General features: G+C 70.8%; 76 protein-coding genes and 4 pseudogenes. 45 read left to right on the plus strand and 35 right to left on the minus strand.

What is annotated here, in order from left to right:
* Positions 1–455: 455 nt before the first annotated feature.
* Both ABZ078_RS26030 and ABZ078_RS26035 read left to right on the plus strand, forming a co-directional pair.
* Positions 456–1,484, plus strand: a pseudogene (locus tag ABZ078_RS26030) (replication initiator); the annotation flags it as partial.
* A 119-nt stretch (positions 1,485–1,603) separates the two neighbouring features.
* Positions 1,604–1,948: a replication initiator gene (locus ABZ078_RS26035; protein ID WP_356578957.1), complete on the plus strand. Its 345-nt coding sequence runs from the start codon at positions 1,604–1,606 to the stop codon at positions 1,946–1,948.
* A 219-nt stretch (positions 1,949–2,167) separates the two neighbouring features.
* Here the strand turns inward: ABZ078_RS26035 and ABZ078_RS26040 are convergent, their stop codons facing one another.
* The gene (locus tag ABZ078_RS26040; RefSeq protein ID WP_356578959.1) at positions 2,168–3,655 is read right to left on the minus strand and encodes a recombinase family protein; all 1,488 of its coding nucleotides are present in this window, start codon (positions 3,653–3,655) and stop codon (positions 2,168–2,170) included.
* Positions 3,656–3,708: 53 nt separating this feature from the next.
* On the opposite strand from ABZ078_RS26040, the pseudogene ABZ078_RS26045 reads away from it, so the two are divergent.
* The 6 genes and pseudogenes from ABZ078_RS26045 to ABZ078_RS26070 form a co-directional block, all read left to right on the plus strand.
* A pseudogene (locus ABZ078_RS26045) lies at positions 3,709–3,807 on the plus strand (peptide-methionine (S)-S-oxide reductase); the annotation flags it as partial.
* On the plus strand, positions 3,800–4,138 hold the full coding sequence (locus ABZ078_RS26050; protein ID WP_356578961.1) for a hypothetical protein: 339 nt from the start codon (positions 3,800–3,802) through the stop codon (positions 4,136–4,138). The pseudogene ABZ078_RS26045 and the gene ABZ078_RS26050, both read left to right, overlap by 8 nt.
* Before the next feature lie 95 nt (positions 4,139–4,233).
* Positions 4,234–4,641, plus strand: a complete 408-nt coding sequence (locus ABZ078_RS26055; RefSeq protein WP_356578963.1) for a YciI family protein — start codon at positions 4,234–4,236, stop codon at positions 4,639–4,641.
* Positions 4,642–4,649: 8 nt separating this feature from the next.
* Positions 4,650–5,795, plus strand: coding sequence for a DUF6596 domain-containing protein (locus ABZ078_RS26060; RefSeq protein ID WP_356579082.1), 1,146 nt, complete (start codon positions 4,650–4,652; stop codon positions 5,793–5,795).
* A gap of 99 nt (positions 5,796–5,894) precedes the next feature.
* A complete protein-coding gene (locus tag ABZ078_RS26065) occupies positions 5,895–6,362 on the plus strand; it encodes an SRPBCC family protein (RefSeq protein WP_356578965.1) in 468 nt (155 codons plus the stop codon).
* Positions 6,363–6,609: 247 nt separating this feature from the next.
* Complete coding sequence (locus tag ABZ078_RS26070) at positions 6,610–7,518, plus strand: DUF5829 family protein (RefSeq protein WP_356579084.1); 909 nt, start codon at positions 6,610–6,612, stop codon at positions 7,516–7,518.
* 61 nt (positions 7,519–7,579) lie between these two features.
* On the opposite strand, the gene ABZ078_RS26075 is transcribed toward ABZ078_RS26070, so the two are convergent.
* Positions 7,580–8,539 (minus strand): helix-turn-helix transcriptional regulator, encoded by a 960-nt coding sequence (locus ABZ078_RS26075; RefSeq protein ID WP_356578967.1) that lies wholly within the window; start codon positions 8,537–8,539, stop codon positions 7,580–7,582.
* Positions 8,540–8,724: 185 nt separating this feature from the next.
* Between ABZ078_RS26075 and ABZ078_RS26080 the strand changes: the two genes are divergently transcribed.
* Positions 8,725–9,765, plus strand: coding sequence for an NAD(P)-dependent alcohol dehydrogenase (locus ABZ078_RS26080; protein ID WP_356578969.1), 1,041 nt, complete (start codon positions 8,725–8,727; stop codon positions 9,763–9,765).
* A gap of 60 nt (positions 9,766–9,825) precedes the next feature.
* Here the strand turns inward: ABZ078_RS26080 and ABZ078_RS26085 are convergent, their stop codons facing one another.
* The 3 genes from ABZ078_RS26085 to ABZ078_RS26095 form a co-directional block, all read right to left on the minus strand.
* On the minus strand, positions 9,826–10,863 hold the full coding sequence (locus ABZ078_RS26085; RefSeq protein ID WP_356579086.1) for an iron ABC transporter permease: 1,038 nt from the start codon (positions 10,861–10,863) through the stop codon (positions 9,826–9,828).
* A 122-nt stretch (positions 10,864–10,985) separates the two neighbouring features.
* Positions 10,986–11,972, minus strand: a complete 987-nt coding sequence (locus ABZ078_RS26090) for an iron ABC transporter permease (protein WP_356578971.1) — start codon at positions 11,970–11,972, stop codon at positions 10,986–10,988.
* A 44-nt stretch (positions 11,973–12,016) separates the two neighbouring features.
* Positions 12,017–13,087: an iron-siderophore ABC transporter substrate-binding protein gene (locus tag ABZ078_RS26095; RefSeq protein ID WP_356578973.1), complete on the minus strand. Its 1,071-nt coding sequence runs from the start codon at positions 13,085–13,087 to the stop codon at positions 12,017–12,019.
* Positions 13,088–13,327: 240 nt separating this feature from the next.
* Between ABZ078_RS26095 and ABZ078_RS26100 the strand changes: the two genes are divergently transcribed.
* Positions 13,328–13,711 carry a VOC family protein gene (locus ABZ078_RS26100; protein WP_356578975.1) on the plus strand — a complete coding sequence of 128 codons (384 nt, stop codon included), beginning with the start codon at positions 13,328–13,330 and terminating at the stop codon, positions 13,709–13,711.
* Between the two features lie 140 nt (positions 13,712–13,851).
* Here the strand turns inward: ABZ078_RS26100 and ABZ078_RS26105 are convergent, their stop codons facing one another.
* A complete protein-coding gene (locus ABZ078_RS26105; RefSeq protein ID WP_356578977.1) occupies positions 13,852–15,102 on the minus strand; it encodes an Ig-like domain-containing protein in 1,251 nt (416 codons plus the stop codon).
* 221 nt (positions 15,103–15,323) lie between these two features.
* Positions 15,324–15,638: a hypothetical protein gene (locus ABZ078_RS26110; RefSeq protein WP_356578979.1), complete on the minus strand. Its 315-nt coding sequence runs from the start codon at positions 15,636–15,638 to the stop codon at positions 15,324–15,326.
* A gap of 190 nt (positions 15,639–15,828) precedes the next feature.
* On the opposite strand from ABZ078_RS26110, the gene ABZ078_RS26115 reads away from it, so the two are divergent.
* Both ABZ078_RS26115 and ABZ078_RS26120 read left to right on the plus strand, forming a co-directional pair.
* Positions 15,829–16,116 (plus strand): LAETG motif-containing sortase-dependent surface protein, encoded by a 288-nt coding sequence (locus ABZ078_RS26115; protein WP_356579088.1) that lies wholly within the window; start codon positions 15,829–15,831, stop codon positions 16,114–16,116.
* Between the two features lie 42 nt (positions 16,117–16,158).
* Positions 16,159–16,923 (plus strand): hypothetical protein, encoded by a 765-nt coding sequence (locus tag ABZ078_RS26120; protein ID WP_356578981.1) that lies wholly within the window; start codon positions 16,159–16,161, stop codon positions 16,921–16,923.
* A gap of 114 nt (positions 16,924–17,037) precedes the next feature.
* On the opposite strand, the gene hutH is transcribed toward ABZ078_RS26120, so the two are convergent.
* The 3 genes from hutH to ABZ078_RS26135 all read right to left on the minus strand — a co-directional run bounded on the left by hutH (position 17,038) and on the right by ABZ078_RS26135 (position 20,837).
* Complete coding sequence (gene hutH, locus ABZ078_RS26125) at positions 17,038–18,576, minus strand: histidine ammonia-lyase (protein WP_356579090.1); 1,539 nt, start codon at positions 18,574–18,576, stop codon at positions 17,038–17,040.
* 84 nt (positions 18,577–18,660) lie between these two features.
* Positions 18,661–19,812: a sensor domain-containing diguanylate cyclase gene (locus ABZ078_RS26130; protein ID WP_356578983.1), complete on the minus strand. Its 1,152-nt coding sequence runs from the start codon at positions 19,810–19,812 to the stop codon at positions 18,661–18,663.
* Positions 19,813–20,003: 191 nt separating this feature from the next.
* Entirely contained in the window at positions 20,004–20,837 is an 834-nt protein-coding gene (locus ABZ078_RS26135; protein WP_356578985.1) for an enoyl-CoA hydratase-related protein, read from the minus strand.
* A gap of 218 nt (positions 20,838–21,055) precedes the next feature.
* On the opposite strand from ABZ078_RS26135, the gene ABZ078_RS26140 reads away from it, so the two are divergent.
* Entirely contained in the window at positions 21,056–21,688 is a 633-nt protein-coding gene (locus tag ABZ078_RS26140) for a hypothetical protein (protein WP_356578987.1), read from the plus strand.
* 53 nt (positions 21,689–21,741) lie between these two features.
* Here ABZ078_RS26140 and ABZ078_RS26145 read toward each other — a convergent pair whose 3' ends face one another.
* Together ABZ078_RS26145 and ABZ078_RS26150 are read right to left on the minus strand one after the other, a co-directional pair.
* Positions 21,742–22,872, minus strand: a complete 1,131-nt coding sequence (locus ABZ078_RS26145) for an adenylate/guanylate cyclase domain-containing protein (RefSeq protein WP_356578989.1) — start codon at positions 22,870–22,872, stop codon at positions 21,742–21,744.
* Positions 22,873–22,970: 98 nt separating this feature from the next.
* On the minus strand, positions 22,971–23,840 hold the full coding sequence (locus ABZ078_RS26150; protein WP_356578991.1) for a biotin--[acetyl-CoA-carboxylase] ligase: 870 nt from the start codon (positions 23,838–23,840) through the stop codon (positions 22,971–22,973).
* Positions 23,841–23,950: 110 nt separating this feature from the next.
* Between ABZ078_RS26150 and ABZ078_RS26155 the strand changes: the two genes are divergently transcribed.
* From ABZ078_RS26155 to ABZ078_RS26170, 4 genes are all read left to right on the plus strand, one after another.
* Complete coding sequence (locus tag ABZ078_RS26155) at positions 23,951–25,573, plus strand: acyl-CoA carboxylase subunit beta (protein ID WP_356578993.1); 1,623 nt, start codon at positions 23,951–23,953, stop codon at positions 25,571–25,573.
* 17 nt (positions 25,574–25,590) lie between these two features.
* A complete protein-coding gene (locus tag ABZ078_RS26160; protein ID WP_356578995.1) occupies positions 25,591–25,800 on the plus strand; it encodes an acyl-CoA carboxylase epsilon subunit in 210 nt (69 codons plus the stop codon).
* A gap of 212 nt (positions 25,801–26,012) precedes the next feature.
* Positions 26,013–26,141: a hypothetical protein gene (locus tag ABZ078_RS26165; protein ID WP_274242718.1), complete on the plus strand. Its 129-nt coding sequence runs from the start codon at positions 26,013–26,015 to the stop codon at positions 26,139–26,141.
* 33 nt (positions 26,142–26,174) lie between these two features.
* Positions 26,175–26,795: a Maf family protein gene (locus tag ABZ078_RS26170; protein WP_356578997.1), complete on the plus strand. Its 621-nt coding sequence runs from the start codon at positions 26,175–26,177 to the stop codon at positions 26,793–26,795.
* Here ABZ078_RS26170 and ABZ078_RS26175 read toward each other — a convergent pair.
* Positions 26,764–27,264 (minus strand): hypothetical protein, encoded by a 501-nt coding sequence (locus ABZ078_RS26175; protein WP_356578999.1) that lies wholly within the window; start codon positions 27,262–27,264, stop codon positions 26,764–26,766. The two genes, ABZ078_RS26170 and ABZ078_RS26175, sit on opposite strands and share 32 nt — an antisense overlap.
* A 360-nt stretch (positions 27,265–27,624) precedes the next feature.
* On the opposite strand from ABZ078_RS26175, the gene ABZ078_RS26180 reads away from it, so the two are divergent.
* Together ABZ078_RS26180 and ABZ078_RS26185 are read left to right on the plus strand one after the other, a co-directional pair.
* Positions 27,625–29,400 (plus strand): acetyl/propionyl/methylcrotonyl-CoA carboxylase subunit alpha, encoded by a 1,776-nt coding sequence (locus tag ABZ078_RS26180; RefSeq protein ID WP_356579001.1) that lies wholly within the window; start codon positions 27,625–27,627, stop codon positions 29,398–29,400.
* A 200-nt stretch (positions 29,401–29,600) separates the two neighbouring features.
* Positions 29,601–30,233, plus strand: coding sequence for a helix-turn-helix domain-containing protein (locus ABZ078_RS26185; RefSeq protein ID WP_356579092.1), 633 nt, complete (start codon positions 29,601–29,603; stop codon positions 30,231–30,233).
* On the opposite strand, the gene ABZ078_RS26190 is transcribed toward ABZ078_RS26185, so the two are convergent.
* Together ABZ078_RS26190 and ABZ078_RS26195 are read right to left on the minus strand one after the other, a co-directional pair.
* Complete coding sequence (locus ABZ078_RS26190; RefSeq protein WP_356579003.1) at positions 30,230–31,186, minus strand: DeoR/GlpR family DNA-binding transcription regulator; 957 nt, start codon at positions 31,184–31,186, stop codon at positions 30,230–30,232. The genes ABZ078_RS26185 and ABZ078_RS26190 overlap by 4 nt on opposite strands.
* A 166-nt stretch (positions 31,187–31,352) precedes the next feature.
* A complete protein-coding gene (locus ABZ078_RS26195; protein WP_356579005.1) occupies positions 31,353–32,801 on the minus strand; it encodes an NAD(P)H-quinone dehydrogenase in 1,449 nt (482 codons plus the stop codon).
* 96 nt (positions 32,802–32,897) lie between these two features.
* Between ABZ078_RS26195 and ABZ078_RS26200 the strand changes: the two genes are divergently transcribed.
* The 4 genes from ABZ078_RS26200 to ABZ078_RS26215 all read left to right on the plus strand — a co-directional run bounded on the left by ABZ078_RS26200 (position 32,898) and on the right by ABZ078_RS26215 (position 37,912).
* Positions 32,898–33,335: a gamma-glutamylcyclotransferase gene (locus ABZ078_RS26200; protein ID WP_356579007.1), complete on the plus strand. Its 438-nt coding sequence runs from the start codon at positions 32,898–32,900 to the stop codon at positions 33,333–33,335.
* A gap of 126 nt (positions 33,336–33,461) precedes the next feature.
* Positions 33,462–34,286 (plus strand): purine-nucleoside phosphorylase, encoded by an 825-nt coding sequence (locus ABZ078_RS26205; protein ID WP_356579009.1) that lies wholly within the window; start codon positions 33,462–33,464, stop codon positions 34,284–34,286.
* A gap of 248 nt (positions 34,287–34,534) precedes the next feature.
* Positions 34,535–36,166 carry a phospho-sugar mutase gene (locus tag ABZ078_RS26210; RefSeq protein ID WP_356579094.1) on the plus strand — a complete coding sequence of 544 codons (1,632 nt, stop codon included), beginning with the start codon at positions 34,535–34,537 and terminating at the stop codon, positions 36,164–36,166.
* Positions 36,167–36,709: 543 nt separating this feature from the next.
* A complete protein-coding gene (locus ABZ078_RS26215) occupies positions 36,710–37,912 on the plus strand; it encodes a hypothetical protein (RefSeq protein ID WP_356579011.1) in 1,203 nt (400 codons plus the stop codon).
* Positions 37,913–37,918: 6 nt separating this feature from the next.
* Here the strand turns inward: ABZ078_RS26215 and ABZ078_RS26220 are convergent, their stop codons facing one another.
* On the minus strand, positions 37,919–38,614 hold the full coding sequence (locus ABZ078_RS26220) for a PH domain-containing protein (protein ID WP_356579013.1): 696 nt from the start codon (positions 38,612–38,614) through the stop codon (positions 37,919–37,921).
* Positions 38,615–38,826: 212 nt separating this feature from the next.
* Between ABZ078_RS26220 and deoC the strand changes: the two genes are divergently transcribed.
* The 4 genes from deoC (at position 38,827) to ABZ078_RS26240 (ending at position 42,987) form a co-directional block, all read left to right on the plus strand.
* Positions 38,827–39,819 carry a deoxyribose-phosphate aldolase gene (deoC, locus tag ABZ078_RS26225; protein WP_356579015.1) on the plus strand — a complete coding sequence of 331 codons (993 nt, stop codon included), beginning with the start codon at positions 38,827–38,829 and terminating at the stop codon, positions 39,817–39,819.
* Between the two features lie 5 nt (positions 39,820–39,824).
* Complete coding sequence (locus tag ABZ078_RS26230; RefSeq protein WP_356579017.1) at positions 39,825–41,261, plus strand: aldehyde dehydrogenase family protein; 1,437 nt, start codon at positions 39,825–39,827, stop codon at positions 41,259–41,261.
* A complete protein-coding gene (locus tag ABZ078_RS26235; protein ID WP_356579019.1) occupies positions 41,254–42,162 on the plus strand; it encodes an aldehyde dehydrogenase family protein in 909 nt (302 codons plus the stop codon). Before ABZ078_RS26230 ends, ABZ078_RS26235 begins: the two co-directional genes overlap by 8 nt.
* Before the next feature lie 222 nt (positions 42,163–42,384).
* On the plus strand, positions 42,385–42,987 hold the full coding sequence (locus tag ABZ078_RS26240) for a uridine kinase (protein ID WP_356579096.1): 603 nt from the start codon (positions 42,385–42,387) through the stop codon (positions 42,985–42,987).
* A 288-nt stretch (positions 42,988–43,275) separates the two neighbouring features.
* On the opposite strand, the gene ABZ078_RS26245 is transcribed toward ABZ078_RS26240, so the two are convergent.
* The gene (locus tag ABZ078_RS26245; protein ID WP_356579021.1) at positions 43,276–44,046 is read right to left on the minus strand and encodes a SigE family RNA polymerase sigma factor; all 771 of its coding nucleotides are present in this window, start codon (positions 44,044–44,046) and stop codon (positions 43,276–43,278) included.
* A gap of 265 nt (positions 44,047–44,311) precedes the next feature.
* Here ABZ078_RS26245 and afsQ1 point away from each other — a divergent pair, with 265 nt between their 5' ends.
* The 5 genes from afsQ1 to ABZ078_RS26270 all read left to right on the plus strand — a co-directional run bounded on the left by afsQ1 (position 44,312) and on the right by ABZ078_RS26270 (position 48,465).
* The gene (gene afsQ1 / locus ABZ078_RS26250) at positions 44,312–44,989 is read left to right on the plus strand and encodes a two-component system response regulator AfsQ1 (RefSeq protein ID WP_041819431.1); all 678 of its coding nucleotides are present in this window, start codon (positions 44,312–44,314) and stop codon (positions 44,987–44,989) included.
* The gene (locus ABZ078_RS26255) at positions 44,986–46,566 is read left to right on the plus strand and encodes a HAMP domain-containing sensor histidine kinase (protein WP_356579023.1); all 1,581 of its coding nucleotides are present in this window, start codon (positions 44,986–44,988) and stop codon (positions 46,564–46,566) included. The genes afsQ1 and ABZ078_RS26255 overlap by 4 nt, the downstream gene beginning before the upstream one ends.
* Positions 46,566–47,177, plus strand: coding sequence for a hypothetical protein (locus ABZ078_RS26260; RefSeq protein ID WP_356579025.1), 612 nt, complete (start codon positions 46,566–46,568; stop codon positions 47,175–47,177). Before ABZ078_RS26255 ends, ABZ078_RS26260 begins: the two co-directional genes overlap by 1 nt.
* A gap of 416 nt (positions 47,178–47,593) precedes the next feature.
* A complete protein-coding gene (locus ABZ078_RS26265) occupies positions 47,594–48,151 on the plus strand; it encodes a VanZ family protein (protein WP_356579027.1) in 558 nt (185 codons plus the stop codon).
* Positions 48,152–48,258: 107 nt separating this feature from the next.
* Positions 48,259–48,465, plus strand: a complete 207-nt coding sequence (locus tag ABZ078_RS26270) for a PspC domain-containing protein (RefSeq protein WP_356579029.1) — start codon at positions 48,259–48,261, stop codon at positions 48,463–48,465.
* An 84-nt stretch (positions 48,466–48,549) separates the two neighbouring features.
* On the opposite strand, the gene ABZ078_RS26275 is transcribed toward ABZ078_RS26270, so the two are convergent.
* A complete protein-coding gene (locus tag ABZ078_RS26275) occupies positions 48,550–49,824 on the minus strand; it encodes an MFS transporter (RefSeq protein ID WP_356579031.1) in 1,275 nt (424 codons plus the stop codon).
* Positions 49,825–49,887: 63 nt separating this feature from the next.
* On the opposite strand from ABZ078_RS26275, the gene ABZ078_RS26280 reads away from it, so the two are divergent.
* On the plus strand, positions 49,888–50,850 hold the full coding sequence (locus tag ABZ078_RS26280; RefSeq protein WP_356579033.1) for a LysR family transcriptional regulator: 963 nt from the start codon (positions 49,888–49,890) through the stop codon (positions 50,848–50,850).
* Positions 50,851–50,933: 83 nt separating this feature from the next.
* On the opposite strand, the gene ABZ078_RS26285 is transcribed toward ABZ078_RS26280, so the two are convergent.
* The gene (locus ABZ078_RS26285; protein WP_356579035.1) at positions 50,934–51,695 is read right to left on the minus strand and encodes an alpha/beta hydrolase; all 762 of its coding nucleotides are present in this window, start codon (positions 51,693–51,695) and stop codon (positions 50,934–50,936) included.
* 147 nt (positions 51,696–51,842) lie between these two features.
* On the opposite strand from ABZ078_RS26285, the gene ABZ078_RS26290 reads away from it, so the two are divergent.
* The 3 genes from ABZ078_RS26290 to ABZ078_RS26300 all read left to right on the plus strand — a co-directional run bounded on the left by ABZ078_RS26290 (position 51,843) and on the right by ABZ078_RS26300 (position 54,734).
* Positions 51,843–53,006 (plus strand): adenosine deaminase, encoded by a 1,164-nt coding sequence (locus ABZ078_RS26290; protein WP_356579037.1) that lies wholly within the window; start codon positions 51,843–51,845, stop codon positions 53,004–53,006.
* 137 nt (positions 53,007–53,143) lie between these two features.
* A complete protein-coding gene (locus tag ABZ078_RS26295) occupies positions 53,144–53,497 on the plus strand; it encodes an ATP-binding protein (RefSeq protein WP_356579039.1) in 354 nt (117 codons plus the stop codon).
* A 220-nt stretch (positions 53,498–53,717) separates the two neighbouring features.
* Positions 53,718–54,734: a sigma-70 family RNA polymerase sigma factor gene (locus tag ABZ078_RS26300; RefSeq protein ID WP_356579041.1), complete on the plus strand. Its 1,017-nt coding sequence runs from the start codon at positions 53,718–53,720 to the stop codon at positions 54,732–54,734.
* Here the strand turns inward: ABZ078_RS26300 and ABZ078_RS26305 are convergent.
* Complete coding sequence (locus ABZ078_RS26305; RefSeq protein WP_356579043.1) at positions 54,618–54,962, minus strand: STAS domain-containing protein; 345 nt, start codon at positions 54,960–54,962, stop codon at positions 54,618–54,620. The two genes, ABZ078_RS26300 and ABZ078_RS26305, sit on opposite strands and share 117 nt — an antisense overlap.
* Positions 54,963–55,176: 214 nt before the next feature.
* Here ABZ078_RS26305 and ABZ078_RS26310 point away from each other — a divergent pair, with 214 nt between their 5' ends.
* Positions 55,177–56,097 carry an AEC family transporter gene (locus ABZ078_RS26310; RefSeq protein WP_356579045.1) on the plus strand — a complete coding sequence of 307 codons (921 nt, stop codon included), beginning with the start codon at positions 55,177–55,179 and terminating at the stop codon, positions 56,095–56,097.
* Positions 56,098–56,100: 3 nt separating this feature from the next.
* On the opposite strand, the gene ABZ078_RS26315 is transcribed toward ABZ078_RS26310, so the two are convergent.
* From ABZ078_RS26315 to ABZ078_RS26355, 9 genes are all read right to left on the minus strand, one after another.
* Positions 56,101–56,685 (minus strand): Uma2 family endonuclease, encoded by a 585-nt coding sequence (locus ABZ078_RS26315; protein WP_356579047.1) that lies wholly within the window; start codon positions 56,683–56,685, stop codon positions 56,101–56,103.
* 96 nt (positions 56,686–56,781) lie between these two features.
* Positions 56,782–58,065, minus strand: coding sequence for a thymidine phosphorylase (locus ABZ078_RS26320; protein WP_356579049.1), 1,284 nt, complete (start codon positions 58,063–58,065; stop codon positions 56,782–56,784).
* 68 nt (positions 58,066–58,133) lie between these two features.
* A complete protein-coding gene (locus ABZ078_RS26325; protein ID WP_356579051.1) occupies positions 58,134–58,541 on the minus strand; it encodes a cytidine deaminase in 408 nt (135 codons plus the stop codon).
* Positions 58,538–59,815 (minus strand): ABC transporter permease, encoded by a 1,278-nt coding sequence (locus ABZ078_RS26330; RefSeq protein WP_356579053.1) that lies wholly within the window; start codon positions 59,813–59,815, stop codon positions 58,538–58,540. The genes ABZ078_RS26325 and ABZ078_RS26330 overlap by 4 nt, the downstream gene beginning before the upstream one ends.
* A complete protein-coding gene (locus ABZ078_RS26335; protein WP_356579055.1) occupies positions 59,812–60,936 on the minus strand; it encodes an ABC transporter permease in 1,125 nt (374 codons plus the stop codon). Before ABZ078_RS26335 ends, ABZ078_RS26330 begins: the two co-directional genes overlap by 4 nt.
* Entirely contained in the window at positions 60,936–62,522 is a 1,587-nt protein-coding gene (locus ABZ078_RS26340) for an ABC transporter ATP-binding protein (protein ID WP_356579057.1), read from the minus strand. Before ABZ078_RS26340 ends, ABZ078_RS26335 begins: the two co-directional genes overlap by 1 nt.
* A 226-nt stretch (positions 62,523–62,748) precedes the next feature.
* The gene (locus ABZ078_RS26345; protein ID WP_356579059.1) at positions 62,749–63,795 is read right to left on the minus strand and encodes a BMP family ABC transporter substrate-binding protein; all 1,047 of its coding nucleotides are present in this window, start codon (positions 63,793–63,795) and stop codon (positions 62,749–62,751) included.
* 271 nt (positions 63,796–64,066) lie between these two features.
* Positions 64,067–65,122, minus strand: a complete 1,056-nt coding sequence (locus tag ABZ078_RS26350; protein WP_356579061.1) for a BMP family ABC transporter substrate-binding protein — start codon at positions 65,120–65,122, stop codon at positions 64,067–64,069.
* A 1,192-nt stretch (positions 65,123–66,314) separates the two neighbouring features.
* Positions 66,315–67,535, minus strand: coding sequence for a M20 family metallopeptidase (locus ABZ078_RS26355; RefSeq protein WP_356579098.1), 1,221 nt, complete (start codon positions 67,533–67,535; stop codon positions 66,315–66,317).
* 205 nt (positions 67,536–67,740) lie between these two features.
* Here ABZ078_RS26355 and ABZ078_RS26360 point away from each other — a divergent pair, with 205 nt between their 5' ends.
* Complete coding sequence (locus ABZ078_RS26360; RefSeq protein ID WP_356579062.1) at positions 67,741–68,406, plus strand: class I SAM-dependent methyltransferase; 666 nt, start codon at positions 67,741–67,743, stop codon at positions 68,404–68,406.
* Positions 68,407–68,839: 433 nt separating this feature from the next.
* Here the strand turns inward: ABZ078_RS26360 and ABZ078_RS26365 are convergent, their stop codons facing one another.
* From ABZ078_RS26365 to ABZ078_RS26380, 4 genes are all read right to left on the minus strand, one after another.
* Entirely contained in the window at positions 68,840–69,910 is a 1,071-nt protein-coding gene (locus ABZ078_RS26365) for a hypothetical protein (RefSeq protein ID WP_356579099.1), read from the minus strand.
* 154 nt (positions 69,911–70,064) lie between these two features.
* A complete protein-coding gene (locus ABZ078_RS26370) occupies positions 70,065–71,003 on the minus strand; it encodes an N-acetylneuraminate synthase family protein (protein WP_356579064.1) in 939 nt (312 codons plus the stop codon).
* 14 nt (positions 71,004–71,017) lie between these two features.
* A complete protein-coding gene (locus ABZ078_RS26375) occupies positions 71,018–72,283 on the minus strand; it encodes an N-acylneuraminate cytidylyltransferase (protein ID WP_356579066.1) in 1,266 nt (421 codons plus the stop codon).
* Between the two features lie 41 nt (positions 72,284–72,324).
* On the minus strand, positions 72,325–73,671 hold the full coding sequence (locus ABZ078_RS26380; RefSeq protein ID WP_356579068.1) for a DUF6716 putative glycosyltransferase: 1,347 nt from the start codon (positions 73,669–73,671) through the stop codon (positions 72,325–72,327).
* Positions 73,672–73,869: 198 nt separating this feature from the next.
* Between ABZ078_RS26380 and ABZ078_RS26385 the strand changes: the two genes are divergently transcribed.
* The 5 genes from ABZ078_RS26385 (at position 73,870) to ABZ078_RS26405 (ending at position 79,562) form a co-directional block, all read left to right on the plus strand.
* Complete coding sequence (locus ABZ078_RS26385) at positions 73,870–74,856, plus strand: glycosyltransferase family 2 protein (protein WP_356579070.1); 987 nt, start codon at positions 73,870–73,872, stop codon at positions 74,854–74,856.
* The gene (locus ABZ078_RS26390) at positions 74,856–76,187 is read left to right on the plus strand and encodes an alpha-2,8-polysialyltransferase family protein (RefSeq protein WP_356579072.1); all 1,332 of its coding nucleotides are present in this window, start codon (positions 74,856–74,858) and stop codon (positions 76,185–76,187) included. Before ABZ078_RS26385 ends, ABZ078_RS26390 begins: the two co-directional genes overlap by 1 nt.
* Before the next feature lie 303 nt (positions 76,188–76,490).
* Complete coding sequence (locus tag ABZ078_RS26395) at positions 76,491–77,603, plus strand: acyltransferase (protein WP_356579101.1); 1,113 nt, start codon at positions 76,491–76,493, stop codon at positions 77,601–77,603.
* Positions 77,604–77,666: 63 nt separating this feature from the next.
* Positions 77,667–78,578 (plus strand): class I SAM-dependent methyltransferase, encoded by a 912-nt coding sequence (locus ABZ078_RS26400; protein WP_356579074.1) that lies wholly within the window; start codon positions 77,667–77,669, stop codon positions 78,576–78,578.
* A 171-nt stretch (positions 78,579–78,749) separates the two neighbouring features.
* Positions 78,750–79,562: a sulfotransferase gene (locus ABZ078_RS26405; protein ID WP_356579076.1), complete on the plus strand. Its 813-nt coding sequence runs from the start codon at positions 78,750–78,752 to the stop codon at positions 79,560–79,562.
* A gap of 24 nt (positions 79,563–79,586) precedes the next feature.
* On the opposite strand, the gene ABZ078_RS26410 is transcribed toward ABZ078_RS26405, so the two are convergent.
* Together ABZ078_RS26410 and ABZ078_RS26415 are read right to left on the minus strand one after the other, a co-directional pair.
* Entirely contained in the window at positions 79,587–80,162 is a 576-nt protein-coding gene (locus ABZ078_RS26410; protein WP_356579078.1) for a Uma2 family endonuclease, read from the minus strand.
* 92 nt (positions 80,163–80,254) lie between these two features.
* On the minus strand, positions 80,255–81,835 hold the full coding sequence (locus ABZ078_RS26415) for a methylmalonyl-CoA mutase family protein (protein ID WP_356579080.1): 1,581 nt from the start codon (positions 81,833–81,835) through the stop codon (positions 80,255–80,257).
* 276 nt (positions 81,836–82,111) lie between these two features.
* Between ABZ078_RS26415 and ABZ078_RS26420 the strand changes: the two are divergent.
* Positions 82,112–82,885 (plus strand): annotated as a pseudogene (locus ABZ078_RS26420) (L,D-transpeptidase family protein); the annotation flags it as partial.
* Positions 82,882–82,972: pseudogene (locus tag ABZ078_RS26425) on the plus strand (polyprenyl synthetase family protein); the annotation flags it as partial. The pseudogenes ABZ078_RS26420 and ABZ078_RS26425, both read left to right, overlap by 4 nt.

Genomic DNA, 82,972 nt, shown 5'->3' on the forward strand with positions numbered 1-82,972 from the left:
TGCGGCACGCCGCCCCGGCGGCGCGCGCCGAAGGCGCGCGCCCTGGAATAAGTAAAGCCAGATTCCGCCACACCCCGAACCGCTGCCCGTCCCGTCTCCCGCTGGGCACCTGGCAGGCAGCGCAACCGGCCGGACAGACAGGCTCGGTCCACCGCTACCGGGGCCGCGCGACTCCTGGCCTCCGTCCACGCCCAAATGCCTCTGACTCGACGGCAATTCGGTGACCCACTGACCCCGCTCCGAGGCGGCACGGAATTTCCAGAGTTCCCGGTGGCGCGGTGGCGTTCATCACGGAGAAATTCCCGCCCTCTGTCAGTGGTAACTCATACAATTCAAAGGCAAGTTGGCTGCGCCTGACCAGGGCGTATGCAGGATACGCGCCCTGTGAGCGCAAAGGAGAGAAGCCATGAATTCCCGTTACCTACTTCCTGATTTGAGTCTTTGGAGGCCGCGTCATGTCTGCCGAATCCAGCAACTGCGCCCCGCGCAAAACCCGCCCGTCCGCCGCGTCGTCCGCTCCGGCCGGGCGTTCCGACGTGCTGGCGCGCGAACTACGTCTGCAAGCTCTCTCAGAGGCGGACCGTGACCTTATACGGCTCGTCAACGATCCGCTCTTTTCGCGCTGGAAGGAGCAGATCAAAGCAATCGGGGGCTGCGCCAACCCGATATACCTGTCCGGCTCGACGGTCACCTGCGATGCCGTCACGGGTGAGGTGATCTCGTCCTACTCGACGGACGGGGAGCCTGGTGAGCGGCTGGCCGTGCGCTGCCGTAACCGGCGTGCCTCGGTGTGCGAGCCGTGCTCTCGCCTGCATGCCGGGGACACCTTCCAGCTCGTCCGTGCGGGCCTGTCCGGTGGCAAGGGTGTACCCGATGCGGTGCGGGATCGTTCCCGGCTGTTCGTCACCCTGACGGCCCCGTCGTTCGGACCGGTGCACCGTGTGCTGGACGGCGAGCGGTGCCGTCCTCGTCGGGATGATCCGCGCTGCGAGCACGGGCGTCGGCTGGGCTGCGGCCTGGTGCACGCCGACGATGACGCGCTGGTGGGTCTGCCGCTGTGCCCGGACTGCTACGACTACGTCGGCCATGTGCTGTGGCACGCGCATGCCGGGCGGCTGTGGGACCGGTTCACCACCGCCGTGCGGCGCCATCTCGCTACGGCCGGTGGGGTGCCGCGCTCCAAGCTCGGGGACCACCTGGTGGTGTCGTTCGCCAAGGTCGCCGAGTTCCAGCGACGGGCGGCCGTGCACTTCCATGCCGTCGTGCGTCTGGACGGCCCGGACGGCGCCGACTCGCCCGCTCCCGCCTGGGCGACGGAAGACGTGCTGTTGGATGCGGTCGAGCAGGCTGCCGCCTCCAGTTTCGTGCGCGTGCCGGACTCGGGCGCCTACGGGACGGAACGGCTCGGCTGGGGCAGGCAGTTCGACGCCCTACCGATCCGCTCTTTCCCCGATGGTGACGGGCCGTCAGATGCGGCGGTCGCCGGGTACGTGGCCAAGTACGTGAGCAAGGGCGCGGCCGAGACGGATGCCGGACTGGACTACCGGTCACCGGCCTGGAGGACATCCGCGCGGCCGTCGTCAGCAGCCACGTACGCGCCCTCATGGGGACCTGCTGGCGCCTGGGCGGCCTGGCCGAACTGGAACACCTCCGGCTGCGCTCCTGGGCTCACGCGCTTGGCTACCGGGGCCACATCCTCACCAAATCCCGCCGCTACTCCACCACATACGGCGTGCTGCGCGAGGAACGAGCCGACCACCGCCGGGGCGCCCCCAAACCCGTGGACGGCCCGGACACAGTCACGGAATCAGCCTGGCGCTACGTCGGCTCCGGCTACACCCCCGGAGAGGCCGACATCGCCGTCGGAATCGCCGAGGACTACGCCATGAACCGCCAACTGGCAAAGGAAGATGCCGAAGACCGTGCGCAATGGAAGTACTACTCATGACTCATCCGAGCGCACGCGAATGGGGTCGGATGCAAGCGGCAAAGTCTCCGGACTGGAGCGAGGAACACTGGCGCCGGATATCACGGATCCTAGGCGTTGATCTGATCGAGGAACACAGAAGCAATCAAGCCCAGAGAACCCGCCACGAGCTGAGAAAGGCAGCATAGAAAAGAGCTGAGGGGACGCAGAAAACCGCGTCCCCTCAGCCGCCTCTTACCTTCAGTCCTCGGTCCACCTGGGAATGAGTAGATCCGGATTGAACGGCCGCCTTCCGCCACCGCCAACAGGAAGGACGATCACTGCATGCAGTGCCTCTCTGATCAGTGCACGCTTTTGCGCCATGTCAAGCTCGTTCGAATACCACTTCTGACGCACGTCATCCGTCACCGCAGATGCACGCTGAACACGCAAGGCGTGCTGGGTCCGCTCCTTACGCAACTCTTTGATCCGGGCCTCCATCTTTTGGTTTTCAGGGAAGAACAACTCATCCGAGATCTCATCTTCCTGCCATGCGCCCAACATCTTCCGTTGCTTCTTCGTCAATCGGTCAAGCTCCTCTTCCCCTTCCCACTTTGCATCGATCTCCTTCTTCGCCGCCTTACGCTCCTCCAGCTTCGCCAATACGGCCTCGGTGATGTACTCATCAACCTTGGCGCCATTGCGGCCGCTACCGCCGCATCCGCCCATGGATCGGGATGGGCACTGGTATACGTATCCGCCCGAGAGATCTGGTCGCGCACTTGCCCTCAACGGCGCGTTGCAGATTTGCCCGTCCGCCTTAGGCTTCCCACACCGAAGAATTCCCGTCAGCAGATAAGACGGAGTTCGGTAGTCGGTGATCGTCCCGTCCGCCTTGATGTTGGGCCCAACTCGCGACGAGAAGAGCGCATCAATCGCCATCCATTCCTTCGGAGTGATGATGGCCTCCCACTGCCCGACGATCGGGATTCCGTCGGCGTCGCGCACCAATTCTCCGTTGTGCTTGCGCCAACCGCACAGGCGGGGATTCCACAATGCGAGTTTGAGAGCCCGGGACTGCCACTCATTCCCGTGGACCGTGCGCACCCCATCTTCCCGCCATTTCGCGAGAATGGAATGCAACGACTTCCCCGCGATGACGTCGCGAGCCGCCTGGGCAAGAAGCTCAGCTTCCTCAGGGCGCAGAGTCCGCTTGTCGTCGTTCCAACCGAACGGCCGCTTACCGCCGACCGGAATTCCCAACTCGGACCGCCGACGGTGCGACCTGCGCGTCCGGCGCTTGATCTTCCGTACCTCGGCCTTGGCGATCACCACACCGAAGAGTCCCATGGACTCAACGTCCTCGTTGTAGAGGTCCTTGATCCCCTTGGCGTCCGCGTAGACCCGGCCGTCCTCGTAGGTCAGTGCGTCCACGAACCGTTCGTAGTCACCGACTCGCCTCACAAGTCGGTCGTCGGCAACAACGATGGCTCCGCGCACCACCTGGCCGTCCGGCAGACGTCCGGCCCTCAGCACCTTCAACATGGCCTCGAAGTCCGGCCGGACAACTTCGGCCTTGGCGGCAGAGAGATCGTTGTCGGTGTAGTAGTGCACGATCTTGCACCCCACCCTGGCGGCCGTCTCGTCGTTCACCTTGTGCTGGTCCTCGACCCCGTGACTGTCCCTGGCCAGGTCCGCCGAGATGCGCGCGTACGCCACCACCGGAACCAGCTGGTCATCGCTGTTCAACTCGAACTCCCCCTACTCTCCCGCTCGGTCTAATACTGCACGAGAGGCATAGGTATCACCAGCAGTACCTGGACAAGAACCCGGCGGGGTACTGCGGGATCGGCGGGACCGGTGTGTCCTGCCCGATCGGCGTGGCCAAGGCCGATGGGTGAGAGTGCGGACCCCGACGCGGCCTTCGACGGGGGCTGGATCTTCGAGGAGAACCTGCGGCCGCTGTGCGAGTCGGTCGCGGAGTTCTCGGGCTACGGCTTCGACGACTCGGACTGGCAGGCCATCGAGACCGCCCTCCCGGAGACAGACGTGGAGCGGCCCGACGGCTGGTACGACTACCCGCTGTCGGGCCGCGTGCCGCTGACGCTGCTGGTCGCGGCCGACCCTGGGTCGTCAGTCGTCTTCGTCCGGCTCACCGGGGAACCCGACGACCGCACAGGGGCACAGATCGCAGCGGCGCTGCGTATTTTCTGCTGGTACAGGGTCTGCTGAAAAAAATTCTCCCGGCGATGTCGAGAATCCGGGACCGGCTCCGTCCCCGAGGTGAACGCGACCACAATGGGTCGCACAGCACCGAGGAGAAGACGATGGCCAAGTACCTGCTGCTCAAGCACTACCGCGGCGCCCCGGCCGCGGTGAACGACGTGCCGATGGACCAGTGGACGCCGGAGGAGATCTCGGCGCACATGCAGTACATGCGTGACTTCGCGGCCCGGCTCGAGGAGACCGGCGAGTTCGTCGACGGTCAGGCACTCGCCCCCGAGGGGACGTGGGTCCGGTACGACGGCGAGGGACGCCCGCCGGTCACCGACGGGCCGTTCGCCGAGACCAAGGACCTCATCGCCGGCTGGATGGTGATCGATGTCGGCAGCTACGAGCGCGCCGTCGAGCTGGCCGGGGAGCTGTCGGCCGCCCCTGGGGCGGGCGGGAAGCCGATCCACGAGTGGCTCGAGGTACGCCCGTTCTACGGCACGGCGCCCACCATCACGGAGTGACCTCACCGATGAACGAGGCCCTGCTCCGGAGCCTCACGCCGAGCGTGCTCGCCGTCCTCGTCCGCCGCGGAGCCGACTTCGCGGCGGCCGAGGACGCCGTGCAGGAGGCGCTGGTCGAGGCGGTCCGTCTCTGGCCGGCCGACCCGCCGCGGGATGCGAAGGGCTGGCTGGTCACCGTGGCCTGGCGCAAGTTCCTCGACCATGCCAGGTCGGACGCCGCCCGGCGCCGGCGTGAGGACCTCGTCGAAGAGGAACCGGCGCCCGGGCCCGCGCCCGCCGTGGACGACACGCTCCAGTTGTACTTCCTGTGCGCCCACCCGTCGCTCACGCCGTCGTCCGCGGTCGCGCTCACCCTGCGCGCCGTCGGCGGGCTCACCACCCGGCAGATCGCCCAGGCCTACCTGGTGCCCGAGGCGACCATGGCCCAGCGCATCAGCCGGGCCAAGCGCACCGTCTCCGGCGTGCGGTTCGACCAGCCCGGCGATGTCGCCACCGTGCTGCGCGTCCTCTACCTGGTCTTCAACGAGGGCTACTCCGGCGACGTCGACCTCGCCGCCGAGGCCATCCGGCTCACCCGGCAGCTCGCGGTCGCCATCGACCACCCCGAGGTGGCGGGGCTGCTCGCGCTCATGCTGCTCCACCACGCCAGACGCGCCAGCCGGACCGCACCCGACGGCGGCCTGGTGCCGCTCGCCGAGCAGGACCGCGGCCGGTGGGACACCGAGGCGATCGCCGAGGGCGTCGTGATCCTGCAGGCGGCCCTCGCCCGTGACCGGCTGGGCGAGTTCCAGGCGCAGGCCGCCATCGCGGCCCTGCACGCCGACGCGCCCACCGCCGAGGAGACCGACTGGGTGCAGATCGTCGAGTGGTACGACGAGCTCACGCGCCTGACCGACAGCCCTGTCGTCCGGCTCAACCGCGCGGTCGCCGTCGGCGAGGCCGACGGACCGCGCGCCGGACTGGCGGCCCTCGCCGCGCTGGACGACTCCCTGCCCCGCCACTCCGCGGTGGCGGCGTACCTCCACGAGCGGGACGGGGACCTGGCGAGGGCGGCACGGCTGTACGCCGAGGCGGCGCAGAAGGCGTCCAACCTCGCCGAGCGCGACCACCTGACCCGCCAGGCCGCCCGGCTCAACGCCCGCTGGACGCGTTGACGGGGCGCCCTCGCGAGCAGCACGGGGCGCCCTCGCGAGCAGCGGGGGTCGAGGGGCTGTCATCGAGCGGCTGTCGGACCCTGCTGCTTTCATGGGTGCATGACCAGCCGAAGCGTCGTCGTGGAGCGGCGTGTCGCCGCGGGGCAGGGTCCCGTGTGGGAGGCGCTGACCGATCTCGCGGGGATGGAGCGCGTGCTCAGCGGGGTCTCGAAGGTCGAGGTCGTCACGGAGGGGGCCTTCGGGGTCGGCACGCGGTGGCGGGAGACCAGGCGCATGTTCGGGAAGGAGGCCACCGAGGAGATGTGGGTGACCGCCTGCGAACCGCCCGAGCGCTATGTCGTGGAGGCCGAGTCGCACGGCACCCGCTACGTCTCGGAGTGGCTGCTGCGGGCGGACGGGCCGTCGGCGACGACCGTCCGTATGACCTTCACGGCCGTGGCCCCCAGCGGTGTCCCGGGCCTGCTCGCCAAACTCCTGGGCGGCGTGGGCGCGCGGGCGGTGAGCAAGGCCGTCGCCAAGGACCTCGACGACATCGCCGCGGCGGTCGAGGGCGGCGGCAGCCACTGACGCGCGCGGACGACGACTCGCGTGGACATCGACTCGCGTGGACATCGGCTCGCGCGAACATCGGCTCGCGTAGACCTCGACATGCGCGGACATCGACGCGGCGCCATCGGCTCACGCGCACAGCGACCCGCGCCGACAGCGACCCGCGCATGACGCTCAAGGAGCGACCTCGGCTCCTCGAAAACGTCAGCGAATCCGGGACGCCCCGCCTACGATCCGTCCCATGCTGATTCACCGAGCGTTACAGATGCTCATGACCCTCGTCGTCGCCCTGACCGTCGCGGTCGGGGCCGGTACGGGGACGGCGCTGGCCGAGGAGGGGACGGCGCGGTCCGATCGGCAACTGCTGTTCTACAACCACGCCTACGGAGTCCTCGACCGCGAGACCGCCGACGCCGTCGAGCACTCCGCCTATCTCAAGGAGTTCGCGAACTTCCAGGTCCGCACCACGACCGGTGCCGGCGGACAGACCTGGACCGGCCGGTACCTGATGGGCCGGGAGACCTACATCGAGCTGTTCGGAGTCGGTGACCTGCCCGGCCAGGACGGCACCCTCGGTGCCGCCGGGATGGGGATCTCGACCGAGCGTGCCGGTGACATGACGACCGTGGTGGAGCGGCTGCGGAAGCAGGGGATCGCGGACCCGTTCGAGTTCCGGCAGACCCGGGACTTCGGCGACGGCGTGCCCGTACCATGGTTCGACTCCGTCCTCACCACCGACCAGTACGACGTCTTCGGCGCCTGGGCGATGGAGTACCGCCCGGAGTACTTCGCCGACCCGCGCAGCAACACCGAGCCGCCCAGCGGGCCCACAGACGTGGGCCGGGAGCGCTACCTTTCCGACGCCTACCGTGACCACCTGATGCGGGACGTGACGTCCATCCGCCTCGCGGTCACCGAACGCGACCTCGCCAACACGGTGCCGCTGCTGCGGGCCGGCGGGTTCGGCGTCCGGTCCACGCCGGACGGTGGGGTCGTGGCGTGGGGAGGCGGTACGACCCTCCGGTTCGACGCGGTCCCGCGTGACCGGGTGGGCCTGCGTCAGGTGACGTTCGCGCTCAACGAGGCGGTGACGTACCGGCACGAGGAGCGGATCGGCCGGTCGACCCTCACCGTCGGCCCCGGCGCCCGTGCCGTGTGGGAGTTCGGCAGCTGACGGCTCCGCCGAGGGGGCAGCGGGCCGACGGCGCCTGGGACGACCGCGGCCCGCGGCCCGCTCACACCGACGACGCCGGCGTCCCCGTGCCCGCCGCCCCCGCCTTCGTCGCGTCCGTCCCCCAACTGGCCAGCAGCCGCAGCGCCTCCGCCGACGGCGACCCCGGCTCCGCGTGATACGTGATCAGCGTCTGCTCCGTGCCGTCGGGCATGCGGAACGACTCGAAGTTCAGGGTCAGCTCGCCCACCAAGGGGTGCTGGATGTGCTTGACGCCGTAGGTCTTCTCCTTGACGTCATGGGTGGCCCACAGCCGCCGGAACTCCTCGCTCTTGACCGAGAGTTCGCCGACCAGGGCGGACAGGCGCGGGTCGTCCGGGTGGCAGCCCGCGTCCATGCGCAGATAGGCGACCATGTCGGACGCCTTCTGGTCCCACTCCACGAACAGGTCGCGGTACTCGGGCTTGAGGAACACCAGCCGCGCCCAGTTCCGCTCCTGCACCGGCAGCTCCGACCAGTCGCCGAAGACCGCCGCCGCCATCCGGTTCCAGGCGAGGATGTCCGAGCGGCGGCCCGCGATGTACGCGGGCACACCGTCGATCGAGTCCAGTAGCTGCCGCAGCGCCGGCCGCACCTGTTCCGTCCGCGCGGCGGGCTTCTTCTTGTGCTGCTTCGGCTTCGCGAGGTGCGTGAGGTGCGCGTGCTCGGCGTCGCTCAGCCGCAGGGCCCGCGCGATCGCGTCGAGGACCTCCGCCGAGACGTTGCGCCCGTTGCCCTGCTCCAGGCGTGTGTAGTACGCCACGGACACCCCGGCCAGCTGGGCCAGCTCCTCGCGCCGCAGCCCCGGCACCCTGCGGTGCCGCCCGAAGTCCGGCAGCCCGACGTCCTCCGGCTTCAGCCGGGCACGCCGGGTGCGCAGGAACTCGCTGAGCTCGGCGCGCCGGTCCAGGCCGGCACCGCTGCCACCGCCACCGCCACCTGTGCCGGTTCCGGGTCCGAGCACGGATTCGGGCTTTTCGTCCATGCCTCAAGTATTCCCGGTCGTACGCCCATGAGCCTGACCCCGCCAGTGGTAGGACCGGCGAGCGTACGTACAACCGAGGTCTGGGTGGCTGGGCTTCCTCCCGGCAGGCTGGGGGCCGCGCCCGGACGGACAGTGAAGACCAGAAGGCAGCCGGGCGCGCGAACCCCCGCTAGGAGATCCCCGGCATGACCACCGTTGCCGCGTACGCCGCACCCGCCGCCAAGGCTCCGCTGGAGCGCACCACCATCGAGCGCCGCGAGGTCGGCGAGTTCGACGTCCTGATCGACATCAAGTTCGCCGGTATCTGCCACTCCGACATCCACCAGGCACGGGAGGGCTGGGGCGAGGCGATCTTCCCGATGGTCCCCGGCCACGAGATCGCGGGCATCGTCTCCGAGGTCGGCTCCGGCGTGACGAAGTACAAGGTCGGCGACCGCGTGGGCGTCGGCTGCATGGTCGACTCCTGCCGTGCGTGCGAGAACTGCGAGGCCGGTCTGGAGCAGTACTGCCTCAAGGGCAACGTCGGCACGTACAACGCCCTCGACAAGAACGGCGAGCCGACCTACGGCGGCTACTCGCAGAAGATCGTCGTCGACGAGAACTTCGTCGTCCGTATCCCCGACGGCCTGTCCCTCGACGTCGCCGCGCCGCTGCTGTGCGCCGGCATCACCACGTACTCCCCGCTCAGGCACTGGAACGCCGGCCCCGGCAAGAAGGTCGCGATCCTCGGCATGGGCGGCCTCGGCCACATGGGCGTGAAGATCGCGCACGCGCTCGGCGCCGAGGTGACGGTCCTCTCGCAGTCCCTGCGCAAGAAGGAGGACGGGCTGAAGCTGGGCGCGGACCACTACTACGCCACCAGCGACCCGAAGACCTTCGAGGAGCTGCGCGGCACCTTCGACCTGATCCTCTCCACGGTCTCGGCTCCGCTGAACCTGGACCGGTTCCTGTCCCTCCTCAAGACGGACGGCGCCTTCGTGAACGTCGGCGCGCCCGAGGAGCCCGTCTCCCTCAACCTCTTCTCGGTGATCGGCGGCCGCAAGACCCTCGCGGGCTCCGGCATCGGCGGCATCCGGGAGACCCAGGAGATGCTGGACTTCTGCGCCGGGCACGGCCTCGGCGCCGAGATCGAGCTGATCGACGCGGACCGGATCAACGAGGCGTACGAGCGGGTGCTCGACAGCGACGTCCGCTACCGCTTCGTGATCGACACGGCGACGATCTGACGCCGACGCCAGCGCCGATCCCCCGGCCGAGGGCCCCGGAGCCGCACTGCTCCGGGGCTCTCAGTGTGTCGCCGTACGACGCCCCAGCAGCCACAGCAGATACGGCCCGCCGACGAGCGCGGTGAGGGCGCCGACCGGGATCTCCAGCGGGGGCAGCAGGGTCCGGGCGGCGAGGTCGGCGGCGACGAGGACGATCGCGCCGGTCAAGGCGGCGTTCAGCAGCGGGAGTTGTGGCGTGCGCGTCAGTCGCCGGGCCAGCTGCGGCGCGGTGAGCGCCACGAACCCGATGGGCCCCGCGGCTCCGGTCGCCGCGGCGGCGAGGACGACGCCGAGGACGGTGAGCGCGAGCCGCGCCCGGTCCACCCGTACTCCCAGCCCGGCTGCCGTGTCCGGATCGAGCCCGAGTGGCCGCAGGGCCCGGCTCGCCCACACCAGACCCGGCAGGGAGAGGACCAGGACGACGGCCAGGGGCCCGGCCTGCGCCCAGCCCCGCCCGTTGAGGCTGCCGGTCAGCCACAGCTTGAGCTGCTCGGCCGCCTCCAGTTCGCTGTCGGTGAGATAGAGCTGTACGACGGCCGACAGCGCTACCCCGATGCCGACGCCGGTGAGCACGAAACGGCTCGGCTGCATGCCGTGCCGCCAGGCGAGCACATAGACGAGGGCGGCCGCGAGGAGTCCGCCGAGCACCGACACCACGGGCATGGCACCCGGCGAGCTCACGACCCCGGTCGCGAGCGCCAGCACGGTCGCCGCGGCGGCCCCGTGTCCGACTCCGATGACATCCGGGCTGGCCAGCGGATTGCGGGTGACGGTCTGCACCAGGGCGCCGGCCAGACCGAGCGCGGCGCCCACGAGGGCGCCGAGGGCGATACGGGGGACGCGCAGCTCGTTGACGACGAGGTCGTGCGGGCCGGATCCGGTGCGCAGGGTGCGCCAGACCTCAGCGGGCGCAAGGTACGTCTGGCCCGCACAGGCCGCGGTGAGCATGACGGCGGCGAGCAGGACGAGGAGGACGGCGGCGACCGCCGCGGAACGGCGGTGGAGGAGCAGGGAGACGCGGGGACGACGGGGGCGCAGGAGGACGACGCCGGCGGGCAGCCGGCACGAGCGGTGCCGTGGCGGGGTGTCCGGCGCCTGTGGGGTGCCGCCCTTGCGTATGCCGGGCGCCGCCCCGGCGGGACGACCGCTCGCGACCTGACGGCCCCTCACGACACGGCCCTTCACGACACGGCCCCTCTCCTGCGCACCAGCACCACCAGCACCGGCACCCCCACCAACGCGGTCATCACCCCGGCCGGCACCTCCGCGGGAGCCCGTACGACCCGCCCCACCACATCGGCCGCCGGCAACAGCGCGGCCCCCAGCAGCGCGGACAACGGCAGCACCGACCCGTACCCGCCCCGCACCAGCCGCCGGGCGAGATGCGGCACCGCCAGCCCCACGAACGCCACGGGCCCCGCCGCGGCCACCGCGGCAGCGGTCAGCAGCGTCGCGCCGAGCGCCGCGCACCCCCGTACGACAGGCACCCGATGCCCCAGCGCCCGGGCCGTCTCGTCGCCGAGCGCCAGCGCGTCCAGCCCTCGCGCGCACGCCAGGACCAGCACCGCCCCGCCGACGAGGAACGGCAGCATCCGTACGACCGTCCCGGCGTCCCGTCCGCTCAGCGCCCCCACCTGCCAGAACCGGAACTGGTCGAGCGTGGCCGAGCTGGAGGTCAGCACGACGGTGGTGGCGCCGGCTGTCATCGCCGACAGCGCGGTGCCCGCCAGCGCCAGCTTCACCGGCGACGCCCCGCCGCGCCCCCGCGCCGCGATGCCGTACACCAGGCACGCGGCGACGACGGCGCCGGCGAAGGCGTACCAGACGTGGCCGCCGAAGCCGTCCGAGAGCCCCAGGGCGAGGGCGAGGACGACCCCGGCCGCGGCGCCCTGGCTCAGCCCGAGGATGCCGGGATCGGCGAGCGGGTTGCGGGTCACGGCCTGGAGCGCGGCCCCGGCCATCCCGAGCGCGGCCCCGGCCGCCAGCCCCACCTCGGTGCGCGGCAGTCGCAGCGACCGTACGACGAGCGCGTCCGGCGAACCTCCGCCGTGCAGCAGGGCGTCGAGCACGGCGGACGGCGGTACGGCGCGGGTGCCGACGGCGAGGCTGAGCACGGCCACGGCGGCCACCACGAGGGCGGCCACCGGGAAGGCCAGACGGTGACTCATCGATCAACTCGTCGTCGCCGTACGCGATCCACCTCGTCCGCGGCTCACTTGCCGAGGTGCTCGGCGAGTTGCCGGATGACCAGACGCGCGGCGGTGGGACCGGCGTTGAGGTACCACGGGTCGTCGTCCACCCGCACGGCGTGCCCGGCCTCGACCGCCTTCATCGACTTCCACAGCGGCCCGGCCACCACGCTCGCGGCGTCCGTCTTCGCCGGGTCCCCCTGCACGGAGTAGAAGATCCAGTCACCGTCGGCGGTGTCGATGCTCTCGGGGCCGATGTCCTCGGAAATGGCGTGGAACCGCTGGGACTCGGGCCGCTTCAGTCCCATGTCCACGGCGAGGGAGCCGGTGAAGGAGGAGACCCCGAACATCCGGGTGCGGTCCGGTGTGAAGCGCACCATGGAGACGGCGGGCTGTCCCCCGATCTCCTCGCCCTTCCTGCCCGCCTCGGCGACGATGTCGTCGAGCAGTTCCCGTGCCTGCTGCCCCTTGCCCACGGCCTCACCGACGAGCAGCAGGTCGCGCTTCCAGTTGATGCCGTTGCCGGCGGTGATCACGGTGGGCGCGATCTTCGACAGCTTGGGGTAGAGGTCGCCGAGCGAGTCGTTGGCGAGGATCAGGTCGGGCTTGGCCGCAGCCAGCGACTCGAGGTTGGGCGCCTGCCGGGTGCCGGCGTCGGTCATCCCGGCGAGCCGCGCCTTGTCCTTGGGGAAGGCGTCGGCGAGGTAGTCGGGCACGAGCCCGGCGTTGTCGGCGCGGGTGGTGGCCGTGGGGACGATGCCGAGGGAGAGCAGGTCGTCGAGTTGCCCGGTGCTGAGGACGGCGATCTTGTCGGGCTCGGCCTTGAGGGTCGTACTGCCCTGGAAGTGCTTGACGGTTCGGGGGAAGGCGCCGTCCTGGTCGGTGTCGGCACCCATGCCGTCGGCGAGGGTGCTGGGCGCGGCGGCGGGCCCGTCGCCTCCGGCGGCGCCGATCACCTGGCTGCGCGAGCCCTCGTCCTTCTTGCCACCGCCGGCACCGCCGCCGGCTCCGCCGCCCGACCCGGACGAGCAGCCGACGAGCAGCCCTCCGACGACGGCCGTGGCCAGGGCGGCCTTCCATCCGACTGCACGCACGACTACTCCATTGCTACGCCGACGACGAGGAACGAACACTGCGAAGCGACACGATTCAGCATCGCTAAGGCAAGGCTTACCTTAACCCGGCCGCCGTTAAAGGGAACTCGGGGCTCCGCAGGGCGCAGTACCGCGGGAGTAGAGCAGGCCCCTCCCTGCGACCGATGTGCCGTGCGGCGGTCCTGCCTAGCGTGAGACCTGGAGCCAGTCCGATCCGTGCACACGAGGAGGCAGCCCCCGATGACCGTCGAGCTCAACCACACCATCGTCGCGGCGCACGACAAGAAGGCGTCGGCCCAGTTCCTCGCCGACGTCCTGGGCCTGGAAGTGAGCCCGCAGTACGGCCCCTTCATCCCGGTCGAGATCCCCAACGGCGTGACCCTGGACTACGCGGACACGACCGGCACCATCACGCCGCAGCACTACGCGTTCCTGGTGTCGGAGGACGACTTCGACACGATCTTCGCCCGGATCCGGGAGGCCGGCCTGACGTACTGGGCCGACCCGTACCACCGCCGTCCCGGCGAGATCAACCACAACGACGGTGGCCGCGGCGCCTACTTCGAGGATCCGAACGGCCACAACCTGGAGATCCTGACGAGGCCGTACGGCAGCGGCGGCTGACGCACCGACGCGCCAGGCGCTCGCCCCCTGGGCCTGCTTGGCATGACCGGCAATCCCCTTACAGCTAGCGACAGGTGAAGGCGGCCACCCCATTCGGGTGACCGCCTCCCAGTCGGCTCAGGTCAGTGCACAGGCGGGCGTCAGACGGCCGACCCGGCCTTCCACTGCGCCCAGTCCATGTTCCAGCCGTTGAGGCCGTTGTCCGGCGCGATCGTCTTGTCGCCGGTGTTCTGGACGACCACGACGTCACCGACGATCGAGTTGTTGTAGAACCAGTAGCCCGCGGTGCCCTTGTCGTTGGCGCCCTTGGTGTCGGACAGGCCCACGCAGCCGTGGCTGGTGTTCACGCTGCCGAAGATGGACTTGGCGCCCCAGTAGTTGCCGTGGATGAAGGTGCCGGAGGTGGACAGGCGGATGGCGTGCGGCACGTCCTTGATGTCGTACTCGCCCTTGCCGTCGTCGTCCGTGAAGCCCACGGTCGCGCCGTTCATGCGCGTCTCCTTGAACTTCTCGGACATCACCATGATGCCTTCGTAGGTCTTGTTCTCCGGGGAACCGGCGGAGATCGGGATGGTCTTGATCGTCTTGCCGTCCTGCGTGACCTTCATCTGCTTGGTCTTCGCGTCGACGTAGCTGATCTGGTTGCGGCCGATCTTGAAGGTGACCGTCTTCTCCTGGACGCCGTAGACGCCGTCGGAGCCCTCGACGCCGTCCAGGGCCATCTTCAGGGTGACGGTGGCGCCCTCCTGCCAGTACTCCTCGGGCCGGCAGTCCATGCGCGTGTCGTTGAACCAGTGGCAGGCGACCTCCTGGCCACTGGTGGTGGAGACGGTGACGCCCTTCTGGACGGCCGCCTTGTTGCTGATCGCCTTGTCGAAGTTGATCGACACAGGCATGCCGACGCCGACGGTGGAGCCGTCCTCCGGCGTGAAGTAGCCGAGGAAGCTGTTCTTCGGGGAGACGGTCGTGAAGGAGGCGTTCTCGTGGGCCTCCAGACCCTTGGCGTCCTTCGCGGTCACCGTGATCTTGTAGGTCGTGGAACGCTCCAGCTGGGCGCTGGGCTTCCAGCTGGTCTTGTCCGCGGATATCTCGCCCTCGACCGGGGCGCCGTCGGCGGTCTTCATCGCCACCTCGGTGAGCGTGCCCTTGCTCACGGTGACGGTGGCGGAGTTGTTGATGGAGGCGTTGTCGGTGCCGTCCTCGGGCTTGATCTTGATCTGGGCCGCCGAGGTCTTCTTGGCGGCCGCCTCGTCGACCTTGGACTGCGAGGTGTCGCCGCCGTCGCTCCCGGAGGCGTTGTCGTCGCCGCCGGAGCAGGCCGAGAGCACCAGGACACCGCCGAGCAGTGCGGACGCGACCGTGAGGCCCTTGCGCCGCTTACTGTTCGTCATCACACGCTTCTCCATTGTTCCCGAATCCCCAAAACCCCGAGAGTCCCCGTCAAGAATCTTCAACGCTACGACCGGTTCGTCCCGTTCCACATCTCCGATATGTGTGGGGCACACCACCTTTGCCGAGGCACGGTGGTGCGGATGTCGGTCAGTGCGCCCCTTGAGACGACGAAACCCCGGGCGGCGGTTGCCGCCCGGGGTCACGATTTCCCCAAGACGCCTCAGCCGACCCGCTTCGCCGTTTCGTCGTCGAAGTCCTCGTCGACATCATCCTCGTCGAGGCCCCATTCGGGCGAATCCGGATCGTGGTCGATGCGCTCGCTGGACCAGGAGGCCTGCGCGAGTTCGACCCCCGGCACCTCGCTGACCAGGTCGAACGGATCAATCAGATACGCGAGGGCCTCCGCGGTGTCTTCCGTCACAGCGCTCTCGGCGTGCGCCCGTTCGTCGGCCGGCATCGTGCCGTCGTCGGCGACGCGGCGCAACGCGGCCTCGGTCAGGGCGTCCTCGTCGCCCACTTCGAGGACGACTTCCACGCGAATTCGTACAAAGCGTGATGTTTCTGGAGTACTCATGCTCGGAGAGTACGGCTCATTCCCCCCGTGACTTTCCCGTGACCCGCCACTTTCACTAACATCGCTCCACACGGCCAATTCGCCAGTACCGCAAGGGGATCGATATTCCGTGTCCGCCGCTCACCGATCGTCGTCCACCGCACGCCGATCGCTGCTGACCGCCACCGCCGCGGGCGCCCTGCTGGGCGCCCTGTGGTTCGTGCCCTCCGCGAACGCGACGGGCGAGGAGCCGGCGAGAACGGAGCCCTCGGCTCCGCAGATGACGCAGCAGGCACGGGCCACCTCCGCGAGCGCGGACGGCACCGCCGACGACGGCACCCGGCTCGCCGACACCGGAAGCTTCGACACCACGCCGTACATCGTCGGCGGGACCGTCTTCCTCGCGCTGGGCGCGGGCTTCGTCGCCTACTCGGTGCGCCGGGAACATCTCGGTTTTTGAAATTACTTGACGCTCGCTTCACCTGCGCCTCATAGTCCGCCCATGAAGAGATCATCGGGCGTGCGCGCAGCCGCCACGGTTGCCGTGAGCGCGCTGTCGCTCGCCCTTGTCACGGGTTGCGGGGGTGACTCCGGGGGTTCTGACGCGAAGGCGCTCAGCTCCGCGGAGTTGAAGAAGTCGATCATCGCCCAGGGCGATGTCGACGGGTACAAGGTGGACGCGTCCGGCAAGCAGTTGCCGAAGTCCAAGGACGCCATCAAGAGCGGCGAGGAGCAGTGCGCGCCGCTGGCCTACGCCATGGGCGGCCTGGCGCCGGGCGACTCGGCCTCGAACACGGCCGTCATGGCCACGGAGGACAAGAAGAAGCCCACCGACAACGCCTCCAAGTCCTTGGAGGGCCTGACGGAGGGTGAGATCGAGGACTCGTTCACCGACGCGCTGAGCCTGAACATGACGGTCGTCGGACTCTCCTCGTACGACGGTGACGGCGCCGAGAAGACCTTCAAGTCCGTGTCGGACGCGGTGGAGAACTGCTCCGAGGGCTTCCCCCTCACGATGCAGGGCACGGACCAGAAGCTGACCGGGATCACCGCGGAGAAGGCGTCCGGCGCCGGTGACGAGTCGGTGGCGTTCACCGCGAAAAGCGACGCGGAGGACGGCGACGTGGCCACCACGCACGTCGAGGTGGTGCGCCACGGCGGCACCATCGCCACGTACTACACGATGAACCTCGGCCTGATGATGACGGACAAGCCGTACGACGTCCCGGCCGCCCTCATCGACGCGCAGGCCGCGAAGCTGAAGTAACCCGCCCTCGCACAGCACCGGGGCCCTGTCGGTCGTACGACAGGGCCCCGTTCCATGTCAGCGAAGCGGCCGGGCGTCAGTGCAGCGGCCAGGTGTCACTGAAGCGGCCCGGCGTCACTGAAGCGGCCCGGTGACCTTCTCCGCCGCCGCCACCAACTCCCCGCCGCGCACGAACGCGTCGGCCGCGGCGAGGTCGGGCGCCAGGAACCGGTCCGGGCCGGCGCCCTGGACTCCGGCGGCCCGCGCGGCGTCGATGACCGCCTGGGAGGCCGGTGCCGGGGCGAGTCCCTCCCGCAGCTCGATGGCGCGCGTGGCGGCGTACAGCTCGACGGCGAGGACCCGCGTGAGGTTGTCGACGGCCGTACGCAGCTTGCGGGCGGCGGACCAGCCCATGGAGACGTGGTCCTCCTGCATGGCGGAGGACGGAATCGAGTCGGCGGACGCGGGCACGGCCAGCCGCTTCAACTCGCTCACCAGGGCGGCCTGCGTGTACTGGGCGATCATCAGCCCCGAGTCGACACCCGCGTCGTCGGCCAGGAACGGCGGCAGACCGTGGCTGCGGTTCTTGTCCAGCAGCCGGTCGGTGCGCCGCTCGGCGATGGAGGCGAGGTCGGCGACGGCGATGGCGAGGAAGTCCAGCACATAGGCCACGGGCGCCCCGTGGAAGTTGCCGTTGGACTCGACGCGCCCGTCCGGCAGGACGACCGGGTTGTCGACCGCCGAGGCCAGCTCCCGCTCGGCGACCAGCCGCGCGTGCGCCATGGTGTCCCGCCCGGCGCCGGCGACCTGCGGGGCGCACCGCACCGAGTAGGCGTCCTGGACGCGGGGCGCGTCGTCCTGGTGATGACCGGTCAGCCCCGAACCCTTCAGCACCGCCAGCATGTTGGCGGCGGAGGCGCCCTGCCCGGGGTGCGGGCGGATGGCGTGCAGTTCGGGCGCGAGCACCTTGTCGGTGCCGAGCAGCGCCTCCAGCGACAGGGCGGCGGTGACGTCGGCGGACTTGTAGAGGGTGTCGAGGTCGGCGAGGGCCATGACCAGCATGCCGAGCATGCCGTCGGTGCCGTTGAGGAGGGCGAGGCCCTCCTTCTCCCGCAGCACGACGGGCGCGATGCCGTGCGCGGCGAGGAGCTCACCGGCGGGCCGCACGACCCCGTCCGGGCCCTCCGCGTCGCCCTCCCCCATGAGCGTGAGGGCGCAGTGGGAGAGCGGGGCCAGGTCGCCGGAGCAGCCGAGGGAGCCGTACTCGTGGACGACGGGCGTGATGCCGGCGTTGAGGACGTCGGCCATGGTCCGCGCGACCTCGGGCCGTACGCCCGTATGCCCCGAGCAGACGGTCTTGAGCCGCAGGAACATCAGGGCCCGTACGACCTCCCGCTCCACCCGGGGACCCATCCCGGCGGCGTGCGAGCGGACGATGTTGCGCTGCAACTGGGCCCGCAGCTCCTGGCTGATGTGCCGGGTCGCCAGGGCGCCGAAGCCGGTGGAGACGCCGTAGACGGGGTCGGGCTTGGCCGCCAGCGCGTCCACGATCTCGCGGGCCGCGGCGAGGGCCGCGAGCGCCTCCGACGACAGCTCGACGCGGGCTCCGCCGCGTGCCACGGCGAGGACGTCGGACGCGGTGACCCCGGACGTCCCCACCACCACAGTGTGCATATCCATATTCAGGAGCGTACGCAGTGAAGACGAAGATGTCACTACTGGGCGGCCGGTACGACCCTTACAGCACCGGTCGGCACATCACGGCCGACGGCCCCGGAACCGCCGCCGCTCCACGACCCCCTCCTCCCCCGCCGGCTCGGCGTCGGCGAGGCGTACGACCGGGTCGTCCGGCCCCTCCCGCCCGGCGACCACGGGCTTGTCGGCCCGTACCGCCTTGGCCTGGTACTGGGCCGCGTCGGCGAGCCGGAACAACCGGCGGGCGGAACGCACCACCCCGATGGGGTCCGCCGTGGACGCCACCCCGCACGCGACCCCCTCGCCCAGCTCCAACTCCGCCGCACGCCGGCACAGTTCGTCCGCCGCCTCCACGACGTCGTCGGCCGACGCCCCCACGACGAGCAGACAGAACTCGTCACCACCCAGACGCGCGGCGAGGGCGCCGGGCAGCATGGCGCCGCACAGCGACAGCACCGACCCGAACCGCTCCAGCAGACGGTCCCCGACGGCATGCCCCCGGGTGTCGTTGACGCGCTTGAGCCCGTTGAGATCACAGACGACGAGGCTGACGACGACGCCATCGGCGCGGTGCCGCTCGATCGCCTCCTCCAACCGCACATCGACGGCACGGCGATTGGCGAGCCCGGTGAGCGCGTCGGTGAACGCCAGCCGCCGGGCCTCCTCCAGCCGCTCGCTCTGCCCGATCCCGGCGGCCACGACGGAGGCCAGCACGGTGGCGAAGTCGGCGTCACCGCGGTCGAAGACGGGAGAACCGACGGAACGGGCCACATACAGCTCCCCCCAGGCCCGCCCGTTCAGCACGATGGGCGCGACGACACAGCACCCCCGCCCTCGGCGCCGGAGAGCGGCCACCCGCTGGTGGCAGTACCCGGGATGCCCGGCGGAGAGACCGTCGGCGGTCTCCACCCAGGCGTTGGGCTCACCGCCCGCGGCCCACCGCTCGTGGAGGAACTCGGCGATCTCCGGGAACTGGTGCACGGGATACGCCTCGTCGCTCGGGAACTCCTCCTCCCCCTGAGCCCGCTCGCCGACATTCACGAGCACCCGCAGCCGCCCGAGCTCCCGCTCCCACACCGACAGCGCGGCAAAGCTCCCGGCCAGCGCCCGGCACGCCCCCAGCGCCGCCGCCCGCCAGGACTCACGCGGGGTGTGCGCCGCCGCCATCCCCTGCGCCAACGCCACCACGGCCGCGAGCCGTCTGTCTTCACCCATCACTCCAGGCTAGGACGTACGGGGCGAACCGGGACATTGATACGGCGCTTGGAGTGACGGACGAGACCGCGCGGGCAGCACGGGACAACCGGCGGGCGACCGCCCACCAAGCCCCGTCCTCGACCTCCAGCCCGGCCGGCCCGCGGATCCAGCCCGCGCCCGACCCACGGCCCGCTTGGCCCTCACTCCCCCTACTCGCCCGGCCACTGCGGCCTCCGCTTCTCGTTGAACGCCGCCACCCCCTCCGCCCGGTCCCCCGAGAAGGCCACCGCCCGCCAAGCCGCGTCCTCGACCTCCAGCCCGGCCCGCAGATCCAGCCCGTGCCCGACCCGCAGCGCCCGCTTGGCCGCCCGCAACCCCACCGGCGAGTTCACGGCGATCCGGGCCCCCAGGGCCAGCGCCTCCTCCCGGTCCCGCCCCTCCTCCACCAGCTCGTCCACCAAGCCCAGCTCCCGCGCCTCGACGGCCTCGACCCGCCGCGCCGTGAAGATCAGCTCCGCCGCCCGCGCGGCCCCCACGCGCCGCGGCAGCAACTGCGTGCCCCCGCCCCCCGGGATGACCCCGACCGACACCTCGGGCAACCCCACCACGGCCGTACGGTCGGCCACGATCACGTCACAGGACAACGCCAGCTCGAAGCCGCCCCCCAGCGCGAAGCCGTGCACCGCCGCGATCGTCGGCACCGGCAGCTCCAGCACCCCGGTGTACGCCCCGCGCGCCACCGGCCGCTGCCGCACCAGTTCGGCGTCGCTGAAGGAGTTCCGCTCCTTCAGATCCGCCCCGACGCAGAACGCCCGCTCATGCGTCGAGGTCAGCACCACCACCCTTACGCCCGGGTCCGCGCCCAGCGCCGCGCACGCCGCCGCGATGGAACGGGCCATCTCGGTCGAGACGGCGTTCATGGCCTTGGGCCGGTCGAGGGCGAGCTCCGCGACATGCCCGGCACCCCCGTCACTTACATGCCCGTCACCCCCATCACCGTGTCGCCGCACCAGCACGAACTCCCCGTACCGCTCCTCACGCATGACACCCTCCGGTTAACGCGGGTTAACAACACTCGCCCCGATCATCGCAGCCGTACCCCTCCGGGAAAAGGCCCCTCTGCGGTCCCCGGGTCGAGGCCCGACACCCCGTTCGAGTGACATACCGCCCAACTCCCGCCGCGCCGCCGGCGCCAGCGCATAACGTGCGCGACACCGCGGCGCATCGGGGGCGCGAGCGCGTTGGGAGGGGCGTGATGGGCGTGACGACGCAGACAGCGACGGAATCCGGGACGGTCGGTGAGGACGGGCCGGCCACCGCCCGCCTCTTCGGTCCCCGCGGCCGCCACCGTCGCCCCCGCCCCCGCAAGGCCCTCCTGGCAGCGGGCGGCCTCGCCCTGGCGGCCGGCGCGCTGAGCCTCCTGCGCCTGACCCCCGACTCCGACGTCACCACGCTCGGCACGGCGGAGTCCGACCCCGCTCCGGTCTCCGGCACGGACACGGAAACGGACCGCTCGACGAACGCCGCCGCCACTGTCCCGACGCGGCACCCGAAGGCAAGCCCGACGGCGACCTCCGCCATGGGCGGCGCGGGCACCGCGCCTACGACCGCCACGGTCGTCGTACCGACCGGGAACACCACGGCCGAGCCGCGGCCGGGCGGCCCTGCCACGACGACGGGCGAGTCCCCGGCCCGCACCCCCGCGCCGGCCCCACCGGCGAAGCCCACCCACGCACCAGACCCGGCCAAGCCCGAGCCCCCGGCTCCGGCGCCGGACCAGACCCCCACGAATCCCCCGGCCCCCCAGCCGGACCAGCCGGACCAGCCGGACGACGGCGACGTGTGCCTCCCGGTCATCGGCCTGTGCGTCGACCCTCCGAGAAACGCCGACTGACCACACGCCGCACCGCGACGCCGCGAAAGGGGCGCGGGCCGCCCCGACGGCGCTCACTCGCCCGCGACGGACGCCCTCCGCGTCAAGAGCCACGGCTCGACGACCCCGAGCCCCCGCACCGGCCGCTGCCACATCGGCTGGAGCGCGAACCGGTACACCGGCGGCTCCTCGCCCTCCTTCTCGGCGGCGGCCGCCGCCTCCGCGGCCTCCGCCTCCGACGCGGGAGCCTCACCCGTTCGGATGAGCTCCTCCGCGAACGCGCTGTCGACGAGGACCGCGTCGCGCGGGGCTATGGAGGTGAGCCGGGAGGCGAGGTTCACGGTCGTACCGAAGACATCGCCCATACGAGTGGTCACCGTGCCGAAGGCGATGCCGACCCGCAGCTCCGGCATCGTCTCGTCGTTCGCCATCGTCTCGATGAGCCGCAGGGCGATCTCCGCGGCGACCCCCGCGTCGTCGGCCGCGTACAGGACCTCGTCGCCGAGGGTCTTGATCAGCCGTCCCCCGCGGGCGGCGACCAGGTCGGCCGCGGTGGTCTCGAAGGCCTCGACGAGTTCGCCGAGCTCCTCCTCCTCCATACGACGGGTGAGCCGCGTGAAGCCGACCAGGTCCGCGAAGCCCACGGCCAGGCGCCGGTCGACCATCTCCTCGTCGTCGGCGGCCTGGACGACGCGGCCGGTCGCGGCGGCGAGCTGGCGGCGCCAGACGTAGACGAGGAACTCCTCCAGCTCGGGCAGGAGCAGCTCGATCAGGGGATACGTCACCTCGGTCCGTGTCATTCCCGGCTCCGGCGGCTCGGTCAGCCCCTCCAGGAACGAGTCGATCTGCCACTCGGCGAGCCGGGCGGTGGTCTGCCCGGTGGATCTGGCCACCTGCACGGCCATGGCCTCGCTAAGCAGCCCCGCCTCGACGAGACCGGCCAGGCGCCTGAGCGCCAGGACGTCGGCCTCGGTCAGCGCCTTGGCCTGCCCGATGTCGGCGAACCCCATGGCCCGCCAGAACCGGGACGCCAGCTCCATGGAGACACCGGCGCTACGGGCCGCCTGAAACGGGGTGTAGCGCCGCTCGGCGCCGAGGATGAGCTGTTCGAGGCGCAGGGCGAGCGGATCCTCGCCGGGGTCGGCGGCGTGGGGGTCCACCCGGCCGTCCGCGCCCGTGCCGGAGCCCGTGTCGTCGACGGTCACGCCTGCTGCCTTTCCGATCTGCCGCGGTCAGTAATCGACCGGCCTTCACTTTACGGCAGGTGTGGGCCACCTCACTCCGCCAAGCCCGTCCAGCGGACTCACACCGACCGCACGTGCACGATGTCCCCGGCACCCACCGGTTCCTGCACCCCGTCCCCGGTCGCCAGCACCAGTCGCCCGTCCCCGTCGATCGCGACCGCCTCCCCGGTGATCGCCCGGTCCCCGGGCAGTTCGGCCCGCACCACCCTCCCCAAGGTCGCGCACCCCGCCGCGTACGCCTCCTGCAGCCCGCTCACCGCCGGATCCCCCGCCGCGGAGCGCCACCGCCCGTACCACTCCTCCAGGGATCGCAGCACCGCCCGCAGCAGCGGATCGCGGTCCGTGCTCACGGCCCCGGCGAGCGCGAGCGAACCCGCCTGCGGCACCGGCAGCTCGTCCGCACGCAGGGTGACGTTGATGCCGACGCCGATGACCACGCCGGCGTTCCCGGCCCGTTCCGCCAGGATCCCGCCGGCCTTGCGTTCCTCCCCGCCGACGGTCACCAGCAGGTCGTTGGGCCACTTGAGTGCCGTGTCGACGCCCGCCGCCCGTGACAGCCCCGTCGCCACGGCGACCCCGGCGAGCAGCGGCAGCCAGCCCCAGCGGGCCACCGGCACCTCGGCGGGGTTGAGCAGCACGGAGAAGAACAGCCCCGAGCGGGCCGGTGCCGTCCAGTCGCGGTCCAGGCGCCCCTTGCCGGCCGTCTGCTCCTCGGCGACCAGGACGGCGCCCTCCTCGGCCTTGCCCTCGGTCGCGAAGGCCACCAGGTCGGAGTTGGTGGAGCCGGTGCGCTGCACCACGTCCACGTCGCGGTACAGGCCCCTGTGTCCGCCGTCCCGCACGAGCCCGCGCCGCAGCGCGGCGGCGTTGAGCGGCGGACGGTCCAGGTCGGACCAGCGGCTGTCGTCTGATGCATCTCGCGGCGTCATGCAAGCCACCCTAGGTGTGGCAAACGCCGCACTGCCGATCGGTAGGCGCCCCACTACTCTACGGATGAGTAACCGTCCCCCCTTTTGAGCAGGCAGGGAGCCACATCCCGATGTCCGAGCCGGAAGAGCGTCACGAGATCCAAGAAACCCAAGGGATCGACATCCACACCACCGCGGGCAAGCTCGCGGATCTCCAGCGCCGTATCGAGGAAGCGACGCACGCCGGCTCCGCACGCGCCGTCGAAAAGCAGCACGCCAAAGGCAAGCTGACGGCGCGTGAGCGCATCGAGCTGCTCCTCGACGAGGGGTCCTTCGTCGAACTCGACGAGTTCGCCCGGCACCGCTCCACCAACTTCGGGCTGGACAAGAACCGCCCGTACGGCGACGGTGTCGTCACCGGCTACGGCACGGTCGACGGCCGCCCGGTGGCCGTCTTCTCCCAGGACTTCACCGTGTTCGGCGGTGCGCTGGGCGAGGTCTACGGCCAGAAGATCGTCAAGGTCATGGACTTCGCGCTGAAGACCGGCTGCCCGGTCATCGGCATCAACGACTCCGGCGGCGCCCGGATCCAGGAGGGCGTGGCCTCGCTCGGCGCGTACGGCGAGATCTTCCGCCGCAACACGCACGCGTCAGGGGTCATCCCGCAGATCTCGCTCGTCGTCGGGCCCTGCGCGGGCGGTGCGGTCTACTCCCCCGCCATCACCGACTTCACGATCATGGTCGACCAGACCTCGCACATGTTCATCACCGGGCCGGACGTCATCAAGACGGTCACCGGTGAGGACGTGGGCTTCGAGGAGCTGGGCGGCGCCCGCACCCACAACTCGGCCTCCGGGGTGGCGCACCACATGGCCGGGGACGAGAAGGACGCCATCGAGTACGTCAAGCAGCTGCTGTCGTACCTGCCGTCCAACAACCTCAGCGAGCCCCCGGCGTTCCCGGAGGAGGCGGACCTCTCGGTCACCGACGAGGACCGCGAGCTGGACACGATCGTGCCGGACAGCGCGAACCAGCCGTACGACATGCACGCGGTGATCGAACACGTCCTGGACGACGCCGAGTTCTTCGAGACGCAGCCGCTGTTCGCCCCGAACATCGTCACCGGCTTCGGTCGGGTCGAGGGCCGCCCGGTGGGCGTCGTCGCCAACCAGCCGATGCAGTTCGCCGGCTGCCTCGACATCCAGGCCAGCGAGAAGGCGGCCCGCTTCGTGCGGACCTGCGACGCCTTCAACGTCCCGGTCATCACCTTCGTCGACGTCCCCGGCTTCCTGCCCGGCGTCGACCAGGAGCACGACGGCATCATCCGCCGCGGCGCCAAGCTGATCTACGCCTACGCCGAGGCCACGGTCCCGCTCATCACGGTCATCACCCGCAAGGCATTCGGCGGCGCCTACGACGTCATGGGCTCCAAGCACCTGGGCGCCGACCTCAACCTCGCCTGGCCGACCGCCCAGATCGCCGTGATGGGCGCGCAGGGCGCGGTCAACATCCTGCACCGCCGCACCATCGCCGAGGCCGAGGCGGGCGGCGAGGATGTCGAGGCGGTGCGCGCGCGGCTGATCCAGGAGTACGAGGACACCCTCCTCAACCCCTATGTGGCGGCCGAGCGGGGCTACATCGACGCGGTGATCATGCCGTCCGACACCCGGCTGCACGTCGTACGGGGCCTGCGTCAGCTGCGCACCAAGCGGGAATCCCTGCCTCCGAAGAAGCACGGCAACATCCCCCTCTAGGCCCGCTGGGAGCCGCCATGAACATCAAGGTCCTACGGGGCAACCCGACACCGGAGGAGCTGGCCGCCGCACTGGCGGTGGTCCGCGCCCGCGCCGCGGCGGCGGCAGCCACGCCGTCCGGCGCACCCACCCCGCGCGACTCCTGGTCCGACCCGTCCCGCATCGCGGCCCACCGCCTGCCGCAGCCGGGGCCGACGACGTGGGCGCGTACGTACTGGCCGGGCTAGCGCCATCGCCGCGCTCCCCGCGCCATCGGGGTGCAGGTGACCACCGAAGCCATACGACGGGCACAGCCGATCCGGGCCCACCGGATCGGCTGTGAGCGGCAGGTTCCCGCGGCGTGGAGCGACCCGCCTAATGGAATCAGGGCGCCGTTTGTACGAAAGTTGAGTACGCGTACTCAGGCGTCGCCGCGGACCCGCGACCGACGATGGAAGGCATGCTGTGGTCCGACCCCGAGAACGAGCCGCCCAAGGAACTGCGGGACACGCAGGAGATGTTGCGGCGGCTCGGTGTTCTCATGGCGTTGGCCATGGTGCTCACGATGATCGTGCTCGGGCTGAGGTGAGCCCGGCCGGGCGCGCGCCGATACGCTGACCGCATGACTGATCAGCCCCGCCGCCGGCTCGTCCTCGCCTCCCAGTCCCCCGCCCGCCTCAAGCTGCTCCGCCAGGCCGGGCTGGACCCCGAGGTCATCGTGAGCGGTGTCGACGAGGACGCCGTCACCGCGCCGACCCCCGCCGAGCTGGCGCTCGCCCTGGCCGAGGCGAAGGCCTCCGTGGTGGCCGCGAAACCCGAGGTCAAGGGCGCGATCGTGATCGGCTGCGACTCGGTCCTCGACCTGGACGGCCAGGCCCTGGGCAAGCCGGCCGACGCCGAGGAGGCCACGGCGCGGTGGAAGTCGATGCGCGGCCGGGCGGGCACGCTGCAGACCGGTCACTGCGTCTACGACACCGTGACCGGCCGGTACACCTCCGCCACCGCCTCCACGATCGTCCGCTTCGGCGAGCCGACGGACGAGGAGATCGCGGCCTACGTCGCCTCCGGCGAACCGCTCTACGTCGCCGGGGCGTTCACCCTCGACGGCCGCTCGGCCCCGTTCATCGACGGCATCGACGGCGACCACGGCAATGTGATCGGCATCAGCCTGCCGCTGGTGCGCCGTCTGCTGGCACAACTGGGCATCGGCATCACGGAGTTGTGGGCGCCGGCGGAGGACTGACCGGGGCCCCGTCGGCCGGGGAGCCGTCGCCGCCCCGACCCCCGTCGGGAGCGGCGCCCGCGGGCTCCCCGGGCGCGGCCTGGGCGTCGTACGTCATGAGCAGCAGCACGATCAGGGCGAGCACGACGACCATGAACACGAACGCCGTCCAGCCCACCAGCCCCCAGACGAACGCACCCAGCAGCCCGTGCACCACGGCCGCGCTGATCAGCAGGATGCGGCCGAGGCCGGCCGGGGCGCGGTCGCGCACCGCCACGAGCAGGGCGACCAGGCCGCACAGCGCGAAGTAACCACCGAAGACCAGACCGCCGATCTTCGAGGACACCGACATCGCGTCCGGGTCCAGACCCGCCAGGGACATGTCCTGCCGGTCGACCACGACCCCGAGGAACCAGTTCAGCGCCGCGACGCCGAGCGCCTCGGCGAACAGCACGAGCGCCACCACCCACGCCACCGGCCTGCGCACCACCGGCCCCCACCCACTTCCGAGCGTTCTGTCACCCCAGGCATGTTCGAGACATCGCGAACGCTACTAACGGGTAAACCCGGGGACAAGGGTTCGGCCGAGGGCAAAGAATCATTGGGCCATTCGTAGGGATTCCACAAAGAAACAGAGTGGCCCGCAGCACGTGATGACAGAGACCTTGACCACAGCGGCGGGCTAGGGTTCTCCGGGAGAGACCTGCGTGCCGAGGCGCGACATGGGATTTCGCAGGTCGAGCGAGCCTGGAATCACGCTCCGTGTGGGCAAGCTCACCACTGGGGACGGGTCGATGTGGCGTGTCGGCAGTCCCTAAACTCGGCTTGTTTCAAGGAGGGAGCCTCAATCGTGCGCAAGGTGCTCATCGCCAACCGTGGCGAAATCGCTGTCCGCGTGGCCCGGGCCTGCCGGGACGCCGGGATCGCGAGCGTGGCCGTCTACGCCGACCCGGACCGGGACGCTCTGCATGTCCGCGCCGCGGATGAGGCGTTCGCCCTGGGCGGTGACACACCGGCGAGCAGCTATCTGGACATCGACAAGGTCCTCAAGGCCGCGCGCGAGTCCGGGGCGGACGCGATCCACCCCGGCTACGGTTTCCTGTCGGAGAACGCCGACTTCGCCCAGGCCGTCCTGGACGCCGGGCTGATCTGGATCGGCCCGCCCCCGCAGGCGATCCGCGACCTCGGTGACAAGGTCGCCGCCCGGCACATCGCCCAGCGCGCCGGCGCCCCGCTCGTGGCCGGCACGCCCGACCCGGTCTCCGGCGCGGACGAGGTCGTCGCCTTCGCCGAGGAGCACGGCCTGCCGATCGCCATCAAGGCCGCCTTCGGCGGTGGCGGACGCGGCCTGAAGGTCGCCCGCACCCTCGAAGAGGTCCCCGAGCTGTACGACTCCGCGGTGCGCGAGGCCGTCGCCGCCTTCGGCCGGGGCGAGTGCTTCGTCGAGCGCTACCTGGACAAGCCGCGGCACGTCGAGACCCAGTGCCTCGCCGACCAGCACGGCAACGTCGTCGTGGTCTCCACCCGCGACTGCTCCCTCCAGCGCCGCCACCAGAAGCTGGTCGAGGAGGCCCCCGCGCCCTTCCTCTCGGACGAGCAGGTCGCCGAGCTGTACTCCTCCTCCAAGGCCATCCTCAAGGAGGCCGGCTACGTCGGCGCCGGCACCGTCGAGTTCCTCGTCGGCCTCGACGGCACGATCTCCTTCCTGGAGGTCAACACCCGCCTCCAGGTGGAGCACCCGGTCACCGAGGAGGTCGCCGGCATCGACCTGGTGCGCGAGATGTTCCGCATCGCCGACGGCGAGGAGCTCGGCTACGACGACCCGCCGCTGCGCGGCCACTCCTTCGAGTTCCGCATCAACGGCGAGGACCCCGGCCGGAACTTCCTGCCCGCCCCCGGCACGGTGACCGCGTTCGCCCCGCCGTCCGGCCCGGGCGTCCGCCTGGACGCGGGCGTGGAGTCCGGCAGCGTCATCGGCCCGGCCTGGGACTCCCTGCTGGCCAAGCTGATCGTCACCGGCGCCACCCGTGAGCAGGCCCTGCAGCGCGCGGCCCGCGCCCTGGAGGAGTTCCAGGTCGAGGGCATGGCCACGGCCATCCCGTTCCACCGCGCGGTGGTCAAGGACCCGGCGTTCGCGCCCGAGCTCACCGGCTCCACGGAGCCGTTCACGGTCCACACCCGCTGGATCGAGACCGAGTTCGTCAACGACATCAAGCCCTTCGCCGCCCCCGCCGACGCCACCGAGGCGGACGAGGAGGCCGGCCGTGAGACGGTCGTCGTCGAGGTCGGCGGCAAGCGCCTGGAGGTCTCCCTCCCGGCCTCGCTCGGCATGACCCTGGCCCGCACCGGGCTCGCGGCGGGCGCCAAGCCCAAGCGCCGCGCGGCCAAGAAGTCCGGCCCCGCCGCCTCCGGCGACACCCTCGCCTCCCCGATGCAGGGCACCATCGTCAAGGTCGCCGTCGAGGAGGGCCAGGAAGTCAACGAAGGCGACCTGATCGTCGTACTCGAAGCGATGAAGATGGAACAGCCCCTGAACGCGCACAAGTCCGGCACCATCAAGGGCCTGTCCGCCGAGGTCGGCGCCTCCCTCACCTCGGGCGCCGCGATCTGCGAGATCAAGGACTGACCCGTACGAGGACTTTCCGTACGACATCCCGGGGCGCCCGGCGGACTGGAGCAAGGTCCGCCGGGCGCCCCGTTTCGCGGGTGGCATCCTGGAGGCACACCGGGGCGCGAGAGAGGCAGGTGGGAGCCATGGTGGGCGCGACCTCGCACGAGGGTGCGGGACACGGGGACACGGCGACGACGCCGGCTCAGCCGCGTGCCATGCGCGCCGACGCCCGCCGCAACTATGAACGCCTGCTCACCGAGGCCCGCGCCGCCTTCGCCGAGCGCGGCACGGACGCCTCTCTGGAGGACGTGGCCCGCCGAGCGGGCGTCGGCATCGGCACCCTCTACCGTCACTTCCCCAACCGCGACGCCCTGTTGAGCGCCGTCTTCGAGGAGGCGGTGAGCGACCTCCTGGCCCGCTCCCACGAACTCCTGCACGCCCCCGAGCCCTGCGCGGCCCTGGTGACATGGCTGCGCGAGATGGTCACCCACGCGGGCGAGTACCGCGGCCTGGCCAGATCCCTGATGTCCGTCTCCTACGACACCACCTCGGCCCTGGCCCGGTGCAGCGGCCCCATCCGCGAGGCGGGCGGCGCGCTGCTGGCGCGCGCCCAGGAGGCGGGGACGGTCCGCCCGGACGTGGCGATCGCCGACCTGCTCCAGCTCACCCACGCGATCGCGCTGGCGGCGGAGGAGACTCCGGGGGACCCGGAGTTGGCGGACAGGTTGCTGCACTTGACGCTGCGGGGACTGATCCCCACTCAGGGGCGCGGGGAACTGCGCGACCAACCACAACCCACCCGCACCCGCACGACGACCCACGCCCCTACGGCGAACAGGCGAACCTAACGCCGCCGCAGATCCGCGACCCGGGCCCGCTCCCGCTCCCGCTCCGCCCCCTGCTCCCCGAGCACCGTCGCGGCGGACCGCAGCCCCGGCCCACCCCCCGGCCCCTGGCCCCGCCGCGGACCCGGCAGCCCACGCCGCCGCGCCGGGACCTCGTCACCCCCCGGGTTTCCGGTCGCCCCGGCCACGGCGATCTGCACCCCCTGGTCGGCCAGGGCCTGCAACTCGGTGTGGGCGCGATCGTCATGGGCCGGCGGTTCGTCGGTGACGAGCCGGGTGATGACATCCGTGGGCACCGTCTGGAACATCGTGTCCGTGCCGAGCTTGGTGTGGTCGGCGAGGACGACGACCTCCGCGGCCGCCTGGACGAGCGCCCGGTCGACGGACGCCGAGAGCATGTTGGACGTGGAGAGACCGCGCTCGGCGGTGAGCCCGCTCCCGGAGAGGAAGGCCCGCGACACCCGCAGCCCCTGGAGGGACTGCTCGGCACCGCTGCCGACCAGGGCGTAGTTCGACCCGCGGAGCGTGCCGCCGGTCATCACGACCTCGACCCGGTTGGCGTGGGCCAGGGCCTGCGCCACCAGGAGGGAGTTGGTGACGACGGTCAGCCCGGGAACCCGCGCGAGCCGGCGTGCCAGCTCCTGGGTGGTGGTCCCCGCCCCGACGACGATCGCCTCGCCCTCTTCCACGAAGTTCGCGGCGAGGTCGGCGATGGCCGTCTTCTCGGCGGTCGCGAGATGTGACTTCTGCGGAAAGCCGGACTCCCGCGTGAACCCGCCCGGCAATACCGCACCGCCGTGCCGGCGGTCGAGGAGTCCTTCTGCCTCCAGTGCGCGCACGTCCCGCCGTACGGTCACTTCGGAGGTCTGGACGACGCGGGCGAGCTCACGGAGCGACACGGCCCCGTTCGCTCGCACCATTTCGAGGATCAATTGGCGACGTTCTGCAGCGAACACGAAACTGACAGTAACCCCAACGACCGTCTGGTTTCAGCAGTTTGCGCCGAATAACAGAAGTTGTTCGCACGCAAGGGCGAGAAGTGGTATAGAGCCTAGTCCCGCCGCCTATGCCGCACGCATGCTCGACAACTCCCCGTGACCAGCGGGGAGTTGATTCCGGACGCTAGATCTCGCCGCCGGACTTCCGCGTGTGCAACTGCCGTGCCACCTCCGCGATCGAGCCCGAAAGGGAGGGGTACACGGTGAAGGCGTTCGCGATCTGTTCGACCGTCAGATTGTTGTCGACCGCGATCGAGATCGGATGGATCAGTTCGGAGGCTCGTGGCGCCACGACCACACCCCCGACCACGATGCCCGTACCCGGACGGCAGAAGATCTTGACGAAGCCGTCCCGGATGCCCTGCATCTTCGCGCGCGGGTTGCGCAGCAGCGGCAGCTTGACCACCCGGGCGTCGATCTTGCCCCCGTCCACGTCCGCCTGCGTGTAGCCGACGGTGGCGATCTCGGGGTCGGTGAAGACGTTGGAGGAGACGGTCTTCAGGTTCAGCGGGGCCACCGCGTCGCCGAGGAAGTGGTACATGGCGATACGTCCCTGCATCGCCGCGACCGAGGCGAGGGCGAAGACGCCGGTGACGTCACCGGCGGCGTACACACCCGGCGCGGTCGTCCTGGACACCTTGTCGGTCCAGATGTGCCCGGACTCGCGCAGCTTGACGCCGGCCTCCTCCAGGCCCATGCCCTCGGAGTTCGGGATGGCGCCGACGGCCATGAGGCAGTGGGTGCCGGTGATGACGCGGCCGTCGGCGAGGGTGACCTCCACCCGGTCCCCGACCCGCTTGGCGGCGGCGGCCCGGGAGCGCGCCATGACGTTCATGCCCCGGCGCCGGAAGACGTCCTCCAGCACGGCGGCGGCGTCCGGGTCCTCGCCCGGCAGCACGCGGTCCCGCGAGGACACGAGGGTGACCCGCGACCCGAGCGCCTGGTAGGCACCGGCGAACTCGGCACCGGTGACGCCCGAGCCGACCACGATGAGTTCCTCGGGCAGTTCGGTGAGGTCGTAGACCTGGGTCCAGTTCAGGATGCGCTCGCCGTCGGGCTGCGCGTCGGGCAGCTCACGAGGGTGACCGCCGGTGGCGATGAGGACGGCGTCGGCGACGAGGGTCTCCTCGGTCCCGTCCGCGGCCCGCACCACGACCTTCCGCGACCCGTCGAGCGCCTGCATGCCCTGGAGGCGGCCGCGGCCGCGCAGGACCCGGGCACCCGCCCGGGTGACCGAGGCGGTGATGTCGTGCGACTGCGCGAGCGCGAGCCGCTTCACACGCCGGTTGACCTTGCCCAGGTCGACGCCCACGACCCGGGCGGGCGTGTCGAGGTACGGGGTGTCGTCGGCGACGATGATCCCCAGCTCCTCGTACGAGGAGTCGAAGGTGGTCATCACCTCGGCCGTGGCGATGAGGGTCTTGGACGGCACGCAGTCGGTGAGCACCGACGCCCCGCCCAGGCCGTCGGAGTCGACGACGGTCACCTCCGCGCCGAGCTGCGCGGCCACCAGGGCCGCTTCGTATCCGCCGGGTCCGCCACCGATGATCACGATCCGAGTCACGTACTCCATTGTCCCGCACGCCTCACGGTGGCACTGCCTGGGGGCCCGCCCGAGACACCACTGTTACTGGAGGGACTGACGTTTCCCCTGCCGTACCCTCTCCCCATGTCGCTCTACGCCGCCTACGCAGGCAATCTCGATGCGCGGCTGATGACCCGCCGCGCCCCGCACTCGCCGCTGCGCGCCACCGGCTGGCTGAACGGGTGGCGGCTGACCTTCGGCGGCGAGCAGCTGGGCTGGGACGGCGCGCTGGCGACGCTCGTCGAGGACCCGCTGGAGCAGGTCTTCGTCGCGCTGTACGACATCGCCCCGATGGACGAGGAGTCCCTGGACCGCTGGGAGGGCGTGGGCCTCGGCATCTACCGGCGCCTGCGGGTACGGGTGCACACGCTGGAGGGCGAGGAGCCGGCGTGGGTGTACGTGCTGAACGGCTACGAGGGCGGGCTGCCGTCGGCCCGCTACCTGGGCGAGATCGCGGACGCGGCCGAGTCGGCGGGGGCACCGCACGACTACGTGATGGAGCTACGGAAGCGGCCGTGCTGACCCGCTGGCCCCCATCACCCGCACCCCCTCCTGCCCCGTCTTCGTCGGAAACGACAAGACAACGATCGCCATCCCGTGAGCTCTGTCATCTACGCGCGTAGGACCAAACCGGCTACCCTCAGTCGCGTGAACGCATCTCTTCTTCCGGACGACATCCAGGGCGACCCTCACGCCGCCGCCGACGCCGCCGCCGCGCGCCTGCGCGAACTCACCGGCGCCGAGACCCACGACGTCGCCCTCGTGATGGGCTCCGGCTGGGCTCCGGCCGTGGACGCCCTCGGCGCACCCGAGGCCGAGTTCCAGGTCACCGAGCTGCCCGGGTTCCCCCCGCCGGCGGTGGAAGGGCACGGCGGCAAGATCCGCTCGTACAAGATCGGCGACAAGCGCGCCCTGGTCTTCCTGGGCCGCACCCACTACTACGAGGGCCGCGGCGTGGCAGCCGTGGCACACGGCGTCCGCACCGCCGTGGCGGCCGGCTGCAAGACGGTCGTCCTCACCAACGGCTGCGGCGGCCTGCGCGAGGGCATGCGTCCCGGCCAGCCGGTCCTGATCAGCGACCACATCAACCTCACGGCGACGTCCCCGATCATCGGCGCGAACTTCGTCGACCTCACCGACCTCTACTCCCCCCGTCTGCGCGCCCTGTGCAAGGAGGTCGACCCCACGCTGGAGGAGGGCGTCTACGCCCAGTTCCCCGGCCCGCACTACGAGACGCCGGCCGAGATCCGCATGGCCCGTGTGATCGGCGCGGACCTGGTGGGCATGTCGACGGTCCTGGAGGCGATCGCCGCGCGTGAGGCCGGGGCCGAGGTCCTGGGCATCTCGCTGGTGACGAACCTCGCGGCGGGCATGACGGGCGAGCCCCTCAACCACGAGGAGGTCCTGCAGGCCGGGCGGGACTCGGCGACGCGGATGGGGTCGCTGCTGGCGCAGGTGCTGGGGCGACTGTAGGACGGTTCTCGCCCCCGCCGCCCCTACCCGTCCCGCCCTGAAGGGGCTCCGCTCCTTCGACCCCGCTCCTCGAACGCCCAAGGGCTGGTCCAGCCCGTCCGGCGTTCGAGGACGAGGCCCGTTCAGGGCCGAAGCGGGGGTCTGGGGGGCGTGGCCCCCAGGGATGGGACGGGTAGGGGCGGCGGGGGCGAAGGAACCCTCCCGGCCCCCGGCCCGCTCCGAACCACACGAACGAGAGGTTGACCGACGTGCACGACGAACTCATCGCCCGGGCCCAGGCATGGCTCGCCGAGGACCCGGACCCGGAGACCCGCGACGAGCTCGCCGGGCTCATCGACGCCGCGGACGTCGACGAGCTCGCCGCGCGCTTCGGCGGCACCCTCCAGTTCGGCACCGCCGGCCTGCGCGGCGAACTCGGCGCCGGCCCCATGCGCATGAACCGCACGGTCGTCATCCGCGCCGCCGCCGGCCTCGCCGCGTACCTCAAGAAGCAGGGCCACGAAGGCGGCCTCGTCGTCATCGGCTACGACGCCCGGCACAAGTCGGAGGACTTCGCCCGCGACACCGCGGCCGTGATGACGGGCGCGGGCCTGCGCGCCGCGGTACTGCCCCGCCCCCTGCCCACCCCCGTCCTGGCCTACGCCATAAGGCACCTCGGCGCCGTGGCCGGCGTGGAGGTCACCGCCAGCCACAACCCGCCGCGCGACAACGGCTACAAGGTGTACCTCGGCGACGGCTCCCAGATCGTCCCGCCGGCGGACATCGACATCGCGGAGGAGATCGCCGCCGTCCCGTCCCTCACGGTCGTCCCCCGCCCCACCGAGGGCTGGGAGACCCTCGACGACAGCGTCCTCGACGCCTACCTCGCCCGCACGGACGCGGTCCTCGCCCCGGGCTCCCCCCGCACCGCCCGCACCGTCTACACGGCGATGCACGGCGTCGGCACGGACGTCCTGCTCGCCGCCTTCGCACGCGCCGGCTTCCCCGCCCCCGCCCTCGTCGCGGAGCAGGCCGAGCCCGACCCGGACTTCCCCACCGTCGCCTTCCCCAACCCGGAAGAACCCGGCGCGATGGACCTCGCCTTCGCCAAGGCCCGCGAGACCGACCCCGACCTCGTCATCGCCAACGACCCGGACGCCGACCGCTGCGCCGTGGCCGTCAAGGACGGAGAGGACTGGCGGATGCTGCGCGGCGACGAGGTCGGCGCCCTGCTCGCCGCGCACCTCGTCGACCGCGGGGCGCAGGGCACCTTCGCGGAGTCCATCGTCTCCTCCTCCCTCCTCGGCCGGATCGCCGAGAAGGCCGGACTGCGATACGAGGAGACCCTCACCGGCTTCAAGTGGATCGCCCGCGTCGACGGCCTGCGCTACGGCTACGAGGAGGCCCTCGGCTACTGCGTCGACCCCGAGGGCGTCCGCGACAAGGACGGCATCACCGCCGCCCTGCTGATCACCGAGCTCGCCTCCGTCCTCAAGGCTCGGGGCCGCACGCTGCTCGACCTCCTCGACGACCTCGCCGTCGCACACGGCCTGCACGCCACCGACCAGCTCTCGGTCCGCGTCCAGGACCTGTCGGTCATCGCGAACGCCATGCGCCGGTTGCGCGAGCAGCCGCCGACCGAGCTCGCCGGCCTGGCCATCACCCGCGCCGAGGACCTCACCCAGGGCACCGACACGCTCCCGCCCACGGACGGCCTGCGCTACACCCTTCAGGGCGCACGCGTCATCGTCCGCCCCAGCGGCACGGAGCCCAAGCTCAAGTGCTACCTGGAGGTCGTCGTCCCGGTCGCGACCCACGCCGACCTCCCGGCCGCCCGCGCCAGGGCGACCGACCTGCTCACGACGATCAAGCGGGACCTGTCGACGGCGGCCGGCATCTGAGCCGAACGGAACCTCCTGACCGCTCCCGGTCCGTTGGCGACCCCGGGTGAGCCCGATTCGTACGGGAACCCGGGGCCGCCCCCGCCCGGTACGCGACCCCGAGTCGCCCCGGATTCATACGCGACCCCAGGTCAGCCCGGTCCGTACGCTCTCCCAGGTCAGCCCCGTCCGTACGCGGCCCCGGGTCGACCCCGATGCAGAGTGCCCCTCAGGTCAACCCGTCCATACGCGATACCGGGCCAACCCCCGCCCGTACGGGACGGCAGGTTCCCCCGATTCCGTACGTGAAAGCCCGCCGATCCGGATCCACACCGGAAGCCGGTCGCTCCCCACCCATAGGCGCCGCGGGACCACCCCGCCCGTACTGAAAGCCTGTCACTCCCGACCCGCCCCGGCTCCGTCGCCCCGATGGGCCGCCCCCCACCCGGAGGCACCCCATCGGGTGATTTCCCCACGGCCATTGACCCGGGCTCCACGCCCCACCCCACCACCCGGGCAACGGTGGAGCGGAAACGCACCGCCGAGCAGCCTGGAGCCGCCGCCGTGTCCTCGACCGCGTTCCGGCCGACACCCCGAGCGACCACCGCACCCGGCACCGGCCGCCCCTCCGGCTCCCCACCGTGCCCACCCGCCGCCCGCGCTCTCCTGCGCGCCCTGCGCCACGCGGCCCCCGCCCTCCTCGCCTACCTCGCCGTCCGCGGCACGGGCCTGCTGCTGCTCACCGTCTGGGCGCACCGCCGGCGGCACGCTGTCTGGCCGATCCTGGCGACGCAGTGGGACAGCGACTGGTACCTGGGCATCGCCGACCACGGCTACGCGCACGAACTCGGCACCGCGTACAGCGCCAACAACCTCGCCTTCTTCCCGCTCTACCCGGTCCTGGTCAAGGCGGTCGCGGCCGTCACCCCGGGCACCCGCGCCGGCACCGGCCTGGCCCTCGCGGTCCTCGCCTCGTTCGTGGCCGCGTGGGGCGTCTTCGCCGTCGGTGACCGGCTGCACGGCCGCCGGGTCGGGGTCCTCCTCACCGCCCTGTGGGCCGCGCTTCCGGTCGGCCTGGTGCAGTGGATGGGCTACACGGAGTCCCTGTTCACCGCGCTCGCGGCCTGGTCGCTGTACGCCGTGCTCAGCGGCCGTCTCCTCACCGCGGCCTGGCTCGCGGCGCTCGCGGGTCTCACCCGCCCCACCGGCGTCGCGGTGGCGGCGGCGGTCACGGTGGCCGCGCTGCTCGCCCTGCGCCGCCGCTTCCGCCTGCGCACCCTCGCGGCCGCCGCGCTCGCGCCCCTCGGCTGGTGCGGATACCTCGGCTGGGTGGGCCTGCGCCTGGGCCGCTGGGACGGCTACTTCGCGGTTCAGCGCCTGTGGCGCAACGAGCTGGACGGCGGCCTGGAGACCCTGCGCCAGATGCGCCGGCTGCTGGTGTACGACCCGACGCCCGAGTTGTTCCTGCTTCTGGTGACGCTCACGCTGCTGGCGTCGGTGGTGCTGTTCGGGCTGTCGGTGTGGGACCGGCAGCCGGTGCCGCTGCTGGTCTTCACGGCCGTACTGCTGGCCATCGTCCTGGGCAGCGGCGGGGTGTACTTCCCGCGCGCCCGCTTTCTCCTGCCCGCCTTCCCGCTGCTGCTCCCCCTGGCCGTGCACCTGTCCCGGGCCTCCCGTCGCCACCGCACGCTGACGCTGGCGGCGGCGGTCGTCGGCTCGGCGTACTGCGGCGCGCACATGGCGCTGGTGTGGTGGGGCGCGCCGTGACCCCGGTCAGCCCACGGCCAGCAGAATCAGCAGCAGCACGGCCCCGGCGAGGGCCGGCCCCGCCACCTCGTAGGCCCACCGCACGGTGACCTCGCCCTGCGCGGACTCCGCGTTCTGCCGGTGCTCCAGCAGTTCCCGCAGGTCGTCCATGACCTTGTCGGTCTCGGCCCGCAGCGGCCCGTCGGCGTCCACGTCCCCCCGCGGGGCACCGATGCCGAGCCCCCCGAAGCCCGTTCCGCCCCGGCCACGGTGCTCGCCCCGCGCCGCAGCGTTCCGCTCCGCTGCCGCCCGGGCCGTCCGGCGGGCCGCCTTCTTGCGGGCCCGCAGCGAGACCGGCACCGCCCAGAGCTGGTACTTGGTGCCGGACTCGGCCACGACCTCGTTCGAGTAGCCGGAGCGCAGCGAGGCCACCCGCCCCCAGGGCAGCACGATCACGCGCAGCGGGTTGCGGATGCGCAGCCGGTCCTCGTTGGCGTAGACGGCGGGCCGCAAGGTGAACGCGGACACCAGCGGCACGATGAGGATCAGCGCCGCCAGCGCGAGCCACTGGGTGCGGCCCTCGCCGCGTACCAGGGCGTCGATGCCGAGCCAGAGCACGATGACCAGCAGTGCGACGCCGCCCACGATGCCCATGGGCGAGCGGTAGACGCGGTCCTTCGAGGCGGGTTCCGGGGTGGTGGGCGGGTGCTCGGGGGTCGTCATGGGGCCGATTGTGCCGCACGCCCGCGGCGCTCGGGCGGGCGCCCGTTCGACGCGAGGGCTGTGCTGCGTGCGCGAGTGCGGGTGGGGTGGCTACTCGCGCGGTTCCCCGCGGCCCTGACGTGTGCCGCCACTCGGTGCTTCCCGGATCCGATCCGATCCCTCTTTCCGGGGTGTACAGCCGCTACGCGCGTAGATATGCTCGTCTGGTGACCATGCCCACCAACGCATCCTCCCCCACTGCCGAAAGCGTGGGAGGTACCCCCAGCGCGCACACCCTCTCGGACGTCACCGCGTCCGACAGCACGCTGCGCCGCTTCCTCCACGGGCTGCCCGGCGTCGACGCGGTCGGCCTGGAGGCGCGCGCCGCGTCCCTCGGTACCCGTTCCATCAAGACGACCGCCAAGGCGTACGCCATCGACCTCGCCATCTCGATGGTCGACCTGACGACGCTGGAAGGCGCGGACACCCCGGGCAAGGTCCGGGCGCTCGGCGCCAAGGCGGTCCGCCCCGACCCGACCGACCGGACGACCCCGGCGACCGCCGCCGTCTGCGTCTACCCCGACATGGTGGCCACCGCCAAGGAGGCCGTGGCCGGGTCGACCGTGAAGGTCGCCTCGGTCGCCACCGCCTTCCCGGCGGGCCGCGCCCCGATCAGCGTGAAGCTGGCGGACGTGCGCGAGGCCGTGGCGGCGGGCGCCGACGAGATCGACATGGTCATCGACCGCGGGGCGTTCCTCGCGGGCGACTACATGAAGGTGTACGACGAGATCGTCGCCGTGAAGGAGGCCTGCGGGGCGAGCGCCCGCCTCAAGGTCATCTTCGAGACCGGCGAGCTGTCGACGTACGACAACATCCGGCGGGCGAGCTGGCTCGGCATGCTGGCCGGGGCGGACTTCATCAAGACGTCCACCGGCAAGGTCGCCGTCAACGCGACCCCCGCGAACACGCTCCTGATGCTGGAGGCGGTGCGCGACTTCCGCGCCCAGACCGGTATCCAGGTCGGTGTGAAGCCGGCCGGCGGGATCAGGACGACCAAGGACGCCATCAAATTCCTCGTACTGGTCAACGAGACCGCCGGCGAGGACTGGCTGGACAACCACTGGTTCCGCTTCGGCGCCTCCTCGCTCCTGAACGATCTGCTGATGCAGCGTCAGAAGCTGGCCACCGGCCGCTACTCCGGCCCCGACTACGTGACGGTGGACTGATCACCATGGCACCCGCATTCGCATACGCACCGGCGCCCGAGTCCCGCTCGATCGTCGACATCGCGCCCTCGTACGGCCTGTTCATCGACGGCGAGTTCGTGGAGGCGGCCGACGGCAAGGTCTTCAAGACCGTCTCGCCGTCGACCGAGGAGGTCCTCTCCGAGATCGCCCAGGCCGGCGAGGCGGACGTCGACCGTGCCGTGAAGTCGGCCCGCAGGGCCTTCGAGAAGTGGTCGGCGCTGCCCGGCTCCGAGCGCGCGAAGTACCTGTTCCGCATCGCCAGGATCATCCAGGAGCGCGCCCGCGAGCTCGCCGTCCTCGAAACCCTGGACAACGGCAAGCCGATCAAGGAGACGCGCGACGCCGACCTCCCCCTGGTCGCCGCGCACTTCTTCTACTACGCGGGCTGGGCCGACAAGCTCGGCCACGCCGGCTTCGGCCCCGACCCCCGGCCGCTCGGCGTGGCGGGCCAGGTCATCCCCTGGAACTTCCCGCTGCTGATGCTGGCGTGGAAGATCGCCCCGGCCCTCGCGACCGGCAACACGGTCGTCCTGAAGCCGGCGGAGACCACCCCCCTGTCGGCCCTGTTCTTCGCGGACATCTGCCGCCAGGCGGGCCTGCCCAAGGGCGTCGTCAACATCCTTCCCGGCTACGGCGACACGGGCGCCGCGCTCGTCGCGCACCCGGACGTGAACAAGGTCGCCTTCACCGGCTCCACGGCCGTCGGCAAGGCGATCGCGCGGACCGTCGCCGGCAGCCGCAAGAAGCTCACCCTCGAACTGGGCGGCAAGGGCGCCAACATCGTCTTCGACGACGCCCCCATCGACCAGGCCGTCGAAGGCATCGTCAACGGGATCTTCTTCAACCAGGGCCAGGTCTGCTGCGCGGGCAGCCGTCTGCTGGTGCAGGAGTCGATCCAGGACGAGCTGCTGGACTCCCTCAAGCGCAGGCTCTCCACGCTCCGCCTCGGCGATCCGCTGGACAAGAACACCGACATCGGCGCGATCAACTCCGAGGAGCAGCTCACCCGCATCACCACGCTCGTCGAGCAGGGCGAGGCGGAGGGCGCCGAACGCTGGTCCCCGGCCTGCGAACTGCCCGAGAGCGGCTACTGGTTCGCCCCGACGCTGTTCACGAACGTCACCCAGGCGCACACCATCGCCCGCGACGAGATCTTCGGCCCGGTGCTGTCCGCCCTCACCTTCCGCACGCCGGACGAGGCCGTCGCCAAGGCCAACAACAGCGCGTACGGCCTGTCCGCCGGCATCTGGTCGGAGAAGGGGTCCCGCGTCCTCGCCGTCGCCAACAAGCTGCGTGCGGGCGTGATCTGGTCCAACACGTTCAACAAGTTCGACCCGACCTCGCCGTTCGGCGGCTACAAGGAGTCGGGCTTCGGCCGCGAGGGCGGCCGCCACGGCCTGGAGGCGTACCTCGATGTCTGACAAGTCCGAGCAGCGGCGTCTGAGCGTCTTCAAGACCTACAAGCTGTACGTGGGCGGGAAGTTCCCGCGTTCCGAGAGCGGCCGGGTGTACGAGGTGAGCGACTCCAAGGGCAACTGGCTGGCGAACGTGCCGCTGTCGTCCCGCAAGGACGCCCGTGACGCGGTGGTCGCCGCCCGCAAGGCGTTCGGGGCGTGGTCCGGCGCCACGGCGTACAACCGCGGCCAGATCCTGTACCGCGTCGCCGAGATGCTGGAGGGCCGGCGCGAGCAGTTCGTGCGCGAAGTGGCCGACGCGGAGGGGCTGTCGAAGTCCAGGGCCGCCGCGGTCGTCGACGCCACGATCGACCGCTGGGTCTGGTACGCGGGCTGGACCGACAAGATCGCCCAGGTCGTCGGCGGCGGAAACCCGGTGGCGGGCCCGTTCTTCAACCTCTCCTCCCCCGAGCCGACGGGCGTCGTAGCCGTCCTGGCTCCTCAGGAGTCGTCGTTCCTGGGCCTGGTCTCGGTCATCGCCCCGGTGATCGCGACGGGCAACACGGCCGTGGTCGTGGCCTCGGAGCAGTCCCCGCTCCCGGCCCTCTCCCTCGGTGAGGTCCTGGCCACCTCCGACCTGCCCGGCGGTGTCGTCAACGTCCTCTCCGGCCGTACGGCGGAGATCGCCACGCCGCTGGCCGCGCACCAGGACGTCAACGCGATCGACCTCGCGGGCGCCGACGACGTGCTGGCGAAGGAGCTGGAGATCGCCGCCGCGGACAACCTGAAGCGCGTACTTCGTCCACAGCCTGTGGACGACGTCGACTGGACCGCCACCCCCGGTATCGACCGGATGACGGCCTTCCTGGAGACCAAGACGGTCTGGCACCCGACGGGGTCGCTGGGCGCGTCGGGCTCCTCGTACTGAGGCCGAGAGGCACCGAGACCGGAGAGCCGCGTTTCCCCGCCGTCCAGGGGAAGCGCGGCTCTCCGCCACCACCCGCCCGATACTCGGGGCAAGCGGTCCGGCACACACCGTAGTCACCGTGTGACGCGCGCATCAAAGCCGGCCCGCGGGGTCGTTCCCGGACCCGGCGATGCCTCACACTGGTGACCCGTGAGTTCCCAACCGCCCATACCGACGCGAGTCGTGCTGCTCTGCGGCCCTTCCGGCTCCGGCAAGTCCCTGCTCGCCGCCCGCTCCGGTCTTCCGGTCCTGCGGCTCGACGACTTCTACAAAGAGGGCGACGACCCGACCCTGCCGCAGGTCCCCGGGAGCTCCGACATCGACTGGGACCACCCCGGCTCCTGGGACGCCGACACGGCCGTGGCCGCGATCGTGGAGCTGTGCCGCACGGGCCGTACGAGCATTCCGCTGTACGACATCTCGCTCAGCGCCCGCACCGGCGAGGAGGCCGTCGAGATCGGGCGGACCCCGCTGTTCATCGCGGAGGGCGTCTTCGCCGCCGAACTGGTCACCCGCTGCCGGGAACTCGGCGTGCTCGCCGACGCGCTCTGCCTGAGCCGCGGCCCGGTGAAGACCTTCCGCCGCCGCTTCCTGCGCGACCTGAGGGAGGGCCGCAAGTCGGTGCCCTTCCTGCTGCGCCGCGGCTGGCGCCTGATGCGCCTGGAGCGCTCGATCATCGCCCGCCAGACCGCCCTCGGCGCCCACGCCTGCGACCGGGACGAGGCCCTCGGCCGCCTGACCGCGGCCGCGGCGGGCCGCCGCCCGGCGGCGACCCCGGCCACCTGAACGCAGCCGGCGCGTCCCGACGTCCCTGCTGCTCGCGGCGGCCGTCGGCGGTACGGAGCCGGCCGGCGAGGGCGGGGCCGCCGAGGCGGAGCTCATGCAGGCCCGCTGACCACACAGCGAAGCGGGACTGGACGGACCCCCCGGCCCTCCAGCCCCGCTGTCGTTGTGCTCCACCGTTTCCCCCGTGGTGGAGCACCCCCCGTTTCCCCCGTGGGTCCCCCCGCGGGCCCCCCGGCCCCCGTGGGTCCCCCCACTTGCCACCGCTCCCCCGAGCGGCCCCCCGGACCTTCAGGCGACAAGCTCCCCGAAGGCGTCCTCCTCGTCACGGCCGAAGCTGAGGACCTCGTCCTCGCGCAGCCGGCGGAGCGACCGCCAGATGCTGGACTTCACCGTGCCGACACTGATGTCGAGGATGTCCGCGATCTCCGGGTCCGTACGGCCCTCGTAGTAACGCAGGACCAGCATGGTCCGCTGGAGCTCGGGCAGCCGGGCGAGCGCCTGCCACAGGACCGCGCGCAGCTCGGTGCCGCGCATCGCGTCCGTGTCGCCGGGCGTCTCCGGCAGTTCCTCGGTCGGGTACTCGTTCAGCTTGCGGCGGCGCCACGCGCTGATGTGCAGGTTGGTCATGGTGCGGCGGAGGTATCCGCCGACCGCGGCCTTGTCGCTGATCCGGTCCCAGGCCCGGTAGGTCGAGAACAGCGCGCTCTGCAGCAGGTCCTCGGCCTCGTACCGGTCGCCGGTCAGGTGGTAGGCGGTGGCGTACAGGGAGGCGCGGCGCTCCTGGACGTAGGCGGTGAACTCCGCCTCCGACAGCGAGCGACGCCGCTCCCCCGAGTCCTCCCTGTACGCGGCTCCCCCGACCGTACCCGTAGCGGCTACCGCCGCGGGCTCCCCCGTGAAACCGTCAACCACCGTCATGTACGCGGCGTGCTGACGCCCGGTGCCGCGAGCGCACCCCCGCCCGCTCACAGCACCGGACTTCTCGGAACCCCGGCCCCCGTGCACGTCGTGCAGACGCGTGATCACTGCGCTGGTGCTGGTGCCGTGCAGCGTGTTCATCTCGCGCCCCCCGTCGTGGACTTCCGGTGTTCTGGTCGTTCGTCTTGCCGTCGTGCGACGTGCTGTCCTGCCTGTGCCGAAAAGCTTGCCCGGGCACCTTCATGGCCGTGTCCGCCGACTGTCACAGACCTGTCACAGCGGCCCTCCTCCGAGATCACCCTCAGGCCGGCGGGAGCGCACGCACAGGAAGAAGCGCTACGTGTGCGTAGCCGTACTGCTCGTACAGGTGTCGAAAGAGCGCCCACGCATGGGCCAGAATGAGCCCGTGCCTTCCCTGTTGCTGATCGAGGACGACGACGCCATCCGTACGGCCCTGGAGCTCTCACTGACGCGCCAGGGACACCGTGTGGCCACCGCTGCCACCGGCGAGGACGGTCTGAAGCTGCTGCGCGAGCAGCGGCCGGACCTGATCGTGCTGGATGTGATGCTGCCCGGCATCGACGGGTTCGAGGTGTGCCGGCGCATCCGGCGCACCGACCAGCTTCCGATCATCCTGCTGACCGCGCGCAGCGACGACATCGACGTGGTCGTCGGCCTGGAGTCCGGCGCCGACGACTACGTCGTCAAACCGGTCCAGGGGCGGGTCCTCGACGCCCGGATCCGGGCCGTGCTGCGGCGCGGGGAGCGGGAGTCGAACGACGCGGCGGCGTTCGGCAGCCTGGTCATCGACCGCGCCGCGATGACCGTCACGAAGAACGGCGAGGACCTCCAGCTGACCCCGACCGAACTGCGGCTGCTGCTCGAATTGAGCCGCCGACCGGGCCAGGCCCTGTCCCGCCAGCAACTGCTGCGCCTGGTCTGGGAACACGACTACCTCGGCGACTCCCGCCTCGTGGACGCCTGCGTCCAGCGACTGCGCGCCAAGGTCGAGGACGTACCCTCCTCCCCGACACTGATCCGTACCGTCCGCGGTGTCGGCTACCGCCTGGACGCGCCTCAGTGACCGACGCGCGAGGGGGGTTCCGCGGCTGGGTCGCGGCTCGTAAGGGAGTGTGGTCGAGGCTGCGTTTCACGAGTCTGCGGCTGCGACTGGTGGTCGTCTTCGGTCTGGTGGCGCTCACGGCGGCGGTGTCGGCGTCCGGGATCGCCTACTGGCTCAACCGCGAGGCGGTGCTCAAGCGCACCCAGGACGCGGTGCTGCGCGACTTCGAGCAGGAGATGCAGAACCGGGCGGGCCTGCTGCCCCAGGAGCCCACGCAGGACGAACTCCAGCAGACCGCCGGGCAGATGGCCAACAGCAGCCAGCGCTTCAGCGTGCTGCTCGTCGGCCAGGACGCCGACGGCAGGCCCGTGTTCGGCAGCTCCGGCGGCCTGGACGGGTTCACGCTCGCGGACGTGCCCCCGTCGCTGCGCACGGCGGTGAACGACAAGCAGGAGGTCAACTCCTCCAACAAGTCCGAGTACCACCTGTACTGGCAGCGGATCGTGGACGACGACACCCCGTACCTGGTCGCCGGCACGCGGCTGATCGGCGGCGGCCCGACCGGTTACATGCTCAAGCCCCTGGACCAGGAAGCCAAGGACCTCAACTCCCTGGCCTGGTCGCTCGGCATCGCCACGGGCCTCGCCCTGATCGGCTCCGCGCTGCTCGCGCAGGCCGCCGCCACGACCGTACTGAAGCCCGTGCACCGCCTCGGGGTCGCCGCCCGCCGGCTCGGCGAGGGCAAGCTGGACACCCGCCTCAGGGTGTCCGGCACGGACGAACTGGCCGACCTCTCCCGTACGTTCAACAACGCCGCCGAGGCGCTGGAGAAGCGGGTCGCCGACATGGCCGCCCGCGACGACGCGTCCCGCCGCTTCGTGGCCGACATGTCCCACGAACTGCGCACCCCGCTCACCGCGATCACCGCCGTCACCGAAGTCCTGGAGGAGGAGCTGGAGGCGGAGTCCGGCTCCATGGACCCCATGATCGAACCCGCCGTACGCCTCGTCGTCAGCGAGACCCGCCGCCTGAACGACCTCGTCGAGAACCTCATGGAGGTCACCCGCTTCGACGCGGGCACCGCGCGCCTCGTCCTCGACGACGTCGACATCGCCGACCAGATCACGGCCTGCATCGACGCCCGCGCCTGGCTGGACGCGGTGGACCTGGACGCCGAGCGCGGCATCATGGCCCGCCTGGACCCGCGCCGCCTGGACGTCATCCTGGCCAACCTCATCGGCAACGCGCTCAAGCACGGCGGCTCACCGGTCCGGGTCACGATCCGCGAGGCGGACGACTCGATCGTGATCGACGTACGGGACCACGGCCCCGGCATCCCCGAGGACGTCCTCCCCCACGTCTTCGACCGCTTCTACAAGGCCAGCGCCTCCCGCCCGCGCTCCGAGGGCAGCGGTCTCGGCCTGTCCATCGCCCTGGAGAACGCCCACATCCACGGCGGCGACATCACCGCCGCCAACTCCCCCGAGGGCGGAGCGGTGTTCACGCTGCGCCTGCCCCGGGACGCCTCCGAGCTGGCACGGACAGACGGAGACAAGGACGACAAGAACGCGGGCGCCACGAAGAAGGGGGACGCCTGATGTCGAAGCGGGTACGCCACCTGCTGGCACTCTCCACCCTGGCCGCCACCGTCCTGACCGGATGCGGCATACGGTCCACGGAGGTACCGACCGACTTCGGCCCCGCACCCTCGCGCGTGCACTGCTCCCTCTCCGAACCGAACGTGTCGACGCAGGCCGCGCGCGGACTCCCCGTGCAGGTGTTCCTGCTGTGCAGATCCCAACTGGTGGCCGTCGAGCGCACGGTACGCGTGCCTGAAGGCGCGGCCGACTCGGAGCGCCGCGTGCTGGTGGCGCAGGGCCTGCTCGACGAGTTGGACGCGACACCGTCGCCCGAGGAGAAGGAGGCCGGCTACACCACGGACGTCCGCGGCGCCATGAGCGTGACCGGCCCCCGCCCCGGCGACCCCGACGAGACACTGCGCCTGAGCACGCCCCCCACCGACCTCACCTCGTACGCCCTCGCCCAGATCGTCTGCACCTTCTCCGACTCGACGGCCGCCGAGGACGACGGCTCGGTCATCCTGGGCGGCCCCGACGACACCCCACCGCGCCGCTACGAGTGCACGGACGAGGTCCGCACAAGACCGGGCAGCAACGAACCTCCGTCGACCGAGGTCGCAGACACCTGACCCACCGCCTCCGGCACCACCCCCAGGCCATGCCGGGCAAGCCCCACGACGCCGCACCCACGTACGCCGACCCGCGCCCTCTCGGGCGTACCCCCGTGACGCGGCAGCCGCGTACGGCGGGAAGGGGACGTGCCGGGGGGTGTCCGCCCGCAGTGGCCGGCGTCAAGACACGGCACCTCCTGGCCATACGCCCGCCGCCGGTCCGAGGACGGACACCCCCCGGCACGGCCCCGACCACCCCCCACCCGCAGGCGCTACGCGCACCCCCACCGAACCCGCACAGGCGCCGCAGGCATCAACGCACGCCCCCACCGTCCCGCGGCAAAGCACCCACACACCCCCCGTTGTGGCGGACGCCTCACCCCACCGCCCCACCCCCCGGAACCGATCCTGCCGGGAGGCGCGTCTTGGGATGCGTGCAGCGTCAAGGCTCCATCGGCGGCAGCGCCGTGATCAGCATCCCGCTTCGTGCGACGGCCAGCGTCCTCCTGGCCGCCCACCTCGCGTTCGTCGCCTGGCTCACGCTGCGCCCGCTGGACGTCCCCTGGGTGATGCCCGCCAACCTGCACCCGTTCGCCGGGATAAGGGCCGACCTCGCCCTGGGCTGGCAGGCGGCCGCCCGACGCATCGCCGAGGGACTCGCCCTGCTCGCGCCCCTGGGGGTACTCCTCCCCATGGCCCACGGCAGACTCCACACCTCCCCCCTCGGCTCCCTGGTCCGCACCGTCACCGCCGGCGCCCTCATCTCCCTGGGCATCGAGCTGTTGCAGACCGGCGTACCGGGCCAGGTCGTGGACGTCGACTCGCTGCTCCTGAACACGTTGGGCGTGGCCCTGGCGCACGCGACGATCGTCCCCGCCGCCCGCGCCCGGCTCCGCCGCAGGTCCCAGCGCGCACACGGCCGGGCAGTCTCCCAGGAGGAGCCTTCTCAGGGCCGGACCCCGACGATTCCCAGGGTCGGGATAGCTCCATAGAGTGACGTTTTGCCCGCTTCGTCGCCGTAGCGTGGACGTCAGATGAGGCAACCACTCGGGAGGCCCACAGCAGGGCCTGCGACCGACGTCAGCGAAGGAGCCGCACCATGACCGCGCTCACCCGACCCACCCACGGCCGCATGATCGGCGGAGTGTGCGCCGCGCTGGCGCGACGCTTCGACACCTCCACGACGACGATGCGCGTGATCTTCCTGGTCTCCTGCCTGCTCCCGGGCCCGCAGTTCCTGCTCTACATAGCCCTGTGGATCCTGCTGCCCTCGGAGGACAAGGCGAAGACCCGCACGGCCTGGTGAACACGGAAGCGAGTGCGGCCCCCGCCGACTGCGGGGGCCGCGCTCTCTCCAGCTCAAGCCCGACGCGAGGCGGCTCAGGCCGGCTCAGGCAGCCGTAGCCAACTCCCGCCGCCGCGACCGAGCCGCCCGCGTCCCGAACACGGTGATCGTCACGACCCCGGCCACCGCCAGCAGCCCGACCCCGACCGTCCCGGCCCAGCCGCCCGCGTGGAAGGCCACGGCGCCCACCATGCTGCCCGCGCTGGAGCCCACGTAGTACGCGGACTGGTACAGCGCCGACGCCTGGGCACGCCCGTGCGTGGCGGTCTTGCTGACCGCCGAGGACGCCACCGCGTGCCCCGCGAAGAACCCGCCGGTGATCAGGACCAGCCCCAGCAGCACCAGCGGCAGCGAGCCCGCCAGGGACAGCAGCAGACCGGCCGCCGTGGTGGCACCGCCGGCGTACAGCGCGCCGCGCCGGCCCAGCCGCCCCACCAGCCGGCCCGCCGTCGACGCCGACACCGTACCGACGAGATACACGAGGAAGATCGAGCCGATCACGCCCTGGGGCAGACCGAACGGCGCCTCCGTCAGCCGGTAACCGATCACCGTGTACACGCCACCGAAGACCGTCATGAACAGCGCGCCGATGGCGTACAGGCGGCACAGCAGCGGATCGGAGAGATGCCCACGCACCGTCCGCACGAGCACCCGCGGTCGCAGCGACCCCGGCTTGAAGTGGCGCGGCGCCGGAAGCAGCAGCCGGAAGGCCACCGCGCAGGCCACCGCGATCGCGCCGATGACGCCGACGGCGACCCGCCAGCCCCACTCCTGCGCGACCCAGCCGGTGATGACCCGGCCGCTCATCCCGCCGACGCTGTTGCCCGCGACGAACAGCCCGATCGCCGTGACCAGGGCCTTCGGCCGGACCTCCTCGGCGAGATACGCCGTCGCCGACGCCGGCAGACCCGCCAGCGCCGCGCCCTGGACCGCCCGCAGCACGACCAGGACGGTGAGGTTCGACGCGAAGGGAACGAGCAGTCCGACCGTCACGGCGACCGCCAGCGACGCCGTCATGACCGTACGCCGTCCGAACCGCTCCGACAGCGCGCTCATGGGCAGCACGAACAGCGCCAGCCCACCCGTGGCCGCCGCCACCGTCCAGCTCGCCTCGCTCGCCGCGACCCCGAACTCGCCGGAGATCAGAGGCAGAAGGGCCTGCGTGGAGTAGAGCAGTGCGAAGGTCGCGACACCGGCGAGGAAGAGGGCGAAGCTCATCCGGCGGTAGCCGGGGCCGCCCGGGGCCATACGGGAGTCGACGACAGGAACAGCGTGTGCGGCGCCCACGGTGGTGGACGCCCCGGTACTGGCGGGAGACATGCTTCGAAGCTACGTACGCCCCTACTCATCCGTCCAATGCATGGATTCGCCATAATCGTTCCCATGGCGCATCAACACAGCTCACAGGCTCGCCTGTCACCATCCAGTGACACAGAAGACATGGCGGACATGTCGAGGTTGCTCGCCCCCCGCCTCGCGTACTTCGCCGGCGTCGCCCGCACCGAGCACGTCACCCGGGCCGCCCAGGAGATGCGGGTCCCGCAGTCCACGCTCTCGCGCGCCATGGTCCGCCTGGAACAGGACCTGGGCGTCGACCTCTTCGCCCGCCACGGCCGTACGGTCTCGCTGACCCCGGCCGGCCGTACCTTCCTCACCTCGGTCGAACGCGCCCTCGGCGAGATCCGGCGTGCCGCGGACGAGGTACGCGCCGACGCCGACCCGGCCACCGGCAAGGTCGCCTTCGGCTTCCTGCACACCATGGGCGCGGAGACGGTCCCCGGCCTCCTGCACGCCTTCCGCGCCGACCACCCCCGCGTCCGCTTCAGCCTGGTCCAGAACTACGGCGAGGCGATGATCGAGCGCCTCCGAGCGGGCGAGCTGGACCTGTGCCTGACATCCCCCGTCCCGGACGCCCCCGACCTGGTGGCCCGCCGCCTGGACGAACAGAAGCTCCGCCTGGTCGTCCCGGCCGACCACCGCCTGGCCTCCCGCAAACGCATCCGCCTAGCCGAAGCGGCCGACGAGACCTTCGTGACGCTGGAGCCCGGCTACGGCATGCGCCGCATCACCGACGACCTGTGCGCGGAGGCGGGCTTCAAGCCCCGTATCGCCTTCGAGGGCGAGGAGGCGGAGACGCTGCGCGGGCTGGTGGCGGCGGGCCTGGGCGTCGCCCTGCTGCCCCCACCGACCGTCCCGCGCCCGGGAGTGGTGGAACTGACGGTCACGGCCCCGAGGGCGGCACGGGAGATCGGCGTCGCGTGGCTGGCCGACCGCCCGGACACGCCCCCGGTGGCGGCCTTCAAGAAGTTCCTGCTGTCCAGACGGGGCAGTTTGCTGCCCACCTGAGAGACGTCCCAGGGGCGCGAGGAACCCGCGCGACCGGCCACAGCCAACCCGTGCCCGCCGACACGGCAGGCACCCCAACGGCGCTACCGCCGCAGCGACTTGCCGAACCCCGCGGCCAACGGCATCCGCAACCCCAAAGGAGGCGGAGCCGCGAACGCGTCCTCGACCGGCCGCGAGAACGCCCGGCCGAACAGCACCCCCATGACGAAGTCCTCGGCCAGTGCGAGGACTTCGTCGCGATGCTGCTGCAACCCGTGCCGATCGGAGTGCACTTCGAACCGGCACACGTCCCGGTTCGCCTTCTTCGCCCGTGCCGCCAACCGGAACGACAACTCGGGGTCGGTCCGCTCGTCGTTCGTGCCGTGCACGATCAGCACCCGCCGCCCCCCGAGCTGCTTCACCGGTTCGGGTGACGCCGCCATGTCCTCCTCGGGCAGCCAAGGCGCCATGGCCAGCACGGAGTTGACGGCTTCGTGCCCGCCCGCCCGCAACGCCGCCCGCCCGCCCATGTCGACCCCGGCAAGGCAGACGGGAACGTCCCCGTAGAGCCGCACGGCCTCGTCCGCGGCCCACAACGCGTCGCTCAGGTGATTGGCGTCACTGCCGTTCCACCCGCGAAACCGGTAGTGGACGACATGCGCGGCGAGCCCCTCCCCACGTCCCGCCCGCGCCAGACGGCGCCCCAGTGTGCGCAGGTAGGAGGTCGCCAACAACGTCGCCGGCTTGCGATGTGAGACCTCGTCACCGCCGGGAAGCAGGAGCACCACACCGCTCACCGCTGTCGGCTCCGGCCCGATCGCTCTGCCCAGTCGGGCCCTGCGAACCGGCGTCGCTTGCTGTGCCATGACAGAACAGTCTCAGAAGTGCGGGTGTACGCCACCCGTCCGTGGGGTCACTGTTACGTATCGACGGATTCGTAAAGCGGACGACGACACGAGCGACGGATGGACGTCACATGAGCGATCTACGCGCGTAGGCGTTAGAGTGCGGAAATGACGAGCGAGACTGCCCCGAAGGCGAACACCCCGAGCTCGGACCAGATCCGCCGAGCCCCGAAGGTTCTGCTGCACGATCACCTCGACGGCGGGCTCCGACCCGGCACGATCGTCGAGCTCGCCCGCGAGACGGGCTACACCCAACTCCCCGAGACCGACCCCGACAAGCTCGGCGTCTGGTTCCGCGAGGCCGCCGACTCCGGCTCCCTGGAGCGGTACCTGGAGACGTTCTCCCACACCGTCGGCGTGATGCAGACCCGGGACGCCCTCGTCCGGGTCGCCGCCGAGTGCGCCGTGGACCTCGCCGAGGACGGGGTCGTCTACGCCGAGGTGCGCTACGCGCCCGAACAGCACCTCGAAGGCGGACTCAGCCTCGAAGAGGTCGTCGAGGCGGTCAACGAGGGCTTCCGGCAAGGGGAGCAGCTCGCCCGGGCGAACGGTCACCGCATCCGCGTGGGCGCCCTGCTCACCGCCATGCGGCACGCCGCCCGCGCCCTGGAGATCGCCGAACTCGCCAACCGCTACCGCGACCTGGGCGTCGTCGGCTTCGACATCGCGGGCGCCGAGGCCGGCCACCCGCCCACCCGGCATCTCGACGCGTTCGAGTACCTCAAGCGCGAGAACAACCACTTCACCATCCACGCGGGCGAGGCCTTCGGCCTGCCGTCCATCTGGCAGGCCCTGCAGTGGTGCGGCGCCGACCGGCTCGGGCACGGGGTGCGCATCATCGACGACATCCATGTGCACGCCGACGGCTCGGTGAAGCTCGGCCGACTCGCCTCGTACGTACGGGACAAGCGCATCCCGCTGGAGCTGTGCCCCAGCTCCAACCTCCAGACGGGCGCCGCCGACTCCTACGCCGCCCACCCCATCGGCCTGCTGCGGCGACTGCACTTCCGTGCCACCGTGAACACCGACAACCGCCTGATGTCCCACACCAGCATGAGCCGGGAATTCGAGCATCTTGTCGATGCATTCGGTTACACGCTCGACGACATGCAGTGGTTCTCCGTCAATGCGATGAAATCATCGTTCATTCCTTTCGATGAACGACTCGCGATGATCAATGACGTGATCAAGCCTGGATATGCCGAACTCAAGTCCGAATGGCTCTTTCAGCAGACCACGTCTACCAGCGACTCTGCCGCCCAAGAGGAGTGACGGCGGGGCCTGCGCCTCCACGGAACACAAACGGCATTCACAATCCATCCTCATTTCGATGTTTGCGGCGGCAGCCGGGGCGTGTTTACGGTCAAGGACCGCTCACAACCCCGTAACGAATTTCGAGGACGCATTTCATGAAGCAGTCTGCTGCCAAGACCCTCGGTGTCGCCGCTCTCGGTGCCGCCTTCGCCGCCGCGGGCGCCGGCGCCGCGAACGCCGCGCCGGTCGGCCCGGAGGCCGCCGGCACGGCGCTGGACACCGTCACCACGTCGCTCCCCGCCGAGAACCTCACCCAGGCGACGCCCGCCGCCACCTCGGGGCTGGTCCAGGGACAGGAAGCGGTCACCACCGGCCTGGCCGCCGCGCAGCCGGCCGCCGAGCAGGCGGTCGCCGGCGGTCCGACCGGCCTGGTCGGGCTGCTCGGCGGGGTGCCGGTGCAGGGCCTGCCGACCCAGGGCCTGCCGGTGAACGGCGTCCCGATGGCCTGAGCCGGTCCCACCGACCCACGCCGCTGGGGCGCGCCCTTGGACAAGGGTGCGCCCCAGCGGCGTGTCCGCGCCCGCCGCACGTCGGCCGAGTGTCGGGCGCGCGCTTGTGACCTGCGCCTTCGTCCGCTCCGGGGGCCATTGTCAGTGGGCTGCGGTAGCTTCCGAAGTGTTGGGCGCGATGAGGCGTCCTTCGGGACATGGCCACAGGGGTGGGTGGACGATGAGCGACAGCACGGCGACGACGACGGACCTCGACGTCAGGCTGGAGAAACACCGTGTCGAACTGACCGGGTACTGCTACCGCATGCTCGGCTCCTCCTTCGAGGCGGAGGACGCGGTGCAGGACACGATGGTCCGGGCCTGGCGGAGCTACGAGAAGTTCGAGGGGCGCTCCAGTCTCCGCTCATGGCTCTACCGCATCGCGACGAACGTGTGCCTGGACATGCTGACCGCCGGCAACAAGCGAGCCAGGCCCATGGACCTCACGGAGTCGACACCGCTCGCCCAGGCGGCGCTCTCGCCCCGCCCCGACAACACCTGGCTGGAGCCGATGCCGGACAGCCGGGTCCTGCCCACGACCGACGACCCGGCCGAGACGGCCGTGGCCAAGGAGTCGGTGCGGCTCGCCTTCATGGCCGCCCTTCAGCAACTGCCGCCCAAGCAGCGGGCGGTGCTGATCCTGCGCGAGGTGCTGGCCTGGAAGGCTAGCGAGGTCGCCGAGCTGCTCGGCACCACGGTCGCGTCGGTGAACAGCGCGCTGCAGCGGGCGCGCGCCACGCTCGCCGAGCGGCAGCAGCCGGGCGGCGACGCCGTGGTCTCCGACCCGCTCGACGAGGAGCAGCAGAAGCTGCTGGAGCGGTATGTCGCGGCCTTCGAGGGCTACGACATGACGGCGCTCACGGCCCTGCTGCACGAGGACGCCGTCATGACGATGCCGCCGTTCGACCTGTGGCTGACCGGCGTGAAGGACATCACGGGTTTCATGACGACGCTCGGGGCCCCTTGCGCCGGTTCACATCTGGTGCCGGTCCAGGTCAACGGGCTGCCGGGATTCGCCCAGTACAAGCCGGATCCGGAGAAGGGCGGCTTCACCCCTTGGGCGGTTCAGGTCCTGGAGATCTCAGACGGCCGGATCACCGGGTTCCACTGCTTCCTCGACACCCAGCGCTGGTTCCCGCTGTTCGACCTTCCCCTCCACCTCGAAGCTGAGGCCGACCAGGTCGAGGAGGGCGTGTAGCGCGGGGTCGGCGTCCCTCAGCCGGATCCGGCCCCCGGCCCGCCGGGCGGTGAGCTGGAGGCGTGCCAGCAGATCGACGGCGGCCAGGCCCGGCGGTCCGAGCCCTCCGGCATCGCACACCAGGACTGCCGCCCCGGTGGCCTCCAGCCGTGCCCGGGCCTCGTCGCAGAGCCCCGCCACCTCGTCGCGGGTGACGGGGCCGGCGAGCACGAGTACAGCGGGTGTCATGGCGTCCACGATCGGTAGACCGGGCGGGCGGGCGTAACTCATCGGGCCAGGTGTGGTCCGGCCGGTTTTCGCTGCTCGTCGCGCTGGTGAGAGGTGTCCGCCGACCGAGATCACGTTGACCCGCTCCCCTCCTTCCCCGGAGGGTTGCCTGTATGCCCCACGCATCAGCGCATCCCCGAATACTCCGCGGTTTCCCCTCCGCCAAGGGGGTTCCGTGCAGGGGGTGTTGACCGGATTCGCGGTGATCGCGGTCGTCATCGGGGTGGGCTATGTGATCGGCCGGCGCGGCTACCTCGGCGACCACGGCCGAGAGGTCCTCACCAAGCTGGCCTTCCACGTCGCCTCCCCCGCCCTGCTCTTCACCACGCTCGCCCAGACCGACCTGTCGGTGATCTTCTCCAGCCGGCTCCTGGTCACCGCGCTGAGCACGGCCGCGGCAGCCGGAGTCTTCGTCGCGGTCGGTGTCGTACGGCGCTGGGGCGTGGGCCGTACGACGATCGGCGCGCTGTGCTCCAGCTACGTCAACTCCGGCAACCTCGGCATCCCGATCGCGGTGTACCTGCTGGGCGATGCCTCACTGGTGGCGCCGGTGCTGCTGTTCCAGTTGATCGGGGTCACCCCGATCGCCCTGACGATCCTCGACCTGTCCGGCGAGGGCGAGAAGGGGCCACTGTGGCGGCGGCTGCTGACGCCGTTGCGCAATCCGATCGCGGTGGGGTCGCTGGCGGGGGTGGCCGTGTCGGCGGCCGGCGTACAGGTCCCGGCCCCCGTGCTGGACCCCCTGACCCTGATCGGCGGGATGTCGGTCCCGGCGGTCCTGCTGGCCTTCGGCATCTCCCTGTGCGGCAGCATGCTGCCCGGCCGGGGCCCTGACCGGCATCCGGTGCTGCTCTCGGTCGCCCTGAAGTCGGTGGGGCAGCCAGCGGTGGCCTGGGTGCTGGCGGCGGGGGTGTTCGGGTTGCGGGGCGCTCCGCTGCTGGACGTGGTGGTGACTTCGGCGCTGCCTGCCGCGCAGAACTTGTTCACGTACGCGTCGAGTTACGGGGTGGGCGAGCGGTTGGCCCGGGACTCGATTCTGGTGTCGACGGTGTTGTCGGTGCCGGTGCTTGTCGTGGTGGCGGCATTGCTGGGCTGAGTGTCAGTCAACCGGAAACTCACCCGTGTCGATCGTCACGTCGAACGGCTCCGGCAGCTTGATGGGATCGCCGAACTTCACGGCGCTCAGGACACGGTAGACATCGCCCTTCGGCTCTCCGTAGAGCGTCGCGGTGGGCCCTCCAGGAGCCCAGCGGTCGACGAGGAGGTACAGCGGGATCCCTGCGGTGGCGTAGGCGGCGGGCTTGCTGACACGGTCGTGGCGGGCGTTGGACTTGGAGGTCACCTCGACGACGAGTTCGGCGAGGACCGCCGGGATGTGGGAGTCGGCCTCCGCACATTCCCGCACGGGAGCCACGAGCAGGTCCGGGATGAGCATGCCCAGACGTGACGGCACGGCGATCGCCAGTGTCTGGAAGATCTCCCAGTCCTCGGGGATCACGGAGTAGAGGCGACGCTGGATGCGGGCCGCGATCACGTTGTGGCGGGACGCGGGAGCAGGTGTCACGGTGACGATCCCCTCGATGATCTCCACCTTGCTGCCCTCGGGCCATTCCATCTCCTCCCAGAACCGGACGAGGTCGTCCCAGTTCTGGTCGGGGTCCTGGCTCACGGTGAGTGCGCTCATGGCGGTCTCCTTATCGGTGCGTCACCGATCCCAGCATGCCGAACGGGACCGGCGCAGGTCCACCGATCCCGTTCACCCGAAAGGGAGACCGCCTGGTCAGGCGATACGTTCCAGCACGACGGGCGAAGCCGTGAAGTCCGTCCCCGCCGCCGCGATGTCGTACGAACCCTCCACCGACTGCAGCGCGTACTCGAAGCGCTCCGGCGTGTCCGTGTGCAGGGTCAGCAGGGGCTGGCCCTGCGTCACCGTGTCGCCCGGCTTGGCGTGGATCTCGATGCCGGCGCCCGCCTGCACCGGGTCCTCCTTGCGGGCGCGCCCGGCGCCCAGACGCCAGGCGGCGACGCCGATGTCGTAGGCGTCGAGGCGGGTCAGGACGCCGGAGGACGGGGCCTTGATGACGTGCTGTTCGCGGGCCACCGGCAGCTCCGCGTCCGGGTCGCCGCCCTGGGCCGCGATCATGCGGCGCCAGACGTCCATCGCGGAGCCGTCGGCCAGGGCCTTCGCCGGGTCGGCGTCACGGACACCCGCCGCCTCCAGCATTTCGCGGGCCAGGGCGATCGTCAGCTCGACCACGTCAGCGGGTCCGCCGCCCGCCAGGACCTCCACCGACTCGCGGACTTCGAGGGCGTTGCCCGCAGTCAGGCCGAGCGGCGTCGACATGTCCGTCAGCAGGGCCACCGTCTTCACGCCGTGGTCCGTGCCCAGGCCCACCATCGTCGAGGCCAGCTCGCGCGCGTCCTCGATGGTCTTCATGAAGGCGCCGGTGCCGACCTTCACGTCCAGGACCAGGGAGCCCGTGCCCTCCGCGATCTTCTTGGACATGATGGAGGAGGCGATGAGCGGGATCGCCTCGACCGTGCCGGTCACGTCGCGCAGTGCGTACAGCTTCTTGTCCGCCGGAGCCAGGCCGTCGCCCGCCGCGCAGATCACCGCGCCCGTGGTGTCCAGGACGTGCAGCATCTCCTCGTTGGAGAGGAGGGCCCGCCAGCCCGGAATCGACTCCAGCTTGTCCAGCGTGCCGCCCGTGTGGCCGAGGCCCCGGCCCGACAGCTGCGGGACGGCGGCACCGCAGGCCGCCACCAGCGGGGCCAGCGGGAGGGTGATCTTGTCGCCGACGCCGCCCGTGGAGTGCTTGTCGGCCGTCGGGCGGGACAGGGACGAGAAGTCCATGCGCTCGCCGGAGGCGATCATCGCGGCCGTCCAGCGGGCGATCTCGCGGCGGTTCATGCCGTTGAGCAGGATCGCCATGGCGAGCGCGGACATCTGCTCGTCGGCGACCTCTCCGCGGGTGTACGCGTCGATGACCCAGTCGATCTGCTCGTCGCTGAGCTCACCGCGGTCCCGCTTGGTGCGGATGACGGAGATGGCGTCCATGGCCATGGGTGTCCTTCCGAGGGTTCCAGAAGTGATACGGCCCCCCTGAGGTGGTCAGAGGGGCCGCACGGGAGTTACTTGCTGAGGTGGCCCGGCCCGAAGGCATGGGGCAGCATCTCCGACAGCGGCAGGATCCCCGCCGGGGTCTCCAGCAGGAGGTCCGGGCCGCCGAACTCGTGCAGCAGCTGACGGCAGCGGCCGCACGGGACGAGGATGTCGCCCTTGCCGTCGACGCAGGTGAAGTGCGTCAGCCGGCCGCCACCCGAGTTCCGCAGTTCCGAGACCAGCCCGCACTCGGCGCACAGGGACAGGCCGTACGAGGCGTTCTCGACGTTGCAGCCGGTGATCGTACGGCCGTCGTCGACCAGGGCCGCGACGCCGACCGGGTAGCCGGAGTACGGGGCGTAGGCGCGGGACATGGCGTCCCGGGCCGCCGCGCGCAGCTTGTCCCAGTCGACGTCGTGGGAGGCGGCCGGGGTCACTTGCCCTGGCCCTTCCGGTACGGCAGACCGTTCGCCCTCGGCATCCGCAGGCGTTGCGCGGACAGGACGAGGACGACGAGCGTGATGACGTACGGCGTGGCGGACACGACCTGGTTCGGGACCTCGTCGGTGCCCGCGTACCAGGCGAACACCAGGGCGCCGATGACCGCGGTGATCGCGGCCTTGACGTACTTCTTGGAGATCACGAGCCAGATGGCGCCGATGATCAGCAGCAGCGCGCCGAGCAGCAGCAGGGCGTGGACGTTCGCGGAGCCGCCGCGCAGGTTGAGGCTGTCGGTGTAGCCGAACAGGCCGGCGCCGATGGCGAGCCCGCCCGGCATCCAGTTACCGAAGATCATCGCCGCGAGGCCGATGAAGCCGCGGCCGCTGACCTGGCCCTCCAGGTAGAAGGGGTTGGCCACGATGGACAGGAAGACACCGCCGAGGCCGGCCAGGCCGCCGGAGATGATCACGGCGATGTACTTGTACTTGTAGACGTTCACGCCGAGGGACTCGGCCGCCACCGGGTTCTCACCGCAGGAGCGCAGCCGAAGACCGAAGGCCGTACGCCACAGGATCCACCAGGTGGCGGGGATCAGGGCCACGGCGATCAGGGTCAGCCAGGAGACGTTGGTGACCAGGCCGCCGAGCAGGCCGGCGATGTCGGAGACGAAGAACCAGCCCTGGTTGTTGAGGTCGCGCAGCGCGTCGGACAGGCCCGGCACGGTGAAGTTGCCGAGGGAGTCGATCGCCGGGGACTGCTTGGCGGAGCCGCCCTGGTGTCCCTCGAAGGCGAGGGGCGCGAGGTAGCGGGTGGCGCCGAGGGCGAGGATGTTGATGGCCACACCGGAGACGATGTGGTTGACGTTGAAGGTGACGGTGACGAAGGCGTGCAGCAGGCCGCCGAGGCAGCCGCCGATGATGCCGACCAGGACACCGGTCCACGGGCCCCACTGGAAGCCGGCCCAGGCGCCGAACCAGGTGCCGAGGATCATCATGCCTTCGAGGCCGATGTTGACGACGCCCGCGCGCTCGGCCCACAGACCGCCGAGACCGGCGAGGCCGATCGGCACGGCGAGCTGGAGGGCGGTGGACATCTGGCTGACGTTGGTGATGCCGTCGGCGCCGGTGATGATGCGGACGATCGAGGTCAGCGCCAGGGCTCCGGCGATGACCAGCAGCAGGACGGGCCACGACAGGCGGCGGCCGGTCGGAGCCGCGGGCTGCAGCGTGGGCTGGTTGACGTCGAGCGCCGAGGTCTGCGGGGCGGTCATCGGCCAGCCACCTCCTTCGTGGTGTTGTTGTCGGCGCCGAGGACGTGACCGGCGGCCAGTTCGGCGCCCACGCGGCGCTGCTGGCGGCGCAGGCCCCACTCGCGGACGGCCTCGTAGGAGACGACGACCGAGAGCACGATCAGGCCCTGCATGATGACCGCGATCTCCTTGTCGTAGTCGTGGAAGTCCAGCTCGGGCGAGGCCTTGTCGAGCCAGGCCCACAGCAGGGCGGCGAACGCGATGCCGACGGGGCTGTTGCGGCCGAGCAGGGCGATGCCGATGCCGAGGAAGCCGATGCCGGTGGGGAAGTTCAGGCTGTAGGTGTGGGTGTCGCCGAGCAGGATCGGCAGGCCGGCGAGTCCCGCGATGCCGCCGGAGATCAGCATGGCGGTGAGCACCATGCGCCTCGGGTCGACACCGCTGGCCGCGGCGGCGCTCTCCGAGGCGCCGGAGGCGCGCAGGTCGAAGCCGAAGCGGGTGCGGTTGAGGACGACCCAGTAGCCGATGCCGAGCAGCACGGCGAGGAAGACCAGGCCGTAGATCTCGCCGGCGTCGCCCATGTCGATGCCCGGCACCCAGCCGGACTCGTGCATCTCGCCGGTGGTGTTGTTGTTGCCGACCTTGACGCCGAAGACGTTCGGCAGCCACAGGTAGGCGATGACCGAGGTGGCGATGGCGTTGAGCATGATCGTCGCGACGACCTCGCTGACGCCGCGGGTGACCTTGAGGACCCCGGCGATGCCGGACCAGAACGCGCCGGTGCAGACCGCGGTGAGGAGCAGCAGCGGGATCTGGAGCGCGGTCGGCAGGTTCGCGTGGGCGCCGACGATGGCGGCCATCATGGCGGCGAGCTGGTACTGGCCGTCGACACCGATGTTGAACAGGTTCATCCGGAAGCCGATGGCCACCGCGAGGGCCGCGATGTAGTACATCGAGGCCTGGTTGATGATCAGGACCTGGATGTCGGAGAACGAGGCCTGCTCGAACATCAGGGTGTACGGCTCGACCGGGCTCTTGCCCGAGGCGATCAGCACGATCGCGCTGAGCACGAAGGCCACGGCGAGCGCGATGACCGGTCCGGCCACCGCGAGGAGCACGCGCTCCTTGTCGAACTTCTTCATCAGCGGGCCTCGTCTTCCGGAGCCTCGGGAGACTTACGGATCTCGGGGGTGTCTGCCTGGGTCTCGGAGGTCTCTTCGTGTTCCAGGTGGCCGGTGGCGGCGCCGGTCATCGCCGAACCGAGCTCCTCCGGGGTGATGGTGGCCGGGTCGGCGTCGGCGACCAGCTTGCCGTCGTAGATCACGCGGAGGGTGTCGGACAGGCCGATGAGCTCGTCCAGGTCGGCGGAGATCAGCAGCACGGCCAAGCCCTCGCGGCGGGCCTCGCGGATGTGGTCCCAGATCGCGGCCTGCGCGCCGACGTCCACGCCACGGGTGGGGTGGGCGGCGATCAGGAAGCGCGGCTTGTGGCTCATCTCGCGGCCGACGATCAGCTTCTGCTGGTTGCCGCCGGAGAGGGAGGCGGCGGTGACGTCGATCCCGGGAGTGCGGACGTCGTACGCCTCGACGATCCGGCGCGTGTCCTCCTGGGCGGCCTTCGGGTCCAGCCAGACGCCCTTGGCGTTGGGCTTCTCGGTGACGTGGCCGAGGATGCGGTTCTCCCAGAGCGGGGCCTCCAGGAGCAGGCCGTGGCGGTGGCGGTCCTCGGGGATGTAGCCGATGCCCTGCTCGCGGCGCTTACGGGTGGGCCAGGCGGTGATCTCCTCGTCGATCAGGGTGATCGTGCCGGAGTCGGGGGCCTTGAGGCCGATCAGCGCGTCGACCAGCTCGGTCTGTCCGTTGCCCTCGACGCCGGCGATGCCCAGGACCTCGCCCGCGTGGATGGTGAACGTGATGTCGTCCAGCAGGGCCTTGCCGCCGGCCGCCGCCAGGCGCACCTTGTCGACCGTGATGACGGGGCGGTCGGTGACCGTCGACTCGGCGGTCTCCGGGGTGGGCAGTTCGCTGCCCACCATCATCTCGGCCAGCTGACGCGGGGTGGTCTCGGAGGGGACGGCGGTGCCGACCGTCGTACCGCGGCGGATGACGGTGATCTCGTCGGCGACGGAGAGGACCTCGCCCAGCTTGTGCGAGATGAAGATGACCGACAGGCCCTCGGACTTGAGCTCGCGGAGGTTCTCGAAGAGCGCGTCCACCTCCTGCGGCACCAGCACGGCCGTGGGCTCGTCGAGGATCAGGGTGCGGGCGCCGCGGTAGAGGACCTTGAGGATCTCCACGCGCTGGCGGGCGGCGACGCCGAGCTCCTCGACCAGGCGGTCGGGCTGCACGCCGAGGCCGTAGCGGTCGGAGATCTCCTTGATGGTGCGGCGGGCCCTGGCGCCGATGCCGTACAGCTTCTCGCTGCCCAGCACGACGTTCTCGAGGACGGTGAGGTTGTCGGCGAGCATGAAGTGCTGGTGCACCATGCCGATGCCGCGCGCGATGGCGTCGGCCGGCGACGAGAAGCCGACCTGCTCGCCGTCGATGGCGATGGTGCCCTCGTCCGGCTTCTGCATGCCGTAGAGGATCTTCATCAGCGTCGACTTGCCGGCGCCGTTCTCGCCGACGAGGGCGTGGACGGTGCCCTTGCGGACGGTGAGGTGGATGTCGTGGTTGGCCACGACGCCCGGGAAACGCTTGGTGATCCCGGCGAGCTCGACGGCGGTCACCTGACCGTTGACCGCCGCGCCGGCCGGAGGGCTGCTGGACGCGTTGATGGCGCACTCTCCTGGGGACGGGGGTCGTCTACGCGCGTAGCGCCCCTATGGCCTGATAGGAGGCCTACGCACCGCGCGACAACGGGGTACGGGGAAAGCCTCCCGCGGGAGAGCCTCCCCGTACCCCGTCGAGCGGACGTAAACCCCTCGGTTACCGCTGCTCAGGGTGTTGCTGTGCTCAGCTGGTCTTGACCTTGATCTCGCCGCTGACGATCTTCTCCTCGGCCGTCTTGATGGCTTCCTGGAGCTCGGCGTTGTCCGCGAACTTCGGGTTGGAGTTCGACAGGCCCACCTCGCCCGTCTTCAGATCGCCACGAACGATACCGGTCTCGGGCTTGCCGTCCTCGACCGACTTCGCCAGGTTGTAGACCGCCTTGGCGACGTCCTTCATCGCCGAGGTCAGGATCGCGTCCTTGTACTTGGCGAGGGCCTCCTGCTTGTACTGGTCGGAGTCGACACCGATCGCCCACACCTTGTTGGCGGCGGCGGCCTCGATGACACCCTGGCCGGAGAGACCGGCGGCCGCGTACACGACGTCCGCCTTCTTCTCGATCTGGCCCTCGGCGGCCGACTTGCCCTTGTCCGGGCTGGAGAAGCCGCCCTCCTCCGCGGTCTGCGTGAGGTACTGGGAGAGGACCTTGACCTTGGGGTTGGTGTCCTTGACGCCCTGCTCGAAACCGGCCTGGAACTTGTGGATCAGCGGGATGTCCACACCGCCCACGAAGCCGACCGTGTTCGTCTTGGTGCTCTTGGCGGCGGCGACACCAGCCAGGTAGGAGGCCTGCTCCTCGGAAAAGACCAGGTCCGCCACGTTCTTCGCCTCGACCGTGGAGTCGTCCACGATGCCGAAGGTGGTGTCCGGGAACTTCTCCGCGGCGCCCTTGACGGCGGCGGCGTACGCGTAGCCGACGCCGATGACCGGGTTGTAGCCCTGCTTGGCCAGCGACACCAGTCGCTGCTCCTTGTCGGCGTCCGTCTCACCCTCGGTGGGCTCGACATCGTCGGTCTGGTAGCCGAATTCCTTCTTCGCCTTCTCCAGGCCCGCGAAGGCGGCGTCGTTGAAGGACTGGTCGCCCTTGCCGCCGACGTCGTACGCGATGGCGAGACCCTTGTCGCCCTGCGCCTTCGACGAGGCCTCGGTCGAGGTGCCGCCACAGGCGGAGAGGGCGAGGGCCAAAGACGCGGTCGCTGCGCCTGCGACCGTGATCCGGGAAATCCGGCGCATGTGTCGTGCTCCTGTCGTACAAGCGCCGGGACGGACAGCCTCACAGCTACGGCGCTGGCTTTCGCCGCAGATTAACGCGCGTAGACCTGCCTGAAAACCCCTTCTGTCCACCTTGTTATCCGGCCGTGGCCAAGTCCACGCGAGCCCTTGACCAAGGGCTCGCCGAGAGCAAAGGGAGGGTGGCGGTGGGTGACGCGGCGGCCGGGCACAGCGAAGCGGGCGAGCATCCCGCGACGCCCGCCCGCTTCCCGGCTGTACGACCTGACCGTGACTACTCGGTCTTGACCTTGATGGAGCCGTCGATGATGCCTTCCTTGGCCTTCGCCACGGCGTCCTTGAGACCCGCGATCTTCGCGAACTCCGGGTTGGCCTCGGACAGGCCGACGCCGTTGACCTTCAGGTCGAAGGTCTGGGTGCCGGTCAGCGGCTTGCCGTCCTCGACGGACTTGGCCAGCGCGTAGACAGCGCCGCCGACGTCCTTGAGGGCGGAGGTCAGGATGGAGTTCTTGTACGCCGACAGCGCGGCCTGCTTGTACTGGTCGGAGTCGACGCCGATCGCCCAGACCTTGGCCTTCGCGGCGGCCTCGATGACGCCCTGACCGGACAGGCCGGCCGCCTGGTAGACGACGTCCGCCTTCTTCTCGATCTGGCCCTCGGCGGCGGCCTTGCCCTTGTCGGGGCTGGCGAAACCGCCCTCCTCCGCGGTCTGCGTCAGGTACTGCGAGACGACCTTGACCTTGCCGCCGCTGGTGTCCTGGACGCCCTGCTTGTAGCCGGCCTCGAACTTGCGGATCAGCGGGATGTCCACGCCGCCCACGAAGCCGACCGTGTTGGTCTTGGTGGCCTTGGCCGCGGCGACACCGGCCAGGTACGAGGCCTGCTCCTCGGCGAAGACGAGGGAGGCGACGTTCTTGCCCTCGACCACCGAGTCGACGATGCCGAAGGTGGTCTTCGGGTACTTCTTGGCCACGGCCTCCATCGCGGGGCCGTAGGCGTAGCCGACACCGATGACCGGGTTGTAGCCCTGCCGCGCCAGCGAGGACAGGCGCTGCTCCTTGTCGGCGTCCGTCTCACCCTCGGTGGGCTCGACATCGTCGGTCTGGTAGCCGAATTCCTTCTTGGCCTTCTCCAGGCCCGCGAAGGCGGCGTCGTTGAAGGACTGGTCGCCCTTGCCGCCGATGTCGTAGGCGATGGCGAGGCCCTTGTCGTCCTTGCCGCCGTCGCTGCCGCCACCGTTGTCACTGCTGGTTCCACCGCACGCCGTGGCGGCGAGCGCGATCGACGCGACCCCCACCGCGACACGGGTCAGTTTGGATGTCCGACGCATCGTGAAGTCCCCATTCTCCAAGCCCCGCAGTGGGTGCTGAGTTCGGCGCACATTAACGCGCGTAGACACTCCTGGGAACCAGGTCTCGCCTTGCCGTTATCCATTCGTTCCGATCGCCGGTCAAGCCCATGTGAACCACCCGATCGAAAGGTGCGCTCGGGGCAGCACACCCTTTCAATCCCGCACGCTGTGTATCGATGGGGCGCCTCAGCGTGAGGCAACTCAAGTATGTAGAGCATCGCTGTCCAGGCTGCCCCGGCGCCACTGTGGTCGCAACCCGGGCAGGGCCGCCGGTCGCCCCGCGTCAAGGCGCGGCGTTGACCGAATGCCGCTGTCGCGGACGCGGCCGCCGACGAGAGCGCGCACGCGCGCCGAGGCCGATCCCGCACGATGCGGCCGCCGGGCGGCCGGTACGGAGACAAGGCGATGCCGTCGCCGAAGTTGCCGAGGAGGCGGGCCCTCGACCCGCTTTGGCTGGATACCGTCGCTCACACTGACCGGCAGAGCGCCTCTCCGGACAAGCCGAAACGGCCCGCCAATCGAATTGGCGAGCCGTCATGAAAGGCCGAGACTGCGATGGATCAACGCGTGTCTGCCCAAGCCCTCACAATATGGCAGTTGTAAGCGTCACCGAAGACTTCCGAGTAGGAGGTGTGCGAATCCCCCGATGCGCGCCTCTTCCAGGGGCCGTAGATGGTGATGGAGTAGGGATAAGTGGGCGAATCGCACTTAGCCGCTACCCGATATGACCCGAATCCCTTCTGGCAACCCGCCCACGCCTGGTTGCCGGCGGCAGACCGACCCACATCACAGTTGGACACGGCTGCCTGCGCGGTGCCGCCGAAGGCGGTCACCAAACCGCCTGCAAGGGCAGCCACCAGGCAGAGTCTCAAGCCCGTCGCATACTTTCTCAAGTCGCTCATTGGAGACCTCACAAGGTCGAGAGAACCCAGCGGATGGAACAACCCATGAACTGGCCCGCACGGCGCAAATAAATCTGCTCCAGCGGGCGATCGAGACATTAGCCAAGCTGATCGGCTACGGCGAGCGAATTTCAGATTCCGCTACTGCTTCGGACAAGAACTGGCCAAGCACGGGGCGAGAGGTGCGGGACTCAGAGCGCGGAGCGGCAGGCACCCGCCCCGCCGCTCCGGCTCTCGGGGCCCGAGCCGAGGTCCCCGCTCGTCTTCGGCTACGCGTCGGTGTCGAGCAGGGCCGCCGCGGTGAAGAGTTCCACGCCGACCTTGATGGCCGACTCGTCGACGTCGAAGTCGCCCTGGTGCAGGTCGCGGCCGATCCGGTCGCCGGGGGTGCGGACGCCGAGGCGGGCCATGGCTCCGGGGACGTGCTCCAGGTACCAGGAGAAGTCCTCGCCGCCGAGGCTCTGCTCGGTGCCGTCGACGGACTCGGCGCCACGGCGGGCGATCATGGCGTCGCGCAGCAGGTCGGCCGCGGACGGGTCGTTGACGACGGGCGGGACGCCGCGGACGTAGTTGATCTCCGACTTGGCGCGGTGGAGGTTGGCGATCTCGTCGATGGCGGCCACCACGAGGTCCGGCGCCTGCCGCCAGGTGTCGAGGTCCAGGCAGCGGACGGTCCCGGAGAGCTCGGCGTGCTGCGGGATGACGTTCGGCGCGTGGCCGGACTCGATCCGGCCCCAGGTCACGGAGAGGCCGCTGCGGGCGTCGGTGCGCCGGGCGACGATCGCGGGCACGTCGGTGACGACCCGCGCGACGGCGGTGACCAGGTCGGTCGTCAGGTGGGGGCGAGCGGTGTGCCCGCCGGGCCCGTCCAGGGCGATCTCGAGGCGGTCGCAGGCCGATGTGATCGGCCCGTGCCGCAGCCCGACCTTCCCGGCGTCCACCTTGGGGTCGCAGTGCACGGCGAGGATCCGGCCCACCCCTTCGAGCACCCCGCACTCGATGGCGTCGGCGGCGCCTCCGGGAAGCACCTCCTCGGCGGGCTGGAAGACCAGGCGGACGGGGCGGGACAGCTGCCCGCGCCGCAGCAGGTCGGCCAGGACCAGCCCGGCGCCGAGCACCACGGTCGTGTGGACGTCGTGGCCGCAGGCGTGGGCCCGGTCGGGCACGGTCGAGCGGTACGGGCACTCACTCTTCGTGTCCGGGATGGGGAGGGCGTCGATGTCGGCGCGCAGGGCGAGTATGGGCCGCTCACCGTCCCACTCCCCGATGTCACAGACGAGGCCGGTTCCGGAGGTGAGCACGCGGGGCTGAAGGCCGGCCTTCTCCAGGCGGGCCTTGATCGCGGCGGTCGTGCGGAACTCCTGGTTGCCGAGCTCCGGGTGCATGTGCAAGTCGCGCCGGAACTCGACGAGTTCCGCACGGAGCGCCTCCGGCAAGGTGCCGGGAAGGGCGGCTTCCCCGGTGTGATCGGCCTCGGACTCTGGGGACATCAGTTGGTTCACCCTCTACAGGGTAGGACGCCGGGGTGGCCAACTCGCCCTCGATCTACAAAAGTTCAACCCGTTGGAGGGAGAAAATCCGGCCGCTCGACGCATGGGCGTGGATGGAGATGGGTAAGTACCTCTTTTCTCTACGCATACCACGCCGGGGACAGAACCGTCGGTTCTGTTCACCTGTCGGGATCGCGCGGTCCCGGTGAACTCCCGGACACCTGTCCGCCGACACCAGGGTGCGGCCTCGACCGCCGAGTACCCCAGGATCCCCGACTTCGTCGAGGCCACCCGTGCCTCGTACGGAGCCATCGCCCCCGCCTACGCGGACCGCTTCTCCGACCGGCCGGCCGACAGCCACCCGCTGGACCGCTCCCTCCGGCGGTCCGGGTCCGTCACCTCCCACCTCGACACGCTCGGCGTGCCGGTCTTCGGCGTCGGCCTCTCCCCGCGCATGGTGGCGCCGGCTCGCCGCGGCCATCCCGAACTGCGGTTCCACGTCGGCTCGATGACGTCGCCGGACCTGCCGGAGGGGACGCTGGGCGGGATCGTCGCGCTGTACTCGGTCATCCGTGTCCCGGACGACCACCTGCCCTCGACGTTCGCCGAGTTCCCCCGCGTGCTGATGCCGGGCGCCCCGGTGCTGCCGGCGTTCCGGTCCGGCGCCGCCGAGGACCGTCTGCGCCTGACCGAGCGCTTCGGCCAGGAGATCGCGCTGGACTGCTGCTGGCGGCCCGCTGACACCGTGATCGCCCACCTCACCGAGGCGGGCCTACGGCTGTCCGCCCGGATCGTGCGGGAGCCCGAGGGCGGGGAGGAACGCCCGCGCGCGGTCCTCCTCGCCGGGAAACCCCCTGCCGGTCCGCGCTGACGCGTGCCGCCGGGCGCCGATCCCTGCCCTCAGCCGGCCGCACGAGCCGTCGGCCCGCGCGCCACCCGGCGCCCCCGCGCGACCGGACCCGTCACCCCGCCCGTCGACCAGCGGGGACCCGCACCACGGGACCACGCTGCCCACCGGCCCGGACCACACCGTTCCGTCCCGACCCCGCTGCCCCACGCCCACCCCCGACCCGCACCTCCCGCGCGATCGGCCCAGGCCGCCAGTCGACGGGCCCTGCACGTCGCGCGTCGGTCCGGTCGCCCTGGGCAGGGAGTCCCGCGCCGAGGCGTCGTCCACCGCGTGCCGCCGTTCCCTGGACCGCCGGTGCGAGGCCCCGGCCGTTAAGGCCTGTTGCGAAAGTGGCGCCTGCCACGCGACGCCCGGCACGCCCTTCGGGCGACGACGCGACTTTCGCGACAGGCCCCTAGACCGCGCTCACCGCCGACAGCCGGTGCACGTCTCGTGCCGTCCCCGTGACGCCCGACAGGAAGCCCTGAGCCCGCGGCGAGGCGCTCTCCGTCAGCCACGCGGGGTCGATGTCGCAGACCGCCACGCGGACATCCGTGCCGGACAGGGCCAGCGGCAGGGTGTGGACCACGGTCGACGGAAAGCTGAGGATCGTGCGGCCGATCGGGCCGCGGCGGGCGATCAGCTCCAGCGGGAGGTCCGGGCGTACGACCTCCAGGCCGGTCTCCACCGCCAGCCGGTGCAGCTTGTCCGCGCTCTCGCGGCGGTGGGCGAAGTAGCGGGCGGCGCCGTGGGCCTTCGCCAGGGAGCGGACGGCCTCCAGGTAGCGGTCGCCGTCCACGACGCCGGTCTCGACGAGGGACGTACCGACCATGTCCGCGCCCTTGGTGATACGGGGCGGGCCGAAGCGGTCGCGGGTCCAGGCGAAGGTGTTGGCGGTGACGGTCACTCCGACCGGGGTCTCCTCCATCGGCATCGAGGAGAAGATCTCGACCCTGCGGTGGTCGCTCGGTGTCAGGCGCTTGCGGGCGGCGGCGGAGACGGGCGCGAAGACCAGGTCGCGGGGGCCGGGGCGGCCGCCCTTGCGGTGCCAGCGGACCAGGCGTTCGCCTCGGGCGAGCTGGGCGACGAACTCCATGGTCGCCGTGCCGTCGTCGACGACGACCAGGTCGCGGGCCTTGGTGATCGTCAGGAGGAGCTGGACGTAGCGGGAGAAGGGGTCGCCCAGGACCACGCGGTCGGCCCGGCGGAGCAGGCCCGCGAGGCCGCCGATCGTCTGGAAGGGAGCGGCCGCGCCGCCCCGCGCCTCCTCCCAGCGGACCTCGTGTCCGTCCTCGCGCGCCAGTTCCGCCATCCGCCGCAGCTGGCCGCGGGTCATGGGGTCGTTCGGGGACAGGACGACGAGGGTGAGCCCCGCGCCGAGGGCGGGCTCGCGGGCATGCGCCCACTCCAGCACGTTCAGGAGCTGTACCGGGCTCTCGACGAAGGCGAGAGTGCGGGGGCCGGTGTTCCCGGCGCGGGGGCTCATCGACGTACGACCGTCCCGTCGTAAGGCGCTCATGCGGCGCTCGTAATCAGCTCGTGTTCCAGCGCGTGTTCCCACGAGCCCGAAGGGCGCCGAGCCCGAGCGCTCCCACTCGGGGCACCCGGAGTCGGCGCACTCGGGCTCGGTGTGTTCCGGCTCAGACCTGGACCGGCTCGCCCGCCGCCGCGGCGATCTCCGCCTCGGCGACCACGCCGGTGACGCGGCGCAGCTTCTTCATCGGGCCGAGCTCGGAGTCGTAGACCTTCTTGACGCCGTCACCGAGGGAGGCCTCGATGGTGCGGATGTCGCGGACCAGGCGCGTGAGGCCCTGCGGCTCCACGGACGCGGCCTGGTCCGAACCCCACATCGCGCGGTCCAGGGTGATGTGGCGCTCGACGAAGACGGCGCCGAGGGCGACGGCCGCCAGCGTGGTCTGCAGGCCGGTCTCGTGGCCGGAGTAGCCGATCGGGACGTTCGGGTACTCCTTCTCCAGCGTGTTGATCACGCGGAGGTTCAGCTCCTCGGCCTTCGCCGGGTAGGTGGAGGTGGCGTGGCACATGACGATGTTGTCCGAGCCGAGGACCTCGACCGCGTGGCGGATCTGCTTCGGCGTCGACATGCCGGTGGAGAGGATGACCGCGCGGCCGGTGGAGCGCAGGGCGCGCAGCAGCTCGTCGTCGGTCAGGGACGCGGACGCCACCTTGTGGGCGGGGACGTCGAACTTCTCCAGGAAGGCGACGGCCTCGGTGTCCCACGGGGAGGCGAACCAGTCGATCCCCTTCTCCTTGCAGTACTCGTCGATCTGGCGGTACTCGTCCTCACCGAACTCCACGCGGTGGCGGTAGTCGATGTAGGTCATCCGGCCCCAGGGGGTGTCGCGCTCGATGTCCCACTGGTCGCGCGGGGTGCAGATCTCCGGCGTGCGCTTCTGGAACTTCACGGCGTCGCAGCCGGCCTCGGCGGCCACGTCGATGAGCTTGAAGGCGTTCTCCAGCTCGCCGTTGTGGTTGATGCCGATCTCGCCGCAGATGTAGACGGGACGACCGGGGCCGACCTCACGCGAACCGAAGGCGCGCAGACGGGAGTTGGTGCTCATGGCAGAAGATGTCCTTACTGGGGGAGGGAATCGAGAGAGGGGCCGAGGATCCAGCTGGCGATCTCTCGGATCGCGCCGTCACCGCCGGGGACGGTGGTGACCGCGCGTGCGGCGCCGCGCACGACGTCGTGGGCGCTCGCGACCGCCACGGGCCAGCCCACGAGGGCGAAGCACGGGAGGTCGTTGACGTCGTTGCCGACGTAGAGCACGCGCTCAGGCGCGATGCCCTGCTCCTCGCACCACTGCTTCAGCGCGAGGTCCTTGCGGTCGATGCCGTGCAGCACGGGAATCCGTAGCTTCCGTGCGCGGGCGGCGACGACCGGGTTCTGCTCCGTGGACAGGATCAGCATCTTCAGGCCGCTCTTGCGCAGGGCGGCGATGCCGAGGCCGTCTCCGCGGTGCACGGAGACGAACTCCTTTCCATCGGCATCGATCAGCACCCGGTCGTCTGTCTGGGTGCCGTCGAAGTCCAGTACGACCGCGTCGATGTCGTCGGCGGTCGGGAGGGCGCCGGGCCGGTCCGCGTCGAACAGCGGTGCCAGGGCGCGGGCGCGGGCGAGGTCGTGCGGGTCGTCGATCTCCAGCACGCGGGCCGGTTCGGTCCGCACGAGTTCGGTGCGGCCGAAGAAGCGGTGCTGGTGCTTGCGGAAGCCGGGCGCGTCCATCGCGTAGGCGGCGCCGGTCTCCAGGAGGTCCTGGGGGCGGTCCTGGCGGCGGGGGCGGAAGGACTTGTCGTGGTTGACGCCGTAGCCGCCGCCGACGGCCGCGTCGGCCTCGGCGACGGAGCCCGCCGTCACCTCGTCCTCGGAGTCACGCCAGATGAAGCCGTGGAAGGGGGCCACGGTCACCGCGGTGTCCGCGCCGTTCTCGACGATCGCCCCCGCCACGCCGTCGATGTCCTCGCGGATGATGAACGGGCTGGTGCACTGCACGAGCAGGACCACGTCCACCGGCGCCCCGTGCAGGGCCTCGTGGGCGTCCATGGCGTGCAGGACGGCGGCCTCCGAGGTGGCGGTGTCGCCGGCGATGGCGGCCGGGCGCAGCACGACCTCGGCGCCGGCCTCGCGGGCGGCGGCGGCGATGGCCTGGTCGTCGGTGGAGACGACGACGTCGGTCACCAGCCGGGCGGCGAGGCACTCGCGCACCGCGCGGGCCACCAGCGGGACGCCGCCGACGGGGAGGAGGTTCTTCGCGGGTACGCCCTTGGAGCCGCCGCGCGCGGGAATCACCGCGAGCACCCGGCGCACCGAAGCGCCTTGGCCCGCTTCCGGGTTGGACATGGGTTCTGCTCCTTGACGTCCTTGACGTGGTATCGGGCGGCTCACAGCTCCCCCATCCGCCGGATGACGGGCGCCACGCGCTGCACGCCGTGCCGGTAGGCGCCGCGTGCCGCCCGGCGCACGATCTGCCGGACCGGGCCGGGCTCCTTGTCGTGCGCGGGGGCGCCGGGCAGCGGGCTGCCGTCGGGGCCGAGGTGGTGGCGGGCGAGGATGCCGGGCAGATAGCCGGGCGCGGTGGCGGGGGTGTAGTACGGCGTGAGGGCGGGCAGTCCGGCGGGGCGGTCCAGCAGCTTGGCGATGCGCTCGCGGGCGGCGTCGAAGGCGGTGGCGTACGTGCCGTCGGCGCACACGCCCTGCCGGGCCACCCACTCCTCGTCGGCCACCGGCCGGTGCCCGTCGTCGAGCTGGTCCCAGGAGGCGAGGCAGCCGGAGCCGACGAAGTGGTGGTTGCCGAGCACCTCGCGCACGCCGAGGTCGGTGAGGACGACGGTGGGGACACGGCGGTGCAGCGACTCCAGCGCGGCCGTGGAGCTGATGGTGACCAGCAGGTCGGTGCGGTCGAGGACCTCGCCCATGTTCCCGTACACCAGGCGGAAGTTGGCGGGCGGGTCGAGGCGCTGCACCAGCTTCTGGTAGGGCAACTCCTCGATGTGCGTGGTGTGTTCGCCCGGCTTGGAGCGCAGCTTCAGCAGCACCTCGCGCTCGGGGTGCTTGCGGGCGTGCTGGATGAGGCGGTTCAGCAGGTAGGTACGGTCCCTGCGGTTGTCCGGCACGGAGGGCTGGGCGGCGAAGACCACGGTGTAGGGGTCGTGCTCGCCCGTGTAGGGCTCCCCGCCGAGGAACGGCAGCGCCACCTCGGTCACCGCGGAGGCGTCGGCGCCGACCCCGTCGTACACCGCGCGGAAGCGCTCGGCGTCCTGGCGGGAGTTGGCGAGGACGAGGTCCGCGCCGTGCCGCAGCAGCAGACCGTCGGCGAGCTTCTCGTAGACGACGCCGACATAGCCGGTGACGACCACGGGGCGCCGGGGCTGCCCCTCCCAGACCCGCTTCAGACCGTGCAGCACGGCCTGCACGCCGCCGCCGACGAGGGCGACGACCAGGATGTCGTACGACTCCTGCGCCATGGTGCGCAGGAACTCGACGGCGGTCACCTCACGGAGGGAGTCGGCGTGGACGCCGACCTCCTGGAGCTGGCGTGGGGTGGGGGTGGCCCGGCCACGCAGCAGGAAACCGTCCAGCACGGGGCCGACTTGCGTGGCGCCTCGCGGTCCGGCTTCCATGGACGGGCCCGGAGCGATGCGTGTGGCGGTCAGCGCACCCCATTTCCAGCGGGTGTCGGAGTCCGCGAGGACTGCGATGCGGAGGGACTTCGGTGTACTTGGCGGCACGACGAAGACGCTAGGAAGCAATTTCTAGGTGTGGCCCAACCGCGATTCAACGAAAAGTTAACAACAGCCCACCGAGAGCCGAACTGGGCCGTCAACTACCGGAAAGCACACGCGATGCACCGTTCCGACACACTGAGTTCACCCGCCGTACCCTCACCGGAAAACTCCCCTGCCGGGCAGCCTCCTAAGGTTTTGCAGGTGCCAAAGCTTTCCGTGATCGTGCCGTTCTACAACGTGCAGCAATATGCCCCGGACACCCTCACAAGCCTTCGAATGAATGCGCACCGCGACTTCGAGTTCGTGTTGGTGAACGACAGATCGAAGGACGAGACCCCGGCCATTCTCGACCGCGCGGCCGACGAGCTCGCGGACGTCGCGCAGGTACGGGTCATCCACCACGAGGAGAACGGAGGGCTCGCCACCGCGCGCAACACCGGTCTCGACGCGGCGCGGGGCGAGTACCTGACGTTCCTGGACGGCGACGACTGGCTCGCCCCCGGCTACCTCCACGAACTTGTCACGGCCATCGAGGAGTTGGGCTGCGACTTCATCCGCACCGACCATGTGCAGGCCACCGCGCGGGCCCGTTCCGTGCACCGGGTCCCGGTCGGACGGCGCAACGAGGTGCTGAACCCGCGCGAGGCGATCCTGCCCGCCGACCGCACGACGTCCGTGGACTACGCCTACGCCTGGGCTGGCGCCTACCACCGCCGTCTGCTCGACAAGGGCCTGCTGCACTTCACCCACGGGCTGCGCACGGCCGAGGACCGGCCGTGGATCTGGAAGCTGCACCGCGAGGCGGAGTCGTTCGCCGCGGTGAGCCTGCTGGGTGTGTTCTACCGGCGCGGGGTCGCTTCGTCCCTCACCCAGATCGGCGACGCCCGTCAGCTCGACTTCATCCGCGCCTTCGACCAGGTCGTCGAGGAGACGGCCGCGGACCCGGACGCCGACAGGCTGCTGCCCAAGGCGGTGCGTACGTACTGCGCGATCATCGCCCACCATCTCTCCGACGAGGCCAAGTGGGAGCCGGCCGTGGCCAAGCAGCTGCGGTCGATGAGCGCGGCGGCGATCCAGCGCATGCCGCAGGACGCGCTCAGGGACGTTCTGGACACCATGGACCTGCGCCGCTCCACCAAGCTGCGGCGGCTGCGGCGCCGGGTCACCACAGCGAAGGCGGCCGCGTGATGCCCCGTACCACCCAGATCTTCTGCGCCTCGACGCTGTACGGCGTCGCCACGTTGGCCGCCGCGATCGACTCCGACCTCTTCGAGGAGGCGGAGCGGCGCGTGCTGCTGGTGTTCAACAACTCCGCGACGCCGGAGACCACGACGCCCCTCGACGCCATGCCCGGTTTCGAGCCGTTGCGCTCCCACTTCGACGACGTGCTGTCCTGGAACGAGGCCATCCGCCCGTTCCACCCCGGCGCCTGGACGCCGCGCACCGACGACATCCCCCTCTTCGAGCGCTATCTGCGGCTGCTGTGGGGCCTCGGCGACGACCGTGTCGAGCTGGTCCTGGAGTCCATCCAGGTCACGCCCGCCCTCACGGTGGCCCAGCTGTTCACCGGCGCCCCGATCGACGTCTACGCCGACGGCCTGATGAGCTACGGCCCCACACGCAACAAGCTCGACCCGCTGGTCGGCACGCGCGTACGGCGGCTGCTGCACCTGGACCTGGTGCCGGGGCTCACGCCGCTGCTGCTGACCGAGTTCGACGTGCCGCCGCAGCAGGTGCCGACGCCCGCCTTCCTGAAGGTGATGAGCGAACTCACCGCGGCCATACCGGCATTGCCCGAGCTGCCGGACAACGCGGCGCTGCTGCTCGGCCAGTACCTGTCCGCGCTGAACATCCTCTCCGTCCAGGAGGAGGAGGACCTGCACGTGCGGATGATGCGGGGCGCGGTCGCCCGCGGTCACCGCTCGGTCGTCTTCAAGCCGCACCCCACGGCGCCGGCCCGATTCAGCCGCGCCCTGGAGGCCGAGGCCGAGAAGCTGGACGTGGAGCTCACGGTCCTGGACACGCCCGTGCTCGCCGAGGTGCTGTTCGACAAGGCCCGGCCCGGCCTGGTGGTCGGCTGCTTCTCGACGGCACTGTTCACGGCCTCTTCCTTCTACGACCTTCCGGTCGCCCGCATCGGCACCGAGCCCCTCCTCGACCGGCTCACGCCCTACCAGAACAGCAACCGTGTCCCGGCCGTGCTGGCCGACGCGGTGCTGCCGGACCTCGAGTCCCGCGAGGGCGAGGACGCCGTCCCGGGTGAGGACCTGAACGGGCTGGTCACCGCCGTGGGCTTCTCCATGCAGCCGCAGATCCACCCCGGCCTGCGCCCGGCGGCGGAACGTTACCTGGCGAAGCACTTCGGCCCGCGCACCCAGCGCTATTTCAAGCGCAAGCGGCTGACCTCTCTCGGGCTGCCCGGCGGTATCCCGCAGCGGCTGTCCTTCCTGCCCCGCAACTCCACGGCTCGCAGGGTGGTGCGGCGGGCGCGGGCGCTGAAGAAGGCCGTTCGCCGTTGAACCGGCCGAAGGCGTTGCTTTCACGGTGAGGCGGGGCGGTGCCCTCAGTATCCCGGACACCGCCCAACCGATCCCCGCCTTTACTGCGGTGACCGCGGCATGGGCGGATGTTGGGAAAATCCAGAAACCGAAAACGACGTCCAGGTGAACGCCTCGGGACCGGGCGGAGAATGGTTGGGCGGTCAACGAGGTGCTTTCTGCAATTCGGACTAGTGTGCTGGGGCGCCCACAGGAATGTGAGGACGCGTCCGCAGAAACAGCCGAGCCTCAGCGCCGCCCGTCGAGGGGATTTTCGTGACCAGCATGACCGTCCGCCCGGCCCCCGAACCGACCCGGCGGCCGGCACCGGCACGGCCGCACCGTGTGCCCCGGCTGCGGGCCCTGGACGGGTTGCGGCTGGTGGCCGCGCTGATGGTGGCGGCGTACCACTACGGCGGTCGCGACGGTGACGTCACCCAGGCGTGGGGCAGCTCGCCCAAGGAGCAGTTCCCGACGCTGCACACGTACTTCGCCTACGGCCCCCTCGGCGTCCACATCTTCTTCGTCATCAGCGGGTTCGTGATCTGCATGAGCGGCTGGGGCCGGCCCCTGCGGTCGTTCTTCGCCTCCCGCGCCTCCCGGCTGCTGCCCGCCTACTGGGTGGCGGTCGTCCTGGTGACGGCGGTGTTCGCCCTGCCGGTGGTCGCCTACAAGGCGGTGTCGCCGAGCGACGCGCTGCTGAACCTGACGCTGCTCCAGTACCCCCTCGGCGTGGACCGGGTGCTGGGGGTGTGCTGGACGCTGTGGGTGGAGGTCAGGTTCTACGCGCTGTTCGCGCTGTGCGTCGTGCTGCCCGGGGTGAACCGGCAGCGCGTCATCCTCTTCTGTACGGTCTGGACGCTGGCGGCGGCGGTCGCGCAGAGCGCGCAGGAGCCGCTGCTGGACGTCGTGGTGATGCCCGAGTACGCCCCGTTCTTCATCGGCGGCATAGGCCTCTACCTCGTCCACCGCGACCGGCGGGACGCCTACGCCTGGGGCATCGTGGCCGTGAGCTTCCTGGTCGGGCAGCACTACGCGGTCAAGAACCTGTGGAACGCCACCGACCCGAACGCCTTCGCCCACCGCACGTCCTTCGGCATCGTGCTGGTCGTCGCCTTGGGCTTCCTCGCGGTCGCCGCGATCGCGCTGGGCTGGCTGAACTGGGCGAACTGGCGCTGGCTGACGGTGGCGGGGGCGCTGACGTACCCGTTCTACCTGGTCCATGAGCACCTCGGCTGGGTGGTGATCCACACCCTGCACCGCGACCTGGGCCTGCCGTCGGCGGAGACCTTCGCCCTGACGACCGGCCTGATGCTCCTGCTGGCATGGCTGCTCCACCGCTGGGTGGAGAAGCCGCTGACGCCGCGACTGCGGGCGGTGCTGGCGAAGGCGCGCTGAACTGTTCACGCGACGTTCAACCGGGCGTCGGTTCGAGCGCCGCCCAGAGAGAAGGCTCGTGGCATGGCCAACGCACAAGCGACCGACAAGTATCCCGGCGAGCTCAAGGACGTCCCCGGCTGGTTCCCGCCCCTGGACCAGGTGCTGTTCACCTGGTTCCTCGACCAGCAGGAGAAGAAGGGGATGCGGGGCGACCTGCTGGAACTGGGCGCCTACCTGGGCAAGAGCGCGATCCTTCTGGGCCACCATCTGCGGGACGGCGAGAAGTTCACCGTGTGCGACCTGTTCGAGGGCGACGCCCCGGACGGTCCCAACCAGGCCGAGACCACGAAGTCGTACTCCTCCCTCACCCAACAGGCCTTCGAGCGGAACTACCTCTCCTTCCACGACACCCTGCCGACGGTGATCCAGGCGCCCAGCTCCGTGATCAGCAAGGAAGTCGACCCCGGCACCTGCCGCTTCGTCCACATCGACGCCTCTCACCTTTACGAGCACGTCCGCGACGACATCGCGGCGGCGCGTGAACTCCTGCTCCCCGACGGCATCGTGGTCCTCGACGACTTCCGCTCCGAGCACACGCCGGGCGTCTCCGTGGCGACCTGGGAGGCCGTGCTGAACCGGGGGCTGCGCCCGGTGTGCCTCAGCACGCAGAAGCTGTACGGCACCTGGGGCGATCCGGAGCCCTTGCAGGAGGAGCTGCTCGCGATGATCCGGGAGCGCACGGATGTCGGCCTGAGCGTGCAGGAGGCCGCCGGTCACCGTCTGATCCGCACCCGCGCCAAGGGCATACAGCCGCCGCCGTTCCCGCGCTCCCGGCACTACGCGGAACCCGCGCCGCGCAATCCCCCTGCCTCCGAACGGCGAGCCGCCCCCGCGCCCGCACGTCGCCGTTCCCTGGTCCGGCGCATCGGCGCGGACGTGCTGCCGCCGATCGTCACCCGGGCGGTACGGCGGGCACGGGCGAGCCGCCGTTAGCCGGTTCCGAGCGCACCCGCCCCACACTCGCTCCTCCTGCGGGACACCCGCGGTTCATCCGCAGCCCCTGAGATAGGGGAGGGCACGGCGCGAGCGCGAGAGAAAGGTGTCACTGTGCGAGACCCCCGGATTGCTGCGATCGGCAAGGGACTCAAGCGCCGAGGAAGACTGATGAAGGAGGCGGTGAGCCCTCCTCGCCGAGGCATGGACGCCATTCCCTCGCCTCGGCCGGCCATGGACTCCTACACCGCTCCGCCGGCCCCGCGCCTGGTGGAGTCGCCGGTCTTCGTGCTGTCCTCGGTGCGCTCCGGATCGACCCTGCTGCGGATGCTGCTGAACAGCCACAGCCAGATCCGGGCCCCGCACGAGATGCACCTGCGCACCGTGCACGTCCACCTGTCCCGCGAGTTCACCGCGGACGCCATGAAGGAGCTCCACCTCGACAAGAACGAGCTGGAGCACGTGCTGTGGGACCGGGTGCTGCACCTCGAACTCACCCGCAGCGGCAAGGACGTCATCGTCGACAAGACCCCGCCGAACACCCTCATGTGGCCCCGGCTGCGACGATGTTGGCCGCGGGCACGCCATATCGTCCTGCTGCGGCACCCCGCCGCGGTCATCACGTCCCTGACCAACCGCCGGTCGGATCCCGACCACGAGGCCATCCGCGCCGAAGTCCTCGGCTACTGCGAGAAGTTGGAGGAGGCACGACAGAACCTCGCCGCCCATGTGATCACCTACGAGGAGCTGACCGCCGAGCCGGAGCGGGTGACCCGCGGCATCTGCGCGTATCTCGACGTCCCCTGGGAGCCCGGCATGCTCGATTACGGCAGCAAGGACCACGGCGTTCTCCGCCCGCAACTGGGCGACTGGTCCAGCACCATCAGGTCCGGCCGCGTCCAGCCCGCCCACACGGCCGACACGAGCGTCGAACTCCCGGAACGCCTGAAGGAACTCGCCCAGGCGTGGGGGTACCCCGCCTGAACGGCGGCGGGCTGTGCTGGCCGATCAGCCGTCGAGGAGGGTGTCCACCGAGAGTTCGACGCGGACGCCGACGGACTCCGGCACGGGCACGCTCTGGCCACGCTTGAAGTGCCGGGGGGCGGCGTACGCGCCGTCCTCCGGGTCGGTGTAGAGGAGCACTTCGTCGTGCTTGCGGTCTGCGATGAGGTAGACCGGGATGCCTGCCTGGGCATAGCACTCGACTTTGGGACCGAGGTCGTCCGACCAGTTGGACGACGTCACTTCCACGACCATGCGGAAAACGTTCGGCGCGTAGTAGTTCTTCGTGACATGGGCGTCGCGGAAGTCCGGGTCGACGACGGAGAAGTCGGGGATCGCGAAGTCCGCGGGCAGTGTGGGCAGCCAGAGCCCGACGCCCTGGACGTACTCGTACCCCGCCTCGACGAGCCCCGCCCGATCGAAGGCCCTGCCGAGTTTCGTCAGCGACAGGGCATGCGAACCATCCGGCGGCGGTGTCACAGTGAGCCTCCCCTGGAGAATCTCCACGCGGTGGCCAGGCAGTGCGCGGGCGAGCTGATCGGCAGCCTCGCTCAGGGTCAGCTCCTGCTGCAGTACGGCCATGGCGTCCTCCTTTTCGGGGCCCACTCTCCACGAGCGTAACCGGGGACATGCGGTTCCCGCCCCCGATCACTCGTACGAAGTAATCGCCCAGCTCAGAACGCGTCCGAGGGCACATAGGTCCCCCAAACCCCTCGCAGGGCGTCGCACACCTCCCCCACGGTCGCCCGCGCCCGCAGCGCCTCCTTCATGGGGTACAGGACGTTGTCCTCCCCCTCCGCCGCCTTCTTCAGCGCGGCCAGCGCCGAGTCCACCGCCGCCCGGTCCCGCTCGGCCCGCAGCTTCGCGAGCCGCCGCGCCTGCCGGGCCTCGATGGCGGGGTCGACACGGAGCGGCTCGTACGGCTCCTCCTCGTCCATCTGGAAGCGGTTGACACCGACGACCACCCGCTCGCCGGAGTCGGTCTCCTGGGCGATCCGGTAGGCGCTGCGCTCGATCTCGTTCTTCTGGAAGCCGTGCTCGATGGCCGCCACCGCGCCGCCGAGGTCCTCGACCCGTCGCATGAGGTCGACCGCCGCCGCCTCGACGTCGTCCGTCATCCTCTCGATGGCGTACGAGCCCGCGAAGGGGTCGACCGTCGCCGTCACGTCCGTCTCGTGGGCGAGGACCTGCTGCGTACGCAACGCCAACCGCGCGCTCTTGTCCGTCGGCAGCGCGATCGCCTCGTCGAAGGAGTTGGTGTGCAGGGACTGGGTGCCGCCGAGCACCGCCGCCAGGCCCTGGACGGCGACGCGCACCAGGTTCACCTCCGGCTGCTGGGCGGTCAGCTGCACACCGGCCGTCTGCGTGTGGAACCGCAGCATCAGCGACTTGGGGTTCTTCGCGCCGAACTCCTCCCGCATCACCCGGGCCCAGATGCGGCGCGCGGCACGGAACTTGGCGACCTCTTCGAGGATCGTCGTACGGGCGACGAAGAAGAAGGACAGGCGGGGCGCGAAGTCGTCCACGTCCATGCCGGCCGCGACGGCCGTGCGCACGTACTCGATGCCGTCCGCCAGGGTGAAGGCGATCTCCTGCACGGGCGACGCGCCCGCCTCGGCCATGTGGTAGCCGGAGATCGAGATCGTGTTCCACTTCGGGATCTCGGCCTTGCAGTACTGGAAGATGTCGGCGGTCAGCCGCAGGGACGGCTTCGGCGGGAAGATGTAGGTCCCGCGCGCGATGTACTCCTTCAGCACGTCGTTCTGGATCGTGCCGGTGAGCTGGGCCGCCGGGACGCCCTGCTCCTCCGCCACCAGTTGGTACAGCAGGAGCAGCAGCGCGGCCGGCGCGTTGATCGTCATCGACGTCGACACCTTGTCCAGCGGGATCCCGCCGAACAGCACCCGCATGTCGTCGATGGAGTCGATGGCCACGCCCACCTTGCCGACCTCGCCGTGGGCGATCGGCGCGTCGGAGTCGTGGCCCATCTGGGTGGGCAGGTCGAAGGCGACCGACAGGCCCATCGTGCCGTGCGCGATCAGGTCGCGATAGCGGGCGTTGGACTCCGTCGCCGTGCCGAAGCCGGCGTACTGCCGCATCGTCCAGGGGCGGCCGGTGTACATCGTGGGGTACACGCCGCGGGTGAAGGGGTACGAGCCCGGCTCGCCCAGCTTCTCGGCCGCGTCCCAGCCGGTCAGCGCGTCCGGCCCGTAGACCGGCTCGATGGGCAGTCCGGACTCCGACTCACGCGCCATGGTGTGCCTCCGCGATGCTCGGCTCTCTTACTCGCCAGTACAGAACGGCCTCGCCACGGACTGTAGCGGCGGCCGTGCGCCCGATGCAGGGCCCCTTCCTGGGACCTTGCTCACAGCACCCGTTCTGCTGCGTTCTGCTGCGTTCTCTGTGTCCAACCATGCCGCGTAGTTCGCAACCGGTCACGCGCGGGGAACATCTCAGGTGACATCAGGGCGGTCGGGGGCGGCCGCGGTGAGACGCCGGGGGTCGGGATGCGTACCAGGGACATGGGGCGGATGTGCGGCGGGAGAGGGCGGGGGAGCCGTACGGGTCGCGTGCGCGTGGGGAGATCGACGGCCGTGCTCGCCTCGGGCGCCGCGCTCGCGGTGCTGTGCGGCTGCACGGTGCGGGCAGCGGGCGAGGAGCAGCGCTCGCCGGTACGCATCGAGGTCCCGAGCGGCACGCCGTCCCCGAAGGCCGCCCCACCCGACGACAAACCGAGCGCCTCGGCCCCGCCCGCGGCACCGGCAGTGCTGTGGTCGCGGGGCGACGAGGGCCGTGACATACGCGAGCTCCAGGCCCGTCTGCGGCAGATCGCCTGGCTTTTCGACGGGCCGACCGGGACCTACGACGATCTGACCGAGCAGGCGGTCAAGGGGTTCCAGGGCAAACGGGGACTGCCGAAGACGGGGAAGACCGACGAGGTCACCTGGCAGCGGCTGCTGAAGATGACGCGCGAACCGGGCAAGTGGGACCTGTATCTGATGGGCGGCCAGCCGGCCGACGCGCCGGACGCGCGGTGCCTGACCGGCCGGGTGCTGTGCGTCAGCAAGTCGAGCCGGACGCTGCGCTGGATGATCGACGGGCGGACGGTGCTGACGGTGCCGGTGCGGTTCGGCTCGCAGTACACCCCGACGCGCGAAGGTGTGTTCAGCGTCTACTGGAAGTCCCGGCACCATGTGTCGACGCTCTATGACTCGCCGATGCCGTACGCGATGTTCTTCAGCGGCGGTCAGGCGGTGCACTACTCGTCCGACTTCGCGGCGACGGGTTACGCCGGTGCCTCCAACTGCGCGACGACCTCCTCGGCGTCTTCGGCGATCCGGCCAAGACCGGCAAGCCGGTCGGTGACGACATACGGGAGGGCAAGGCCACCG

Origin of the sequence: Streptomyces sp. NPDC006385, assembly GCF_040612485.1 — a bacterium.
Lineage (GTDB): Bacteria > Actinomycetota > Actinomycetes > Streptomycetales > Streptomycetaceae > Streptomyces.

What these genes read in the sequence shown, in the direction of transcription:
- ABZ078_RS26035 (WP_356578957.1), top strand. Translation starts at nt 1,604, where the DNA reads ATGGGGACCTGCTGGCGCCTGGGCGGCCTGGCCGAACTGGAACACCTC.
- ABZ078_RS26050 (WP_356578961.1), top strand. Translation starts at nt 3,800, where the DNA reads ATGGGTGAGAGTGCGGACCCCGACGCGGCCTTCGACGGGGGCTGGATC.
- ABZ078_RS26055 (WP_356578963.1), top strand. Translation starts at nt 4,234, where the DNA reads ATGGCCAAGTACCTGCTGCTCAAGCACTACCGCGGCGCCCCGGCCGCG.
- ABZ078_RS26060 (WP_356579082.1), top strand. Translation starts at nt 4,650, where the DNA reads ATGAACGAGGCCCTGCTCCGGAGCCTCACGCCGAGCGTGCTCGCCGTC.
- ABZ078_RS26065 (WP_356578965.1), top strand. Translation starts at nt 5,895, where the DNA reads ATGACCAGCCGAAGCGTCGTCGTGGAGCGGCGTGTCGCCGCGGGGCAG.
- ABZ078_RS26070 (WP_356579084.1), top strand. Translation starts at nt 6,610, where the DNA reads ATGCTCATGACCCTCGTCGTCGCCCTGACCGTCGCGGTCGGGGCCGGT.
- ABZ078_RS26075 (WP_356578967.1), bottom strand. Translation starts at nt 8,539, where the DNA reads ATGGACGAAAAGCCCGAATCCGTGCTCGGACCCGGAACCGGCACAGGT.
- ABZ078_RS26080 (WP_356578969.1), top strand. Translation starts at nt 8,725, where the DNA reads ATGACCACCGTTGCCGCGTACGCCGCACCCGCCGCCAAGGCTCCGCTG.
- ABZ078_RS26090 (WP_356578971.1), bottom strand. Translation starts at nt 11,972, where the DNA reads ATGAGTCACCGTCTGGCCTTCCCGGTGGCCGCCCTCGTGGTGGCCGCC.
- ABZ078_RS26100 (WP_356578975.1), top strand. Translation starts at nt 13,328, where the DNA reads ATGACCGTCGAGCTCAACCACACCATCGTCGCGGCGCACGACAAGAAG.
- ABZ078_RS26105 (WP_356578977.1), bottom strand. Translation starts at nt 15,102, where the DNA reads ATGACGAACAGTAAGCGGCGCAAGGGCCTCACGGTCGCGTCCGCACTG.
- ABZ078_RS26120 (WP_356578981.1), top strand. Translation starts at nt 16,159, where the DNA reads ATGAAGAGATCATCGGGCGTGCGCGCAGCCGCCACGGTTGCCGTGAGC.
- hutH (WP_356579090.1), bottom strand. Translation starts at nt 18,576, where the DNA reads ATGCACACTGTGGTGGTGGGGACGTCCGGGGTCACCGCGTCCGACGTC.
- ABZ078_RS26130 (WP_356578983.1), bottom strand. Translation starts at nt 19,812, where the DNA reads ATGGGTGAAGACAGACGGCTCGCGGCCGTGGTGGCGTTGGCGCAGGGG.
- ABZ078_RS26135 (WP_356578985.1), bottom strand. Translation starts at nt 20,837, where the DNA reads ATGCGTGAGGAGCGGTACGGGGAGTTCGTGCTGGTGCGGCGACACGGT.
- ABZ078_RS26150 (WP_356578991.1), bottom strand. Translation starts at nt 23,840, where the DNA reads ATGACGCCGCGAGATGCATCAGACGACAGCCGCTGGTCCGACCTGGAC.
- ABZ078_RS26155 (WP_356578993.1), top strand. Translation starts at nt 23,951, where the DNA reads ATGTCCGAGCCGGAAGAGCGTCACGAGATCCAAGAAACCCAAGGGATC.
- ABZ078_RS26160 (WP_356578995.1), top strand. Translation starts at nt 25,591, where the DNA reads ATGAACATCAAGGTCCTACGGGGCAACCCGACACCGGAGGAGCTGGCC.
- ABZ078_RS26165 (WP_274242718.1), top strand. Translation starts at nt 26,013, where the DNA reads ATGCTGTGGTCCGACCCCGAGAACGAGCCGCCCAAGGAACTGCGGGAC.
- ABZ078_RS26170 (WP_356578997.1), top strand. Translation starts at nt 26,175, where the DNA reads ATGACTGATCAGCCCCGCCGCCGGCTCGTCCTCGCCTCCCAGTCCCCC.
- ABZ078_RS26185 (WP_356579092.1), top strand. Translation starts at nt 29,601, where the DNA reads ATGCGCGCCGACGCCCGCCGCAACTATGAACGCCTGCTCACCGAGGCC.
- ABZ078_RS26195 (WP_356579005.1), bottom strand. Translation starts at nt 32,801, where the DNA reads ATGGAGTACGTGACTCGGATCGTGATCATCGGTGGCGGACCCGGCGGA.
- ABZ078_RS26200 (WP_356579007.1), top strand. Translation starts at nt 32,898, where the DNA reads ATGTCGCTCTACGCCGCCTACGCAGGCAATCTCGATGCGCGGCTGATG.
- ABZ078_RS26220 (WP_356579013.1), bottom strand. Translation starts at nt 38,614, where the DNA reads ATGACGACCCCCGAGCACCCGCCCACCACCCCGGAACCCGCCTCGAAG.
- deoC (WP_356579015.1), top strand. Translation starts at nt 38,827, where the DNA reads ATGCCCACCAACGCATCCTCCCCCACTGCCGAAAGCGTGGGAGGTACC.
- ABZ078_RS26230 (WP_356579017.1), top strand. Translation starts at nt 39,825, where the DNA reads ATGGCACCCGCATTCGCATACGCACCGGCGCCCGAGTCCCGCTCGATC.
- ABZ078_RS26235 (WP_356579019.1), top strand. Translation starts at nt 41,254, where the DNA reads ATGTCTGACAAGTCCGAGCAGCGGCGTCTGAGCGTCTTCAAGACCTAC.
- ABZ078_RS26245 (WP_356579021.1), bottom strand. Translation starts at nt 44,046, where the DNA reads ATGAACACGCTGCACGGCACCAGCACCAGCGCAGTGATCACGCGTCTG.
- ABZ078_RS26260 (WP_356579025.1), top strand. Translation starts at nt 46,566, where the DNA reads ATGTCGAAGCGGGTACGCCACCTGCTGGCACTCTCCACCCTGGCCGCC.
- ABZ078_RS26270 (WP_356579029.1), top strand. Translation starts at nt 48,259, where the DNA reads ATGACCGCGCTCACCCGACCCACCCACGGCCGCATGATCGGCGGAGTG.
- ABZ078_RS26275 (WP_356579031.1), bottom strand. Translation starts at nt 49,824, where the DNA reads ATGTCTCCCGCCAGTACCGGGGCGTCCACCACCGTGGGCGCCGCACAC.
- ABZ078_RS26280 (WP_356579033.1), top strand. Translation starts at nt 49,888, where the DNA reads ATGGCGCATCAACACAGCTCACAGGCTCGCCTGTCACCATCCAGTGAC.
- ABZ078_RS26285 (WP_356579035.1), bottom strand. Translation starts at nt 51,695, where the DNA reads ATGGCACAGCAAGCGACGCCGGTTCGCAGGGCCCGACTGGGCAGAGCG.
- ABZ078_RS26290 (WP_356579037.1), top strand. Translation starts at nt 51,843, where the DNA reads ATGACGAGCGAGACTGCCCCGAAGGCGAACACCCCGAGCTCGGACCAG.
- ABZ078_RS26295 (WP_356579039.1), top strand. Translation starts at nt 53,144, where the DNA reads ATGAAGCAGTCTGCTGCCAAGACCCTCGGTGTCGCCGCTCTCGGTGCC.
- ABZ078_RS26300 (WP_356579041.1), top strand. Translation starts at nt 53,718, where the DNA reads ATGAGCGACAGCACGGCGACGACGACGGACCTCGACGTCAGGCTGGAG.
- ABZ078_RS26305 (WP_356579043.1), bottom strand. Translation starts at nt 54,962, where the DNA reads ATGACACCCGCTGTACTCGTGCTCGCCGGCCCCGTCACCCGCGACGAG.
- ABZ078_RS26315 (WP_356579047.1), bottom strand. Translation starts at nt 56,685, where the DNA reads ATGAGCGCACTCACCGTGAGCCAGGACCCCGACCAGAACTGGGACGAC.
- ABZ078_RS26320 (WP_356579049.1), bottom strand. Translation starts at nt 58,065, where the DNA reads ATGGCCATGGACGCCATCTCCGTCATCCGCACCAAGCGGGACCGCGGT.
- ABZ078_RS26330 (WP_356579053.1), bottom strand. Translation starts at nt 59,815, where the DNA reads ATGACCGCCCCGCAGACCTCGGCGCTCGACGTCAACCAGCCCACGCTG.
- ABZ078_RS26335 (WP_356579055.1), bottom strand. Translation starts at nt 60,936, where the DNA reads ATGAAGAAGTTCGACAAGGAGCGCGTGCTCCTCGCGGTGGCCGGACCG.
- ABZ078_RS26345 (WP_356579059.1), bottom strand. Translation starts at nt 63,795, where the DNA reads ATGCGCCGGATTTCCCGGATCACGGTCGCAGGCGCAGCGACCGCGTCT.
- ABZ078_RS26350 (WP_356579061.1), bottom strand. Translation starts at nt 65,122, where the DNA reads ATGCGTCGGACATCCAAACTGACCCGTGTCGCGGTGGGGGTCGCGTCG.
- ABZ078_RS26355 (WP_356579098.1), bottom strand. Translation starts at nt 67,535, where the DNA reads ATGTCCCCAGAGTCCGAGGCCGATCACACCGGGGAAGCCGCCCTTCCC.
- ABZ078_RS26365 (WP_356579099.1), bottom strand. Translation starts at nt 69,910, where the DNA reads ATGAGCCCCCGCGCCGGGAACACCGGCCCCCGCACTCTCGCCTTCGTC.
- ABZ078_RS26370 (WP_356579064.1), bottom strand. Translation starts at nt 71,003, where the DNA reads ATGAGCACCAACTCCCGTCTGCGCGCCTTCGGTTCGCGTGAGGTCGGC.
- ABZ078_RS26375 (WP_356579066.1), bottom strand. Translation starts at nt 72,283, where the DNA reads ATGTCCAACCCGGAAGCGGGCCAAGGCGCTTCGGTGCGCCGGGTGCTC.
- ABZ078_RS26390 (WP_356579072.1), top strand. Translation starts at nt 74,856, where the DNA reads ATGCCCCGTACCACCCAGATCTTCTGCGCCTCGACGCTGTACGGCGTC.
- ABZ078_RS26395 (WP_356579101.1), top strand. Translation starts at nt 76,491, where the DNA reads ATGACCGTCCGCCCGGCCCCCGAACCGACCCGGCGGCCGGCACCGGCA.
- ABZ078_RS26400 (WP_356579074.1), top strand. Translation starts at nt 77,667, where the DNA reads ATGGCCAACGCACAAGCGACCGACAAGTATCCCGGCGAGCTCAAGGAC.
- ABZ078_RS26405 (WP_356579076.1), top strand. Translation starts at nt 78,750, where the DNA reads ATGAAGGAGGCGGTGAGCCCTCCTCGCCGAGGCATGGACGCCATTCCC.
- ABZ078_RS26410 (WP_356579078.1), bottom strand. Translation starts at nt 80,162, where the DNA reads ATGGCCGTACTGCAGCAGGAGCTGACCCTGAGCGAGGCTGCCGATCAG.
- ABZ078_RS26415 (WP_356579080.1), bottom strand. Translation starts at nt 81,835, where the DNA reads ATGGCGCGTGAGTCGGAGTCCGGACTGCCCATCGAGCCGGTCTACGGG.